This window comes from Tatumella terrea (genome assembly GCF_039523755.1).
GTDB classification, from domain to species: Bacteria; Pseudomonadota; Gammaproteobacteria; order Enterobacterales; family Enterobacteriaceae; genus Tatumella; species Tatumella terrea.
The window spans coordinates 1-115,343 of sequence record NZ_BAAAFX010000012.1; the positions used below are offsets into that span (position 1 = coordinate 1).

A 115,343-nucleotide genomic window follows, 5' to 3' on the forward strand; every position below is an offset into this window, starting at 1 on the left:
GATAAACCGGATGCGTTTTTTATTATCAGTATGGTGAGTATTCCGTTCGCTTTATATTAAGGCATGCTTCCTTTGCCCCGCCGTGGGCGACCGGGCAAAGGGCGCAGGGCCGCGCCCTCTGCACTCCGGGCCTGGCGACAATCCTGCCCACCGCTGCGCGGTACCTTCACTCACTCATGTGTCCTTGACGGACCGGTCATGATTCGCTCCTGCTCAGCATGACCTCTCGCCGCATCCCTGCGGCTCGTCCTGGACGCATTCATTCGCTCAGCGATGCGATGTCGCCCGACAAATGGTGCAAACATCCCTGGTAAAGCGGATTATGTTTTTTTTCAAAAGAGTAAACACAAATACAGGTGCCCGGATAGCAGGTTTCAAAGCGCTATCAACAGCGCAGGATGACTGGCAGTCAGCCCGGAGTAATAAATGAGGAAAGAACAAGGATCTGTGTCAGACGGAGGTATTAAGACCCGGGTCTTAAACTTTCTACAGACGTAAAAAAACCCGCCGGAGCGGGTTTCTTCGAATATGGTCGGCGAGAGAGGATGATTCCCCTTCGGGCCGTTGCTACGCAACGTTGTCTCGCTTCGCTCGGCTCAAACCTCCTTCGGAGGTTCTCATCCTGTTAACTACAGGCGTAAAAAAACCCGCCGGAGCGGGTTTCTTCGAAGATGGTCGGCGAGAGAGGATTCGAACCTCCGACCCACTGGTCCCAAACCAGTTGCGCTACCAAGCTGCGCTACTCGCCGATGGGGGCGAATATTACTGCTGGCCCCGGTCATCGTCAACCGCTTTTTCGTTACCGGCCATGCGTTTGACTAAAAAGCAACCGTCCGGCCGGTAAAATGACCGGTTCCCCTTTATCTGGCCTGCCCTGCACCGGCAGGCATCTGACACCAGTTATTCTTCGCGTTAATACCACCGTCGGGGGAGGTGTACCCCAGGCAACCTAGTATCGAATCATATAACTCCGTATGCCGGTGAATATACCCGTCTTTTGCCTGCTGTTGCAGTTGAGCAAAACGTTGCCGGTTAGCTTCATCGGCCAGATATTTATCGGATGCCCACACCAGCAGAGGGACGCGGAATTGTTCCGGAGGTGCCATTTCACGTGGCGTCCCATGGAAATGAGTATTACTGCTGATAGATTCCCCGTGATCGGCCGCGTAAAAGACTATCGCTTTTTTGTCCCGTAACTGGTCCAGTACATTATCCAGCATATAATCGACGTACAGCACAGAGTTATCATAAGCGTTAATCAGCTGATCTTTGGAACAGAAATCATCAACCCCGATACATTCCGGCGTAAACCGGGCAAAACTCCGTGGATACCGTTGAGAATAGAGGTAATGCGACCCTTTGGTATGAAGGATCACCAGATGCTTACCTCGCGGATGACGGTCCAGCGACTGCCGCAGTTTCGGGATCAGTAACATATCGTCGACCGGCTTCCCGTTATTCTGCGGTTCTGACCCTATCTGCTCACGAAATGCCATCGTGTCAACATTGGTCAGTCCGTAAAACCAGACCTCACTCTGCATGGCATATAAATCGGAACTGAAGCCCAACTCCTTCAGTACAGCAAACACATTCTGCTCTTTCAGCGTTCTGCCGGCATCATTTTCCGCGCCACCTTCACGAACAAACATACAACGTAAAGAGAGTTTGGTCGCGGTATCGCATGACTCCCCACGGAAAGCAACGAGGTTCTTCTCTTTCGACAATAAAGGCGTTGTGTCGCGCGAATACCCGAGGATCCCCATATGATCCCAGCGGGTCGTTTCACCAATCACAAACACGACATACGTATCGTCCAGACCCGCCGGCGGTACGTAAGTAAATTTACGGGCCGGGTCAAAGAGTTTTTTGCCGGTCATCTGCTCATCGAGTTTTGACCAGCCAAACAAACCGCTGGCAGTCAGCCAGTTCACAGGCAAATAAGAGTGAGCCACCATCCCGCCATAACTGGGTAAGTCGATGTTAGTGATGTGTTCACGGTTTTTATATTGTTTATCCAGATACCGGAGGGGTAGCCACACCAGGGCAATACAGACCAGTAAACACATCACCGGTTTCAGGCGTTGCCCGCGCTGCGCCAGTTGTGCGCTCAGGCACCCGGCCAGCCGGCTGTACCAAATCAGAAACAACGGGAGCAGACTGCCGGCAATCAGCCAGAAATAGAAATAGTAACCGACGACCTCTTTTGAGAGATCGGTGTCCGTAGTCAGGACGGAGGCGACGATGCCGTAGCCGATAACGACGTTAAAGACCATCATATAATAGGCTGAAGCCACCGAGACCAGGACGATCAGCGAGGCACTCACCCTGAAAAAAACTTTCCCGCCCAGCGATAACAGGCGAAAAATCACCACGCAAACCAGTACCGCAGCAACCACCTCTGTCACTGCGGAAATACCGGTCAGAAGTTTAAAATTTTCTGTTAATCCCTGAAATCTTCGGGCAAAAACTGACCAGTTCAGAAAAAGACCGATATAAACTGCCAGGATCAGAGATAACTGCCCCTGGCTCAATTCTTTGATTTTATTCATTTAAAAAAACCCGACCTCAATCACTATAAAATTGCTTACCTCCCTCAGAGTGCTGATCACGCCAGGAGTTCGACATATTTTATAATATATAGTCACAGGCAGAATTTTCCTGAAAATAATAGAAAATTTAATTAATTAGCTTATTTAACGTTTAAACCTGTCAGCTGCGCTTGCAGAGGCCTTCCCGGGCATTCTATAGTCAGTAAGAGTATGATGATTTACAGGTGAACTATGCCCTATTCATTGGAAGAAAAAGCAAAGAGATTTGCCTGTCATGCCCACGCTCAGGCAAAACAACGACGCAAATACACCAATGCCCCCTATATTGTTCATCCGGGCGCGGTGGCTGACCTGGTCCGTACTGTGCGGGCGGATGAAACCATGCTGGCCGCAGCATGGTTACATGACACACTGGAAGATACACCGACCACGCGTCACCAGTTACAACAGCTGTTCGGTCACGAAGTCGCGCTGCTGGTCGATATGCTGACGAATCCGCCTTGCCGATCACCGGACAGGGTGCAGCGTACCCAATCGTATCTGCAACATACCGCCAAAGCCTCTCCCCGGGCACAGACCATCAAAATTGCAGATATCATCGATAACACCCGGGATATCGTGGATAATGATCCTGAGTTTGCACCGGTCTATCTGGTTGAAAAACAGCTACAACTCAGGTTACTCCGTCACGGTGACCCCTTACTGTGGCAGCAGGCTGATCAACAGATACGGCAGGCGATCCTCCGGCTGAGTGCTCCCCCTTTCAATGTGCCCGCCCGCTGGTTTCGTCACCGTGCCAGTCAATACCTTTCCACCCGGGCACCGGGGACACTGTCTGAGCAGGAAGAGCGAAGATAAAGAAAAAGCAGATAGCATGCTTTTTCTGCGATCTTCTCCGTTGGCGGGAGTGCTGCTTTGCACTATCCTTGTGGATCTCTCTGCTTGTAAATATACAAGCTGTCGAATAACAGGAGTCTGTTCCTTATGACGTCAGGTATTTTCCGTGTTACTAAGCAGGCCGGATTACTGCTTACAACATTGCTTATGGTTTTTCAGCTCAGTGGTTGCGGTGATAAAGAAGCCGAATCCCGCCAGGCCTTTAGTAATTTTCTGCAAAATACGGTGATGCGTAGTGGCACTCAGCTACCTACCCTGAGTGAGAGCCAGAAGAAAAGTTTCGGGAATTTTGCCGGTGATTACGCCATTCTTTACGGTTTTTCACAGCAATTGAACAGGGCGATTAATGACGGTATCCGTCCGGTCACCGATGAGCTCTCGGCTATCCGTGTCCCGGCAGATTATCAGTCACACCGGGATACGTTACGTCAGGCGGCGGGGGCATTAAATGTCGTCACCCAGCAGGTGCAGAATGCCCGAAATCTGGCCGACAGTAGCCGGACATCGATGAAATTACCCGCCGATCTGCAGAAAGTTTACGATGCAGCCTATGCCAAAGTCGTTACTCAGCCGGCGGAAAACGTCCTGCCTCTGCTGCCACAATTACAGACGCTGGCTCAGACGGTGGTGAACACCGGAGACTTCCTGCAGGCACAGAACAACAACGTCAGTTTTGCCGGTAACAGTGTTCAGTTTTCGTCTCAGGATCAGGTGAAGCAGTATAATGCGCTGATGAGCCAAATCACCGGGGCGGCTCCGGTACTGAACCAACTGCAACCTCTTCTCAGCAATAATCAGTAATTCTGCCGGACGTCAGAAGTGGCGAAACTGACTTCTGGCGTCTGATATCCCGGACGTTCTGTCCTCCCGTTTCAACATCCTGCCCGCGATGCACTATCGGATTCGCCCGGAGGACCGACGGAGGCCGGCCAGGCATCCCCTTCCGTCCGCATATCGTGACCAGACCACCACTTTCAGTCCGGTTTGGCTGTGAGTCAGGACTCTCTCCGTTTATCACCGTTAGACTCTCAGTCAGACCGTCGTGGTCAGGTGCTCTGTTTGCTCTGGCGCAAGGCCGCACAGGTTTATCTGCGGCGGAAACGGCCGTATCAGGAGAGCCTTTCGCGGCCGGCAATATCGCCCCGAAAGCACCCGGCGGCCGGGGTCATCCTTATCGCCCACGGCGATATTTACCCGGATAAAGAATATTCGCGGAATCCTGCATATCATTACTGTCATCAGATATTTTCGTGTATCCTTGCCCGCTGTACAGAAGGAGTCAATGATGAAAGAACCTGAAAAAGCCGAGATTAAGCGTCTGAGCGATCAGCTGGATGCCGTGAATCACAAATCCCAGCCATTACTCGAAGCGGGTGATATGGAGAAACTGGGAGAACTCCAGAAAGAAAAACAAAAACTGGAAGAAGAAATCGCCCGTTTACGTAACGTTCGCGTGAAAAAGCTCAGTTCTGAAGCACAGAAGCTACAGAAACTCACCTTCAGCCGCGCCATTACTAAAAAAGAACAGGCCAACCTCGGGGCCCTGAAAAAATCAGTCCGTGGTATTGTCATTGTCCATCCGATGACGGCTCTGGGTCGTGAGATGGGTCTGACAGAAGTGACCGGCTTTGCCAAAAGCGCGTTCTGACCGGCCACTGCCACTCATCAAAGAGGGGCGGTAATTCCCAGCGCGTCCATAAATTGCTGTTCAAGTGCCTCCAGCAACTGATAGCGACGCCGGTATTCTGCCCTTTTCTTACTGGCAACCTCCTCCAGCGGCTTACGTATTACCTTCATGGGTAACGTGTAGAGACCCTCACTCTCCTGCACTCCCCCCAGACTTTCCCAGAAACTGCTGTAGCTGGCGAGAAATTTATCCTGCTTACTGCGGCGATAACGCAGGCTACGGAACACATGGCTGTGTTCGCTGACGGCCATTATCGCGGAAACCCCACAAGCAGCGGCCAGCAGAGAAACAACCTCCATCAGTAAACGTTTAGGGAAGATACCGCAAGCGTCACGGGTGGCCTGGCGAACCCGGTCTGCCGTCCCCTCTCCTGAAGGCCCCTGTAATCCGCCGATAAACAGCACAGGCTGTTCCCCACGGGATATCAGGGAAAAAGTGATCATCGCGACCATCTGCTGCTGATAGTGCAGACAGAGCATCACCTCACCTTCACGGTCAAACTGCGACGGTCCACAGTTCAGCTTAAAATGGTGACCGTTATCCGTCGTCCATTCAAGTAGCGGACGGGCAGTGCGTTGCACCAGGAAGCTTTGCAGGCAGGGGTTTGCCAGAGACCGCAATAACTCATAGTGACTCACGATCGCGGCAGCGCGTTGGCGGACATCCAGGCCCGCCTGCAGATAAGGACGGTGGATCTTTGCGGGCAGCAGTCCCTGACATTCCAGTAACTCGGGGAACATAGCCAGTCCGGTCAGGGCACTCAGGTAACGATAACTGACAACGGGGTAACAACCGCAGCGCAGCAAAAACTTCAGGCAGAAGGATTGGCTTCTCCATGCCCGGTCCGGCTGGTATTTGCCGTTAATTACCGACCAGAGTAATGAAACATTCGATTTTTTTAGTGATTCGGTAACGAGGATTGACATAGGGGTGCCTGAAGTTCAGAAATCTCCGGGAAAGAGTATCTGACAGAGGCTCAACGATGATTCAATTGGCCGGAAGACGATCGGGGAGGACGGCAAAAATAAAGAATGTGTTGAGAAGCGGTTTAACTTGCGGGCTGAAATAAGCAAAAACTACCGGCAGTGAAGACTGCCGGCAGATAGCGGGCCGCCGGGGCGGCTATTACGCATTAACGGAATTATTTTGCAGAAGCAAAACGGGCCGCAGCCTCGTCCCAGTTAACCACGTTCCAGAACGCTTTGATGTAGTCAGGGCGTTTATTCTGGAATTTCAGGTAATAAGCGTGCTCCCAGACATCCAGACCCAGGATTGGGAAACCGGAAGTGCCGGAGACCGCTTCACCCATCAGCGGGCTATCCTGGTTCGCAGTAGAGACGACCGCCAGTTTATCACCCTGTTTTACCAGCCATGCCCAGCCGGAACCAAAACGGGTCGCTGCGGCTTTCTCAAATTCAGCCTGGAAGTTTTCAACGCTACCGAAATCTTTCTCGATGGCCGCTTTCAGTTCGCCCTGCAGAGTCGTTCCGGTTTTCAGACCTTTCCAGAACAGGCTATGGTTAGCGTGGCCGCCGGCATTGTTACGCAGTGCGGTTTTCTTATCTGCCGGCACCTTGTCCAGTTGAGTGATCAGTTCTTCAACCGGCAGTGAGGCAAATTCGGTGCCTTCCAGCGCTGCATTGGCGTTGTTGACGTAAGCCTGGTGATGTTTAGTGTGATGGATTTCCATCGTTTCCTTATCGAAATGCGGCTCAAGCGCATCATAAGCGTAAGGCAGGGATGGCAGTGAATAACTCATGTTCAACCTCTCCATTCTAATGTAAGGACAGCACACCCGGGAGGATGCGCTGCATAAGCACTGGCTTCCATTATAGTTAAATAATTGATCGGGAAAAGGAGAATCACGCCTCACCCGCAAGTAACGGTTTGTTTTCAGTGCAAAAAAAACTGCCGAAACCTGACGATTTCAGCAGTTTTTGATAACAATCACGGGTTTCAGTGCCCCAGAGCGGTCAGTGATTTGTCCAGCGCACCGACCAGCCAGTCAATGTCAGCCACCTGGAAAGCCAACGGCGGACGCAGTTTCAGCACATTCCCGTACGGTCCGGCGACCGAGGTCAGCACACGGTGTTCACGTAACTGTTCGATCAGATTCAGTGCCAGTGCTTTATCCGGAGTTTTACTTTCGCGGTCTTTCACCAGTTCAAAACCGATAAATAACCCGGCACCACGAATATCGCCGATGCATTCGTGTCTGTCCATTAGCTTACGCAATTCAGCCAGCAACTGTGCCCCGACGACACGACTATGTTCCTGTAACTTTTCTTCCTCAATCACCTGCAACACAGCCTGTGCTGCGGCCATCGCCACCGGATTTCCTCCGAAGGTATTAAAGTAAGGAATATCATCACTGAACGTCGCCAGCACTTCACTCCTGGCCAGTAAACCGGAGACCGGAATACCGTTCCCCATCGGTTTACCGGTCGTGATGATATCCGGCACCACATCATGACGACCGAAGCCCCAGAAACTGTCACCGGTTCTGGCGAAGCCGGGCTGAACCTCATCCGCAATAAAGATACCGCCGTTACGATGTACGACATCCACCGCCTGTTGTAAAAATCCACGCGGGTTAGGTAATACGCCATCCGAGGAGAAGATAGAATCGGCCAGGAAACCGGCAAATTTGATACCGTGCGCCGCCATGTCATCGATCTGACGCTGAATTTCGGCGGCAAACCAGGCCCCTAAATCCGGCGCATCGACACGGTAATCATCCGGCGGCGAGACCAGCCGTGTGGTCGCGGCCAGTGGTTGTCCGCTCCCCAGCGCCGGTGAGGCACCTGACGTCAGGTCACTGGTACCGTGGTAGGCTTCTTTGGTCACGATAATACCGGTGCCGCCACTAAATGAACGCGCTACGCGGATGGCCAGATCATTGGCTTCAGAGCCGGTACACATGTACATGGCTTTGTTAATTTCTGCAGGCGCGGTCGCCAGTAAGGCTTCACTGTAATCCAGAATAGTTTCATGCAGATAGCGTGTATGGGTATTCAGCATTTTCATCTGCCGGGTCACGGCATCAATCACTGCCGGATGACAATGCCCGATACTGGCGACATTGTTATAAACATCCAGATATTTATCACCGTTCGCATCCCACAGATATTGACCCTCCCCGCGCACCAGATGTACCGGTTTACGGTAGAACAAGCGGTAAGAGTCACCGAGGACTTTACTCCGCTTCTCTGTCAGGCTGCGGGTATCGGCATCAAGCCCGGCAGCATGTTCTGCACGGAAGCTGTTGGTATCCATGATGGTGGAACGAGTGGCCATAAAAACTCCTGTCACAATAATCAGCGGGAATACGAATGAATGAAATCTCAATAACCCCATCATGGCTGATTTTCAGAAAAATGCAACAAAATACACAAACGCAATAAAATACACACCAAACGTGTGCAGACTGCGCTACACTGGAACAACTGGTATTATCCGCCCCCGGTTTTATTGAGGATGTTTTATGTTGCAGGAAACGCGATTACACCGAATTCGTTCATTAATCAGTACCCATCATCAGGTCAGTACTGAGCGCATCATAAAAGAACTGGGAGTTTCCCGTGAAACCGCCCGGCGGGATATTATCGCGCTGGAAGAACAAGGCATCGCCCGCAGAGTGCATGGCGGTATTGTCGCCATTGATGCGCCGGCCGAAGCGCCGCTGACGCTTCGCTACGCTGCCCGGGAAAAAGAAAAACGCAGTATTGCCCGCTGTGCGGTACAGCAGCTACATGCCGGGCAAACTCTGTTTCTGGACTCCGGCAGTACCACCACCATGCTGGCTCAGGAGCTCAGGACCATGTCAGGCCTGACCATTATTACCAACAGTCTGCAGGCGGCGCTGGCACTGACGGCCACAGAAAATGAAAATCAGCTGGATCATGAGGTGATCTTACTGGGCGGGACAATGTCTGCCGGAACGCAACAGACCCGGGGCGGGCACACGGTCAATGAGATCCACCGTTATCAGGCCGATGTGGCACTGCTGTCACCGGTCGGTGTGGATGCCGTGAACGGAGCCAGCAGCTTTTCCCCGGCGGAAGCGGCCATTGCCACCGCAATGACCCGACAGGCAAGACAACTGATCCTGCTGGCCGACCATAGTAAACTGGGCACCACCAGTCGCTATTGTTATGCCCGTCCGCAAGAGGTCCATCTGTTAATCTCTGACCCGGCAGCCGCCGTCAGCTCAGCATGGCCGGACCTCACCCGCACACTGCAACAGGTGATTTGCGCTTAGTACAACCGCTGCGGATGGGTGTACACGGTGGCCCGTCCCGGCTTACTGAATCCGGCCAGTGTCAGTCCGCAGCGTTCGGCCACCTCAACGGCCAGTGTTGTAGCCGCAGAGACAGCAAACAGCAGTTCTGCACCACACATCGCCGTTTTCTGTACCATCTCATAACTGGCCCGGCTGGAAACAATGACCGCACCGTGATGCCACGACTGCTGGCTGCGATAACCCAGCAGTTTATCCAGTGCCACATGTCGCCCGATATCTTCACAGCCCTGTTGCAGCGAGCCATCTTCTGTCATCCAGGCCGCCACATGAGTACACCCCGTCTGCTGACCGATCGGCTGAAATGCGGACAACTGCGCCAGTCCCCGGTCCAGGGCCTGTAAATCAAAGCGCTGCGTAAACGGTAAAGGCGGAACCGGTTTGCCGATATGCTGTAACTGTTCCACACCGCAGACCCCGCATCCTGTCCGCCCGGCCATCGCCCTGCGCTGTTCTTTCAGCGCCATAAAGCGGCGGGCAGACAATTCAATCTGTACTTCAATGCCACCGCACACCGGGACAACGTCCATACCGTAGATCTCGGCGGGGGCGGAGATAATGCCTTCCGACAGGGAAAAACCCAGCGCGAATGCCTGCAGATCGAGGGGGGTTGCCATCATCACCACATGAGAAATGCCGTTATACACCAGAGCCACCGGCACTTCTTCCGCCAGAAGATCCCCGTGAGCCGCCGGGTGGGCACTCTGCTGAATAGCGTCACGGGTCCAGACCGGATGGCGTTTTAGCCCCTGTGCAGGAGGGAGACCGGGGTCAGAGGGCTCGGGAAGAGTGTGCATAAGATCTGTTCCGCAGATGAGTACTTTTTTATAAGAAGAGTTACTGTATTTAGCACACAACTCCGGACGGGTGTTAGCCGTAAGAGCGGAAATCCGGCGTAAAAAAAAGCGAGCCAATGGCTCGCTTTTTCCTGTTTTCGCTGTAAAAACTTACTGTAACAGGGAGATGTCCGCTACCTGCAGGAACAGATCACGTAACTTCGCCAGTAACGTCAGACGGTTAATCCGTACGTCTTTCTCTTCAGCATTGACCATCACTTCACTGAAGAAGTTATCCACGGCTTCACGCAATTGGGCCAGCTCGATCAGGGCTTCCTGATAACGGCCTTCCGCAAAGTAAGGCTGCAGTTTGCTGGTCAGTGCGCTGACATAGGTCGCCAGGGTGATCTCGGCATTCTCTTTCAGCAGGGAGGCCTGCACGCTATCGTTCAGCGGCTCATCCGATTTTGCCAGGATATTAGAGACACGCTTATTCGCCGCGGCCAGAGCCGCAGACTGCTCCAGGGTACGGAAATGCGACACAGCACGCATACGGGCATCAAAGTCTGCCGGACGGGTTGGGCGACGCGCCAGTACCGCCTGCAGTGTATCAACACTGTGGCCTTCTTCCTGATACCAGGTGCGGAAACGACCCAGCATAAAGTCGATCACCTCATCCACCACATTGGCATTGGTCAGCTTATCGCCATACAAACGTACCGCTTCTTCTGTCAGTGTCTGCAGATCTAAGGGCAGGTTTTTCCCGACAATAATACGCAGTACACCCAGTGCCGCACGACGCAGAGCAAACGGATCTTTATCCCCTTTCGGATGCTGACCAATACCGAAAATACCAGCCAGCGTATCCATCTTGTCGGCAATCGCCAGCGCACAGGAAACCAGTCCCTGCGGCAACGCGTCGCCGGAGAAACGTGGCTGATATTGCTCATTCAGTGCCAGAGCGACATCTTCAGCTTCACCGTCATGGCGGGCATAGTGCATGCCCATCACACCCTGAGTATCGGTAAATTCAAAGACCATATTGGTCATCAGGTCACATTTCGACAGCAAACCTGCACGGGTCGCATGACTGACATCCGCCCCGATTTTTGCAGCAATCCAGCCAGCCAGTGCCTGAATGCGATCGGTCTTATCACGCAGCGTCCCCAGCTGTTTCTGGAACAATACCGTTTCCAGACGAGGTAACTGATCTTCCAGACGCAGTTTACGGTCGCTGTTAAAGAAGAACTCGGCATCGGCCAGACGCGGACGCACCACTTTTTCATTACCGGAGATAATCTGCTGAGGATCAGACGACTCAATATTGGTGACAAAGATAAAATTAGGCAGTAACTGGCCGTCAGTACCATAGACAGGGAAGTATTTCTGATCCCCTTTCATGGTGTACACCAGGGCTTCCGCCGGTACGGCCAGGAATTTTTCTTCAAAGGTCGCGGTCAGTACCACCGGCCATTCAACCAGAGAGGTCACTTCTTCAAGCAGGCTGTCATTCAGGTCTGCCGTGCCACCCAGTTTTTCCGCCGCGGCTTCTGCACCGGCCTTGATAGCCGCTTTACGGGCATCGTAGTCCGCCATCACCTTACCGCGTTCCAGCAGGATCTGCGGATACTGATCCGCACTTCCGATACTGAATTCAGCTTCACCCATAAAACGGTGACCACGGATGATCCGATCTGACGCAACCCCGAGGATCGTCGCCGGGATCAGTTCATCACCCAGCAACAGTGTCACGGTATGGACCGGACGTACAAACTGTACGTCACTGTCTGCCCAGCGCATCAGCTTCGGCACCGGTAATTTACTCAGCACACCGGCAACCATCGCTGGCAGCAGAGAAACCGCGCTCTCGCCTTTCACTGCCGCCCGGTAGAGTAGCCATTCACCTTTATCGGTTTTCAGTCGTTCGGCCTGATCGACCGTAATGCCATTACCACGCGCCCAGCCTTCGGCCGCTTTGGTCGGTTTACCGTCCGCATCAAAGGCGGCCTGGATAGCCGGGCCGCGTTTTTCAACTTCACGATCGGCCTGTGCCGCGCTCAGCGCCGCCACTTTGACGGCCAGACGGCGCGGAGCCGCAAACCATTCAACCGCACCGTGTGACAGCCCTGCGCTGTCGAGTTCAGTCGTCAGTTGTGCGGCAAAGGATTCCGCCAGCTGACGTAAGGCTTTTGGTGGCAGCTCTTCGGTGCCGATTTCCACCAGAAAGGTTTTTTCTGTCATCGCTGCCTCTTATTTATTGTTATTGCACATCGGGAAGCCCAGGGCTTCACGGGAAGCATAATAGGCCTCAGCTACGGCTTTGGTCAGGGTACGGATGCGCAGGATATAACGCTGACGCTCTGTGACAGAGATGGCTTTACGTGCATCCAGCAGATTAAAACTGTGCGCAGCTTTCAGAATACGTTCATAGGCCGGCAGAGGAAGCGGTTTTTCCAGTGCCAGTAAGGTCTGAGCTTCTTTCTCATACTGCTCAAAGCAACTGAACAGGAAAGGCACATCGGCGTACTCAAAGTTATAGGTCGACTGCTCCACTTCATTCTGGTGGAACACATCACCGTAGGTCGTTTTACCGAGCGCGCCATCACTCCATACCAGGTCGTAGACACTGTCGACACCCTGAATGTACATCGCCAGACGTTCCAGACCGTAGGTAATTTCTCCGGTGACCGGTTTACACTCAAGACCACCGACCTGCTGGAAATAGGTGAACTGCGTCACTTCCATACCGTTCAGCCACACTTCCCAGCCCAGTCCCCAGGCACCCAGAGTCGGGTTTTCCCAGTTATCTTCCACAAAGCGGATATCGTGCACGCCAGGGTCAATACCCAGGGCCTGTAACGAGCCGAGGTACAGTTCCTGCATATTTTCCGGAGATGGTTTAATCATCACCTGGAACTGATAGTAGTGTTGCAGACGGTTAGGGTTCTCGCCGTAACGTCCGTCCGTCGGACGACGTGAAGGCTGCACATATGCCGTCGCAATGGGTTCTGGCCCCAGAGCACGCAGACAGGTCATAGGATGCGAGGTACCCGCACCGACTTCCATATCCAGAGGCTGAACAATGGTGCAGCCTTGTTGCGCCCAGTAATCCTGCAAGGTCAGGATCAGGCCCTGAAAGGTCTTGGTATCAAACTTTTGCATGTTGAGTTCGCACACTATTTGGCCGGATGAAAAAAAGTGGGTCGTAGTATACCCTTTGACCGGCAGATGTGCAGCCGGAAATCAGCGCAAGGCAGGTCCCGCGCTGAATTGCCTCGTCACCGCTCTGCGCGCCAACGGCTCCCACGGCCCTCCGGGGACGACGCTATCCGGCGTTATCTGCGCTAAGGCGTAACGCCGTACGCCGGAAATGACGGGCCGATGAAAATCCCGCGGCCAGTGCGGCTTTCTCAATACCTTCCCCTTGCTGAATGCGCTGTTCTGCCACCGCGACCTGTAACTGTTGCTGATAGGTATGCACGGTGACCCCAAGATGCTGGCGAAACAAGCGTGTCAGGTGACGACCGCTGACATGGGCCCGTTGCGCCAGTTGCATCAGAGACCAGTGCTGCTCCGGGTGCTGGCTGATAAGATCCTGGGCCCGATGGATCGCCGAGTGCAGATGATTACGATAGCGTAACCAGGGGGACAACTGCGGATCATTACCGGAACGACGAAACCACACCACCATTTCACGGGCGATGTCCAGAGCCTTCTGCGGACCGAATAACCGGTTAACCAGATGCAGAGCGAGATCAATTCCTGTGGTGATCCCTGCACTGGTCCAGATGCCGCCATCTTCCACAAAAATACGGTTATCCAGCACACGTGCGGCAGGGGCGCTTTCTCTCAGCCGCGACTGTAGCTGATGATGAGTGGTACACAGAACCCCGTCCAGTAAACCGGCGCGGGCAGCCAGTAAGGCCCCGGCGCAAATACAGACCAGCATTATTTCCCTGCGCTGGATTGCGGCCCGCTGACGTCGCAACCAGAGACAGGCCTCCGTCGCCGCAGGCAACGTCAGCTGGTGCTGCGAATTTTCGAGCCCGGGAACGATCAGGATGCTGCCGGAGGGCAGACATTCCGGCAGGGGGAGAATATTGCCAAGAGTCATCCGGGTTGAGCTGAACACCGTCGCCTCAGGCCCCGTGTAATATAACCCGACATCCGGGCCCGCCAGCCGGAGTGTTTCAGCGGGTCCGGCCATATCGAGCGTCATCACTCCGGGCAACGTTAAAAACCAGACCGGGATTGTCACAGGCAATACCTTATCGTAATGGCGAATATTATTTCAGCACAGTCCCTGCCGTTGCAGGCATTCCTCTACCGTCAGGACATCGGCAAAGCGCCCGTTCAGTACCATACCGGTGTGCTGCCTGATTTCATCAGCAGTATACGCCTGGCCCTGCCATTGCATAGCAAAGGTTAGCGTAGCTTCACTGATAAACTGTACGTCAAATCCCGAATCGCGCGCGGCTCTGGCCGTGGTTTCGCAACATTGCTCTGTCCGCATTCCACAGATAATCAGCCGGTCGATGGCTTCCTCTGTGAGCCAGTCAGATAAAGAAGCGGCGGCTAAAGCACTATGAACGTGCTTTTGTACCGTTTTTGCAGCGGTATGAGTTAAAAAGGACATTCGTTTCACATAACCGGAGTCCGGGGCAAACACCCCTTCGCTGACATGAAAGATATCCACGACAGGGATCCCCAGTCTCTCACAGCCTGAAATCAGCCGGCAGAGGCTGGCAGAAAATGCCGGAAAATCGTCGTCTGACCACTCATCGCGGTGTAAAAAAGAGTCCTGAACATCAATCACCAGTAACGCACTTTTCATCACTATCTCCCGTCAGTCATCATCCGGTTAGCAGTATCGGCCTGTAGTATCACTCTGAATGGTGAGTCTGATAAGGTCGGATCAGGACAGGCTGATGCCAGCCAAAGACAAGACGATGCGACAGCGCGATTAGCCGCCTTCGGTAGCCAGTGGGTTCGCCACGGCCGGGGGTCAGTGTGGATAAAACTTGTTTTTGAGACAGACCCCGGGAGTGCTGCGACGATTTCTCTCTCCGGCGCGGCTGATCCCCCGGGGGGTCCATGATAATGACGGGTCCTTCATACCGGCCAGCATTCCCGCCAGGAATGCTGGCTCCGAAAAGTAACAGAGCCGCCGGCCATTCCTGCAGGCGCTCTGCATAACAAGAGTGATCCCCCGGAATACCGTGGCTCCCCTGTCGAAAACCCTTGACTCCGGTCAGTCCGGGGAATGGCTTTGCCGGGTAAAGTTGTTTCCGGATATATTATTTATCGTCCGGACGCTACCATCGGTGAAAGATCATTCCCGCCTCTGGCTTATCCGCGGATAAACCTGGCGGGCTACAGGGCACTCCCCCGGCTAAAATAACACCGCAAACACAATTTAAAACAATAAGATAACCAACCATTAACCCGGAGTTCCCGGATAAATATTCTGCCTTTCTGGCGACATCACAGTGGTTTCTGCTGGTTATTCGACAATCGGGTATCGCCTTCTATACTTAAATCGTTCTGAAGTTTAACGAGTACGGTTAACAAACTTCTGCGGCATCAGGCTTCGGAATGCCGTTTTGTTAACCGTTCGATTAACATAACCGGAGGGAAATATGGTTCAGAAGATAACTATCCATGCTCAGTCACAAACTCTGCCCGGCAGCGATGAAAAACTGGAGCCTGCAGCGGTCTTTATACGGGATGATTATAAAGGCAGCGGAAAGCTGGCGGGTAAAGTTGCCCTGGTCACCGGGGGTGACAGCGGTATAGGACGTTCGGTTGTGCAGCATTTTGCCCGCGAAGGCGCGGACATTGCCCTGACCTATTTACCGGATAGTGAAGAAGAAGCGCAGGATGCAAAAATTGCACAGCAACTGGCGGAAAAGGAAGGCCGTAAATGTGTGACTTATCCGGTCGATCTGCGTAAAGCGGAAAACTGCCGTCAGCTGGTCGACAGCGTGGTCAAAGAGTTCGGTAAACTGAACATTCTGGTGAACAACGCAGGGACTCAGTATCCGAACGAAGATATTACCACCCTGAGTGACGAAAAATGGCTGGATACGTTTGATGTGAATATTCACTCAGTCTTCTTCCTCACCAAAGCGGCTCTGCCACACCTGCAGGAAGATGACAGCATCATCAACACCACATCAGTCAATGCCTATGTTGGCCCGGAAATGCTGCTGGATTATACCGCCACTAAAGGGGCGATTGTCAGTTTCACCCGCGCGTTGTCAAACCAGATTGTCGCGAAGGGTATCCGTGTGAATGCTGTGGCCCCCGGCCCGGTCTGGACCCCGCTGCAACCCGCGACGCTCGGTGACTATAACAAGGATCTGCTGGAAGATTTTGGCCATGAAACCCCGATGGGCCGTGCCGGTCAGCCTTCTGAGCTTGGCCCGGTCTATGTATTCCTGGCAAGCCTTGATTCTTCCTTTATCAGTGGCCAGGTACTGCACCCTAACGGCGGTATCATGGTCGGCGGCTAAACCCTAAACCGTCCCCCCCCTGTCAGCGCAGCGCAGTCCCACGGCTGCCTGCGCATCGAATAACGTTGTTTTTATAAGGACTGCCGCAGCCTGCCGGCGGCGGTCTGACGCCCTGAATACAGAGGATACTATGTTATTTAAACAATTAACTGACAGCTGGCTGAGCATGCCTTATCACCATGACTGGCTGGAAAAAGAGAGCCGTCGCCTGATGGCGTTTTACCGCAATTCAAAACATCCTAAGGGCGGGTTCGGTGCGCTGGATATCCATGGCAATCTGCCTGCGGATGCGCAACCGGAGAGCATGCTCACCGCCAGGATGACTCACTGTTTTTCCATCGCCTCCCTGCAGGGCGAACCGGGGGCCGGAGATCTGGCCAAATGGGGCATCGATGCATTACGTGGTGTGCTGCGTGATAAAGAGTTCGGCGGCTGGCTGGACGGGATCCCGGAGCAAACCCCTGACGGGCGTAAACAAGCCTACCTGCATGTCTTCGTTACCCTTGCGGCATTAAGTGCCACATTAGCCAATATCGAAGGCGCGCAGGAGCTTCTGGATGAAGCTAAAGACATTATGGATAACCGTTTCTGGTCAGATAAAGAAGGCAGGTTGCAGGAAAGTTTTGCCCGCGACTGGAAGGACCCGGAGGCTTATCGCGGGGGCAACAGTAATATGCACGCCACCGAGATGTTTGTGCAGCTTTCCGATGTCACCGGTGAAAGTAAATGGCGCCAGCGGGCACTGTCTATTGTTACCCATATCATTCATAAACATGCCAAAGATAACCACTACCTGCTGGCCGAACATTTCGACGAAAACTGGCAGGAATGGCACGACTACAACAAAGATAAACCGACCGATGACTTCCGCCCATACGGTATCACCCCGGGGCATGCCTGTGAGTGGGCTCGTCTGTTGCTGCACCTGGAAGCGGCACTGTTGCGGAATAATGAACACACACCGGACTGGTTACTGACAGATTCAAAAGGCTTATTTGAAACCGGCCTCAGATACGGCTGGTATGTGGATGGTCAGCCAGGACTGGTGTATACCCATGACTGGGACAAGAAACCCGTGACCCACAACCGTCTTCACTGGACCGTGGCGGAAAGCTGTTCTACCGCCGCCAGTCTGCTGAAGCGTACCGGTGACCTGACCTATGAGCGCTGGTATCGCACATTGTGGGATTATATTGCCAATTATCTGATCGATCAGAAAAACGGTAGCTGGTGGCACGAACTGGATGCCGAAAACAAACCCTCTTCCGTGGTCTGGTCCGGGAAACCCGATATCTACCACGCATGGCAGCTGACACTGAACAGCCGCTTACCGCTCGCACCGACCCTGGGTACCGCGGTAAAACTGGGACTGGACAGGCTGTAGCCCCGGGAATATTCCCCCGCCTGACACCGACGGGGGAACCATTATTATTTTTTCGCTTTTCGAACCCGTTCGGCCAGGCCTTTCAGGATATAACGCAGTACCTGATCCCCGCACTCGCGATAATTTTTATGCCCTTCTTTACGGAAAAAGGCACTCAGCTCATTTTCTGACATCGCAAAATCCACAGATTTCAGAATGTCATGTAAATCTTCAGTTTTCAGCTCAAACGCCACGCGTAATTTTTTCAGCATGACATTATTGGTCACACGCTTCTCCACTTCAGGGGCAGGATAGCGCGGGTCACGACCACGGCGGTAGAAGATCAGGCCATTCAGAAAATGTGCCATGATCTTATCGTTACATGCCAGGTAGCCCGGCTCACCTTCTTTGGTCAGATAGCCACTCATTTCCTGCAGGCTGACTTCTGCCCCTCCGGAAATAAGAATTTCCAGCATTTTTTCATCACGAAGGTCGAGCATATAGCGAACACTACGCAAAACGTCATTGTGCATCATGGTATTAATTTCCTGAAATCATCGGACCGGTCTCCCGGTAACTGCCTGTTTAACTACTTCTGGCCAGGCATTATACAAGTCTCACCGTGCGGGTCGCCTGTTAGTTGATAAAAAAGCCGGATTAATACCCCGGAAGCATAAAAATCGCGGCGACGGGGATCGCTATCGGGGCGAGAACGGCGCGCCGGGAATGTCTCCGGACAGTCTCAGTCGGCCACCGGTACCCTCTGGTCATTACCTCCCTGGCACGGCTCTGACTGCGACGTCGCCCTCACTCCGCAAGAAAGCGAAGCATTCATTTTATCCGGCAAGATTCAGCCGCCGGTCAGCCATTATTCCCTCTCTTTTCCGGCCCGTATTCCCTGACAGCAGCGTCTGATTTTTTGCATTTCAGGGCAGATGCCGGTATAACTTCGCCCATCTCACTTTAGACATCTAACCATTCAGAAGGCTATATGCAGACACCCTCCACCCCCGCGCCTCTGAAGCGCACCATGAAAGCCCGCCACCTGGTGATGTTGTCACTGGGCGGAGTGATCGGGACCGGGTTATTTTTTAATACCGGCTACATTATCTCTACCACAGGCGCGGCAGGCACACTCCTCGCTTATCTTATCGGTGCGCTGGTGGTCTGGCTGGTCATGCAATGTTTAGGGGAACTGTCGGTCGCCATGCCGGAAACCGGCGCATTTCATGTCTATGCCAATCGCTATCTCGGCCCTGCCACCGGCTATACGGTGGCCTGGCTCTACTGGCTGACCTGGACGGTCGCCCTCGGCTCCAGCTTTACGGCGGCCGGTTTCTGTATGCAGTACTGGTTTCCGCAGATCCCGGTCTGGATTTGGTGCCTGGTCTTCTGTGTGCTGATTTTCGTCCTGAATGTGGTCTCTACCCGCTTTTTTGCCGAAAGTGAATTCTGGTTCTCTCTGCTCAAAGTCTTCACTATCGTACTGTTCCTGATCCTGGGCGTCGCCGCCATGACCGGACTGCTACCGATGCATGACGGAACGCCGGCCCCCGGCCTGCATAACATCACGTCTCAGGGCTGGTTCCCGCATGGCGGACTGCCGATCCTGATGACGATGGTCGCGGTTAACTTCGCCTTTTCCGGAACCGAACTGATTGGTATTGCGGCCGGGGAAACCGAATCCCCGCATAAAGTGATCCCGATAGCTATCCGCACGACCGTGGTACGACTGATTATTTTCTTTATCGGCACCGTGTTTGTGCTGGCGGCCCTGATCCCTATGCAGCAGGCCGGCGTCGAAAAGAGTCCCTTTGTCCTGGTGTTCGAAAAAGTCGGTATTCCCTATGCCGCAGGGTTCTTTAATCTGGTGATCCTGACCGCTATTCTTTCGGCCGCCAATTCCGGCCTGTATGCTTCCGGCAGGATGTTATGGTCACTGGCAAATCAGAATACACTGCCGCAGTGCTTTGCCCGGGTGACAAAACGGGGAGTTCCTTTAACGGCGCTGTCGGTCAGTATGCTCGGCGGGATCCTGGCGCTGGCTTCCAGTGTTATCGCGCCGGATACTGTTTTTGTGGCCTTGTCCGCAATCTCCGGTTTCGCCGTCGTCGCCGTCTGGCTGAGTATCTGTGCCTCGCACTATGTTTTCCGCCGCCGTCATCTGCAGCAGGGTAAATCGCTGAGCGATTTGCGCTATCGTGCCCCCTGGTATCCTGTCGTACCGGTGCTGGGTTTTATTTTATGCCTGGTCGCCTGTGCAGGTCTGGCCTTTGACCCTGACCAGCGTATAGCATTATGGTGCGGCATTCCTTTTGTCGCCCTTTGCTATCTGGCTTATTTTATTACCCGCAAGCTGAGTCGCGCTAACGTCACTCAGCCTCAGGAGCAGTAACATGCGACCCAATGATCCTTTATCCTCAGTGCTCCGTGAGCAGCCTTTTTTACTGCTCGACGGCGCGATGGCTACGGAACTGGAACACCGTGGCTGTCAGCTGGCAGACAGCCTGTGGTCGGCCAAAGTCCTGCAGGAAAACCCGCAACTGATAGAACAGGTGCATTACGATTATTTTCAGGCGGGCGCCCGCTGTGCGATTACGGCGAGCTATCAGGCCAGTCTTCCCGGATTTGCCGCCCGGAATATCTCCGCGATAGATGCGCAGGCACTGATGCGTCTGAGTGTGACCCTGGCGGCTAATGCCCGTCACCGCTATTTATCTGAGCACCCGCAGGCCGGGCCGTTGCTGGTCGCCGGGTCTGTCGGCCCTTACGGGGCCTATCTGGCTGACGGTTCGGAATACCGCGGAGATTACCAGTGCAGCCTCCGGCAATATCAGGACTTCCACCGGCCGCGTATTGCCGCATTGATCGAAGCCGGGGCGGATCTGCTGGCCTGTGAAACGCTGCCCTCTTTTGACGAAATCCGGGCACTGGCAGAGCTGCTGAACGAGTATCCGCGTACCACCGCCTGGTTCTCGTTTACCCTGAAAGATGCGCAGCATCTGAGTGACGGCACGCCCCTGAGTGAGGTGGTCGCCTTTATCGAAGCCTATCCCCGCATCGTCGCCATCGGTATCAACTGCATTGCACTGGAGAATACGACCGACGCCCTACGCCATCTGCATGCCCTGACGCCACTGCCGCTGGTGGTGTATCCGAATTCCGGTGAACACTATGACCCGGTCAGTAAGACCTGGCATCATCCGCCTCATGGCTGTGCGACGTTGAGTGATTATCTGCCGGCATGGCGGGAGGCCGGCGCCCGGGTGATCGGCGGTTGCTGTCGCACCACGCCAGCCGATATTGCTGCATTACATCGTTTACAGACCGCCTCTGTGTAACGTTGACCCTGCCGCCGGCCAGGCTACCCCTGATGCCGGCGGAGAAAACGCTGACGGACGGGCCGCAATACCAGCAACGCCAGGAATGCGGTGATGATATCCAGAGCTATCGCACTCCCGAAAACCGGCAACCAGCTATGGGTATGCTGATGAAGTAAGGCGGCCAGTGGCCCCCCTGCGACAGAACCAATCCCCTGAGACATATACAGGCAGCCATAATTCGTCGTGCTATGTCGGGTGCCGAAAGTATCCGTCAGCGTCGCCGGGAACAGGGAAAAGATTTCTCCCCAGCCCAGAAAAACCACGCCGGAGAGTAACACAAACAGCACAGCATCCTGCCGGCAGAGCAGCCAGAGCGTCATTGCCACCGCCTCAAGCGCAAAGGCGATAAACATCGTTTGTTCCCGGCCAAATTTATCAGAAATAAAGCCAAACAGCGGACGGGTCAGACCATTGGTAAACCTGTCGAGGGTCAGTGCGAGGGGCAGTGCTGCCATCCCGAAAACAACGACCTGACTGACACCGAAATCACGGGAGAAGATGGCCATCTGCGAGGTCACCATCAGGCCGGACGTCGCCATAAACGTCATCATGCAGAACATCAGCCAGAAAAGCGGCTGGCGCAGCATTTCCGGCGCCGTAAACTGTTTCTGCCCTTGCACGGCGGGGTGTGCGGCTTCGGTGCTACCGCTGGCCGGCGGATGTTTCAGGCCCTGACTGGCCAGAAAACCGACCACAGCAAACATCAGGCCAAACACGGTCAGGGTAAAATTAAGCCCCCGGGTATCCAGCAGATGCGAGACGGGAAACGTTGTGACAATCGCCCCCATCCCGTAGCCTGCCGCAACAATACCGGCCGCAAACCCCCGTTGCGACGGAAACCACTGCACCACCAGGCCAACGACACCCACATAGACAATGCCGGTCCCCAGGCCGCCCAGCCCTCCGTAGACCAGATAGAGCATAGCCAGTTGATGCACCTGCGCACTCAATACCCAGCTTAATCCGGATAACAGAGTACCGAGCGCAATCAGCCGTCTGGCACCAAAATAGTCGATCAGCTTGCCCTGAAAAGGGGAAAAGAAAGTCTGTAAGATGATCAGCAGCGAGAAAGTCACCTGCAACTCAGGCAGCCCGACCGAAAATTGCGCCATCATGGGTTTGGTCAGCAACGTCCAGACATACTGCGGGCTGGAAATCGCTGCCATACACAGCAGTCCGTAGCCCAGTTGCTTCCACTTTTCGTGGGTGGCCGCCCCCGCAACCCCGGCTAACTCAGAAGTATCAACGCTCATGGCACTCTCCGTCATTATTGTCATTATCCCCGTGAAATAAGCAATTTATGTGCCATCTGCTCTTGCTGAGGTGTCCGGCGGCAGAGAGATTCAGGCCCGCCAGAGAGACATCCGGGTGGCACGGACACAGGAAATGGCCCCCCCTCCTGCCCGGCAGCGACAAACAGGCCAGCCATCCGGTGTGCTTAAAGTGAAGGGAACAATTCAGGAGGAGATAACACAGAGTCAGACAGGAAAAGAATTGAGAGTGAGTCCTGAAGGCGGATAGCCGGCGGCTATCCGCAATAACGATTACAGGCCGCCGCTGACCAGGCCATCGATATGCACCTGGGGCACCCCCTGAGAACACAATTCGATGCGCCCGCGAACACCATAGACCTCGGCCAGGCTTTCCGGGGTAATCACCTCCGCCGGCGCACCGCTGGCCACAATCCGTCCGGACTTCATCATCACCACATGATCACTGTGACGCAGGGCAATATTAATATCATGCAGAACAACCACCGTAACCATATTACGCGCCCGGGTCTCTTTACTGACCAGACTCATCACATGGTACTGATAATTGAGATCCAGGGCGCTGAGCGGCTCATCGAGTAACAGCAGGGACGGATTACGCACCAGTGACTGGGCCAGCCCGACCATCTGTTTCTGGCCGCCGGATAACTCATCCATATATCTGAGTGCCAGCGACGCAATCCCGACCTGATCCAGTAACTGCAGGATACGTTCCGGCGAGACATCCGCCCCCTGCTGGCCCGTGGCTCTGGCCGATACCAGCACAGATTCCAGGACCTGCAAATGGACTCCGGAGGGCAGGCTCTGCGGCAGATAGACGACTTTTTCGCCGCGTTCTGCCAGGGATAACCGGTTGATATTTTGATTATCCAGCCAGATCTCACCCTGCGCCCGGTTTAAACCGGCCAGGGCGCGCAGCAAAGTAGACTTACCACAGCCATTCGGCCCCAGTAATACCGTCACCTTACCCCGGGGAATGGCGGCCAGTGACATCTCACTGATCACCGGATGCCGGCGATAACCGGTAGTTAACCCCTTGATACTGAGGGAATCACTCATAAGTTCCCCCGGTGACGCAGAATGATAACGATAAAGAAAGGCACGCCCACCAGCGAGGTGATAATACCGATCGGGATAATGACGCCGGGGACAATATTTTTCGATACCACGGAGGCCAGGGATAACACCAGGGCACCAATCAGACCACTGGCGGGCAGATAAAAACGGTGATCCTCGCCGACCAGTTGCCGGGCGATATGCGGTGCCACCAGGCCGATAAAGCCGATAGGTCCGACAAAGGCCACCGCCAGCGCAGACGCCAGGCTGATGCGGATCAATGACGACATCCGCAGACGGGCAACATCAATACCAAAACTGGCCGCCCTGTCTTCACCCAGACGTAGCGCGGTCAGTTGCCAGGCACTCTTCAGGGCCCAGGGAAGCAATATCACTATGGCTGCAGCCAGGATCCCCAGTTTCGGCCAGGAAGCGCGTCCCAGGCTACCCATGGTCCAGAAGACCAGCGATTGCAGGGTATCTTCACTGGCGATAAATTGCATCATGGCGACCAGCGCATTAAAGGTAAACACCAGGGCAATCCCGAACAGCACCACGGTAGTGCGTGTATTCACTGTGCGGCGGCTGACCAGATTCAGAATAAATGCTGTCAGAATGGCAAAAATAAACGCATTTCCGGTCACCAGCCAGGTGCCTGGGATCCCGGGAATACCCACCCCCAGCACCAGTGCCAGTGCAGCCCCGAACGAGGCGGCGGAGGAAACGCCCAGCGTAAAAGGACTGGCCAGCGGGTTATTGAGGATGGTCTGCATCTCACTTCCTGCCATTCCCAGGGCAAAACCAACCACCACGGCCATCAGGGTGAAAGGCAGACGGATATCCCAGACGATCACCCGGGTCGCCGCATCGACACCGGCAGGATGTACCAGTGCACGTAACAGCGTCATCAGGTCAAAGTGCGCCGGTCCGATAGTAAAGTCGAGGATGACACTGCAGCAGATTGCCATGACTAAAACCAACAATAACACGACACGTTTACGGATCAGTTTCCGATATTCGGCACCGATACCCCCACGTTCACGGGTAACAGATTCTGTCACTGTACTCATTAATCCTATTTCCACGTTCCGGAACTAACGACATTGTTTTGTGCGGCTTATTCATTCACCGTATCGGGATTACGGCGGTAAACCTGTAAAGCCTGGCAGTCAGCCTGCTCTGGACCACCCGCGACAAAATATAATAATAATCATTCCGAATGATACCGCGAAACCGAATGAATACAACGTCAAACAGTTTACACAACATGAATAGCCGCAATAAAAAACCTGTTTTTGCCGCCCTCCCGGGCCAGAAAAACCCGCACCGGAAACATCTCCCGGCAGATAGTTACTCCCGGTAACATACCGCAGATACCTGCCGCTAAAATTATAGTTAATAATTATTATGATATAGATTCTCATTCAATCACCTCCCCGGCCCTGTTATTTTCTGCGTACCCCATGGCAACGAGGGAGAAACAATTCAGGAAAGCTAATGAATAACGCGATCAAACGCCGTCATACTCTCATACGCTATGCCCGCCAGTGTGTCACCGCCGCGGTGTGTTTCTCCCCGCTGGCCGCGATGGCGACGGATTACCCGCTGACCGTACAGGATATGGATCACCAGACTGTGGTGATCAGTCATGAACCGAAACGCATTATTCTGCAGGATGGCCGCGATATTATGGCGCTGGCCCTGCTCGACCGGGCAGACCCGTTCGCGCGGGTCATTAGCTGGAATAATCTGATCAAAAAGCAGGATGGCCAGGAGTGGGCGGTTCTGAAAGGAAAGTGGCCTCAGGCGGCAGCTATCCCGGATATGGGGTTCTCAGACCAGGGGGAAGTGAATACTGAAACCGTGATCTCCAGCCACCCGGACCTGCTGATTGCCCAGTTGCGGGCCAAACCGGCACTGGAACAAACCGGGGTTCTGAAACGTTTCCGGGAATTGCATATCCCTGTGCTGTTCCTGGATTATGAACTCCACCCGATTCAGGATACGGTGCCCAGCATCACGTTACTGGGGAAAGTCCTCAACAAAGAGAGTAATGCCAAAGCCTTTACTGATTTTTATACCGAGCACCTGAACCGGATTGAGTCCGTGGTCAGCAAAGCACCGAAAAAGCCGCTGGTCTTCATCGAACCTATCGCCGGTAATTCAGATAACTGCTGCTTCACCCACGGCACCAATGGCTGGGGCGGATTAGTGGCTGCCGCAGGCGGGATTAATATCGGCTCAGAGTTGATGAAAGGGGCATCAGGCTTTATTAATCCTGAAAAAATCATCGCGATGCGTCCTGACTGGTACCTGATGACCGGTTCAAAACGCGGCGCGGCAGGGAACCCGGTATTGCCGTTCGGTTACAATACCCAAATCACACAGATCAAAGCCAGCTTTGACAATCTGTTAAAACGTACCGCTGTCGCGACGATCCCTGCGGTCTCTGAAGGGCATGTCGGCGGAGTGTATCATCATTTCTACAACCATCCGTGGAATATTATCGGGGTTGAGATCCTGGCACACTGGTTCTATCCGCAGCAGTTTGCTTCGCTGGATCCGACCGCCGATTACCACTATATCGTGACCCATTTCACGCAGTTACCGAATGATCCGGTCAATCTGAGTTATTCACCGGTCAGTCAGTAATCCCTGCCACGGGAAGCCCGTATCGGGCTTCCCTGCCCGGACATCCGCCCGATGTTCCGCCACCAGCAAGGCTTCGGTATCTTTTTCCAGCGCACGGAAAATATGCGGCAGATCCCCCGGGTAACACAGGTAGTCACCTTCATTCAGCTCCACCGGATTATCCGCCAGTCCGACTAATGCCCGCCCGCGTACCAGAATAATATGTTCAACCGACCCCGGCAGATGTGGCTCTGACAGCCTGTCCTTGCCCGGCTGAACCTGCAGGGTATAAATATCGCGTCTGGCCCCGGGCGGACAATTGGCCAGCAGGATCGCCTGGTAACTTGCCTGTCCGGAATCGACGGCCATCCCTTCTCCCTTTCGCAATAACCGGATAGCCGTACCGCCGTCTTCCAGTAACCGGGCAAACGGCATATCCAGTGCCATGCATAAGGCCCAGAGTGTTTCCAGGCTGGGATTACCGGTGCCGGATTCCAGCTGAGACAGTGTGGACTTGGCAATTCCGGCTCTGCGGGCCACTTCAGCCAGTGACAGACCGGATCTCTGCCGTTCCTGGCACAGATTCCGCGAAATAATCGTGATAGGGGGTGTCATATCGCCTCACCGTTCGTTATAACGAACGAAACGTTCTTGTTGAAAAACACTGACCGTGTGTTCATTATAGTGTACTAACGTTCATTTTAACGGTATCCCTATGCTGACTCCACTCTATTCCGCCTTACCCCGTGATGTTGTTAAAGCTATTTTCCTGGTCTGTCTGGCTGATGGTGTGGTGGCAGTCTCTTATGGTTCACTGGCAGGCAGCCTCGGGTTCCCGGTATGGGTACCTTTAGCGCTTTCCATGATCGTCATGGCGGGCGCGTCTGAATTTATCTTTATCGGTATCGTGGCCGCCGGAGGGAGTCCTCTGGCGGCAGCGGCGGCCGGCTTGCTGGTGAATGCCCGCCATATTCCGTTTGGTATTGCCGTCAGTGATTTGACCGGACGCGGATGGCGGGGTATTGCCGGCAGCCATATGATGAATGATGAAAGTGTCGTATTCGGGTTATCGCGTCCGGATAAACGTCAGCAACGAGCCGCCTACTGGCTGTGTGGTACAGGTATCGCCCTCTGCTGGCCCGCAGGTGTACTGGGAGGATCCCTGATGGGCAAACTTCTGCCGGACCCGTCAGTGATCGGTTTAGACAGCGTCTTTCCGGCCATTATGCTGGCGCTGGTGATCCCATCGCTGAAGAAAAAAGTGACCCGGAAGCGTGCCGGTTCCGGTGCCCTGCTGGCGCTGGCCACGGTTCCCTGGCTGCCTGCCGGCTTACCGGTACTGGTCTCGCTCGCCGGGCTGATGATGGGAGGCAGAAAAAATGAACAGTAGTCCGGCGCTTTTGGGGAGCATTCTCTTACTTGGGGTGGGCACCTTTCTGATGCGCTATATCAGTAGCCGTCTTGGACATCGGTGGGTACTCCCGGAACCGTGGCAACAGCGCTTATCCGACGCCGCCACCACCTTATTGTTCTCTGTGGCGGTGATTGCCACCTTTTATCATGATAACCATTTCGCAGGCTTTGCCCGTACAGGCGGCGTCGCGGTGGCGCTGCTCCTCACACTGCGCCGGACCCCGCTAATTGTGGTTATCCTGTCGGCAGCGGCAGTGACCGCCCTTCTGCGTCTGGCGGGGATCCCCTGAGCTGTGGTAACGGGGTCCTCTGTGGATTAAGTCTGCTGCAGGGAGAAAAAATCAACATTATCATCCAATACCAGCATATGACCCGGATAATGGCTGCACATCCATTCAAGCTTCAGGGGAGGTAACACTATCTGCGGTGTCACCCCGCATGCCCAGAATACCGGGACATATCCTGCTTCAAGGCCGGGATAAACGCCAAAGTCAGGCTGGCTGAGATCAGTAATACCAATATCTTCAGGCGATCCATAATGTACAGGCATACCATGGCCGGAAGCATAACGTGCTGTCACTGCCGTTGCAGTGGCTATCTTTGAATGATGGATAGGACGCATACTGACGGCCATCGGGCCACCGATACTTCCGGCTTGTATACAAGGAATGTTTGAAATATAGACTGCCGGCGCTTCATGACTCACCGGGATGCCGGCTCGCCGCAACGGACCATCGAAGGTATGGCTGCATCCCAGCAAAAAAGCCACCGCATTCTCATGCCAGTGCTGTTGCAAATCATAAGGTTCAGCCACTAAAGATCCCGCTTTCCAGATACGGTAACGGGGAAGCATCGTGCGCACATCCACCAGGGTATGACCAACCTGAAGCTGGTATTCTCCGGGTTCACCGACTGCCAGTAGCGGACACACTTTAGGATTACGAACGCAAAACAATAGAAAATCCCACGCCAGGTCGCGGGAAACGATCACCAGATTGGCCTGCTGAAGATCATCCAGTATGCCGGATGTTGGTTTACACCACTCTCCCCTCACGGCCATCTGTCGTAATTCTGATGCAGTAGATGGAATCATTGAGAAAGCTCCTGTTGGTGTGTATCACGCATCCGTAAGAGTACCCATAATCCCGGCACAGCCGCACATGCCATGAAAATTCCCGGCATAAAGAGCCAGCCTGTTTTTTCAATTAAGGCGGTGACCAGATAAGGGGTAATCCCGCCACCAACGATTGCGCCAAGATTAATACTTAACGCCATGGCGCTGTAGCGCACCCTGGTAGGGAACTGCTCTGCATAAGTGGGATAACCGACGGATTGCACAATAGGCATCGGTAAACTGGCGATAAACATCGCAACACATGCCAGCCAGTAATTATGGTGACCCATAAGTGACATCATCGGTAGTACCAGTACAACATAGCCAAGGAAGCCGATTTTAAGGACTTTGCTGCGCCCCAGCTTATCCGACAACGCTCCCCAAAAAGGCATCATCACCGCCATCGAAAGACTGATAAACGCCATCAGCCAGAAGACATGCTGTTTGTCATAACCCAGCCAGGTGGTCAGATAAATATTCATAAAAACAATACCAATCCAGTACCCTGCATTTTGTCCAAAAGTCAGCACAATCACGCGGAATAATGAATGACGATGTTCACGTATCATGGTAATAAACGGCGTATGCTGAGGTTTTTTCCCGCGGGTAAACGCTTTGAATTCAGGAGTTTCCTCTAACTGATGTCGTAAAAGTGCAGACAGGATCACCAGAGGGATCGTCAGAAGAAACGGGATCCGCCAGCCCCAGGCTTTTAACTGACTGCTGTCGACAAGATGTAGCATCCAGCCGCAAACAAATGCCGCTAATGCTCCTCCGAGCGCGACGCCAACCGGCGTAAAGGCACCATAAAACCCTCGTTTACCTGTCGGCGAAGATTCCGCGACAAATGCCGCGGCCCCGACAATTTCTGCACCGGCAAAAAAACCCTGGGCCAGCCGAAGCAGAACCAGCAATAGCGGGGCCGCCAGCCCTGCCGCTGCGGCATCAGGTAATAAACCGACGGCGGCCGTTGATCCCCCCATGCCCAGCACCGTTAATAACAAAATTTTTCTGCGTCCGACCCGATCGCCCAGACGCCCCAGTAGTATTCCGCCCAAAGGACGGATAAAAAAGGCACTGCCGAAAACCGCAAGAACCGACAGTAAAGCCGCGGCAGGCGTGGTTCCGGGAAAGAAGAGCGGCCCGATGACCGCAGCCATAAATCCATATATGCCAAATTCATAGTATTCAATCGCAGTACCGGTCATGGCGGCCAGAGCAGCACGACGCGCCAGTAAATGCCGGGGATCATTCCTGGTATGTAGAGAAGCCAGCGCGAATTCTGGTTCAGTTTCATATGACATGATGTTGCCTCACAGGTGAATGAATGACAGAACTGCCTAAAATCACGAGTTCTTTTTATAGTGAGTGTTTATGAAGCAACTTAAATACCAGTTTTCTGACTGATAGAAATTATTCGCCAGTCATTCAACTGCATTAAAATAAATACGCATTATCAGACGTTAATAAGATTAATTATCATTATAGTACTCATCCCCTCCCGAAGGAGGGTAAGAATGGGATACCAGGAGTTAAACAGAGAAATAAAGGGAGACAGCTATTTTCACCAAAATGATCCGCACTCCCTGTCAGAGGGCAAGGAGATTATTATGCCGTCGGGGAAATTTTTTTCAGCCACCACTGACGCTGTGCAGAATATAACTGCGCGTTATACAAGGAGATTTCATTAAACGTAAATTCGGCCCCGGGGAGTGCCTGAGCGAGATAAGGCATATCCACCGAGGCTATATGCGCAATTTTAGGATAACCGCCGGTCGTCTGACTATCAGCCATCAGAATAATCGGCTTTCCTCCGGCAGGTAATTGTACCGTTCCCCGGCTTACCGCTTCAGAATAGATCTCTGTCGTAGAAGATAAGGCTAAGGGTTCACCCTCCAGACGATACCCCATCCGGTCCGAGTGCTGACTTAAAACAAATATCTGATGGGTAAACTGATGCTTTTCTCTATCCGTTAATAAGTTCCAATGTTTTCCTGGAATAAATCTCAGCACCTGTCGATGCGCAGGGAAAATATCTGGCATACCAAAAGGTAAACGTAAATTGCTGGTATTATGTAGTGGCCAGTTAAAGGCTAACACATCTCCTTTTTTCAGCCTTCGTCCATAATGACCACCAAACCCTGCTCCCTGACTGGTACTCTGACTCCCCATGACTTCCGGTGCAGAAAATCCGCCTTTGATAGCCAGGTAACATCTGGCCCCATTGCGGTGGGAACCAAAACTCAGGATAGCCCCGGCAGGAACCGTCAGCGGACATAACATGGCGACAGGCTTATCATCAATACAGGGAGAAAAATCCGCACCACTAAGAACGATGACGGCACGGCGTAAAAAGCGGATCTTTGCCCCCTGTAAGGTCATCTCCAGCGTTGCCGGATCCCCCTGATTCCCTGCCAGTGCGTTCGCTAAACGATGTGAAAAAAGATCCATTGAACCACAGACCGGCACACCTAAGTGCTGCCAGTGATAACGACCACTGTCCTGTAAGGAACTCGCCAGCCCCGGATGCAAAATCTCAATCGCCATTACGGTTCTCCGAATACATTGTGTCGAACTGCTGACGGGTAATTTCTGAGAACCTTACGATGTCCCCGGCCTGTAACAGACAAGGTGATGCTGTTTGTGGGGTAAACATTTTTAAGGGTGTACAGCCAATCAGATTCCAGCCACCGGGACTTTGCTGGGGATAGATAACACTCTGACGGTTTGCGATGCCAATCGACCCCATCATCACGCTCAGTCGTGGAGTCTTTTTACGGGGCAGAGTGAAACAAGGGTCAAGTAAGCCCAGATACGGGTGACCGGGTAAAAAACCGAGCATCATAACATCCACGGGCCGGGCCTGATGACGATCGATCACCTCACGTTCAGTTAACTGACAGTATTCAGCAATCTCGGTCAGGTCCGGTGCAAATTCAGGGTGGTAGCACACGGGGATCACCACTTCACGTGGCTGATACTTCCCTGCCGATTGCCAGCTATTAAGCAGAGCCTCCAGCCGGTTAACCAGCTGACTATAAGGTGACAGCTGACTATCCAGACGCCACATGATTTCAGGCTGATAATAGATACCAAGCGTCACGACGCCAGGAACGATATCGACCACGCCCTGAATTGACTGAGATGCCAGCCAGCGCGCCAGCTGCCCCGTCAGTTTCCACGGAGACTCGGGGACATCCAGGGTGATTACCACACAATCTTCCCCGGAAGGATCACAGCGCCAGCGTAATCCGGAATACGACATAAGGACTCCACAATCATGCCGGCTCGGGGGAGCCGGCATTTTTTCTGCTATACGTTATTATTATTTTGCAAATAGCTGAGACATGTCTTTGAAGGCTTTAAATTCTAATGCATTGCCACAAGGGTCCAGCAAGAACATCGTTGCCTGCTCACCCACCTGCCCCTGAAAGCGAATATAAGGCTCGATAACAAAACGGGTATTAAAATCGCGTAACCGGGCAGCCAGCGCTTCCCATTCATCCCAGCTCAGGATAATGCCGAAATGCGGCACCGGAACATCATGGCCGTCTACCGGATTTGTGTGTGCCGATGTCTGCGAGGCTGTCTGCGGATGCTCATGGATCACCAACTGATGGCCATAAAAATCGAAATCGACCCACTGGTCGCTGGAGCGTCCTTCGGCAAGGCCGAACGTCTCGCCATAAAAACGGCGGGCTGCCGCTAAATCATACACAGGGATTGCCAGGTGAAAAGGACTGAGTGCCATAGTGAAATCTCCGACATTACTGTTTTATCTGAGTGTCTCTGCATTCTTATTGATATATTTTTTGTTGAAAAGCGAATATTCTGAGTTTCAATCAACAATAATTTTGATGATTTCTGACACTAATGCTACGTGAGCTAAAAACCTTTATCGCTGTGACACAATACGGAACGTTTGCCGCAGCCGGACAACGGATCGGGCTGACACAGTCTGCCGTCAGTGCCCAGATGCGAATTCTGGAAAACGCGCTGGGGGTTCAGCTGTTTGATCGCTCAGGACGCAGCGTGGTGCTCAGCCCGGCAGGTCAGCGTATTCTGCCCATGGCTGAAGAGATGCTGGCAATCTTTGGCCGGATGTCACAGCCCGATACCCTCAGCGGATACCGCGGTACGGTAAAAATAGGGGCGATCTCTACCGTTCAGTCAGGACTGTTACCGGAAGTTCTGGTCGATCTCCGCCAGGTCGCACCGTTTCTGGAAACACGGCTGGTGCCCGGCGTCTCTTTTAATTTATTGTCGATGGTGGAAACCGGTGATGTCGACCTGGCAATCACCATTAAACCCCCTTTCAGCCTGCCGAAAGAACTTTACTGCGAAACTCTGTTACGCGAGCCGTACGTCTTAATTGTGCCCGAAGAGATTAAGGGTGACGATGTCAGGGGGTTATTGCGCGCGCATCCGTTTGTCCGCTACGACAGGACTTCTTTCGGCGGACGCCAGGTCAGTCAGTACCTGAGAGAACAGCGAATTGAACCACAGCAAACTCTGGAACTGGATGAGATTGAAGCCATTGTCAGAATGGTCGGACAGGGGCTGGGAGTCGCTCTGGTACCGCTGTCCGGCCAATGGCAGCACCAGCATGCACGGGTGCGGGTTATACCGCTGCACAACGACACGTTCTTTCGCGAGTTGATCATTGTGATGCGCCATGTGAACCGACGATCATCACTGCACAGAATGCTGACACAGTGCCTGACCGAAGGCGCAAAAAAGCAGCAAATAGCCGCTGCACATCCGTCAGCGACCTGATATTGCTTGGTCGTCATCAGACATTTCACTGAAATAGTTGCGTAATAACTGCCACAGATGATGTGCCGCCGGGGTAAAACGGCGATCTGAATTGCGCAGTAAGTGGCATTGCGTTTCATGCGCGACCGGGTTGTCTATCGGTATTGCGACCAGTTGTCCGGAGGAAATCATCGGCTCAGCCGCCCTGGCGGACATGCAGGCGATCCCCAGCCCCGCCGCACTAAGCTCCAGGGCGGTGGAAAAGAGATTACACCGGTAGGAAGGTGTAAATATCAGGCCACTGTTGCGGAACATGGTGTTCATATAGCGCTGTAACCCGAACTGATCCGTCAGGGCAATCAGCCGTTGTCCGGCAAGGGTTTCGATGGTCACACCAGGCTCACCGCTTAACGGATGATCCGGCGACATAACGGCACAGACCGGCCCCCAGCGAAAACTGTAGCGTTTAACCTCCGGGCTGCCGACAGGCCCGAAGGCCAGTGCCATATCGGTGTCACCATGGACCACAGCATTCAGCATCTCATGCATACTGGCCACGGTAATATCCACAAAAACCTGCGGATACGCCCCGGAAAAGGTCGTCATAATCTCACGGATAAAGGTGCTGACCAGCCCGCCACCGATGCGTACCGAAACACTTCCCCCTTTCATATGACGTAAGTCTTTCAGGTGCGCTTCCAGCTTATATCGCCGCTGGCGGCTCTCAAAGTAATCTTCGGCCAGTAAACGCCCCGCTTCGGTCAGAACGACAATCCGGCCACGCCGTTCCAGCAAGGGTAATTGTAATTCACGCTCAAGTTGCGAAATCTGGCGGCTGATCACCGAAGGATTCACTCCCAGGATATCGGCTGCGCGGCGGATCCCGCCCTGGACACCGACTTCGTACAAATAACTCATCGGTTTTTCATGAAACTTCTGCACCTCAAGCCCTGCCAACTGTTGACCAGAAAGCAACAATAACACCGATTACAGGACATTTATATTTTTATAATCCTTTACGATAATCGGATAAACCTGAGGTATCAGATATAAAAAAATAATTTTCTGAATATCCATCAGCAAAGCACCAGAAGAGTGCAACTGCACCAACATAAACAGTGAAAGATATTAATAACAGTGAATGTGTTCTGCTTTTTTATGTTATTTATAAATTCCATAAAATTTAATAAACAGCAGGCCACCGGCGTTTTTATGTCGCAGGTTTCATTCCGGCATAAAAATTGTTAATTATCTATTTTGTGGACAGACAAAATATTCACTCAGGTTCTCCGGCACCAGGGAAACTCATCACTAAAATAACTACAGAGAATAATTATGAGCGATAACAACATCAGCAACCAAAGTCAGGATAAGGACGAACATGCCCTGAAAGTGACGCCAGGCGCATGGATAGCCCTGATCGCCGTATTACTGGTATTTTCAGGGCTGTTTTTTAAAGTCAAAGATATGGCCTGGCTGGGAGCCTTTGACTTTACGACGCTCGGCGGGGCCTTCGGGACCCTGAAAGACGGGGGCGGAGGAACCTTCGTCGGCAGCGGCGGGTTCGGGGCGAAAGCCGGCTTTCTGTTTGCCCTGTCCTTAGTACCGACCGTGATGCTGGCGCTGGGACTACTGGAGATTTTTACCCATTACGGTGCTATTCGTGCCGCCCACCGGCTGTTAACGCCGTTACTGAAACCGCTGCTGGGATTACCCGGTTATACCGGGCTTGCATTAATCACAGATTTACAGAGTACCGATGCCGGGGCTGCCCTGAGTAAAGAACTCTATGACAGTAAAAAAATCACCCGCAAACATGTCGTGATTATGGGTTCCTGGCAATATTCCGGCGCCGGACTGATTAATAACTATTTTGCTATCGGCTCGGCATTATTTGCCTCCCTGACCACTCCGTTAATTGTGCCGTTATTATTAATGTTTGTCCTGAAATTTGTCGGGGCAGGTCTGGTCAGAGTCGCATTAAATACGGTCTACAGGAAGGATTTCATCAATGAGTAATCAGCTTAAAACCAGCGCCAATCCGTTCGATATTTTTGTTATCGGTGCCCGTAAAGGGTTCAATATTGCCATTAATAATCTGATGCCCAATGTGGTGATGGCCTATGTGATTGCGGAAATCCTGAACCTGCTCGGTATTATGCAGATGATTGGCCACCTCTGTGCCCCGCTGATGGGGATATTCGGTCTGCCGGGCGAAGCGATCACCGTCTTACTCACCGCATGGCTCTCATCCTCTGCAGGAACCGGCGTTGCGGTCAGTCTGCTGACGAAAGGGACACTGGACCCCGCTCAGGTCACTATTCTTATCCCCGCGATCTTTCTGATGGGGGCTCAGTTGCAGTATATGGGACGTTTACTGGGGGTGGCCGATGTACCGAAGAAGTACTGGCCGCTACTGATGCTGACCAGCATCGTCAATGCCGTTATCTCTATGCTGGTGATGCGTTTTATCGCCTGACACGCCTCATTATCACCACCGGCAGTCCGGATACTGCCGGTCAGCGAATCTCCGGAGTAAAGTATGTCACGTACCTTAGACCATTTTAATGTATTACATGAGATCCCCGAACTGGGCTTTGAAGAATTTAAAACCTCGGCGTATATCGCGTCTGCACTGGAAGCCGCCGGCTTTACTGTCACCCGCCAGATTAACGGGACCACGGGGATCATTGCCGAGCTGGACAGTGGACAACCGGGGCCGGTATTAGCGTTGCGGGCAGATATGGATGCCCTGGGCCATATTATCGATGGCCAGCATGTGGCCCGCCATACCTGCGGCCATGACGGACATTCCTCTGTCGTGCTGACCGCCGCAGAAGAAACACGCCGTGAGGGCCTGGTGAAAAAAGGCAAACTCAGGATCCTGTTCCAGCCCGCAGAAGAATTAGGGACCGGCGCCATTGCCATGGTGGAGGGAGGGGCTCTGGATAATGTGGATATGCTGCTGGGCTTCCATCTGCGTCCGATAGAGGAATGCCCGATGGGCCAGGCGGTTGCCGCGATGAATTACTCCGCATCAGCCACCATTGAGGCCGTATTTACCGGAAAAGCGGCCCATGCCGCCCGCCCGCATTTAGGCGTCAATGCACTGGATGCTGCCGTTCAGGCGGTGCAGGCCGTGAATTCGATCCATCTTTCTCCGTCACTCACGTTCAGCGCTAAAGCCACCCGCTTTATTGCCGATGCCGGGGTCACTAATTCTATCCCTTCTGAAGCCCGTGTCTGCTGGGATCTCCGTTCGGCGGAAAATGCCCCGATGGAGGAACTGAAACAAAAAGTGACTGCGGCCCTGCAAGGGAGTGCCGCAGCGCTGGGTGCCTCCGTCGATATTAAAATCCTCAAAGAGATGCCGGCGGCGATCATTGATGAAGAAGCCACGGCGGTGATCAGCCACGCCATCTGTCAGCAACTGGGGGAAGATGCCTTGTTACCGTCGAAAACCACCCCTGGCAGCGAAGATTTTTTCCATTACTTACGCCTCTGTCCGCAGGTGAAAGGCGGATTCTGGGGCCTCGGCGCTAATCTGGTACCGGGCCTGCATCATCCGGAAATGCATTTCGACCGGGATGCGCTGGCCATCGGGGTACGCATCTTCAAATCCTGTGTCCAACAGGTGCTTGGCGAATAATCTTTGTGGCCCCCGCCCGGGGGCCACAGATGTGTCGGCCTGAAAAATCTTCGTACATTCAGATACGTTAATCCTTCCACGACAGGCATCTTCGCCGTTAAAGATTGTTATGGTTTCTTTTTTTCGATGAATTCAGGAATGCCGTATGACATGTACTAAACAGACCTCGCGTTTACGGGGCTTACTTTTTTCCGTTCCGGCGCTGCTTTGCTCAGCCAGTGTGCTGGCGGCTGGTCATCAATGTGACCTGCCGCTCAGCGCAGGACAGGCACCGGTCACCGGCGCGCTTCAGCAGGCCATCGATAGGTGCAGTACTCAGGGCGGCGGAACGGTGACCCTGCCGGCGGGGGTATGGGTAAGCGGACCACTGATGCTGAAGAGTCATGTCACACTGCATCTGGCCGCCGGCAGCCGGTTAACCTCGACCGGTAATCCGGCCGATTTTACCGCGGCTTTTATCAGCCAGCCTTTGCAGCCCCGTGAAGCGCTGATTATCGCCACACATGTCCGGGACGTGGCGATCACCGGGCCCGGTACGGTGGATGGTCAGGGACAGCATGGCTGGTGGCCGATGGCGACGGATGCCCGTAACCATCTGAAACGCGGCGACACCCAATGGTTTGCCCGCCACTGGAAAGACGTTCCCCCGGCCAACGGCATGCCCCGCCCCTGGCTGATTGAATTTGACCACGTTCGCGACGGGAAACTGCAGAATGTGAACGTCATCAACTCACCGATGTGGAATGTGGTTTTACGCGACAGCCGGAATATCGTCATGAGCCACAGCACGGTCACTAATCCCCCGGATGCACCGAATACTGACGGAGTCGACGTGGTCTCCTCACAGAACGTTCAGCTGCGTGACCTGACGCTTTCTACGGGAGACGATGATATCTCGATCAAATCCGGACTGGCGACCACCGGAAAGGCCCCGGCCAGCCGGGATATCACCATTGAAGACTGTAATATCGGTAACGGCCACGGCATCTCCGTCGGCAGTGAGACGGCTAACGGTATCGGCGCTGTTACGGTAAGGAATATCCGCTTCCGGGGAACGGCTAACGGGATCCGTGTCAAATCCGGCCGTGATCGGGGTAGCGAGATCGGGCCACTGAGTGCAGAGAATATTGTGATGACCGGCGTCAAAGTGCCGCTGGTGATCACCGACAGCTATGGGGGTAATGGTGGCTACAGCCGGCAGAGTCTCAGTGCTATTTCACCTGAGCCGGTCAGTCGTTACACCCCGTTTATCCACGATATTTCCATTAACCACCTGAAAGCCAGCGGGGCCGGAATGGCAGGGATGATCAGCGGACTGCCGGAGGCACCGTTACAGAATATTTCCCTGAGGAATATCACTATTTCTTCTGTGCTCGGGATGCAAAGCCGTTATGTGCAGGGCACGCTGCACAATGTGAAAATCACCACAGATCAGCATCCGCTTACGTTGCAGCAGGGACCGGGAAGCCACTGGAAAAAGAGTTAAGACCGTCCGGGGCACATGCACCCCGCCCCTGCCCCTGTGGCCCCGCAAGGGGCCGTTCACACAATACGCCGGGGCTGTCCGATGACCGCCGGAAAAGGCCCCGTACAGAAGCGCGACCGGTATCGCTGGCCGCGGCTGAAATAATACTATCGTGGCGGCGGCAACCTCTTTCCTGCAGGGCTCGCCACAGAATTATTGCTCCCCTGCCGGCACAGTGTTAACATCCAGCCAGACGTTTAGATGGCTAAAAATAACTTATCCGTAATAGAAAGGAACCTGTATGTGGCAACAACGACTGACACAATTAGTAACCGCCTGCCATTGGATTGGCAGTAAAGGCTGGGCACCGGCCACCGGCGGTAATATGTCAGTCCGCGAGGATGAACAATGGTGCTGGCTGAGTGAATCCGGGCGCGATAAAGGCACCCTGACCACCGACGATTTTCTGAAAGTGAATATCGCTACCTTACAGGCACCTTCCGGCCGCACACCTTCGGCAGAAACCGGACTCCATACGCTGATTTACCGCCTGTTTCCGGAGGCCAATGCGGTGCTGCATGTGCATACCGTGAATGCGACGGTACTCTCACGCATCGAAAAAAATGTACAGCTGGCCTTATCCGGCTATGAGATGCAGAAGTCGCTGACCGGCCAGCAGAGCCATCTGGACACCGTACCCATCGCTATTTTTGAGAATGACCAGGATATCGCTGCCTTATCTGCACGTATAGAAGCCTATGCGGAGCAGCATCCGCTTCACTATGGCTTCCTGCTGCGGGGTCATGGCCTGACCTGTTGGGGGAAGGATGTCAGTGAAGCCCGACGCCATTTAGAAGGCCTGGAATTCCTGTTCGAATGCGAACTGAAACGCCGGCTTTATACCACCGAATAAGTTCCCTGCCACGCTGACAACATCGCCAAGCCATTGGTTAAGAAGATAATAATGAAAACTGAGCAGTTACTCACCTCCACCCATTGGGGGACTTACGAAGTCGAAACCTCCGGAGATAAGGTCACGGCGATGAAGCCCGTGCCCTGGGATAAAAACCCGTCGCGGATTGGTCAGTCGATGCCGGATGCCATTACCGGCAACACACGGATCCGTCGCCCGGCGGTCCGCCTCGGCTACCTGAAAAATGGCCCGGACTCCCGGGAAGGCCGGGGAAAAGAACCGTTCGTTGAAGTCAGCTGGGAAGAAGCCTTATCTCTGGTCGCCCGTGACATGCAGTCCGTGAAAACCCGTCATGGCAACGAAGCCATCTTCGGCGGCTCCTATGGCTGGGGAAGCGCCGGTCGTTTCCATCACGTACAGAGTCAGTTGCACCGTTTTCTGAAAGGTTTTGGCGGATATACTGCCAGCACCAATACCTATAGCAGTGCTGCCGGTGAGCGTATTCTGCCTCATATCATCGGCCCGCTCAGCCCGCTGCATAAAAAACATACCCATTTCTCCGTGCTGGCAGAACATTGTGAAGTCTTTGTCGCCATCGGCGGACTGCCGGTCAGAAACTCTCAGGTGAATGTCGGCGGTGCCAGTGATCACATGCTGAAGCACTGGCTGGAAACGATGCAGAATAACGGGGTGAAATTTATTAATGTCAGCCCGGTAAAAAATGATCTGAGTGCCGTCAGTAACGCCGAATGGCTGCCGGTCAGACCGGGTACCGATACGGCCCTGCTGCTGGCACTGTGCCAGACCTTAGTCAGTGAAAACCTGCATGATCAGGCATTTATCGACAGCCACACCGTCGGTTTCGGTCCGCTGCGCCGCTACCTGAGCGGCGAAACAGACGGGGTGGTCAAAAATGCCGCCTGGGCAGCCCCCATTACCGGACTGAGCACAGAACAAATTACCGGGCTTGCACGGACGCTGGCCAGCCATCGTAGTATGGTAAATATCTCCTGGTCTCTGCAGCGTTCCCGCCAGGGTGAACAGGCCTACTGGGCGACGGTGGCATTGACGGCCCTGCTGGGACAAATAGGCACACCGGGAGGCGGCCTGGCGTTCGGTTATGCCTGTACCAACCTGGCCGGGGCGGATCGTGTTGGTTTTTCCGGCCCCCGTTTACCGGCCGGCGAAAATAAGGTCAAAACCGAAATCCCGGTGGCGCGTATTTCTGACCTGTTACTGAACCCGGGCGGGGAATATCAGTTCGATGGTCAGGACTGCCGCTACCCGGATATTCGTCTGGTTTACTGGGCGGGAGGTAACGCCTTCCATCACCATCAGGATCTGAACCGTCTGGTCGACGCCTGGCGACGTCCGGAAACCGTTGTCGTGCACGAGCAGTACTGGACGGCGCAGGCGAAGTTTTCCGATATCGTGTTACCGGCCACCACCGTGCTGGAGCGTAATGATATCGGCAGCGGCAGTCATGATGGCTTTATGGTGGCCATGCGCCAGCATATTCCGCCGGTCAGTGAGGCGCGTGATGATTATGAGATTTTCAGCGGGCTGGCAGAGCGACTCGGGTTTGCGGAACAGTTTACAGAAAACCGCAATCCTGATCAGTGGCTGCGCCACATCTATGAAGAGTCCAGGCCCCGGGCAGAAGAAGATGGCATCACCCTGCCTGCATTTGATGATTTCTGGGAACAGGGAAAGCTGGAGTTTGATCGCCCATCTGAGCCACAGATTTTCTTAGCCGATTTCCGTGCCGACCCTGAAAAACATCCGCTGTCGACGCCGTCAGGAAAGATCGAACTTTACTCCGACACTATCGCCGCGTTCGGTTATCGCGAATGCCCGGGACATCCTTTCTGGGACCCGCAGGAAGAGCAATACCAGCGGGAACAGGCACAATGCTGGCCACTACATATGCTGTCCAGCCAGCCACGTTCCCGTCTGCACAGCCAGTATGATCACGGCAGCTTCAGCCGCAGTACCAAAGTCCGGGGACGTGAACCTCTCTGGATGCATCCGCAGGATGCCGCCGAACGCGGCATCACCGAAGGCTCGGTGGTCCGGGTCTTTAACCAGCGCGGTGCCATACTGGCCGGTGTCCATATCAGTGATCAGATCCTGGCGGGCGTGGTACAGATTTCCACCGGGGCCTGGTACGATCCACAGGATCCGTCAACGCCTGGCTCACTCGATAAACACGGTAACCCGAATGTACTGACCGAAGACCGTGGCAGTTCACGCCTCGGTCAGGGCTGCAGCGCTCAGAGCTGTAAAGTCGAAATTGAACGCTGGGAACAACCGTTGCCGGAAATTACCGCGTTTTCACCTCCGCCCTTTTGTGATCGAAGTGAATAACGGCTGACGTCAGGGTTCCGCTGCCACAGGCGGCAGCGGGTTTCCCGCCTATCCGGCCGGTGAACTGAAGCGCAGATACATCAGGCTTTCCCGGGCCTCTTTCGCCCTGGATACCGTCAGTAGCCCTGTCCGGTGTACTGAGCGCGTGGCAGGTATCGAATCAGGCCCCGGGGGCATAAGCGGGTTATTTTTATTTTATCCGTGCACGCCGTGGCCCTGTACCGTCCGGAACCGCGCCGGGAGGCGATGAATAGCGTCTGCGGTATTTCCTGCCAGCCGGGGAAAGGGGCGTGAACGTCGTCCGGGCCCGGCCGTTCTGACCATTATCCTCGGGCTGAGCGTGCCCGGTATTCTTTAAAATCAGTGCCTTCAGCAGGAGTGACCAGGTGTCAGATAAATTATTGTCTCCGGATGAACCCGCCCCGTTTACGGTACGTAACCGTGAAGGAACCTCCCCTTTTCTGCTGATCTGTGATCATGCAGGAAAACGCATTCCGCGCCGGCTCGGTACACTGGGGTTATCCCCTGCAGAGATTGATCGCCATATCGGCTGGGATATCGGCGCTCTGCCGGTCGCAGAGCAGTTAAGTGAGTTACTGGACGCCACCTTAATTTCCCAGACCTGGTCGCGGCTGGTGATTGACTGTAACCGGCCCCCCTCCGTCGTGAGTTCCATCCCGCTGGTTTCTGAGGCCACCGACATCCCGGGTAACCAGGGATTATCCGCAGCACAGAAACTGGCACGTCAGCAGGAGATCTTTACCCCTTACCATGACGAGATACGTCGGCTCCTGACGCAGCGTCGTCAGTGCGGACAGGCAACCTGTATTATCTCTGTGCACAGTTTCACACCGGTGTATCTGGACATACCGCGTCCCTGGCATATTGGCCTGCTTTATCACCGCCTGAAGGCCTATCCTCAGGCGTTTCTGTCACAGCTGCAGGCTCAGCATCGCTGGGAAGTGGGCGATAATCAGCCCTATTCCGTCTCCGATGAAACGGACTATGCAATACCGCAACATGCAGATAAAAATGGCTATCCGTCGGTCGGCATTGAGATCCGCCAGGACCTGATCGCTGAGGCAGAGGGTCAGACGGCCTGGGCTAAGGCGCTTGCGCCATTGCTTCAGGCCGCCTGGCAGAACTACCGCACAGAACATGACGGACTGTCAGCCTGAAAGTCAGGCTGAGGTTTCCGTCGGGGGCGTATTCAGGGCAGCCACCCCGCCGGCGAGCGCTACCCAGCCGATCAGATAAAATGCCTGCGGCCAGGCCGCAGGCAGGTCTCCTCCCCCGGTGATGACGTTGAGCATCGCTAATACGATAGCCCCGCCCGTGAACCGGCAGATCAGCATCACCCTGGCGGCCTGTTCCTGTGCGTTATCCGGGATCCTGCGGCCGCCGGTGCTGAATAACGCCGGACAGAGCAGGCCCTGGCCCAGGCTGCTGAGACATACGCCCGCGATAAACGTGACAGAAAGCGGCTGGTCGCAGGTCTCTCCGGCAAGAAAAAGTCCCGCGGCGCAGCAAAGGAATCCACCGGTCAGTAATGCGGAATGACGCATTCTGCCGGATAACAGGGTGTACACCTGACGGCCGGTGATGATCAGTAAGACAGCAATGCAGAGCAGGCCCGCTGAAGCACCGGGACTGAGACTTTGTTGTTGCCCGTAAAACGCCAGCAAATACCACTGGCTTCCTGCACTTCCCACGTAGCACAGGCGACTCAGCCATCCAACGCAAAAGGTAGCGTTATCGCGTAACGGACGGGGAAATAACGGGCGCGGTGACCATTTTTCGCGAACAAGGAAAAGCAGACAGAGAAGGGCCGTCATGCGGTTAATAATAAAATCAGGCTGGCCGGTACGGGCAAACCCGGTTAACGCCAGAAAGAGGCTACCCGCTGCAACACTTGCGATTAACGCTCCGGCGGGGAAAGTTCGCCCCGGGACCTTTTGCCACGGGTAATCATGACCCGCAGACCGGCAGATCACCCACAGGGCCGGCAGATTGAGGAGAAAGATAAGACGCCAGTCGATTTCACTGAACACGGCACCCAGCACCAGGCCAGCCACCAGACCCGTCATTGCCCCGCTGTCCGCAGAGACAGGTGCCTTGCTCCCGCTTTCTCCCCCGGACTCTCCCCCCTTCAGCGCCTGATGGATCAGCGCCATTCCCGTCCCCTGTAAGGCCCGTGCCGCGAGCATCCACACGCCATTAGCGGCTAACGCCCCCATGACAGAAGCCAGCAGAAAGATCCCCCTGCCGACGATAAATACCCGCCGGCTGCCGGTTCGGGCGCAAAGCACACCACCGATCAGTGACAGAACAGCAAAACAGAACCCGTAAACGGCGAGTACTGCCGGGGTCTGCTGCGGGGTCAGTGACAGTTGCTGAGCGATATGCGGCAGGGCGATGCACATCGCCGCATAATCCAGCGATACCAGCCTACGACTCAGCGTAGCGGGACTTCGCATCATAAAATCATGTCTTTCAGGCTGACAGGTGAGCCTTTTACTTCTCATGGTCATCTCCGCACCACAACAGATGAATTTTGTTCATGTGATAAAATACTGGATGACACGTTATCTCTTTCCTATATTGGGTGACAAAATCATATAATTCACCGAATGATGAGTTTAATTCATCTATGAAAACATCCCGTCTTCCGCCATTAACGTCACTCCGTGCTTTTGATGCCGTTGCCAGACACGAGAGTTTCAAACGTGCCGCGGAGGAGATCAGCGTGACACCGACCGCGATCAGCCACCAGATCCGCAGTCTTGAACAGTCACTGGAGTGCCGGTTATTTGAACGTTCTGCCAGAGGCGTCTCACTGACCCCGCAGGGCGTAACATTGTTCCGGGCTTCCGCCACCATCTTCAGCACATTACGCCAGGCAGTGAGTGAACTTACCCCGGCCTCTTCACCGGGAGCGCTCACGCTGAGTACCACCTCCAATTTTCTGACGCACTGGCTCATTCCCCGCTTACCGGAATTTCACCGGCAGTGCCCCGGCCTGAACCTGCATCTGCATACTGCCATTGATCTGGTCGATCCGGCCGGGGGGATCGCAGATTGCGCCATCCGTTATAGTCAGCAGGTCAATCCGGCACTGGACAACACTCTGCTCTGCAGGGACCGGTTTATCCTGGTGGCCAGCCCGCAACTGGCCATCCGTCGCGTGCAGGACCTGTTAAAACACACATTGTTTCATGTGGATAACCGGCATATTCCCCGTCCGTCACCCGACTGGCAGCACTGGAAAAATCGGTTCGGCCCTGAATCGCTGGATGTCTCCTCCGGCATTCATTTCAATGATGAGACCCATGCGATACAGGCAGCGATAGCCGGTCAGGGGGTACTGATCGCCAGTGAATTACTGGTCAGGGATGCCTTACAGAAGAAAATTCTGGTGTCACCAGCAGAACAGAGTCTGGAGGGAGGCTGCTATTATTTTGTGACCAGCGACAACAAAGCCGTCTGGCCGGAAGTCAGGCAACTCCGGCAATGGCTGCTCAGCCGGTTTGCGATAACTGACTCCGGCAGCCGGGATAACATGACACCCTGTAATGACCTGCTATAGTTAATCAGGCGATCAGGATCACTCCGTTTTAGCAGGGATACGCCGCGTAAACGGATCGGGCTGGCTGCAGGCAGCACAGTTGTCCTGCGCCGCCAGTTATATGGCAGTGATATATCCTTAATATTATACATATGACGGTATATCACTCCATTAATGAAGAAATATTCAGCAATTCCGGTCAGAAACTTGATATATATAGCGTCATTATACTAAGGTAAATATATGTCAATAAGCATTGACCTGATTTAAGCCCGCATCACTGGCTTCTTATAGCTTTCATTCCCTTCACTTATTATCAGTTTTTTTAATGGCAACGAAAGCTATGCGACGCCCTCATTGATCACGTTTTGAGGACTCTATGACGAGCAATACAACAGAAAAACAGAAGAAGCCCTTCTGGAACAAAAAACAACCGAAAGAGCTGACGGTCGATGATATTACTATCGTCGATAACGATATGCTGAAGCGCGCCGTCGGCGCTGCTGCCCTGGGTAATGCCATGGAATGGTTCGACTTTGGTGTGTTCAGCTATCTGGCTGTCACCATCGGTAAAGTCTTTTTTGCAGATACCAGCGCAGCTGCCCAGCTTATCGCCACCTTCGGTACCTTTGCTGCCGCCTTCCTGGTGCGTCCTTTAGGCGGCATGGTCTTTGGCCCGCTGGGAGACCGCTATGGTCGCCAGAAAATTCTGGCGATCACCATGATTATGATGGCCATCGGGACCTTCTGTATCGGGCTGATCCCTTCTTATAACAGTATCGGCATCATGGCCCCTCTCCTGTTACTGGCCGCCCGTCTGCTGCAGGGCTTCTCTACCGGTGGGGAGTATGGGGGTGCTGCGACCTTTATTGCTGAATACTCCACCGATAATCGCCGTGGATTTATGGGAAGTTTCCTGGAATTCGGTACCCTGGGCGGCTATCTGCTGGGTGCCGGTCTGGTGACAGGGCTGACTTCCGTGATGCCTGCTCAGACCATGCTGGACTGGGGATGGAGAATTCCGTTCTTTATTGCCGCACCGCTCGGCCTGTTCGGTTTGTATGTGCGTTTAAAACTGGAAGAAACGCCGGCATTCCAGCAACACATGGAAAAACAGGAAGCCCTTGAGCACAGCAAGCCTCGTCTGGGTCTGTTCCAGATGATGCACAAATACCGCGCCCAGATGCTGAAATGTATCGGTCTGGTATTGCTGTTCAATGTGTCCAACTACATGCTGACATCCTATATGCCAAGCTACCTGACCGGTATTCTGGGTCTGAGTGAGCTGAGCAGCCTGATCCTGGTGATGGTGGTGATGTTTGTGATGATGCCTCTGACCCTGTTCTGGGGCCACTGGACAGATAAAGTCGGTCGTCGTCCGGTGATTGCCGGGGGGGCTCTGGGTCTGATTATTCTGTCCATTCCCTGCCTGATGCTGATCGGTTCCGGCAGCATGTGGGGCGTCTTTTTCGGTCTGATCATTCTTGGCTTCGTCCATACCTGTTTCAGCGGCACCATGCCTGCCACCTTGCCGGCATTATTTACCACCGATATTCGTTACAGTGCCCTGGCGATCGGTTTTAACCTGTCCGTTTCACTGTTCGGTGGTACGACACCGTTGCTGACCGCATGGCTGGTTGAGAAAACACATAACCTGATGATCCCGGCTTACTACCTGATGGCTGCCGGGGCAATTGGTCTGATCACCGTATTTACCCTGCGTGAAACAGCCCGTAAGCCTCTGCGTGGCTCAACCCCTGCGGTAGCCACTAAAGCAGAAGCGCTGAACCTGATCAAAAAGCTCCAGCGCCGCAATAAAAAAACTGACCCGAAAAACGCGACACCACAGTAATCTTCGCGGTCATTCCCGCCGGGCATCTTGCCCGGCGTTTTTTTATCTGCTCTCCGGCCAGTATTGCTTCCCTCTGTCCCCTTTGTCGTTCTGACACCCGTGAACCGATCGCCTTTTTCTTTCTGCATCCCGCTACCGGCCCCGGAACTCCCTGCGGCGATATTTCCATGCGGTAATCGGGTATCACTCCTGCTCTCCGCCCGGGTCAGCTCAGGACAGACAGCAGGCTCTCCGGTTCGTAACCGCCTTTGCCGCAAACAGGGTTTCGCGGCATAGCAGCCCTGCACAATAGGGTTAACCCTATGACGGGTGGTAAGGAACAGGCACTGACGTCAGAACACTATCGAGGGGTGGATGACAGGGGAAAAGAAAGTCGCAAGGGACGTATCGGCGGGAATAAGGCGTTAAACATGGTGTCGCTTTCCCCGGGATAAGCACGAACTTACCCCGGGGCGATGCCGGGCAATCAGACGCTATGGGACAGATGCCCGGCGTTCATCACCACGGAGCGATCACACATATGGTCAATCACATCCGGGTCATGACTGACCAGCACCATGGTCAGCTGACTGTTTTGTTTCAGGTCATTCAGCAGGTTCAGGATTTCCGCCTGCACTGACATATCCAGCGCCGAGGTTGGTTCATCCAGCAGCAGGATCTTTGGCTGCAGTAACAATGCGCGGACTATCGCCACACGCTGACGTTGTCCGCCGGATAACTGATGCGGGTAACGGTCGATTAACGCCGTATCCAGCCCTACCTCGCGGAACCCCTGGCGGATCCGGTCATCGATGTTATCGAAACCGAACCGTTTCAGCGGTTCTGCCAGTGTACGGCGTAACCGGTGACGCGGGTGCAGCGAAGCATACGGGTCCTGGAAGACCATTTGGACATCACGACGCAGCTGCCCGGTAAATGCTTTACCCGGAACAACGTCAGTCCCCGCCAGAGTCATTTCACCCTGCCAGTGAGGATTTAATCCCGCCATCACCCAGAGAAGAGAAGATTTTCCGCAACCGGAAGGTCCGACCAGGCCAAAACATTCGCCGGAAGCGACAGTAAGGCTGGCCCCTTCCACCACCTGGCGCAGGTGATAGCCCTCCGGGTGATAGACATTCACACCATTCAGCCGGATAACACTCATGGTAACGCCTCCAGTGCTGCACGATCTAAGGTAGGCAAGCGCTGACCTTTCGTCGCCAGGCCTGGCCGGCAGGCCCATAAGGTACGGGTATAAGGATGGGTGGCGTTAGCCAGCTCTGAGGCCGGCAGAGTATCCAGAATCCGCCCTTTATACATCACCATCACACGCTGACAATGGTCTGCGACCTGCTGTAAATCATGGCTGATCAGCAGCAGCCCCATATTCCGTTGTGATACCAGTTCGCGGATCAATGCCAGCACCTGGTCACGCATACGATGGTCTAACGCCGAAGTCGGTTCATCCGCAATCAGGAACTCAGGATCGGTGATCAGCGCTATCGCCAGCATAATACGCTGCCCCATGCCGCCGGACAGCTGATTAGGATAACGTTTAATCAGCTGTTGCGGATTCGGCAGCCCTACCGCATCCAGCATTTCGAGGACTTTTTCCCGGCGCTGGCGGCGGCTGAGTGACCGGTGCAGGATCAACGGCTCTTCCACCTGCCAGCCAATGGTGCGCGAGGGGTTCAGGGCATATTTCGGGTCCTGCATGACCATCGCGACCTTACCGCCACGTAAGCGGGTCCAGTCACGCGGGGTGAGAGTCAGGGCATTATTCCCGGCAATCGTCAGTTCCTGTGCATTCACTGTCAGCGTCGGGGCCAGCAGCCCCATCAGACTGCGTGCCGTCAGTGACTTCCCTGATCCCGATTCGCCCACCAGCGCGACACGTTCACGCCCCAGACGAAAAGAAATATCGTCAACCAGAGCACGGCCTTGCGGCAGGCCGATGGATAACTGATTCGCAATAATAAAAGGTGTCGATTCAACTGTCATGACGGCTATCCAGTCGGTCGCGCAGACCGTCACCAATGAAATTAAAGGTCAGGCTGGCCAGCAAAATGGCCCCGCCCGGCGCAGCAGCGACCCACCACTGGTCAAAAATCACTTTCCCACCTTCCGCGACCATGGATCCCCATTCCGCGGTCGGTGGACGAACCCCCATCCCCAGGAAGCCCAGGCCGGCGGCAGACAGAATAATCCCCCCGAGGCTCAGCGCAGCGCGCACGACGGCACTCGGTAAACAGAGCGGTAAAATGTGGCCCAGAATTAACGGCAAACCACGGATCCCTTGCATCCTGGCCGCCGCCAGATAATCACTGCGGCGCAACTGCTGGGTTTCTGCCCGGGCCTGACGGGCAAACGGCGGCCAGCTGGTCAGTGCCAGCGCTAAGGCGCCGTTCAGTAGCCCCGGGCCAAGTACCGCCACCATCGCCAGCGCAATCACCAGACTCGGCAGCGCCAGAAAAATATCGGTAATACGCATCAGGATGCGTTCTGTCCAGCCACCTAAATAGCCTGCCGCCATCCCGACCGCCATCCCGACCGGGACGGTTAATACCAGAATAAAGATGATCAGCACCAGGGTAGGACGGGTACCGTAAATCACGCGGGAAAGCAGATCCCGGCCAAAGCTATCGGTACCCAGCCAGTGGAGTTCTGACGGCGGCAGTAACCGGCCAGCCATATTCTGTGCATTCGGGTCAAACGGTGCCAGCCAGGGAGCAAAAATCGCCGCCAGCACCAGCAGGGCTAATAATCCGCAGCCAAGCGCCAGTAAAAACGGGATCCTGCGCCGGGATTGAGCCGCAGATGAACGGGAAGTTAATTCAGTCATCGTGTTCTCGGATCTGTGAGCCAGACCAGCGCATCAGTCAGCGCATTGATCAGGATAAAACAGGCACCCACTACTAAGGTTGTCCCCAGAATGGCAGGAAAATCAGCAGCAAACAGCGCATTCGTCAGATAACGTCCCATGCCGGGCCATGAAAAAACGCTTTCTGTTAAGACGGAGCCTTCCAGCAGAGAGACATAGGACAGCATCACCACCGTGATAAGAGTTCCGCGGGTGTTCGGCAGTAAGTGATGCCAGAGAATGCGCCAGCGGCTTGCCCCTTTCGCCAAGGCGAGGGTGACATATTCTTTACTGTTCTCTTCCAGTAAGGTCGCGCGTAACAGGCGGGTAATCGATGCGGTAGATAATAATCCCAGCGTCGCCACCGGTAGCCACAGATGGGCTAATGCATTGATAAACATGGCACGATCACCGGACAACCAGCTATCGATCAGCACAATCCCTGTTTTCGGTTCCAGTGTATAGGTATACAAATCATCCAGTTGGCCGGGACCGGCGGACCAGTGCAGCACCGCATAAAACAGCAACAAGCCCAGCAGGCCGAACCAGAACACCGGGACAGAATAGCCCAGCAAAGAGACAATCCGCGCCAGGTGGTCGATCCAGCTCTTCGGACGCCAGACCGAAATCAGCGCCAGGCTGATACCGCAGACGGCACCGACAATCAGCGAACAGGTGGCCAGCGTGAATGTTGCCGGGAAAGTCCGCAGTAAATCACTGAGTACCGGCTGTCCGGTGCTCTGTGAAATCCCCAGATTACCGTGGGCCAGTTGCTTCAGGTAATCCCAGAACTGCCGGGGCAGTGACTGGTCTAACCCCAGCTGATGACGGACCTGCGCATACGTAGACGCACTCGCATGATCCCCCACCAGCTGTAACACCGGATCGACAGGTGAAAGATGAGACAGCGTGAAGGTAAACGCCAGCAGACCTAAAAGTGTCACCACCAGTGATAACAGGTTACCGGCGAGGCGCTGTACAAGCCGCCCCAAACCCGCAGCGCGACTCGAAGGTTGCGCTGTGGTTGCCATTACTTCGTCACCTGGTTGTAGAACACCATATCCGGGTTCATACCCTGCTGATAGCCTTTCAGGTTATCGCGCAATGCGGTCAGCTGACGCGCCTGCAAACCAATCACATAAGGCGAACTTTTCATTACCTGACGCTGCAGTTTCTGATACATCGCAGCACGTTGCTGATTATCGCTTTCACCCACGGCCTGCTTCGTTTCTGCCGTCAATGCAGGGATATGCCAGCCGGCACGGGCTGCCAGCGTACTGCTGCCATCTTCAGGATTTGACGCAAAAGCGGCCGCATTGGAGTTCGGGTCAAAGTAGTCAGGCCCCCAGGACGTGACTGTCGCATCGAATTTATGGCTGGAAATCTTCGCCGTAATTTCACTGCTGATCCCCGGGATCAACGTAACCTTCACGCCTGCTTTCGCAAAGCTCGCCTGCAATGCCTGGGCAATATCCAGATAAGGCGGCTGGTTATTAACGATCAGACTAAAGCTGATATTCTTCAGTCCGGCTTTCGCCAGAATCGCTTTCGCTTTTTCCGGGTTGTAAGTGTATGGCGTTTCTTTTAATGCACCTAAGTAACCGTCCGGTAAGAAGGTCTGATGCACAGAGAACTGACCTCTGAGCAGATCGTTCGCAATACCATTATAATCAAACAGATAACGTGCAGCTTCCCAGAATGCCGGGTTAGCCATCACCGGAGAGGACTTCACGTTAAACAATAAATAGTAAAGCGATGCGATAGGGACGGCGACTGGTCTCACACCAGGTTTGTTTTTCAATGCACTGAACTGATCACTGCCCAGACTGCGGGCAATATCCGCATCGCCCTGCTCAACCAGTAAGAGACGGGTGGCGACTTCCGGGACATTTTTAATCAGGACATTTTTAAGCTTAGGTGCCCCTGCCGGAGAGTCCGGGTTGGCGGTCATCAGCAGAACTTCATGCGGGACATAGCGACGGATCTGATACGGGCCGCTGCCGGCGGAGTGGGTGTTCAGCCACTGGTGACCCAAATCACCCTGTACCTGGTGGCTATCGGCCTCTTTCTCATCGACAATCGAGGCCACCGGGGCAGAGAGCAGGCTCAGGACAAAGGACGGGCTGACATCGGCGGTCCAGTGGATAGCAACCTGATTATCACTCACTTTGGTCAGTTCGCTGTCAACGTTCTTCGCGTTCCAGCCTAACTGCGTCAGGATAAAGGAAGGCTCAAGATTCAGTTTCACCACACGTGACAGAGAGAAGATCACATCTTCCGGACGCACCGGGTTACCGCTGGCAAATTTAGCGCCGTCACGCAGCGTAAACACCAGGCTGCGATTATCCGCACCCGCCTTCCAGGAGGAAGCCAGCGTCGGACGCAGATCCACCGGATTGGACGGGTCAGACTGCAACAGGCGCTGATAAAGACTGTTAAAAGCTTGTACGGTCGACAGCTCAAAACCCTGTGCCGGATCGAAGCTGATAGCATCATCCAGAGACTGGGCGACAACGAGCGTGTCTGGAGGAGTTGCACTGAACGCGGCCATGGACGTCGTCATCATAGCCAGCGCGAGACCTATCAATGTTTTTTTCATCTGAGTTCCTTGCTGAGAACTAACAACGCACCTGAACCGGAAGCCGTCGTCCGGAACGGGAAGTTAGTTTGTTATTCTTTATTGTTATATATAAACAATTACTTATCACTTCTGTAATTTATCGGATTTTATGAAGTTCGGCTAGGGTTGTCAGCGATAAAATCTGTCCCTTTACGTTAACTAACATCGGATTAAAGCCAGGATCCGCAAACCTGAAAAAGTCCTGCGGGCGGTTCGGTGCCCTTACCACCCGCGCTTAATCATCAGAAACACTGTTATATATAAGGTAGTCTCCGGGACGGAAGGCGGTTCATTGATAACGATATGTCATTCTTATCTTTACCCGGTAAGGCGCCATCCCGGTCACGCGACCGTAGTCTGCGGGGAGCGGGCAGCAATATCCTCACCGCTCGTTTTTCCGGAAAAATCACCACATCATACCCTGCTGCCGCTGAACGCCAGAGACGGCCTGAAAGAGGCGTCTGCATTTCATGGATAGGGCGAAGCCCGGAAAGTCCGGGCCATTTCATACAGCGGTGAGTTATCGGAATACTAACAGAACAGCGATGACCTGCCGCCAGGATCATCGGACAGAAGGTTATCCGCAGCGGCGTACGGGAATATTCAGCGCGATACGCCGTGTGACTTTCTGCTTTCCGGGCATCCTGCGGACCCGAATATCATGAGGGGTTCTCGTTTCGCAGTAATCTGGCTCCCCGGCAGGCCCCGGTGACAAACGGAATAACCGGCAGATCCTCCGCAGAGCCTGTGAATTCAAATTAGATACAGGCTCCTCTTCTTTTTATCCACGCAGACCTTTTTTATTCGCTGATGTTATTCAGGTCCACAGGATATCTGTTATTTCATTCTCTGCCGGAAGATACCGGGGAGTTAATTAACGGAATAAAGGTTAAGGGTTGTTATTACTGTAATAATGCTCTGTCCCCCTTATTAACGGTCACGGTTTCCCGATAGCATTGGCAGTATTGGCAGTATTGGCAGTATTGGCAGTATTGGCAGTATTGGCAGTATTGGCAGTATTGGCAGTATTGGCAGTATTGGCAGTATTGGCAGTATTGGCAGTATTAATATACTGACCCGGCCACACGCAAGTCATCCGTAAGCTTATGCGCCCGGCTGTTGATTGGTTGGCTGGCTGGTTGGTTGGTTGGTTGGTTGGTTGGTTGGTTGGTTGGTTGGTTGGTTGGTTGGTTGGTTGGTTGGTTGGTTGGTTGGTTGGGCTATTGACCGGGGTCGCGGGAATACCTGCCCGCCAGGCCGGCCGCCGATCCTTACGCGATCCCCGGGCGAGGATCCCACCGATCCGCAGAAATCTTCCGGGGGCACGATCCCCGCAAATATAACGTCCGCACCGGGTCCCTGTCGTCCGTTTGTTATCCCGGGCAGGCGAAAGCACGCGCAGTGACCTGAACAACGGCAGCGGCTCTCTGATACTGGCGGAAAGCCGGATGAGGATGCCGCATCGCGCAGGCAGCCGGCAACAGGGATACCTGCCACGGCTATGTGAATATCTCTGCGCAAACTGCTGGCCGTGGCCGGAGTACCTCCCCAGGTATTCCGTTACCGGTAGTACATTGACAGGGATTTCACTCCCGCCGGGACACTCTGACCACCGGCAGCGATGGCGCAATTCAGTAAACAGTCCGGCCTGAGAACGGTAAGTCCGGGGGTTCGGGTAACGATGACCAGAGCGGCCGCAGACGCTGAAAAGCCTGTTGTAATGTGACCTCATCGGCACTGAAAGGCATGCGCAGATAGCGGTCAAATGCGCCGGAGATCCCGAAGCGTGTGCCGGTGCCCAGCAGAATACCCGCGTCACTGGCCCGGGACGCAAAACGGGTCGCCAGCATCCCCGGCAGTTCGACCCAGAAAGATAATCCCCCCGCCGGTACCTGATATTTCCATTCCGGAAACCAGGTCTTCATCAACTGATCACAGGTATCCCGGCGCTGTTGCAGCATCTGCCGGCGCTGCGGTAAAAACTGATCGCTGTTGTCCAGCAACCACTCACAGACGATTTGCTCCGTGATCGGGGAAGCCAGGTCCAGTGAATCACGGATCTGCACCAGAGAAGCAATCTGTGACGCGGAGGCACGGATCCAGCCAATCCTTAATCCTCCCCAGTAACTTTTCGACGCCGAGCCGAGGCAGATCACCTCCCCCGGCCGGGCAAATGCTGCCACCGGCGGCGGCGGCGGCTGCTGATACCATAACTCTGCCAGCGTCTCATCGATCACCAGCGGCGTCCGGTAACGGGCTGCCAGTGCGGTGATTTCCGCACGGCTCTCTTCCCCCATACAGTACCCGGTCGGATTATGGTAATCCGCAATCAGGTAAGCCAGCCGGGGCGAGGTCTGTGCCAGGGCAGCGGCCAGCCCGCCGTGATCCCAGCGGCCCTCCGGCAAAGAAACACCGATCGGCTGGCAGGAAGCCCCGCGGATAGCCGACAACGCAGAAGGGTAAGTGGGATGATCGACCAGCACCCGGTCACCGGGCCCGGTCAGCCACCGGAGAACCAGCGCCAGTCCGCTGACAGCCCCGTTCACGACCATCACTTCATCCGGCCGGGTAGGTAAACCCCGGGAACAATAACGGCGTGCAATCGCTTCTCTCAGCGAAAGTAATCCGCGGGGATCATACCCTGTCGCCAGCGAATACTCAGGGTAGCGCAATAGAGCCTGACGAAATGCCTGATGGATCTCCGGCCCGGCACTCAGGGAAGCCGTCGATAAATCCAGCGCACTCCCCGCCGACATCGCCCCCGGAATATGCACAGCGCTCTCCGGCAGTGTGATTCGGCTTCCGCTGCCCTGCTGGCTGTGCACGAAACCTTGTTCCCGCAGCAGGGATAAGGCACTGCTCACCGTCGTACGACTGATTTTCAGTCCCGTCGCCAGTTCACGTTCACCCGGCAGACGGGTCCCCTGTACCAGTCGCCCATCCAGGACCAGCAACCGCAGGGCAGAGGCCAGTTGCTGCCACAGCGGGATCCGGGAAGAGCTTTGCTGCCAGTTTCCCAGCATCTCAATCAGAGAGTGATGACCAAGGCGTCTCAGAGACATAGCGATCCACTTTATATAAACTGGCTATTAATTATCGATCCATTTCAGATAACAATCATTTTGCTGTCAACCTGCCACCGGAAAAAATGATGCTGAAACGACTGATACAACTCTATTGCGGATTAACGATATACGGTATTTCCTGTGCCATGTATATCCATTGCGGACTGGGGGCCGACCCCTGGGATGTTTTTCATCTGGGCGTTGCCCGCTGGCTTTCGGTGAATGTCGGCACTGTGATGATTGTGACCGGCGCGCTGGTATTGCTCTTCTGGATCCCTCTGCGGCAGCGTCCTGGCCTGGGGACGCTGAGTAATGTTGTCGTTCTCGGACTGGCTGCTGACGCCGCCCTGGCGGCCATGCCTCCGCTCACCTCGCTGACAGCACGTTGTCTGATGCTGGCAGCGGCCATTATTCTGAACGCGATTGCGACCGTCATGTATATCTGTGCCGGTTTTGGCCCCGGTCCCCGTGATGGCCTGATGACCGGTATACACCGTCGCACCGGTATTTCATTACGGCTGATCCGTACCGTTATCGAAGTCACGGTATTACTGACCGGCTGGCTGGCGGGCGGGACGGTGGGGCCCGGCACCCTGATTTATGCCCTGACCATTGGCCCGTTAATTCAGTTCTTTTTACCCTGGTTCCGCAACGGCAATACTGAACTGGCACCGCGGAAACCTGTGACAAAAGAGCCTGTCTGAGTCGCTACGGCCGTTACCGGCAATGCCGGTAAGTCATCGAAAATAAAAAGGCTGCAAAGTAATGAGCCGGTATAAACCATGGTTTTCTGCCGGCCTTTATTTATCAGCAAGGGATTATTCCCGTCGCGCCATGACCGGGATGCGTGTCACTCTCCGGAGAGATACTGCGCTAAGAACGCCAGTTCAGTCTCAGAATACTGAATAAAAAGCAGTGGTCCCTATCCCCGTCACAAACTGCCCTGTTTATACCCGCGCCGCGATAAAAAATGCGTGTATACAGAATAACGTTCTGAAATATCTGTCCGGCTAACCGGAGTATTACACGATTAATTATAAATTTAGCTGATTAATAATTACTGCTAAATATATCGTTATCTCTGATTATAGATATTCGTAAACTTTGCCGCTAATATAATAATAATATCAGGGAGGCTGCGTTTATGAATTCATTTACCCGTGATCTGCTGGACTGGATAGAGAACAATCTCACCGGAAAACTGACGATCGATGATGTTTCGGTGAAAGCCGGCTACAGCAAATGGCATTTACAACGCATTTTCAGGGAAGATACCGGCTTTCATCTGGCCTCTTATATTCGTTACCGTAAACTGAATAAAGCGGCGATGATCCTCAGAATGACCCATATGCCCGCGGTGGAAATCAGCGAGTTACTGGGGTTCAGTACCCAGCAGACATTTACGCGATCGTTTACCCGGCATTTCGGAGCCGCCCCTGGCAAATACCGGGATGCCAGTGAGTGGAATTTTCGTGGCATGGTCGCGAGAGCCAGCCCGAATCTGTCAGACCTCCCCGAAGCCGAAACTGTCACGCAGGGGCCGGGCATCATCCCCGGCCTGAGCCTGAGCTATCTTTGTGACTACAGAGAACTGGAAGATGTGAATTATCACTGCGAACAACGTAAGCACTTACTATCAAAAGCGGTCTCGGTGTTCAAGGGAACTTTACCCCAGGTTGTCGCTGAAAATTTCGAGCCCGACACGGATTGCGGACGCGTAAAGTTCACCCTGACATTCCAGCGCCATTTGCAGGAAGTTTGCTACCGGAACGCTTCCCCGGACAGATTTCTGCGCTTTAGCTTTTCCGGCACCCGCCAACAGTTAATCAATATGCAGGCGGATATCTATCAGTATGTGATGCCTTTCCGCCCGGAAGCCCGTCGTCAGGGGCACGATTTCTTTGTCTGTCATCCGCAATTGCCTGTTATTTCTCCTGAACTGAACGATACCTTCTCCGGGTCATACTATATTCCTGTCTCGGTTTCCCGTAGTGACCTACTGCCACCCTGTATGTAAAATATCCGGCACGAAGCCATTATCATGGGAAGGGATGAACCGCATTGGCGGCCCGGGGAATACCCGGCACTTTCCCATGATCAACACCAGGAGTTGCCGTGAAATTTCGTTCCACGTTATGTTTTGCTGTTCTTACTTCAGCCATCAGTTTTACCGCTACAGCCCAATGGCCACCGGAAACCGGTGCGAAGGTACCGGGCAATGCCCTGGAGTATCCCACCCGCCTCTCTGCCGTTAACAGTTCACTGGAACAGATGCTGGACCAGGGCGGAGTGATCATTTCCTCGACCCTCGGGACTGACGGGCCGATCGTGACCCTCAGAAAAGGCAAATATTACATTTTTTGTATGCTGAAAGGTGCCGGTAGCGGTTTAGATCAGAATGTGGCGACGTCGAAATGTTATGCCATGAACTGAGATTCAGATAACCGTCCCCCCTGTCATGCTGAGCAATGTCCTTTTCCGGACCGGAGAGCTGCCCGCAGTTTCCGGCTCAGGGACGATGGCCGGTGGCAGCGTCCGTTGAGCGTTCAGGAATAAGCATTCGGCAGTGCAAGTGCAGGACTGCCGGTTCAGGTGCAGTTTTCAGAAATACCGGGTCATCAACCGTCAGTGGCCCGCGACCAGGATAGAAAACGTTTTGCAGACGCCGGTCCGCCGGTTTCCGGGACTGACATCAGCACAGCGTTCCGGGCGACTCCCCGGCGAAGAGTCTCCGGCGATTCCGGACGGGTACCGGCCGGACCTCGAACGTCAGGGCCGTTATAACGCTTAACGGCCTTTCAGAGCCGCAGCCCGGCAGACGGTATCATGCACTGCTGTTCGCGACTTACAGCGCCGCAGCACAGGCGGCAGCGGAACTCCAGGCCCACTGGAAGTTATATCCCCCCAGCCAGCCGGTCACATCGACCACTTCGCCGATGAAAAAGAGCCCCGGCACATCGCGCGCTTCCATGGTCCGCGAGGAGAGCTGGTCGGTATCGACGCCCCCCAGGGTGACTTCGGCAGTACGGTAACCTTCTGTGCCGTTCGGCTGCACTGACCAGCAGTTCAGCTGCCCGATCAGCTGTTGTTGCTGTTTGCTGTTCAGTTGCCTGAGCGTCAGGTCCGGCACCACTTCCAGTTGCTGCAATATCTCGGTCAATCGTTTCGGCAGTAGTTTTGCCAGACAATTCTTCAGGCTCAGGTTCGGGTGCGTTTCACGCTGCCGGTTAAGGAAGTCTTCCAGCGGCGTTTCAGGCACCAGATTTATCTCCAGGGCTTCTCCCGCTTGCCAGTAACTGGAAATCTGCAGAATGGACGGGCCTGAAAGGCCACGATGGGTAAAGAGCATCGCTTCTTTAAACTGCTTTCCATCACTCGCTGTGACCGTCACCGGTACCGCCACGCCCGACAGAGGTTGCAGCTGTTCCAGTAACGGCTTATGTAAGGTAAAGGGTACCAGGGCTGCCCGTGTCGGCAGGACACGCAGTCCGAACTGTGCGGCAAGTTTATAGCCGAAAGGGGTGGCACCCAGGCCCGGCATGGATAAGCCTCCGGAAGCGACAACAAGTTTGCGGGTACTTACATTCGTTCCGTTAAGCTGTAACCGGTACTCACCGTCCGGGGTCCGTTCGGTCTGCAGGATCTCTGTGCGCAAACGCAGAGTCACCTTAGCCGCCTCACATTCCGCCAGCAACATATCGACGATCTGTTGTGCCGAGTCATCACAAAAGAGCTGGCCGAGTGTTTTTTCATGCCACGCGATCCCATAGCGATTGACCAGCTCAATAAAATCCCACTGTGTATAGCGAGCGAGTGCTGACTTACAAAAGTGTGGGTTTTGGGAAAGGTACGCGCCGGGTTCGGTATACAGGTTGGTAAAATTACAGCGACCGCCCCCGGACATAAGGATTTTTCGTCCCGCTTTTTTACCGTTATCCAGCACCAGCACATTCAGGCCACGCTGTCCGGCCTGAGCGGCACAAAACAGGCCGGCAGCCCCCGCTCCGACGATGATTACGTCAAACTTTTCCATGCTTCCCCCGGCTAAAAACGGCTGATTGTAATGAGATGGTGTTCCGGACTCCAGAATGAAAATTTCTTATGCAGAGGGCATTAGCATAACTGATTAATTTAAAAGATATTTTATAAATTAATTTTCCCTTAATCTGGCTGCAGGCACAAAAAAAGCGATATTTTCCTTTCCTGAACGCACCTCTCTCGCTGATAATGCGCCAGGTTCATGTCCTCAAAAAATGGCGTAACGTTATGCTACATCTTTTTGCTGGTATCGATATAAGTACTGGCCTGTTACTGGTAGTGGCTCTGTTGTTTGTTTTGTTCTACGAAGCAATCAACGGGTTTCATGATACCGCTAATGCAGTTGCAACGGTAATCTATACCCGCGCGATGCGTGCGCAGCTTGCTGTCGCAATGGCCGGTATCTTTAACTTCTTAGGGGTTCTGTTAGGCGGACTCAGCGTAGCTTATGCTATTGTCCATATGCTGCCGACCGACCTGTTGCTTAACGTGGGATCTGCTCACGGGCTGGCCATGGTCTTTTCCATGTTACTGGCAGCAATTATCTGGAACCTCGGTACCTGGTATTTCGGTTTACCCGCATCCAGTTCTCATACACTTATCGGGGCTATTATCGGTATAGCACTGACGAATGCGTTAACCACCGGCACGTCGCTGGTTGAAGCACTCAATATCCCGAAAGTGGTCAACATCTTTATGTCTCTGATCCTGTCACCGATTGTCGGTATGGTATTAGCGGGCTTATTGATCTTCCTGCTGCGTAAGTACTGGAGCGGTACGCGTAAGCGCTCACGCATTCATATGACGCCGGCAGAACGCGAGAAGATTGACGGTAAGAAAAAACCGCCGTTCTGGACCCGGATTGCACTTATCGTCTCGGCGATCGGTGTCAGTTACTCCCATGGTGCTAACGATGGCCAGAAAGGTATCGGCCTGATTATGCTGGTGCTTATCGGGGTTACCCCGGCCGGATTTGTGGTGAATATGGGAGCATCCGGATACGATATTACCCGTACGCGGGATGCCGTTGACCATCTGGAGCAGTACTATCAGCAGAACAGTCAGTCGTTGCAAACCATTATTGCCCCGGCACTGACGCCTGCCGCGATGAGTACACCGGTTGAAGAATTCCACTGCAGTAACGAACGTGCACTGGAAGCGGTGGCCCATGCCCGCAATATGCTTAATAATCTGACCAGTTATGATCAGTTAACCCCGGAAAATCGCGCCCAGCTACGTCGTTTACTGCTGTGTATCTCGGATACTGCAGATAAAGTGGCAAAACTGCCGCAGACCAGTGCGCAGAATCAACGTTATCTGGGTGACCTGCATCATGATCTGCTGGGCACTATCGAATATGCACCGATCTGGATTATCTTTGCCGTTGCTCTGGCGCTCTCCGCCGGCACGATGGTCGGCTGGCGTCGCGTCGCCACGACTATCGGTGAAAAAATCGGTAAGAAAGGCATGACCTATGCCCAGGGGATGTCTGCTCAGGTGACTGCCGCAGCGTCTATCGGGATTGCCAGTTATACCGGGATGCCGGTCTCTACCACGCATATTCTGTCATCTTCGGTGGCCGGAACGATGCTGGTTGATGGCGGTGGCCTGCAAGGTAAAACGATCAAGAATATTGCGATGGCCTGGATTTTAACCCTGCCGGTCTCGGTTCTGTTATCCGCATCGTTATACTGGATTGCATTGCAGATTATCTGATGCTCTTACCCTGAAAGAACAGGCTGCCCACGGGCAGCCTTTTTTTATGCGTTTTGCGTAGCCATCAGGGTGTAGTGGTCCCAGGCTGCCTGGGCCGCTGCACCTTGCGGGGTACGGAATCCATGACGATGCAGCACTGCCTCCAGAGCCGTCAGTGTTTGCATCACACAGGACGTACGGGCGTTATACCCCATTGTCCCTATCCGCCAGACTTTACCCACCAGCGGACCAAAGGATGTGCCGATTTCTATGCCGAAGTCATGCAGCATGCTGTGTCTGACGGCAAGATCATTCACGCCCTCCGGAATAAGCACCCCGAGAACATTATTCATTTTATGAGCCGTATCCCCGAACAGCTTCAGGCCCATCGCCTGCACGCCTTTCATCAGCGCGTCACCCTGTATCTTGTGTCGCTGAATACACGTCTCCAGGCCTTCCCCGAGGATAATACGGGCACATTCACGGGCGCCGTACAGCGCACTGGTGGCTTCAGTATGGTGATTCAGCCGCTCACTGCCCCAGTAATCCATGATCATGGCCAGGTCGAAATAATTGGAGTAAATCATTTCATCTTCGCCTTCCTGATGTGCATCCGTGCGGATCCCGGCTTCAACCCTGCGGCGACGGCGGATATGCTCTGCCATCTTATCACTCAGGGTAACCGGCGATGTCCCGGAGGCCCCGCCGAGGCATTTTTGCATGCCGGCAGAGACCGCATCCAACCCCCATGCATCCGTATCCAGTGGATTCCCGCCCAGAGTGGCGGTCGCATCGGTGTAAAACAGCACATCATAGCGCTGGCAGATACTGCCCAACTCCTGCAGAGGTTGCCGTAAAGTTGTCGAGGTATCGCCGTGCACCGTGAGCAACATCCGGGGGCGCAGGCGTTTAATGGCATCCTCAATCTGATCCGGAGTGAAGACCTCTCCCCAGGGCACATCCAGCCGGTGAACATCGGCACGGCAACGATGGGCGATTTCACACAACAGTTCGCCAAAACGACCAAATACCGGCACCAGCACCTTATCACCCGGGCGGATCGCCGAGACCAGCAGGGCTTCGATGCCTGCCCGCGATGTTCCGTTAATCAGCAGCGTCCACAGGTTTCGGGTGGCAAACACGCCGCGATACAGCGTCATGACTTCATTCATGTAACCGGTCATCGCCGGATCATACTGTCCCACCAATTGTGCCGACATTGCCCGTAATACCCGCGGGTCAGCATTAATCGGTCCCGGCCCCATTAAAAGTCGTGACGGGGGATTAATCTGGGAAAAAATTTCATTGTTCAACCGGAGTTTCCTCTGTTCAGTGACGTAATATTTTGCCGATAAATTGCTGTGTCCGGGCTTTTTCGGGGTGTTCGAAAATCTGACGGGGGGTACCGCTTTCAATCACTTCGCCGTCGGCCATAAACACGACTTTTGATGAAACTTCGCGAACAAAGCTCATTTCATGAGAAACAATAAACATCGTCATCCCTTCCGCCGCCAGTTCGCGGATGGTATCCAGAACTTCATTAACCATTTCCGGGTCCAGTGCGGCAGTGACTTCGTCCAGTAGCAGAATTTGAGGTTTCAGCGCCAGGGCTCTGGCAATGGCTACCCGCTGCTGTTGTCCGCCGGACAACTCATCCGGATAAGCATGCAGGCGGTGGGATAACCCGACGCGTTCCAGCAAGCGCCTGGCTTCCTGCTCAACCTCCGCTTTCGGGCGGCCTTTGATTTTGGTCGGAGTGATCATGACGTTTTCCAGCACCGTCATGTTCTGGAACAGATTGTATTGCTGAAACACAATGGCGACCGAAGAACGGAGCTGACGAAGCTGCTCTTTGTTGTCATAACTTAGCTTCCGGCCGTCAAGACAGACATACCCCTCTGAAGGCAATAACAGCCCCATCAGTACCCGTAATAACGTGCTCTTCCCGGACCCGGACGGGCCAATCAGACTGACAATGTCCCCTTTTTCCACCGGTAAGGTAATATTTTCGAGGACCGGTTGTTCGCCATAGGCGGCTTTAAGATTAACGATATCGAGCTGTGGCAATTTTAGTCTCCAGGCGCTTACCTAAGCGCGATAAGGGATAAGAGATGCAGAAGTAGAGGACAAGTACGGTGGCATAAACCAGACCTGCCGAAAAACCCTTATCCGTTAACACCTTACTGGCAGATGTCAGTTCCATCACACCAATCTGTGAGGCCAGCGTAGTATCTTTGATATACATAATGAAAAAGCTGAAGGTCGGCGGGATAACCACACGCATCGACTGAGGGATAATGATGTAACGCAGGCTTTGCAGATAACTGAAGTTCAGGGTCTCTGCCGCCTCCCATTGGTTAGGATGGACCGATTCCAGACCGCTACGGATCACTTCGCCCAGATAAGCGGCGGCGATCAGACAGACACTGACCAGTGCCACCACAAAGGTGGAAAAACGCAGCCCGGAATACTGACTGATAAAAAATACCAGCATCAGGGTCACCAGAAAGGGAATTCGCCGGAACATAAAGCAGTAAATACGGATAATACCGCGCAACGGTCTGAGTACCACGGTGCGGGTATTACCGATAATGGCTAATAAAAACCCCATAAAGAAGCCGACCAGACAACCGAACGCCGATAATGCCAGTGTACGCCCCAGCCCCTGCAACAGTAACAACACATTGTAATAAGAGAACATACCGCTCAGTTCATGCAAAACGTCGGTGATCATCAGAAGACCTCCGTTCTGGCACGGAACAGGTAACGCCCGATCACCGCCAGGGCGAATGTCGCGATCAGGGTCAGAATAATGTACAGCACCGCAGCCACCGAAAATGATTCCACGGATAAATAGGTTTCAGAGCTGAGGTTATAGGTCCGGCCGGTCAGTTCTTCGACGCCAAACATAGAGGCCATTGAGGTGCCCAACGTCATCACAATAAACTGGTTTGAAAGGGGGCGGAACATCACTTTCATCACATGGGGAAGAATGACATAACGGATAATCTGCAGGCGTGAAAATCCCAATACCTCGGCGGCCTCTACCTCCCGCTGCCGCACGGAATCAAACCCGGCTCGCTGAATATCGCACAGATACGCACCGGCATTAAAAGTGGCGCCAATCAGTACCGCATTAAACGGGGATAACAAAATGCCGGCTTCCGGCAGGGCAAAAAATAAAAAGTAAATCTGAATAAGCTGAGGCGTATTGGTGGCAAAGACCACATAGCCATTCACCAGCTTACCGGCCAGAGGCGGTCCGTAACGGAGTAAAGAAGTACAGAACATCGCTATCACCATACCCAGGGCAAATGCCAGAACCGCCAGTTGCAGGCTGATCCAGGCCCCACCCGCGAGGTAAGGTAGCTGATTCAGTATCGGGCCAAAATTCAACGTCATCGGGATACTCACAAAAAACAGCACCTTAGAATCAAGGTGCCTGAGGTGATGATAAATACTTAGTATTTTGTCGGAGATGCTGTCGGATCATGCAACATGGCATGACCGAACCACGTCTTCCAGCTTGCCGCGATAAAGCCATCTTTTTGCAGTGTACCGATAGCCTGGTTCAGTCGGAGGCGCAGGTCGGTGTTACCTTTACTCACCGCGATACAGTCGTAATCCACCTCGATAGGCTCATCCACCACCCGCCAGCGGACCGGATATTTTTTGGTGTAATCCAGCATAAAGTCGAGCACATCAATCAGCGCATCGGCACGCCCCTGAGCTATTGCCCGCACGGCATCCGGGTAGTTATCCAGAATCAGTAGCTGGGCTTTCGGCAAGTTATCCTGAATATATTTCACCGGCGTCGTCCCGCGGACCTGTACCAGACGGACCGCAGGATCATTCAGCTGCTGTACATTTTTATACGTCGTTTTATCGGTGGTGAGGATGCCCAGCACTTCGGTGTTAATCGGGTCGGTAAAATCGACGACCTGCATACGCTGCGCGTTACGGGTCATTCCGCCCATCACCGCATCAATCTTGTCTGACATGATGAACGGCACCCGGTCATTGGAGCCAACAGCGACTAGCTGCAGTTTTACCCCGAGCTGGTCGGCGATTTTCTGCGCTACGGTCGCATCGAACCCTGAGATCTGGTTTTTAGCATCGTATACCCCGAGCGGCGGAAGGTTCGGGTTGACGCCGACAATCAGTGTTTTGCTGTCCATGATCTGCTGAAGGGTACGGGCCTGTGCCCCCAATGAACTTAACATCATCAGTGAAATAACACCCGCGCCGGCGAGTTTTCCTAACAGACTCTTTTTAAACATATTTAATTCCCCGTGTGCTGGCCTTTTGGTTCAGATAATCGGTCAAAATGTGATCCCGATAAATTCGAATACTTTACATATACGATTCGTATACGATACTATCTGAATCGAATTGTCAAGTATCTCTGATTATTTGATGAACAACTCCGGGGGGCGCCATGCCGCAAATGAGTGGTGAAAAAATAAGCTTTACCTTTGAGAATCAACGCTGTTTTGCATTACGCGGACAGAGCATTGCCGCCGCTTTGTTTTCGAACGGCATTAAAACATTGCGTCTCAGTCCGGCACGGCAGCAGCCCCGGGGAATGTTCTGCCTGATGGGCTCCTGCCAGGAATGCCTGGTGATGGTGAACGGTAAACGGGCGTTAGCTTGCAAAACTGAGGCCAGTTCTGATCTTGAAGTGACCCGCGTTACGGGAGCAGTGCAACATGCAGCATTTTGATCTGATTATATTAGGGGCCGGGCCGGCAGGGATCACCGCGGCCCTTACTGCGGCGCGGCATCAGCTGAGTGTCGCGCTGTTTGATGAGAACCCCGCGGCGGGCGGACAGGTCTATCGTGCCCCGGCGTTCAGGGTGGCGGGAAAAAGCCGGAATGACCTGAAAGACGGTGATCATCTGCGCAAACAACTCGCCGATAGCCCGGTGAGCCTCTTTATGGGGCACCAGGTGTGGTCAGTCACCGGCGATTTTCGTGTCGATGCTCTTGGCCCGTCAGGCCCCGTTCACTGTACCAGCCGTTTATTACTGGTCGCGTCGGGCACTACAGAACGGGTCGTCCCGTTTGAAGGCTGGACTCTGCCCGGCGTCATCGGACTGGCCGCCGCAACCCTGCTGCTGAAATCCCAGCAAACCTTACCCGGAAAACGCACCCTCGTGGCGGGTTGTGGACCATTGCTGGTTGCCGTTGCCGGCGGCACTTTAAAAGCCGGCGGCAATGTCGCCGCCATCGCGGATATTGCCGGTAAAGGCTCATGGGCCCGGGTGTTACCGGCCATGGTACGTCGCCCGGATATTCTCAGGCAGAGTGCCGGCTACGGATTGCCCATCCTGCGTGCAGCGACCCCGTTGTATTCACGCCATACCCTGGTGCGTGCCACCGAACAGGACGGGCAGTTACTGGCTGAGCTGGCTCCATGTGATGCCGCCGGCCGGCCTGTCTCCGGCCCACGCAAAAAAATACTGGTGGACTGTATTACTGTGGGGCACGGGCTGACACCCGCCACAGAAATTACCCGGTTACTGGATGCCCGCCACCATTACTCCCGACACTCAGGAGGTTTTGTCGCCACTATCGATGAAAACGGAAAAACCTCCCGCCCGCGCTTATTTGCGGCCGGCGACTGTACAGGGATCTATGGTGCGGCGGCTGCCGTCCGCCAGGGGGTGGTGGTCGGGCTGGCGTGTGTCAGTGAACTGAAAGGCGTTGATGCGCCTCTGCAACAGGAGCGCCAGCAAGCCCTTAAAGAGTGGCAAAATGTGTGCCATTTTGGTCGGAAAATGGCCGGCATGATGGCATTACGCGAAGGCCATACCGACAGCATTACCGCCGAAACCGTAGTTTGCCGGTGCGAAGATGTGACACGGGCAGAGATTGAAGCCGCCAGCGATGCCGGGGCCGGAGACATGAATCAGATGAAGGCCTGGACCCGCTGTGGTATGGGACCTTGTCAGGGGCGGAGCTGCGGCGATGTCGCGGCAGAAATTCTAGCCCGCCACCGTAACATCAGCCGTGAAGAGGCCGGTATTTTTTCACCGCGAACGCCGTTACGCCCACTGACCATCGGTCAGCTGACCGGAGAATTCGACTATGCCGATATCCCGATCCCTAAGGCGGCCCCCCTATGAGTCTGACCCGTTACGATGTCTGCGTGGTTGGCGGTGGGGTGATGGGCTGCTCCACGGCTCTGTTTCTCGCCCGCGGCGGTATGAAAGTTGCCCTGCTTGAAAAACACGCGTTATGCCGTGGAGCCTCTGGTGTCAACGCCGGTACGCTGACGCTGCATATGACACGTGCAGCACTGGTGCCCTATGCCATCAAAGCATGGGATATGTGGATGCATCCGGAGACCTGGCTGGGGCACGGCGTCCTGGCCACCGCAGCCCCCGGATTATCCCTGGCGTTTACTCCCGCCGAACAGGAACTGCTGGAACAACGTGCCGCTGCCCGCCGGGAATACGGCGCCGATATCCGGCTGCTCAGCGGACATGAAGCAAAACGTATCGAGCCGGGCATTCCGGAAAGCTGCCTGTCGGCGGCTTACTGTGAGACTGACGGGTTTGCAAGTGCTTACCTCACCGGAAAAGCTTTTCATGAAGCACTTCTCCTGGCCGGCGTCACGATTATCGAAAATGCCGATGTCGATAGCATTACTCCGCCGGGAGAAAGTTACCGCATTTCTGCCAATCAGGGGAGCCTGCAGATTCAGGCAAACCGGCTGGTACTGGCAGGAGGCGTCTGGCTGGAGCCTTTACTGGCATTAATCGGCATCACCCTGCCGGTGAAGACCCTGATTAACCAGTTAATTGTGACTGAACGAATGCCACCGGTAATGCGCACGGTTCTGAGTATCGCCAACGGGCTGCTCTCCATGAAACAGTTTGCCAATGGCACCGTCGTGATCGGCGGCGGCTGGCAGGGGCGCGGCCACCGGGACTCAGGCAAGCCGGAAACTATTCCTGAGAATCTGATCGGTAATCTGCGCCTTGGGCAATATGTGTGCCCTGCACTGGCTGAAGCCCGGGTCGCTCGTATCTGGCTTGGTCTGGAATCAGAAACGGCCGATGCGATGCCAGTGATCGGGCCGCTGGCCGGGTTTCCTGAACTGTACGTGATTGGTTGCGTTCATTCCGGCTACACCAGTGGCCCCTATATGGGGAAATTACTGGCCGGGAGCCTGCTGGGCAATGAACCTGAAATGCCCCTTTTTAATCCCTCCCGGCTGATTATTCCTGCCGGATCAGAACCCGACACTATTGCGGAGAAAATCAATGAGCAGCACTGAATCGCCCTTTTACCACGGCGTATATGCCGCGACGGTTTGTCCGATGGACGAGCAGGGACGTTATCTGGATGAAGATGCACTGGCTGCGCACATGCACCATATTTCGCGGGTAGAGGGGATCCGCGGTTTACTGGTCAACGGCCATGCCGGTGAAAACTTTGCGCTGTCACTGGCAGAAAAAAAGCGGGTGGTCGAAATTGCCCGCCACGTCTGTCCACCGGAAACCCTGCTGCTGGCGGGGATCAATGCCGAAGACAGTTTTGAAGGGCAATTACAGGCAGACGAGGCAAAAGCCGCCGGGGCTGATGTACTGCTGATCTTCCCTCCCTATTCCTGGACGTTATCGACCGACAGTGAGACGGTGATTAATCACCACCGCATCATCAATGCCAATGCGCAGTTACCGGTCATGCTGTATCAGGCCGGCGTCAGTACCGGCGGGATGGCTTATCCCACCAGCCTGCTGACCCGACTGGTACAGTTACCCCATGTGGTCGCGGTCAAGGAAGGCAGTTGGGAAACCTCAAGATATGACTGTAACCTGCAGGCGGTTCGTGATGTCGCGCCGGACGTTGCGATGATGGCCTCAGGCGATGAGCATTTACTGACCTGTTTTGCCCTCGGTACCGATGGCAGCGTGGTCAGTCTGGCTGCGGTGATCCCGGAGCTGGTCGTCGCATTGTATCAGGCAGTGCAGAATCATCAGCTGGCCGAGGCCAGGCGATTACATCAGTACATTTATCCGCTGGCCAAAGAGATCTACGGAACCCATCCCGGTACCCATGCCAATGCCCGCCTGAAGGCTTGTTTACAGATCCTGGGGCAGATCCCATATGCCACGCCCCGTCCTCCGGTGCCGGTTGTCGGTGCAGCCCAGCGCGAAAAACTGGTCGCGTTATTACACCAGGCCCGGTCTTTTAATCAATCATTCAGGAAAACATTATGACAACTACCTTGATCCGTGGCGGGCGTATTGTCACCGCAGTCGATGATTATATTGCCGATGTCTTCATTGAGGATGAGCAGATAGTCAGTATCGGGCTTAATCTGCCCGCCGGCCCTGATACACAGGTGATTGATGCTGCAGGGATGATGTTATTCCCGGGGGGAGTCGATTGTCATACGCATATGGAAAATACGTTTGGCCCTTCTGTGACCGCCGACAATTTCCATACCGGAACCCGTTCTGCCGCCTTTGGCGGAACCACCACCATCATCGATTTTGCGCTGCAAAATCATAATACCAGCCCTTTACAGGCCATAGAACGCGCACAATCGAAAGCCGATTGTACTGCCAATATCGACTACGGTTTTCATGTGATAATTACCGAGGTGGATAAGCGGGTACTGGAGGATATGCGTTATGCCATTCGTCATGAAGGCGTCTCCAGTTTTAAAATGTTTATGGCCTATCCCGGCACCGTCATGTCTGATGATGCGGCAATTTTTCAGGCGATGCGTATGGTCGGACAGCATGGCGGTATGGTGGCATTGCATGCCGAGAACGGCACCATTGTCGAATTACTGATCCAGGAGGCATTGGCGCAGGGACACACTTCCCCCCGCTACCATGCATTAACCCGCCCGGCCATTCTGGAAGGTGAAGCCACTCACCGGGGGATCAAGCTGGCAGAACTGGCGGAAGCGCCGGTCTATTTTGTCCATCTGTCGGCTAAAGAAGCGCTAAAACATGTGGTGGAGGCCCGTGATCTCGGTATTCCGGTGTTTGCGGAAACCTGTCCCCACTATCTGTTCTTTGATGAATCGGCGTATGCTGCCACCGACGAAGAGGACAGTTTTGATGCGGCACGCTTAGTGATGAGTCCGCCATTACGCTCTAAAGAGGCACAAAACGCCCTCTGGACCGCGCTGAAAACCGATGATTTACAGTTGATTTCTACCGACCACTGCCCGTACTGCCTGAAAGAAGGCCATCAGGGGAAAATTAACCAGAAACCCTTCGGTAAAGATGATTTTTCGAAAATCCCGAACGGTGTGCCGGGCGTAGAGACACGCATGACCGTGGTTTACGACGGGGGTGTACGCAGCGGAAGAATTTCTTTAAACCGTTATGTTGAGCTGATGTCGACGGCCCCGGCCAAATTATTTGGCCTGTTTCCGAAAAAAGGCACGATCGCGGTGGGCAGTGATGCGGATATCGTTATTTTTGATCCGAATGAACAACACACCATCAGTGCCGCCACGCAACACAGTGATTGTGATTTCACCCTGTTTGAAGGCCACCGTGTGCAGGGGAAAGTCAAAAAAGTCCTGCTGCGCGGCCAGTTATTGGTCAGTGATGACCAATGGGTGGGTAAAACCGGTCAGGGCCGGTTCGTTGCCCGGGGCGAAGTCGGTAAATGCTGGTAGGAGAAGACAATGCCGTATTATGACTATCAATGTGAATGCGGTGAGGTGGTTGAAGTACGCCGCACGGTCGCAGAGCGGGATAACCCGGCCCGCTGTCAGCAATGCGGACAACCCGCCTACCGCAAGGAGGCGTTCAGTCCGATATTGTTACGCAGTAAACCTGCTCCCGCCATCCGTAATCCGTTGCACTCGGACGGGTGTCCCTGCTGTCCTGCCTCCATAAAATAAGGTTCAGGCTCATCACAGACCGTGGTGAGCCTTACAGATTAACCGCCTTCAGATAAACGTTTCAGTACAAACGCTGACAGATTTCTCAGATGCTGGCTGACCGCATGACGGGCCGTTTCGGCATCACCGGACTTCCACCCTTCCAGGATCGCCAGATGCTCCTGCCGATCTTCCTCGATCCGGTTAAACGGTGTCACCAGCTCAAACAGCCGGCTCTGGGTTCGCGCCTGATCGATCATGCCTGCCAGCACCGGATTACCGCAATGGCGGGCAAACAAGGTATGCACCTGATCATCGGCTTCCCAGTGTTCGTGTTCCTGCTGTCCGGCACTCAGCGCCTTGATCTTTTCGATCAACGCATCCACCTGCTGATGATCGATCTTATTGATCGATAATGCGATAGCTTCAGTTTCCAGCAACTCACGGACTTTCATGGTCTGGAAATATTCCCGTGCGCTGACAAAGCGTACCGAATAAGAGCGGGCCCCGGAACGGACCAGTAGACCTTCCCCTTCCAGCCGCAGTAAGGCTTCACGCAGCGGGGTGCGGGAAATCTGCAATTCCTCCACCAGCCGCCCCTCGACGACGGCCCCTCCGCTACGTAATGTCTTTTCCAGGATCATCCGATGGAGTGTCTGATAGGCCAGTTCCCCTAGCTTTTCTGTTGCCTGTATTTTTCCGGAAGTCACGTGATTCCATAGCCTGTAGTAAAGAATGTACTTAAAGTATATGGGATGTATACGGTGAAGGTAAATTCAAAAAAAATCCGCCGCCCTGCAAGGAATTATCTGACCTGACTGTCATCAATGCAGTATCAGCAGCCCCGTCAGGGCAATGACCACCGCGGCACAGAGGGCACTGGTCAGAATAAACTGGCGACGCACCTGCTCACACCGGAAGATAAATTCATATTCCTGATGGCCGCGGTAACGTCGTTCATAAAGGTATCGGGCCAGTTGCAGTTGCATGGCCGGACGCCCCCGCGGAGTAAAAAAACCTGCCCCGTCCACCTGTTGATACAGATGAGGGTCACAGGTCCGCATGACCGCCAGTAAGGTCCGTAACGCCGAAAAGTACCGCACTATATTTATCGCACAGACAATACAGGTCGCGGTAAAAAGTGCCATGATTGTGATCATCTTGCTTCTCTGCCCCTCCCCTGAGACTGATATTACGCGGCCTGTCAGAACCTCGCGCGCGCAGGCACGTCCTGCCGCCGCGATCGGTTGTCATAATTTTTAAGGTCGGATGAACGGGTTATATCACGTCCTTTTGAGCTGCTTCACACTTCCCGCTTACCGGCCGGCAGACAATACTTCTATACTCAGTTGAAGAGCCGTATGGTAGGATAAATCCACAGCACACAACAGAAAATCGTCATCGTGGTCGGCGGCTTACCCGCTCAGGTGTGTCACCTTACCTATGCTGCTGACCCTTACTTTTTCCGCTTTAAGGAGTCTGTCATGTCTTATAAACATATTCTGGTCGCAGTTGACCTTTCACCGGAAAGTCAGCTGCTGGTTGAGAAAGCGGTCTCTCTCGCCAGCCCCTATGAAGCTAAAGTCTCTTTAATTCATGTAGACGTGAACTATTCAGATCTCTACACCGGACTGATTGACGTAAACCTCGGTGACATGCAAAAACGCATCTCCCAGGAAACACAAACGGCCCTGACCGAATTATCGACCAATGCCGGCTATCAGATCAGCCAGACACTGAGCGGCAGTGGCGACCTGGCGCAGGTGTTGCTGGACGCGATTAACCGTTATCAGGTGGACCTGGTTATTTGCGGTCACCACCAGGATTTCTGGAGCAAACTGATGTCTTCCGCACGTCAGCTCATCAACACCGTGCATATCGATATGCTGATTGTTCCTATGAAGGATGACGAATAATCGTCGCTGAACCGGCCCTGTCCTGCGGGACAGGGCCGTTTTCTGTCAGCCCGCGTTCTCTGTCACCGGATCCAGTGACGGGTAGATATCGAACCGATGACTTTTGGTCACCACCGCGGAGCTGGTTGCCACACCATCCAGCGGTTCGGCGTAGTCCGGACGTTTAACCACTATCCGTTTTTTTGCCAGCCACCTGGCCGGTGTCAGCAGAGAATCGGCATCCTCATCCGCCCCCACCAGCGACTGAAAGACCCGCATCTCTTTTTTCACCATGGCGCTTTTCTGCCGATGGGGATACATCGGGTCCAGATAGACCACATCAGGGCGCGGGCTGATTTCTGTCAGTGCCTGCTGACTGGTCGCATGGATCAGTGTCAGACGCTGCTGTAACCAGTGACCGATTTCCGCATCACGATAACCACGCTGCAGACCGTCGTCGAGTAACGCGGCCACCACCGGATGACGTTCCAGCATTCTGACCCGGCAACCGGTCGCCGCCAGTACGAAAGCATCACGGCCTAATCCCGCCGTGGCATCCACCACATCAGGCAGGTAGTTGCCTTTAATGCCGACGGCTTTCGCCACCGCTTCTCCACGCCCGCCACCGAATTTACGGCGATGAGCCATCGCGCCGGACACAAAATCGACATAGATACCGCCGAGTTTGGGTTCATCACGCTTTCGTAATTCCAGCCGCTCCGGTGTCATCACCAGCGCCATCGGGGCGGTTTCGTCGTGGGTTAACTGCCAGCGCTGTGCCAGAACAGATAAGGCGCCGTCTCCGGCGCCTGTTTCGTCAATCAGACAAATGTTCACCCGGAGTTATCCCTGGATCCCGTAATGCTCAAGCATCGCATCCAGCTCCGGTTCACGTCCGCGGAAACGGGTGAAGAGCACCATCGGTTCTTCAGAGCCTCCGCGACTCAGGATGTTATCAAGGAATGACTGACCGGTTTCGCGGTTGAAAATCCCCTCTTCCTCAAAGCGTGAGTAAGCATCGGCGGCCAGCACATCCGCCCACAGATAGCTGTAATAGCCTGCGGCATATCCGCCGGCAAACACATGGCTGAAGGCATGCGGGAAACGTCCCCAGGACGGAGAAGGGACAACCGCAACCTCTTTCTTCACTTCCTGCAGGGTTTCCAGCAGTCGTGCGCCTTTCGCCGGGTCATAACCGGCGTGCAGACGGAAGTCAAACAGCCCGAATTCCAGCTGACGCAGAATAAACATGGCCGCATTGTAGTTTTTCGCTGCCAGCATTTTTTCCAGCAGATCCTCAGGTAATGGCTCACCGGTTTCATAATGGCCGGAGATAAAGGCCAGTGCATCCGGCTCCCAGCACCAGTTTTCCATAAACTGGCTTGGCAGTTCGACGGCATCCCACGGCACTCCGCTAATGCCGGAAACGCCTGCGGTATCCACTTCTGTCAGCATGTGGTGCAGGCCATGACCGAACTCATGGAACAGGGTAATGACTTCATCATGGGTGAACAGCGCCGGCTGGCCTTTCAGAGGACGGTTAAAGTTACAGGTCAGGTACGCGACCGGTTTTTGCACTGAACCATCGGCACGGCGACGGCGGCCTGCGCAATCGTCCATCCAGGCGCCGCCACGTTTATTCTCACGGGCATACAGGTCGAGGTAAAAACTGCCACGCAGCTCACCGCTTTCATCATACAGTTCAAAGAAACGGACATCCGGATGCCAGACATCCACATCCTTACGCTCTTTCGCCGTGATCCCGTAAATACGTTTGACGACTTCAAAAAGACCGCTGACGGCTTTGTCTTCAGGGAAGTAAGGACGTAACTGCTCATCACTGATGGTGTAGAGATGCTGTTTCTGTTTCTCTGCATACCAGGTGATATCCCACGGTTCCAGGGTATCGACACCGTAATGGGCTTTGGCAAACTCACGCAGCTGTGCCAGCTCTTTCTCACCCTGTGGCCGCGCGCGCTTCGCCAGATCACTCAGGAAATCCAATACCTGCTGCGGGGACTGCGCCATTTTGGTCGCCAGCGATTTTTCCGCAAATGACCCGAAACCTAATAACTGTGCAAATTCATGGCGTAATGCCAGCTCTTCTTCGATCAGCGGGCCATTATCCCATTTTCCGGCATTCGGCCCCTGGTCGGAGGCCCGGGTGCCGTAAGCGCGATACATCTCTTCACGCAGCGCCGCATTCTCGCAGTAGGTCATCACCGGCAGGTAGCTCGGGATGTCCAGCGTCAGTAACCAGCCCTGCTGCTCTTTCGCTTCCGCACGGGCTTTCGCTGCCGCCAGTGCGCTCTCCGGCATCCCGGCCAGCTCGGCTTCGTCGGTGATAAGCTTGCTCCAGCCCATGGTGGCATCCAGCACATTATTACTGTACGCCGCACCGATCTCCGATAAACGGGCCGCGATCTCACCGTAACGTTGCTGTTTGTCCTTTGGCAGACCGATGCCGGATAACTCAAAATCACGCAGGGCGTTATCGACGACTTTTTGCTGTTCCAGAGTCAGGGTGGCGTAGTTATCACTCTCTTTCAGGCTGACATAGGCCTTGTATAACCCTTCATGCTGTCCAAGCCAGGTACCGTATTCAGAGAGCAGAGGTAACACCTGCTCATAAGCTTCACGTAACTCAGGACTGTTCTGCACCGAATTCAGATGGCTGACCGGAGAAAACAGACGTCCCAGACGATCATCACTCTCTGCCAGCGGTTCACACAATGTCTCCCAGGTATAAGGGCCTTCCTGAGCAACGACTTTTTCAACCGCACTCCGGCAGTCTTTTAGCGCTTCGGTAACGGCAGGCACCACATGTTCCGGTTTAATCAACGAAAACGGCGGCAGTATGAACGGTGTCAGTAATGGGTTAGTCATAGCACAATCCTGTTGGTGTTAGAGGGCGCTTTGCTTGCGCGATAAAAGAAGCATGGGGGCTGACACACAGAAAATCAATGATCCGCCATCCGCAGACCCCGGAGAGGCGAAAGGTAACGCCGCTCTGCCCCGGGTAAACCGCTTCCGCCTTCCCTGCGGGTTCGCTGAACCGGGCGGATAAATCATGAGCGTTGCTACTGCCCTACCGGCAATACTGCTATACTCTGCGCCCGCGACAGAGGAGCACTGCCTGGCAGACCTGCTTTGTCTTTGCCGTGAGGGTGTGACGATAGCCGGGTTTACACCTCACAGAATACAGTTTTTATCAGAAGGTTAACGACATGCTGAGCTATCGTCATAGTTTCCACGCAGGTAATCATGCGGATGTGTTAAAACATACCGTTCAGAGCCTGATCATCCAGTCACTCGGTGAAAAAGAGAAACCGTTTCTCTATCTGGATACCCACGCCGGTGCCGGGCGCTACTTACTGAACAGTGCGCATGCGGAACGTACCGGGGAGTATATGGAAGGGATCGGTCGGATCTGGCAAAACCCGGAAGCTCCGGAGCCACTGAAACCGTATCTTTCTGCGGTCAGCGCACTGAACCCGTCCGGTCGTCTGAAGTATTACCCGGGCTCCCCGCTGATTGCCCGTCATCTGTTACGGGAGCAGGACACTATCGAACTGACCGAACTGCATCCGACAGATTATCCGTTATTACGGAATGAATTTCTGAAAGATGACCGCGCACGTGTTGCCCGGGGGGATGGTTATCAGCAGCTGAAAGCCAAACTACCGCCGGCGTCGCGCCGTGGCCTGATCCTGATCGACCCTCCCTACGAGATGAAGAGCGATTACCAGGCCGTGGTCGCCGGGATCCAGGAAGGGTACAAACGCTTTGCTACCGGAGTATTCGCCCTCTGGTATCCGGTTGTTCTGCGTCAGCAGATTAAACGTATGCTGAGCGAATTACAGGCGACCGGCATTAAACGTATTCTGCAGATTGAACTGGCGGTTCGTCCGGACAGTGACCAGCGCGGTATGACAGCCTCCGGCATGATTGTTATTAATCCCCCGTGGAAGCTGGCGGCAGAGATGGAAGCGGTGCTGCCATGGCTGCACAAACAACTGTCGCCTGCCGGCACCGGACACACGCTGGTGAACTGGGTGGTCCCGGAGTAACGCCTCAGATTTCGATCACCGCAAAATCCTGTGCCAGTCCGGTGGCTGTAAACACTGACTGACACTCTGCCAGTAACCGGGGCATATCCTGTGCCCCGTACCGTGAGCTGAAGTGTGTCGCAATCAGCCGGCCAGCCCCGGCATCGCGGGCTATCTGTGCGGCCTGTATCGTGGTCGAATGGCCACGACTATTCGCTTTTTCTGCCATGGCCGCCTCCAGCGTGGTTTCATGCACCATCACATCCACCCCTCGCGCCAGGCTCAGGCTGGCTTCTGCCGGGGCCGTATCCCCGAAAATAGCGACCGATTTGCCTTTCACGGCAGGGCCCAGATACGCGGTACCGTCAATCTGACGTCCGTCGTCCAGCGTCACGGTTTTTCCCTGTTTCAGTAACTGAAACCACGGACCGGAAGGGATCCCGTCGGCCTTCAGCCGGGCCGCATCCAGGGTGCCGGGTTTATCGTGTTGTTCTATACGGTAACCCAGACAGGGCACGACATGGTTCATCGGGTACGCCGTGACGCGATATTCGCCGTCATCCAGCACCACGCCGGCTTCAATCTCGATGATTTCCATCGGGAAACTCACCCAGGAACTGCTGAGTGACAGGGCATTGTCCACGAAGGCTTTGATCCCCGGTGGGCCGTAAATGGTCAGCGGCTGGCTGATACTGGCCATCGACCGGCTGGTCAGCAGTCCCGGTAAGCCGAAGATATGATCCCCATGCAGATGCGTGATAAAGATTTTTTCCAGCTTGCCGGGCTTTAACGCGCTACGCATATACTGGTGCTGGGTCGCTTCACCACAGTCAAACAGCCAGTCCCCGCCCGGCGGCAGCGACAGTGCGATGGCGGTGACATTACGTTGCAGGCTGGGAACCCCTGCGCAGGTGCCCAGAAAAGTCAGGTACATGCTATGCTTCCGGTAGTAGAGTCAGACCAGTGGGCATCCTATCACAACCATAGGTGCAAACTTTGCGGCATTTGCCGGAGTCGCGCTACACTGGTCGGCATGAAATACAGTACAGCAGACACTGCCAGCGGCTATCCGGTGATGGCCTGAGCCCGGCACAGCATTCTGCTCAACCCGAAACGGACGGACATTTTCAATGACTAAACATTATGACTATCTTGCTATTGGCGGCGGCAGTGGCGGTATCGCATCCATTAACCGTGCAGCGATGTATGGCAGGAAATGTGCCCTGATTGAAGCAAAAGAGCTGGGTGGCACCTGTGTGAACGTCGGCTGTGTACCGAAAAAGGTCATGTGGCACGCTGCACAGATCGCCGAAGCTATTAAGCTGTATGGTCCGGATTATGGTTTCGATACCACCGTAAACCAATTCGACTGGGCAACGCTGGTGAAAAGCCGTACGGCCTATATCGATCGTATCCACAATTCCTATGACAATGTCCTGGGTAAAAATAAAGTCGACGTTATCAAAGGGTTTGCCCGCTTTATCGATGCGCATACCGTGGAAGTCAACGGTGAGAAGATCACCGCGGACCATATTCTGATTGCGACCGGCGGACGTCCGAGCCACCCTGACATCCCGGGGGCTGAGTACGGTATTGATTCTGACGGGTTCTTTGACCTGCAGGAACTGCCAAAACGCGTCGCTGTGGTCGGTGCCGGATATATTGCGGTCGAGATTGCCGGTGTGGTCAACGGCCTCGGGGCAGAGACCCATCTGTTTGTCCGTAAGCAGTCACCGTTACGCCAGTTCGATCCGTTATTATCGGAAACCCTGGTGGAAGTGATGAATGCCGAAGGGCCACTCCTGCATACCCATGCGACGCCGCAGAAAGTCGATAAAAATGCAGATGGCAGCCTGACACTGACACTGGAAAACGGCGACAGCTACACCGTCGATTGCCTGGTCTGGGCCATCGGCCGTCAACCGGCGACGGACAACCTGAACCTGGCGGTCACCGGCGTCGAACTGAACGATAAAGGGCACATTGTGGTGGATAAATTCCAGAACACCTCTGTGCCCGGCCTCTATGCCGTCGGCGATAATACCGGCGCGGTTGAACTCACGCCGGTCGCGGTGGCTGCGGGTCGTCGTCTGTCCGAACGTCTGTTTAACAATAAACCGGACGAACATCTGGACTACAGCAATATTCCGACCGTGGTCTTTAGTCACCCGCCTATCGGCACCGTGGGTTTATCCGAACCTCAGGCCCGTGGACAGTACGGTGACGACGCCGTGAAGGTATATACCTCCTCCTTCACCGCCATGTATACCGCCGTGACACAGCATCGTCAGCCCTGCCGTATGAAGCTGGTGTGTGCCGGTCCGGAAGAAAAAATCGTCGGTATTCATGGCATCGGTTTTGGTATGGACGAAATGTTACAGGGCTTCGCGGTCGCACTGAAAATGGGCGCGACCAAGAAAGACTTTGATAACACCGTCGCCATCCACCCGACCGGTGCAGAAGAGTTTGTGACAATGCGCTGATCACAGTCCGCATCAGGGTCCCCCGGGTGCTAATGTCTGCATTAAGCCCGTCACCGACGGGCTTTTTTATTGATTGTCCCGCCCTGAATCACGTCGATACTTTCTGACCCTATTACGGAAAACGTGATAATGACGGAGTTCAAACGTACCCCACGAGATTATCCTTATCTCCTGTAAAATCGCCGCCTGACTGCCCCCGAATATCGCCTGAAGAGCGGCTTCAGCAGGAAAATCAGAAAGCCGGACTTTTAATCGGTTATCAATCTCCTGAAAATTAAGGCTTTGAATGATTGTCCGACTGCCCGGAGACAAGAAGCCTGAGTCATCTTTACACCAGGATGGATTATCAGGGTTTATCTGTCATATCAAGCAGCACCATCCGCCTGTTAATATATTGAGTGACCTTTTCTTTATGCTCATCTGACATATAACTGTTGTTGATGATTCCGAAGATTTTTTCTTGTGCCTGCAGAAGCTTATCGATCTCTTTCTTAGCAAGATTTTCATTCAGTTCTATGCCACGGGCAAACTCCAGGAAGTCATACCCGATATACTCACCAATACCCGGGTCAGGGCCGGCAGGATGATACCTCTGAACGCCCGTTCCTTCTTGCCCGGCCAGCGAGATCAAAAAAGCCGGGCACAGGCCCGGCCGAAAGACTTTTCTGTGTTCTGCGACAGTACTTAGTCAATCACGTGCAGGGATTCACCCACCGCATCAAACAGCCGATCCAGCTCTTCAGGCTGCGTGCTGAACATCGGTCCGAATTGCAGCGTATCTCCGCCAAAACGCACATAGAAACCGGCTTTCCAGAGTGCCATCCCGGCATCAAAAGGCCGGATCGCGGCATCGCCGTCGCGGGGAGCCAGCTGAATGGCACCCACCAGCCCGCAGTTACGGATATCCACGACATTCGGACAATCACGCAGGCTGTGCAGTGTTTTCTCAAATACCGGCGCCAGCTCCGCTGAGCGGCTGATCAGGTCGTCTTTTTCCAGCAGGTCCAGGGTGGCCAGCCCCGCAGCACAGGCGACAGGGTGCCCGGAATAGGTATAACCGTGACCGAATTCAACCGCATGTTCCGGCAACGGCTGTGACATATAAGTCTGATAGATTTCGCTACGGGCAACCACACCGCCCATCGGGATCGCACCGTTAGTGATCTGTTTCGCGAAGTTCAGAATATCCGGTGTCACACCAAAGTATTCGGCCCCTGTCCAGCGACCCATACGCCCGAAACCGGTGATCACCTCATCAAATATCAACAGAATATTATGCTGGTCACAAATTTCTCTCAGCCGCTGCAGATAGCCCTGTGGCGGGATGATCGCCCCCGCAGAACCGGAAAGCGGCTCAACAATCACCGCCGCAATGTTAGACGCATCGTGTAACTCAATCAGTTTCAGCATCTCATTGGCCAGTTCTGTCCCGCCGGTGGGGGCTTGTCCCGGGGTAAAGGCCAGATCTGTCTGCAATGTGTGGGGTAAATGATCCACATCCATAAACTGTCCGAACATTTTACGGTTACCGCCAATGCCTCCCAGGCTGGTGCCGGCAATATTTACCCCGTGATACCCCCGGGCACGACCGATAAATTTGGTTTTTGCCGGCAACCCCTTCGCACGCCAGTAGCCGCGGGCCATTTTGACCGCCGTATCGGCTGACTCTGACCCCGAGCCGGTAAAAAAGACATGGTTGAGATCGCCCGGCATACGTTGCGCTATCTTTTCTGCCAGCTGAAATGAGAACGGATGGGCATACTGGAAGGCCGGTGCATAATCCAGCGAGCCCAGTTGCTTAGCCACCGCGGTCTGGATTTCACTCCGGCAATGACCTGCGCCGCAGGTCCACAGCCCCGACAGACTATCGAATAACTGGCGTCCTTTATCATCCGTCAGCCAGCGGTCTTTTGCGGAAACGATAAAGCGGGGGTCGCGCCGGAAGTTACGGTTGGCACTGAATGGCATCCAGTGCGACTGCAAATTAAGGCCGGAAGTATCGATAGATTCAGACATAGTCATTCCCCATAAAAGTGATAAGGAACAGTGTGCAATCAGGTGTCAGGTAAGTTAAATCCCGATTACTGAACCTTTGGTTATCAAAAAACTAACCTATAGGAAAAACGGATGACCTGCCCGATCGTGATAACGCAACCCTCGCTCTCCATCCCCCACCCGCTCCCCGCACCTGCCCGGCCGGAGGGCCGCTTTTCCGGGGCCTGGTATCGGTAATGACAGGCATACCGGCCCGTTCCATGCTTACGCCCTGCCCGGCCGGGAGACGCAGCAGGCTGGCCCTTTGTGAAAGATGCCAGCCTGCACTGCCCGTGACGATAGGATCACGGTATGACGGCCTTCCGGGCAACGATCGTCCGCCTGGTTAGCGGTAGACAGGGATCGCCCCGAACAGGATCCCGCCGATCAATAACGCGAGGCTGATAAAGATCCCCCATTTGATCGAAAACCGTTGATGATCACCGATATCCACTTTCGCCAGTCCCACCAGCAGATAGAGTGAGGGAACCAGCGGGCTCAGCAGATGGAACGGCTGACCGACAATCGAAGCCCGGGCGATCTCTGCCGGAGAAATCCCATAGCCTGCGGCCGTCTGCGCGATGACCGGTAAGATCCCGAAATAGAACGCATCATTAGACATAAAAAAGGTAAACGGCAGGCTGACGATAGCCGTGAATATCGCCAGATACGGACCGAAACTGTGAGGAATGACGGCCAGCAGACTTTTCGCCATCGCATCCACCATTCCGGTACCGGACAGGATGCCGGTAAAAATGCCGGCAGCAAAGATTAATGAGGTAACCGCCAGCACGTTCCCGGCATGTGCACCGATCCGTTCTTTCTGCTGACTCAGGGACGGATAATTCAGCATCGCGGCAACGGCAAAGGCCAGCATAAACAGGATTTGAATCGGTAATGCTCCTACCACCAGCAGTACAAGTAAGACAGTCGTCAGAATAAAGTTTGGCCAGAACATTTTCGGGCGACGGTTTGCCTCGCACTCTTTCTCATCGCCTGCCCCCAGACTGATCGCCCCCGGGTCATGGTCATCGGCCGTGGCCCGGAGTACGCCCAGTCTGCGCCGTTCACGGAGGCCGAACCAGACGGCCACACCCACCAGGGTCACACAAGCCAGTAACATCGCCGGGATCATCGGAATAAAAATATCCAGTGCATCAATCCGTAACGCGGCAGCAGCACGGGCTGTCGGCCCGCCCCAGGGAGAGAGGTTCATAATACCGCTGGCCAGGTTGACCAGACAGGTCATCGCCAGAATATTCATACCCAGTTTACGGTACAGCGGAAGAAACGCGGCAATCGCTATCATATAGGTGGTAGAACTGTCACCGTCCAGCGACACCAGCAACGTCAGGATCGCGGTCCCCATCAGCACCCTGAGAGGATCCCCGCGAACGATTTTCAGGATAAAACGTACCAGCGGATCGAACAGGCCGGCATCGATCATCAGACCGAAGTAGAGGATAGAAAAGGTCAGCATCACCCCGGTCGGTGCCAGCGCCTTCACACCACTGAGCATCATCTCGCCCAGCCCGTGATAAAAGCCGCCCGCCAGGGCAAAGACTGTGGGTACAATGATCAGAGCAATCAGCGCCGACATCCGTTTGGTCATGATCAGATACATAAAGCAGACAACCATCGCAAAGCCCAGCATGGTTAACACAGTGCTACCCCCCGTCATTGCTCAATGACTTATCAGAACTTCCGCCTCTGGCTACCTGCCATCAGGTCCTGCGATTCATCAGGAACCCCGTGCCTGGCATTCAGAAATATTTTGTCTCACACAGAGACAATAGAAATAAAGTAGCAACATAATTTAACATTAATGTAACTTTAGTACTGAAAAGCGAGGTGAATCATGTTTTCGGGATCTGCAGGGAGGATTTTGTGAGCCACATCAGAACACCGCCCGGCCGGTCGCAGAGTGTCCGGGATGACCGGCCGGCAGCAGATAAGAGGCGGGCGAAGTAACTAAAGGCTGGTCAGTAAAGACGGGTAGCCGCAGGGGGCTTTCAGCACCCATTCACCGTGCCGGACGGTGAACCACAGAGATAAAAAAGGCCCCGTCAGGGCCCACAATAGCTATTGTCCGGGACACCGGACTGTCTGTCAGTGACGTTTTCTGAGTCTGATGCGACAGGCTTCAATCACCCAGGCGGAAAAGTTCTCACTGCTCTCTTGTTTCAGCGACTCCTGAATATCGCTGAGCATCTGATGCGGAAAACGAATATGTTTAGCCCGTGTCTTTGACGTGCTCATTTTCATTACTTCTGACTCCTTTAACGCTTTATTCACGGCAGAAAGAGGATAACCCGGTGAAATACCCCTCTGTATGATCCACAGGGCCGGTATAAAAAAGACCGGAAGCCGGCCCCCCCCATTCGCGGGCAGGTCCGTCACCGGAAAATGGTTTGCGCCCATTTTCATTCCCGGCATCCCCGGCAGGCACTCCACGGTATCTGTATTGATCCCCCCGGGAACCGGTATCGGGCTGCCCGGCATGCTTTCCACCCGGCAGCCGGTCACAGAAAGCCGCAGGGCTTAACAGGGAATGATTACAACAGAGATGAATATTACGGGTCATTAATTTTTGTGCCATTGCATGTTCCGCGCCCGGCGGGGCGCACCGGGGTGTTCGTCCGTTTTCCGCGCCTTCTTCTTCTCTATAAGTACAGTGTCTTCAGACGCCCGCAACCTTCCGGCTGACCGGAAATCCGCTGATACGACCGTTCCCCCGGACCGGCAACCGACGCGGGACGGAAAACCGGACAAAACCGGCGCAGACAGACGGCCGGAAGTACGGCGGTCACCGGCGGGTGTTCACAAAGCCGTCATTGCGCAACAAATTTTTATTCCGCAGCTTCGCCGCCGGAATCAATACGACCGTTCAGATGAAACTCAAAGTAACGCTATTTTTCCGTACAGGACGTAAACTTAAAAAAATGCTAAAAAACGCCACCTCTTATTTAACCTCTGCGGCCTTCCGGCTACATTCATTTAACCCTCAGGTCAGTACAAAAATTATTCCCGGTCGGGAATCCAGCCGGATTTACTTGCCTATATCCGGAATTCCGCACGCCCTTAAAAAGCCAGAAATAAAAAAACCTTTATTTTCATATGGATAATTTTAATTAAAAACTGGCACACCCATTGCAATAAGTATTAGCGAGAAAGTTACTTAATTGATTTATTCCTTATCTACAGGAGCTATATCATGACAATGGAAACCACTACCCTTTCAGGTCTCGAATTACTGCACAGTGCAGCCAACAATAAAGGGACTGCCTTTAGCGACCAGGAACGTAAAAACAACAAACTGGAAGGCCTGTTACCTCCTTCTGTCGAGTCTCTGGATCTGCAGGTACAGCGTGTACTTAATCACCTGGACAGCAAAAAGGATGATCTGGAACGCTACATCTATCTGATTGGCCTGGAAGAACGCAACGAAGTGGTTTTCTATAAAACCGTCATGTCAGATCCTATGCGCTTCATTCCTATCCTGTACGATCCAATCGTTGCAGATGCCTGCCTGGAGTTCGGTCACATTTACCGTCGTCCACGCGGTATGTATATCACCCGTCACATGAAAGGCCGTATGGCTGAAGTCCTGAAAAACTGGCCGGTCAAAGACGTCCGCTTTATCTGTGTCTCTACAGGCGGTCGTATTCTGGGTCTGGGTGATATCGGTGCGAACGGTATGGGTATCCCTATCGGTAAACTGCAGCTGTACACTGCCTGTGCGGCGGTACCACCAGACTGCCTGCTGCCGGTACTCTTCGATATCGGTACCACTAACGAAAAACTGCGTAACGATCCGCTGTATCTGGGTACCCGTGAAGCGCCGGTGAGCGAAGAAGAACTGAATGAACTGACCGAAGAATTTGTTCAGGCCGTACAGACTGTCTTCCCTGGCTGCTGTATCCATTTCGAAGACTGGAAAGGCACCGATGCTATCCGTTACCTGGATCGCTACAAAGATAAAGTCCTGTGCTACAACGATGATATTCAGGGAACTGCCAGCGTCGCATTAGCCGGTGTTTTCAGTGCCATGAATATCACAGGCGGTGACCTGAAAGAACAACGCATTCTGTTCTACGGAGCAGGATCTGCCGGTATCGGTATCGGTAAACTGATTTGTTCAGAACTGCGTGACCTTGGCTTATCTGAAGAAGAAGCCCGCTCCCGTGTGGCTTACATGGACATCAATGGTCTGATTGAAACTTCCCGTGACGATCTGAGCCCTGAACAACAGAAATTTGCACTGAATGCCGAGCCTACCCGGGATTTGGTTAAAGTTATCAATGACTTTAAACCGACTATTCTGTTTGGTGTCAGTACCAGTGCCGGTGCCTTTACTCAGGCGGTGGTTGAAAAAATGAGTGAAATTAATGAACGTCCGATTATTTTTGCCCTGTCCAACCCAACCAGTAAAGTCGAATGTACCGCAGAGCAAGCGTATACCTGGTCAAAAGGTAAAGCGCTGTTTGCTGCCGGTGTTCAGTTCCCTGAATTTGAAATGAACGGTAAAACCTTCCTGCCAGGTCAGGCCAATAACTTCTACATCTATCCTGCGATAGGCCTGGCGACTTATGCTGCCCGCCCACTGCTGTTAGACGACGAGTGCTTTATTGTTGCAGCCCACGCCACCGCAAATCAGGTCACTCCTGAAATGCAGAAAAAAGGCATGCTCTACCCAAGCCAGCACAACATTCTGGAAACAGAAATTACTACCGCTGTGAAAATTGCCGAATATATGTTCGACAATGGCCTGGCGCAGGCTGAACGTCCGGAAAATATCCGCAGCTGGATCGAAGAAAAACTCTATAAACCGCAATACTAATTACTCATTCAGATTGATTTCAGGGATAGTCTTTTCGGGGCGCGAGCCGCCCCGCTTTTTTCCTTCAGGAGAAAATCATGAACTTCTTTATTTCCACTCTGCGTGAGAATCCGGACATAGCGATATATCTGACTCTGGCATTAGGGGCATGGTTCGGCACATTTACAATTAAAAAATTTAGTCTCGGCGTGGTCACCAGTACATTAATTGCCGGCCTGCTGATTGGTCAGTTGGGTCTGCATATTTCTCCGGTCATGCAATCCACGTTCTTTGATATGTTTTTATTTGCCGTCGGTTATGCCGTTGGCCCTGAATTTATCCGTGCCTTAAAAAGCGACGGATTACCTCAGGTTATTTTCACCGTCATTATCTGCTTATCCGGCCTGGGAACCGCGTTAGTGCTGGGTAAAATCTTCCATTATGACACTGCACTGACCGCAGGGTTGTTATCCGGCGGGTATACCAACTCTACCGTACTGGGCGTCGCCTCCAGCGTGATGTCTCAGAATGCCGCCGCCGCTGCCGCATTACTGCCTGTTGCCTACGCGGTCACCTATCCGTTCGGTACCGCAGGTTCAGCCTGGTTCCTGGCGACGCTGGGTCCGAAACTGATGAAAATCGATCTGCCTCAGGCCTGCCGGGACTATGAAAAAACCCACGGTGGTCCGCAGGAAGTGAAAGATTCTGCCTACATCAGCCATGTCGCCCGCGCACTGAATGTCAGAAACCCGGATTTCGTGGGTAAAACTGTCGCAGAAGCCGAAGACATGCTGGGTCACAAAGTCTTTATCCGTCGTATCCGTACACAACCGGAAGGTGCGGTCACCCAGTGTGAAGCCGATACTCTGCTGACTGAAGGTGCAGAGATTATTGCCTCCGGCCGCCTGGAAGATATCGTTGCCAGCCAGTCATTAATCGGACCGGAAAGTGCCGACGTTAACTTACTGAATTTTGCTACCGAAAAAGTCGATATTGTCCTGAGTAAAGCCGCCACCCGTGGCAGAACGCTGGGCGACCTGGTGTACAGCGAGTTTAATCGCCCGGGCCACGGTATCTTCCTGTTATCCATGACCCGTGCGGACGAAACGCTGCCCCTGGATATGGACAGGCCGTTAAAAACCGGTGATGTGCTGACCGTCAAAGGTGAAGGTAAGGATGTGGCCGCTCTGGCGGCGAAAACCGGCTACGCTGACCGTAACGGTAACACTTCAGACTTAATGTTTATGTGTGCGGGGATTGCCATCGGTTGTCTGGTGGGTGCCATCACCATCCATGTGGGGGGTATCCCTCTGAGCCTGGGAACCAATGTCGGTGCCATCGTCGCCGGGGTGATCTGTGGTTATATCCGCTCCGTCAAACGCACCTTCGGTAAAATCGCGAACCCGGCTATCTGGTTGTTAAACAATCTCGGCCTGAACGGATTTATTGCCATCGTCGGTATTAATGCTGCATCCGGCTTTATCGGCGGACTGAAACATTACGGACTCCCCTTATTTATCTGTGGGATTATTGTTACAATGGTTCCACTGATTGTAGGGCTGTTATTAGGACGCTACGTGTTCCGTTTCCATCCGGGGATCCTGTTCGGTGTCTGTGCCGGTGCACGTTCAACCACTGCGGCATTAGGGGCGATTCAGGATGCAGCGAAAAGCTCCGTACCCGCTATCGGATATACCGTCGGATACGCCGTATCGCGTCTGGTTATGGCTGTGCTGACCATCGTATTACTCAATATTTACTGACAGTCATCCGGGATATCTGAAACACTCCTCAGTTCCCGACCGCCGGTCTCTGTCCGGCGGTCGGAGCCGGCAAAAAATAAAAGATGCAGGACAAGAGGTCATGGTTCAGGAAGAAAACACTACATCGCCAGGTAATAGTTTTTTTAATTTCTCCCGTAAAAGTCTGCTACTGGCAGTCTGTCTTATCTTCTTTGTTTTCATCATCAACCTGATCAGCTATCACTATTTCGTTCCCCGGTTACTGGGTCAGGCACAATCTGATATTCACCGCAGTCTTCAGCGTAAAATTAATACCTTCGAGCGTAACCTCGATAAATACCGTTACCTGCCCCTGACGCTGGCAATGGATAGTGATCTGCAAAACTATCTGCTGTCCCCGCAAAATTATCCCTATGCAGATATCAGCCAGAAACTGAAAAATATCAGTCATGCGATTGGCGCGGACCAGGTCTTTCTTGCCTCTCAGGCCGGGATCATCGTCGCCTCGGAACAGACTTCCGGCCCGAATGCCTTGCGCGGCCATGATATTACTTTCCGTCCCTATTTCAGTCAGGCAGTTACCGGACAGGTGATGGCCTTTTATGCCGTCGGGACCACAGAAAATATGCCAGGCTATTATCTTTCGACCCGCATGTCAGCTGCGGGGAAAAATATCGGGCTACTGGCATTAAAAATTAATATGGATCATCTGTTTGTTCCGGATGCTCCCCTCAGCGAGCCGCTGGCTCTCTCCGATGCTGCCGGGATTATTATCTCCTCCAATATTCCGGGCTGGAAGTATCATACCTTTACCGAAACCGGCGCCGATTCTCTGCGGGCGGTGGAAGATACCCGTCAGTTCGGGGGATATAAAATTACCCCGCTGCAGGATATCCGCGAGAGTACCCGCGGTGGCAATATCCGGTTACTGTCCGTCCGTGGCGAAACCTTTATTACCGCCCGTGCCGATATTCCCGGCACGTCCATGTACTTAACCGGCATGACGTCAACCGCCCCGGTCTTCCGCAATGTCTGGCTGCGTATGGCATTGCTGAACAGTATTCTGACGTCGATCATTTTCTTCGGGTATCTGGTCAGCCAGCGGATGAAGCTGGTGCGGAAAATCGCCGAGAATAATGACGCGATCCGTCATGCCTACAGCCAGTTAGAAGTGCTGGTCGCCGAAAGAAGCCGTGAATTACAGAACAAAAATATTGAACTGGAGAAAGAAATCAGTGAACGGCTCGGCTTTGAGGAAAGGGAGCGGAATCTGCAGAAAGAGCTGATCCGTACCGAGAAACTGGCGGTGATTGGCCAGTTATCCGCCGGCCTGGCGCATGAGATTAACCAGCCTCTGGCGGCTATCCGGGCCTATTCCGAGAATACGATCATTTTCCTGCAACGCGGTAATCTGCAAGCGACTCAGGATAACCTGCTGCGTATTACTGCACTGGTAGAACGCATTGGTTCGCTGACCGGCCAGTTACGCTCTTTCGCCCGGCCCTCAGATGAGAGTATCAGCCAGGTCCGGCTGAGCCGGTGTATCGACAATGTGCTGATGTTGCTGAAACACCGGCTGGAAAAGAAACATATCGCCATCCATAAGGATCTTCAGTCGACCGGGATTTATGCCGAATGTAACGGACTGCGGCTGGAACAGGTGTTGATTAACCTGCTGGCGAACGCCATTGATGTGCTGGATAACCGCGACTCCCCGGCCATCAGTGTCCGTTTATTCCGCTTCTTTTCCGAGGCCATTATTGAAGTGACCGATAATGGTCCCGGACTGTCTGAAGACATTCTTGAACATATCTTTGAGCCCTTTTTTACCACCAAAACAACTACCGGGCTCGGACTGGGGTTAGCCATTTCGGCAGATATTATTAAAAGCTTCCACGGCAGTCTGAGTGCGGACAACCTGAGTCAGGGCGGCGCACGTTTCACTATCAGATTGCAACTCAGTCCTGAACAACAGGAGGATCTCATTGGCTGACTATGACGTATTAATTATTGAGGATGATGAATCTGTCCGTACCAGTTGCATTCAGTCCCTTGAGATTGAAGGGATCACTGCCAGTGGTGCCGGGTCGGTAGAAGAAGCCAAAAAAAGGCTTCCGCCGGCGTTTACTGGCGTCATCATCACCGACCTGCGCCTGCCCGGGCTGAGCGGCATGGATTTTCTGCAACAGATGCAGGCCAGCGATCCAGCCATTCCGATTATCATGATCACCGGGCATGGCGATATTCTGACCGCGGTAGAAGCCATGCGCAGTGGCGCTTATGATTTCTTACCGAAACCCTTTTCTCCCCAGGTGCTGATCCAGCAGGTCAGACGGGCGCTGGAAAAACGTAAGCTGACCCTGGAAGTGGCTAAATTACGTCAGCAACTGGCGCATGTCAGTGATCTGGATAGCCGCTTTCTCGGCCATGCCCAGCCGATGTGTGAACTGCGGGAAATGGTCAGAAATATCGCCACCACCCCGGCCAATGTCATGATCCATGGTGAAACCGGCACAGGAAAAGAGTTACTCGCCCGCTGTATTCATGATCTGAGCGGCAGGCCGGGTAACTTCGTGGCCCTCAACTGTGGTGGCCTGCCGGAGACCCTGTTTGACAGCGAGATATTTGGTCACGAGCGCGGAGCGTTTTCCGGGGCCACCCAGAAGCGTATCGGTAAGATTGAGTATGCTCAGGGTGGCACGCTGTTTCTCGATGAAATCGAAAGTATGCCGATGGCGATGCAGATCAAGCTACTGCGTGTCCTGCAGGAGCGTCAGATCGAGCGGCTGGGTGCCAATCAGCCCATTCCCGTGGATATCCGGGTGATCAGCGCGACAAAAGCCGACCTCGGCGTACTGGCTGAGCAGGGGGAATTTCGTGCTGACCTGAATTTCCGACTGAATGTCATTGAGCTACCCATCCCGCCATTACGTGAGCGTCGGGAAGATATTCCGCTGTTATTCAAATATTTTGCCGGGGTCGCGGCTACCACCTTCGGGCGGGAGCTGCCGGAAATCGATACCGTCAAAATGCAGAATTATCTCACCTGGCCATGGCCCGGCAATGTGCGTGAACTGCGTAATGAAGCGGAGCGTTGCGTGCTGGGAATGACCGGAGAAGCCGGACGCCATGGTTCTGACCATGTGCTGAGCCTGCCACAGATGGTCGAACACTTTGAAAAAGACCTGATCATCTCCGAGCTCAGTAAGCATCACGGTAATATCTCCCAGGCCGCCGAAGCGCTGGGTATCGCCAAGAGTACACTGTTTGATAAAGTGAAAAAATACGCCCTGCAGTAAGCCGGGCGGGCCCCGCCCGCGTTCATCACGGGGCCCGCGACCATCACTTCGCCGGGGGTCTGCCGGGATCAGAAATGATAGTTAACACCGGCCTGCCAGGTACGATCACGACCTATCCAGCAATAGCTGCTGCTGTAGCAGGTATAGGTCATCTTATTGGTCAGATTTTGCGCGCCGGCTTTCACAGTCAGGCCTTTCAGGGATGAGCTCAGCACCCCCAGGTCATAACTGACGGCCACATCATACTGTGTATTTCCCCCCGTGGCTGGCAGGGAATTATCCGCCGTTATCTCGCTTTTACCGAAGTAGCGGACTCCAGCCCCCAGCATTAAGCCGTCCAGTGCCCCCCGGGTGAAGGTGTAATCTCCCCACAGGTTTACGCTGTTTTCCGGCACCTGAGTCACCCGTTTACCCTGATAAAGCGCATCTTTCGTATTCACGGCATGGGTATAGGCATAATTCGCAATGATATTGACATTGTCCAGCGGACGGCTGACCAGGCTCACCTCGGCCCCCTTCGACTGCACCTCACCGGTCTGGCGGTAGTTCAGTAATCCGGCGGCGGTGTAGGTATAGTCCGTGGTCAGAACATTCTTCTCTCTGATAGAGAAGACGGACGCCGTGACGGTGGTGGCATAGTCAGGTAATAAATATTTTACCCCGCCTTCCAGTTGTTTACTGGTCGTCGCCTTCGCCTGGCTGCCTGTCAGCGTTCCCTGCGGAGATACCGGCAGGAAGCCCTCTGAATAACTGAGGTAAGGCGCAATACCGTTGCGGAACTGATACAACGCGCCCAGCCGTTTGCTCACCTTATGCTGATCGATCGCCTGCTGACTGCCGGCATTCAGATAGTCCGTGGTGGCGGACTGGTAATCGTCATAGCGCAGACTCGCCATCAGATTCAGCGCGCCGTATTCCACCTGGTCCTGCAGATAATAGCCGCGCTGGTTGAAACTCAGCCGGTCATTAGTGGCAGTATACAGACCCGGATTATCGCTGGTCACCTGGCTGTAGTCGGGGCTCAGCATATCGATGCCCGGATAGGCAGTCCCATACCGGTAGGTCATATGCGAGCTAAGATGCTGGTAGTCAAACCCTGCCAGAAAATGGTGCTGCCACTCCCCCAGACGGACGGTCCGGGTCAGCTGGTTATCGATATTGATACTTTTCAGCCCTTCATCCGTCGTGTAACCAAAGCGGGAAAGCTGAGTATCACTGCTGCCGGTGCCGGTGGCATAAATACTTTGCTGATGGGTGTCCACGCTGAAATACCGGGCCTTCTGAACCACGCCCCAGCCACTGTCGAACTGATGTTCAAAACGGTAGCCCAGCATCCCTTCACGCTGCCTGAAACCATTCCATCGGTCACCGGCATAGGCCCGGCGCGAGGCATAGCCACTGCGTAAATAGGCCAGCGGCAGCGGGTTGGAAGGCGTCAGGCTCGGCTGATTCTGATATAAGGCATCCAGTGTCAGGCGGGTCTGATCATCGGGTCGCCAGCTGACCGACGGCGCTATCAGATAGCTTTCATGTTTCGTGGTCACGGCCTGGTCATTCCCTTCACTGCCTTTGGCGATCAGACGGTAGTCCCAGTCGCTGTCGGCAATCGGCCCGGTGGTATCGATATACCCTTCTTTCAGGCCGCGGTTACCGGTGGTAAAGCCAGCGTCAGTACTTTGTACTGGCTGAGGCTTTTTACCCTGAATATTCACCAGCCCGCCGGGTGAGGCATTGCCATACAGCACCGACGAAGGCCCTTTCAGGATATCGACCTTATCAATCAGGATCGGGTCAATGTTGGCTTTGGTATTGCCGGAAACGTTATAGGGCAGTTCCAGTCCGTCATAATATTCATGCTCAGCCTCAAAACCACGGATTTTATATTCGCTCATATACGTGGTCGACCCGCGTAATTCCGTCGACACGCCGGCATCGTAACGCAGGATTTCATTCAGCGAATTCGCATGACGCAGGGCAATTTCCTGCTGACTGATCGAATCAATGGTTTGCGGCGTACGGCTCTCCGGAACCGCCGATTTGGTTGCACTATTCACATAAGGTGCGACGGTATTGTGGGGATCCTGTCCCCCGCCAGCCGTCACCACCAGCGTGTCTGTCGCCGCTGCGCACCACGAGGAGGAGAGTGCTAATGCGGAGCTGACTGCCAGCCCGCACAGACGTAACCGGAAATGTGTTGCCGTAATCTGCCTTGCCATAAAGAGTTTCACCATTTTTTTTATTGACTGTTCGCGCGCTATTATTGCGGTATTCAGGAAGTCAGCCGCTATGCCTGGTGACGGTTTATGTATGGCAAACGACAAAACTGGCAGGTTTAAGGCATTTTTTTCAGGCCCGGAAAGAGAGATCGCTGCTCAGGCCGCTGGGGGCTATACCGTAACGGCGCCGGAACGCGGTCGCAAAGTTGGTGGCATGCTGATAACCGGACATCCACGCCGCCTGTTGCACGCTGTATCCCTGCAACAGATAACGCCGGGCCAGTGCCAGCCTGCAGTCACGCAGGTAATTAAATACGGATTCACCATAAGCCTGACGGAACTTCGTTCGCAGGCTGCTGCTGCTCATTGCCGCCGTTTTGGCCAGCGAATCCAGGGTATGATTTTGTTCCGGACTGGACTCCAGTAACTGACGCACAGCCTCCAGCCGGTAATGCCCGTCAGGTAATGCAGGCACCCGCGGTACGCCGTTTCTGATCTGCTGATTCAGCGTCAGCCCCAGTAGTTGCAGCATCAGTCCCTCCAGCATCAGCTCACGGGCAATGGCCGGTGTTTGCCGGCTGATAGCAAAACGCATGCTGATCATCATATGGTCCGGCATCGTCCAGACGGCACAGGGTGAGGTGTGTTTACGCCAGCTTTCCGGCAGAGTCACCCGCGACGGGTCCACAGAAAACTGAGAAGGATTAATGCCCAGCGAGACAGTGACCAGCCGCTGATCTTTCTGGTGACTGGCGTGAAGAATGCCCTGTTTCCCCAGCCGGGTACTTAAGACTGTCCCGGCCGTGATCTTAAAAGGCCGGCCGTTAAGGCGTAAATCCACACAGCCTTCTAACACCACCAGCAGAAACAGTGGCGAATGTCCGGCAGAGGTTGACTCATAAGGCCTGAGGATTTGTAAGTCAGAATGAGTGACATTCAGGCCGGACGCCAGTTGCCATTCCTCTACCTTTCCGCGCACCACCGCCGTATTTTCTTCCGTCACCGGAAAACGGTAATCAATCGCGTACCGGTGACCGAATTCAAGGAAATCTGCCACAGAGAATGACTGTTCACTGGTTTCAGAAAGTGTGCGGTTCATAGGCATTAAGGGGCCGGCTGGGGCAGGACGTTTCTGCCATTAGGGACAAGGGGACATAGTAGCACTGAGGCCGGCAAACAGTAAATCAAATGATAAGCATTTGCATTTATGAGTAATAAACGCGGGACCGGGCGGGATAAAAATGGCAGAGAACAGGCCGCGGCGGGATTACCCCGCCACGGCGACTGCGTTAATTATGCAAGTGGCGACTGCATAAACGGACGATTAATGCGGCTATCGCGGCCACAATGGACACCACCACCACGCCATTCCAGCCATCGTGGGTCAGCGCCAGGCTTCCCAGCGCGGAGCCCGCCGCCATACCGATAAATACCACGGTAAACAACAGGGCATTCAGGCGGCTCCGGGCTTCAGGCACCAGCCGGAAGACCAGCGTCTGGTGGGCCACCAGCGAGGCCTGGATCCCCAGGTCAAAGATCACCGCACTCAGGATAACCAGCCCCAGTTGTCCGTGAGCCGGCAGAAGCGGCATCAGTAGCATGATAGCAAAAGCCACAATCACCAGACCTGCCCCCAACTGAGTGACCCGGGCCGGACCAATTTTATCGGCCATCCCTCCGGCCAGCGGTGCGGCTAAAGCCCCTGCGGCACCGGCCAGTCCGAACGCCCCGGCAACCGCACTGTCCAGATGAAAATCCTGATACAGCATCAACGCCAGCGTTGACCAGAAAGCGCTGAAGGCCACCGATAACAGGCCCTGAGCGATGGCGGCCCGACGCAGAGTCGTATGCTCATGCCACAGATGCCACAGCGAACGCATCAGCGTTGTCCACGGCACCGGCGCTGCGGGCCGGAACGACGGCAGTCTCCGCCACAAGGCCAGCGTAATCAGTAAAACCGAAAACGCTGCCAGGAAATACAGACTGCGCCAGCCCAGATACTCACCTATCACTCCGCTGACCACCCGTGATAATAATATGCCGCTCAGTAGTCCGGTCATGACCGTTCCCACCGTTTTTCCGCGACTCTGTTCCGGTGCCAGCGCCGCCGAGGCCGGAACGATATCCTGGGCCACCGTGGCGGCAAGGCCGGTCAGCAGGCTGGCAACCAGCAATAAATTCAGCCCGGGGGCAATTCCGCACAGTACTAATGCCAGTACCAGCATCAGCCCTTTCAGGGCGATCAGTTTGCGGCGATCGAACCGATCGCCCAGCGGCGTCAGTAACAGAATACCCAGCGCATACCCTATCTGGGTCAGCATCGGGATCAGACCGGACTGCGCCGTGGTAGCGTTAAACTGCTTCCCCATGATCCCCAGCAGCGGCTGACTATAATAAATGGCAGCAACACTTAATCCGGCACCGGCGGCCAGGGTAAAGAGCAGCGGTGCTGATAATTCTTGTTCATTCATGGTCTGCCTGATTGCTGACATGATGGTTTCTCCCCCTTTGAATTGCGCTTAGTAGACCTGAAAGAGGTAATACATGGTAGACGTAAATAAAACAGAACTGTTATACCTGTAACGTATGAAAGTTATCGCCGCGGGAAGCATCGACCGCATTGAACTGATGCAAACCTTTATCAGGATCGTGGAAAGTGGCAGTCTGTCGGCCACCGCACGCCAGTTAGGCGTCAGCCAGCCCACTATCAGCCGGCGGCTTCAGGCGCTGGAACACATGCTCGGCCAGAAACTTATCCTGCGAACCACTCATGCCCTGAAATTGACGGATGACGGGGAGCGCTGCTATCGCCATGCCGGGCAGCTGGTCGCCAACTGGCATGCGCTGGAAGATAACCTGACCAATACCCGCGATGAACCGGTGGGGACCTTACGGGTGCGCGCTCCGCATGCGTTCGGTCAGGATCAACTGATTGGGCCACTGGTACACTGGCTGAAAAACTCCCCGGAGCTGACTATCGAGTGGATGCTGAATGACCGGACACCGGATTTCGTCGCCGAAAATATCGACTGTGCCATACAGGTGGGCGCGCTGAGTGACCCGGGACTGGTTGCGATACAGATAGCTGAAGTTCCGCGACGTATTGTCGCAACCCCTGACCTGTTAGCCCTGACTCCTCAGCTGAACAGCCTGCCGCAACTGGCCGCACTGCCCTGGCTTTCGCTCAGCACTTTCTATCGTACCGAAGTCACACTGAAAAATGTTCACACCGGTATCAGCCAGACCATCACTATTCATCCCCGCCTGAGCAGTGACAGTATCTATGCCATACATAAAGCCGCGCTTTCGGGATTGGGCGTCGGACTGATTTCTTCCTGGGTGACGGAAGATGACCTGGCCACGGGCCGCCTGCAGGAACCTCTGCCTGAATGGCAGGCCACACCGTTACCTGTCTGGCTGACCTATCCGTGGGCCAGCTATTATCCGGCGAGGATGCGCCATTTTCTTACCATGATAAAACAGGTGATGCCAACCCTCACCGGTACCCGTCCTGCAATTACGGATCCTCCCGCGCGGAGAAACTAACAACAGCCCCCGGCTATCCTGGTTCCGCCACCCCGTGAGCCCTGAACTGTCCGCACCGGGGTGTCACCTCAGGGGCTAAGTGCAGAAAGCGGGGCCTGATTATTCCCGGTCACTCGCCGGGGACAGGATTTCTCTTGGCCATCCGATCCCCTCCTGTGCCTGATCCCGCCCTGTCGCCTGCCCGATAACGGCGGATCGTCTCTCCCCGACAACAACCGCTGCCAGCCCGCCTGGTATAAAGCGGCATTTCGTGGCTTCTTTTCGAAAATAAGTTAACTGATGATTTACAACCTATATTTTTTAAACTAATAGTTAACATAACATTAACCATACAGACACTTCTTTACTTAAGGCAGAAAGTCTTCTGCGTTCAGGGGATGTATCGATGAAAAAAGTACCGCTCTTTGTAAGGATAATGGCAATTATCCTGCTCCTCTGTGGCTTGCCGCTGATTTTTGGCGGCGGCTATTTAATCTCTCTGTCCGGCTCCTGGTACTATCTGCTCGCCGGGATTGTCCTGCTGATCTCCTCGGTGCTGCTGTTTAAGGGCCGGCGGTCAGGGGTCGGGCTGTTTTTTGTGCTGTATGTGGCCTCGGTGTTATGGACCCTGTACGAAAGCGGCAGCGATTACTGGGGCTGGGTGCCACGGTTATCTGTACTGACCGTGCTCGGATTTTTATTATCGCTGGCCATTCCGTCTCTGAACGGTGGTCGTAAAAAAGGCCTGAGCCGTGGTCTGACCGGGTTGTTCGTGGTCATTTTCATCGCGGCCTTTGGCATGGCGTTTGTACCGTTTCACACCTATCGCTCTTCGGCCCCCCCGCCGGATTCCCCTCTGGCCAGCCAGGATAACCCTCCGGCCGTCAGTCAGCCTGACAGCGACTGGACCTATTACGGACGGGATACTCATGCCACGCGTTTTTCTCCGCTGAGTCAGATTAACCCCGGCAATGTCGGCCAGCTGAAACGGGTATGGACTTACCGCACCGGTGACCTGCCACAACCAGGCCAGGTCAACAAATGGGCCGCAGAAAATACACCGATCAAGGTCGGCGATGCCGTGTATGTCTGTTCAGCGCGCAACAATATTATCAAGCTGGATGCCGCCACCGGGAAACAAATCTGGAAGCATGACAGTGGCGTGAAATATGAAAGTATTCCGTATACCGCGGCCTGTAAAAGTCTTACCTGGTATACCTCGCATGTCGTCCCGGAAGGCCAGGCCTGCCATAACCGCCTGATTGTCGGCACCCTTGATGAACGCCTGATTGCGGTGGATGCACAGACCGGTGAGTCATGTCAGCAGTTTGGTGATCACGGCCAGACTAACCTGTTAACCGGCCTGGGACACACCGTCCCCGGGTTTGTTGCCGTTACGGCTCCGGTGCCCATCGTCGATGGTGTGATTATTGTGAATCACGAAGTGCTGGACGGGCAGCGTCGCTGGGCCCCTTCCGGAGTGATCCGTGGATATGATGCAGAAACCGGTAAGTTTAAATGGGCGTGGGATGTCAATAATCCGGGCGTCCATAGCGAACCGACAGGTGATCACTATTACAGCCGTGGCACCCCGAACTCCTGGGCCGCCATGACCGGTGACGATAAACTGGGTCTGGTCTATGTCCCGACCGGTAACTCCGCCGCCGATTACTACAGTGCACTGCGTTCACCGAACGAGAACCGTGTGTCTTCTGCTATCGTGGCGCTGGATGTCAAAACCGGTGATGAGAAATGGGTGTTCCAGACCGTGCACAAAGATGTCTGGGACTACGATATCGGTTCACAGCCCACACTGTTTGACTTCCCTGGCGCAAATGGCCAGAGCATTCCCGCGATGATCGTGCCGACCAAACGGGGCCAGACATTTATCCTCAACCGTGCCACCGGTCAGCCGTTAAGTAAAACAGAAGAAAAACCGGCACCTGCCGGAGTGATCCCGGGCGACCCGCGCAGTCCGACGCAACCCTGGTCTGTGGATATGCCTCGTCTGGGGATGAAACCACTGACCGAAGCCAAAATGTGGGGGATATCGCTGTTCGATCAGTTGGCCTGCCGGATTAAATTCAGACAAGCTAATTATGTCGGTGAATTTACCCCGCCGTCGGTGACCAAACCCTGGATTGAATACCCCGGCTATAACGGCGGCAGCGACTGGGGCAGTGTGGCTTATGATCCGCAGACCGGTTTACTCATCGCAAACTGGAATAATACCCCGATGTATGACCAGCTGGTCAGCAGGAAAGAAGCCGATAAACAGGGGCTGGTTTCTATCGATTCGCCGGCCTATAAGCCTGGCGGCGGCGGGGCTGAGGGGAATGGCGCGATGGCAGACACCCCTTACGGGATTAATGTCTCACCGTTCTTCGCTCCGCTGACCAAAATGCTGTGCAACGAACCGCCTTATGGCATGATCACCGCGATCAATATGCATACACAGAAGGTACTTTGGCAGCATCCGCTGGGCAGTGCCGAGAAGAACGGTCCGTTCGGTCTGCCTACCGAATTACCGATCAATATCGGTACACCGAATAATGGCGGCCCCATTATTACGGCAGGCGGACTGACCTTTGTTGCGGCGACCACCGATGACAAGATCCGGGCTTACGACAGTAATACCGGTAAAGAAGTCTGGAGTGATACGTTACCTGCGGGGGGCCAGGCAACACCGATGACCTACTCTGTGGGTGGCAGGCAATATCTGGTCATTATGGCAGGCGGGCATCACTTTATGGGAACCCGGGTGGGCGATTACGTGATTGCCTATGCGCTGAACTGATGATATCGGGCATCCGCCGTCTGTGAAACAAAACAGCCCCGCCATTGCTGACGGGGCTGTTTTTTTACCGGGGCATCAGGATCAGTGACCCCCTTTCGCCTGCCGTGACATCTTATCCAGATAGCCCATCACAAAGGCAGACAACACGAATGTCAGATGCAGCAGGATGTACCAGAGCACTTTACTGTTATCGATGGTTCTCATTTCCATAAAAACCCGTAACAGGTGTATCGAGGAGATCGCCACAATGGAGGCAGCCACTTTATTTTTCAGCGACCCGGAATCCATTTTCCCCAGCCAGTTCAGCTTTTCTTTATGCTCATCGATATCCAGTGCCGAAATAAAGTTTTCGTAGCCGGACAGCATGACCATGATCAGTAATCCGCCCACCAGAGACATATCCACCAGCGACAGCAGCAGCAGGATCAACTCATTTTCGCTGACAGACAGGATGTGGGGCAGCACATGAAAAATCTCCTGAAAGAACTTAATGGTCAGAGCCAGTAATCCCAGAGAGAGGCCAAAATACACCGGAGCCAGTAACCACCGGGTGGCATACATCAGATTTTCGGTAAAACGTTCCATAACAATCCGGAAATAATGAATAATAAAATCAGTATACCTGACAGGATCTCTGCTCCGAAGCCCCGCGACCACTTTATCTGCGGTCACGGGGTTGGAGTACAGCGGACCGGTCAGTCTGCGCCGACAAATCCCCCGGTCTGACGCTGCCAGAGCCGTGCATAGACCCCTTGTGCCGCCAGAAGTTGCTGATGGTTGCCTGTCTCCACAATCCTGCCATGCTCTAACACAATCAGCCGATCCATGCGTGCGATGGTCGACAGACGATGTGCAATCGCAATCACGGTTTTCCCGTCCATCAGAGATTCCAGGCTCTCCTGAATCGCGGCCTCCACCTCGGAATCAAGGGCGGAAGTGGCCTCATCCATCACCAGGATCGGCGCGTTTTTCAGCAATACCCTCGCGATAGCAATACGCTGACGTTGTCCGCCGGAGAGTTTGACGCCACGCTCACCGACATGTGCATCCAGGCCGTAGCGGCCCTGGGCATCCGAGAGTTGAGGAATAAATTCTTCTGCACGGGCCCCGTGCAGGGCTGCCTCAATTTCGGCATCGGTGGCCCCGGGGCGTCCGTAGAGTAAATTATCCCGGATCGAACGGTGCAGAAGCGAGGTGTCCTGGGTGATCATCCCTATCTGGCTGCGTAAACTTTCCTGGGTGACGTCGGCAATGTTCTGCCCGTCGATGGATATTGCTCCGTCATTCAGGTCATACATACGTAACAGTAAATTGACCAGCGTTGACTTGCCGGCACCCGACGCCCCTATCAGCCCGATTTTCTCCCCGGGCCGTAGTGTCAGATCGATATCCGAGAGGATCGGCCGGCCCTGACCATAGCGAAATGAGACATGGTCAAAACGGATTTCTCCCCGGGTGACGGTCAGCGCCGGCGCACCAGGTTTGTCCTGAACACTCAGCGGCTGAGAGATGGTCGCCATCCCATCCTGTACCATACCGATATTGGCAAAAATACCGTTCACCACCCACATGATCCAGCCGGACATATTGACCAGCCGGATCACCAGCCCCGTCGCCAGCGCAATGGCGCCGACGGAAATCAGCGACTGGCTCCATAACCAGAGAGCCAGCCCGGTGGTGCTGACGATTAAGGCACCGTTCAGGGTCGAGAGGGTCACATCCATCGCGGTGATCATCCGTCCCGCCAGCTGAGTGGTTTCCGTCTGTTCGAGGATAGCCTCACGGGCATTTTTCTGTTCCAGGTCACTGTGGGCAAACAGCTTCAGGGTTGAGATATTGGTATATCCGTCAACAATAAAGCCCATCAGTTTCGACCGGGCTTCCGAGGAGACCACAGAGCGTTGCTTGACCCGCGGGACAAAAAAGACCAGACAGGCCACATACACCACCAGCCAGATGATCAGGGGGATCATCAGCTTCCAGTCCGCCTCAGCAAACAGCACCAGCGCGGTAATTGCATAGATGGCCACATGCCAGATAGCATCCACCAGTTGAACGGCTGAGTCACATAAGGAACTGCCGGTCTGCATAATGCGCTGTGCAATGCGTCCGGCAAAGTCATTCTGGAAGAACGTCAGACTTTGCCGCAGCACATAATTATGGTGTTGCCAGCGCATCAGGCTGGTCAGACGGGGGTTAATCGTCTGATGGATCAACAGGTCATGCAGTGCAATAAACACCGGACGGATGATCAGCGCCACCGCCCCCATCCAGCTCAGCAGCAACCAGTGATCCCGAAAGACCGATGCCGGATGCGCACTGTCGACTAAATCGATGATCTTACTCAGATAGCTGAACAGCGCGACCTCGATCAACGCACCGATCAGACCGACAACCAGCAACCCGGCAAAGCAGGGCCAGACCTGACGAAGATAATAGGCATAAAACCGGCCAGGTGTTTTCGGCGGGGCATCCGAAGGTGGATCCCGGAAGATATCAATAAATCGTTCAAAACGTTCAGATAACATAACATCACAGCCCGACACTAAGAATTGAACCGATAGCTTAGTGCAAATCCTCTTATCCTTCAGCATCCGTAAGAAGATAACAGAGCAGTCAATCCCCCCGTCCGCTGCACCGGGCGCACAGTCGGACATCTGTAAGCGGGTTCACCGTGGCGGACACGTGATGTCAGGGCAGGATACCGCAGCCTGCCCTGTCATCTGCATGATCACCTGAGTCAAAGAAGGGTTATAAAATATTCTTTTAATGACCGGGAAGGATGACCTCCAATGACCTGCTGATGAATATCTGTTTCTTTCTTTTGAAATTCGCTGTTTTCTTCATTCAGTTCTGCCCAGACAGTGAATAATGCCTCACTGTATGCCTGACCATGAATATCGACCCCAGCCTCTCTGTCTACCGCGAGTTTATTCCTGATCCAATCCATTCTCTCCTGACGAATTTCAAATATTTCCCGGTCTGTCCAGCCTGCGGCCAGCTGGTATTGGTATTCGTAAAAAGCATAAAAAAAGCGTGAAAAATCATCAATCTGGCTTTTATTTTCCACACGTAATGGCGGCGAGTTTCTGGAGATGAAAAAAGCCAGTAAATACCCGACTTGCCCGTGAGGCTGAGAATTCTCCATACAGACAGTGGCTTCGGAGGCAATGTCTTGCCATAGCGACATGGCAGAGGGTTGGCCTTCAATCACCTGGCCGATCGCCTGACACCAGGCGGCAGTCAGTTGCTGTTGCTGATCGCTAAATTTAATTCCCGGACTTTTAAATAACGCCTCCTGTAACCAGTGACGGATACTTTGCAGGGGGATCAGACTATAATCTTTACCGGCTTTAATCTTCCCGGCCAACCGATGAATGTCGTCAGTCTCCTGAAATGAGAGGAAGGAGAAAAAATGCAGGAAAACATCCGGTAAGCCGAATACCCGTGACAGATAGCCCTTTTCATCATCGATAGCACTCAGAAGATTACCTTGTTTCGTGTCTCCGGCCGTTATTTCACCGGATGCCCGGTCACTGTCAGAGAGAGAAAGTAACTCTCTGGTGAAGAGGCCCAGCACGCGCTGATCATGATAAAAAGAAAGCCAGTCATAAGATTTATAGAGATAAACAGGCTCCCCGGCATTGCTCTGACAGCCATGACGGGTCAGCCATGTCACAAAGTCAGCTTTACCGGCCACGCCGTTTTTCCTGGCGACCTCGCTGCCATTACGAAACAAAATCAGCGTCGGAATACTTCGGACATTCAGTTCAACCGGAACTTTATTATAGTCATCAATATTAACTTTAATAATCTTAAGCTCATCAGAGTAATCAACAGACAACTGTTCAAGCACGGGTTCCAGGGATTGACAGGGAGCACACCAGGGTGCCCATAAATCCAGTAATACAAACCCCTGCTGCTGACTGAGAAAATAAACAGGATTTTCTGCGGTAAAATTCATCATCATAATCACTCCGGAGACTCAATATCACTGGATAAACACCGGCTAATACCTCAGCCCTATCCGGCTGGATCAGGTTTAAACACCTGCCCCGCTGTCAATTTGGTTGCAGATTATGCATGGCTAATGGGGTGATATTGCCAATGGCCGTCTGCTGACAATACGAGATTCATGCTGTGATAACGGGCCAGTTCTTCCCGATGTGCAACACTGATAACAAGAATCCGATGTTCTGCCAGTAAATGATAAACCCGCGCTTCTGTCTCAGAATCCAGTGCACTGGTGGCCTCATCCAGAAAGACATAGGCAGGTTTACGCAATAACACCCGGACAAAGGAAACGATTTGTTGCTCCCCCAGAGAAAGTTCTTTTTTCCAGTCAGACTGCGCGTCAAATCCGCCATGTTTATGGATAATATCTTCCTTTCCTAACTGGTGAAGGATATGGGTAATCTGTTCATCGAAATTATCGTTATCCTGCTGTGGATAGATAAACTGAGCGCGCAGACCGGCGGTGGTCATATAGGTTTTTTGAGGTAAAAACATGATATCGTGATCTGCCGGAAGATTGACCTCTCCCGTGGCATAGGGCCATATTCCGGCCAGCATCCGGAGTAACGTACTCTTCCCGACCCCGGTCGGGCCGGTGATCAAAGTATTTTCAGTGATGGTAATACTGATATTTCTGATCAGACGGGTTGTCGCATCAGGTAAATAAACGTTCACCTCGTTCAGCGTTACGTTATCAGAGAAATGACGATGGGCGCCCTGACTATTACTCTCTTTTCCGGCAATCATCCGGTCCGCATTTTTGATCTCGCAGACACGATTCACACTCGGTACCATATTAATAATATTAGGAATTAAAAATATCAGCTGATTAGTCATGATCCAGGCAAAAAAGGCACTACCGGAGACCTGGTCAATCGTTCCGTACTGTATTTTACCGGAGAAATAGAGAGGCACGATAAAAAAGAGCGGGAGCACCGTGTACAAAGCATTAAATATCACCCCCACCACCGTGATAAACATATTATAAAAAATCGATATTTTCGTCCATCTGACGACAACCTGCAGCAAACCGAATAATCTGTTCTTTTCAGTATTCTCTCCCTGGTAAAAAGAAATAACCTCGGCATCATCCCTGAGCTGAACCAGTCCGGTACGATAGTCTGCGCTGGATTTCAGGATATTCCAATTAATTTTTATTAATGGGTTATTGATCAGAATATTCACAATAAAAATGGAGACTAAAGAAATAATAATTGCGTGACTTAACTCCGGAGAAACCTGGTTGATGATCCCCAACTGAATGCTGAAAGTCATTATCACCCCAAACACCCGGGTCGGCAGGTCAACGATAGCCTTACAAAAGGTATTGATATCCTGCTGTATCCTCTGGTCCGGATTATCAATTTCCTGATACATTTCTATTTTATAAAATGACCGGTTCGTTAAATAATCACCCACAATCTCGTTGGTCAGATTTTTTCGCCAATCCTGCACCAGCCAGGATGAAAAAAAATCGGTGCTCCTGAACAATATGTTAATAAAAATCGTGATAAAACTTAGCCATATCAGCAGCCGCCAGTAGATCGAGTGTTTGCCCACCAGAGCATTGGTCTGGTCCGCCATCAGCCTGGATATATATCCTCCCATAGTGCTGGTGAATACGGTAATTAAAATGCACAGCAGCAACATCCCCCAGGGTTTGAACGCATTTTTTCCGAACCAGTATCCTTTGGTCAGTTCAACGATCCCTTTGAAAAAAAGACTGTTCATCCGATATTTCCGGTTATTTCCTGACGAAAAAACATTTATCATTTTGAACCCCCTGAGGGTAATATTTCTGCCCCGGAAGGAATAACGTTAATTCTCCAATCCCCCCGGGAGTGTAGCGTTAATAAATAATGATGATATTTCATCACCGTCTTATTATGAGCAATAGTGATAATATTGATATTCAGACTGACTAATTGTTGATAAATTAAGTCTTCGGTGACAGGGTCAAGCGCACTGGTCGCCTCATCGAGGAACAGATAACCGGGTTTTGCCAGCATAACTCTCGCCAATGCAATACGTTGTTGTTCACCCAGAGATAAACTGTTCCTCCAGTTTTCAACCGAATCGAGTGATCCGTACCGGCTTATCATCTCAGACAGGTTTACCTGCTGTATGACGGCCTGTAATTGCTGGTCGCTATAGGTGTTTTTCGGGTAAGGATAACAAAACTGATCACGTAACGAACCATTGATCAGGTAAGGCTTTTGCGGTAGAAAAAAGACATGATCCTGCGGAGGCATTTCAACCTGACCCTCGCCTTCATTCCACAAACCGGATAACACACGGAACAGTGAACTTTTTCCGCTGCCGGTCTTACCCATAATGACTATATTGTTTCTGCCAGCCGCCTCCGGGGGCAATCCGAAATTAAGCTTATCAAACAGAATATTTTTAGTACCGGGGACATAAATACTCAGGTCGGTGACTTTTAAATGGTTTCCGGTGGTCATTTTCACGCAAGGTATCGGGCGGTTCATTCCTGAATTGTTCTGCTCATTACTTTCCTGAACTTCTGCCAGACGATCGATAGAAGGGGTAATTTGAATCACTTGCGGAATCAGCCTTGTCAGTATGCTGAAGCTCATCAGCATCATGCTGGCTGAAGCCACCCCCTGCATCACCTGCCCATAGCTCATTTGCCCTTTAAAATACACCGGCACCAGGATAACCATCGGCAGAATGCTCCACAGTAACTCGATAAAATCAGAACTCAACCCGACGAACCACTGGTAACGAACGTTAATCATGGTTTTATTAATTGTGCGATCGAGGAACCTGTAAATGACTGAAGTTTCTGCCTTCTCCCCTCTGAGTAAGGCGATCTGTTCTGCGTTGCTCTTCGTTTGCATTAATGAATAACGCAGATCACCCTCAGCGACTTTTATTTTAAAAATCTGACGAATGGTCGGACGATAAATAAAATAAGTGACAAAAAATTTGAATAATGTGTACCCCACCACCAGAATAATGATCTGCGGGGATAAAGTATAAAGAATGGATGCCTGAACAATAACATCCCCGACAGAGGCCAGGAATGCCCGCGGGATTTCAATCAGGGTACTGCAAACGGGTGAGATTTCTTCCTCAATACGCTGGTCAACATTATCTATTTTTTTTTGTTGTTGAATATTATAGTAATTTTTCTTATAAAGAAGTTTAGCGAGAGTATCTTTTGACAACCACGGCCACCATACGATGTTAATCAACCCTTCCAGTAAGGGCATAACCCCCGTCATTAAAGAACGAATGACGCCGTACAGGGTCAGCATAATAATATATTTTATATATTCATCCTGATGTTTAGCAACTAAGGCATCGGTAGTCTCTTTGGTCATGACCGAAAATGAAGCGCCGGAATAGGTGTATCCCACCACTGCGGCAGCCAATACTGCCAGAACCAGCCAGGCTTTCCGGGACGCCTTATTCAGCCAGAACATCCGATACAGTCTCCAGACTCTTCGGAAAAACAATGCATTGAGTCTATATCTGCTATTGTCTTTATCTATTTCCTGCATCGACATATTCTTATTCCCGTTGTTCAAGCGTGACGTTTTACCGTGAAAAGTTCAGATGGGTTAAATGCTAATATGCAAGCGATAAAACACAGAAAAACTCTCCTTAATTTCGCAGACTAAGGAGTATATCTCAGGGAATCATTAAAAAACTAATAACATATAAAAGCGGTGATACTCGTGAATTCCTCAAAGAAATAAAAAATCATTCATCCCCCTCCGGGTCGGGGTTATAATACAGCATCAGATCTATTAATTACGCTTCACACTTCGAATCATCCCACCGGGAAATTATTTCTCAGGTTATTGAAATGTGCCGGTCAACGACAGAACATAATTCCTTGGGGCACCGTAAAAATATCCAAAGGTCCCGTAGTTAGTTCCTGCCGTTGAATAGTAATTTTTATCAAAGATATTATTAACCAGTAAATCTATATTCCAGGCAGGGGTCAACTGATAACCCGCATGGGCTGAATAGACCGCGAAAAAGGGCTGTTTCACTGTAAAATCAGGTCCGTCATAACGGGCTATGATGCTTCTGGTCTGACTCTGAGCCGTCACTCCCCCGCCGAGGGTGATTTTCTTCATCACATCGCCGCCGTTGACAAAATTATAATCCGTCCAGACTCTTAGCATATGTTTAGGTGTATAGCTATTTACTGCCTGATTCAGGTCGTTGTCAGATAACGGGGGTTTATAGCTGGTTAAATAGTTATAGGAGGCCATCACTTGCCAGCTGTCGGTCAGATTCCCACTGATTTCACTGTCAATCCCCTTAACGATGGTTTGTTTGGGATTTATCTCCCAGTAATAACCTTCCATTCCATTCTGGTTATACTCAGGATCAATAACAATTGTTGATGTATTTGTCAGCCGGGTTTTATAGAAAGAGATTGAAGCATTAAGGGTGCCATCTTTCCTGCCATATTTGAGTCCCGCCTCCATATTATTACCCTGCTCAGGCGGCAGAACAGCTCCCTGCCGATCTCTTACAGAAAGTTGTGGGGTGAAAACATAAGCATAATCACCATAAACCGACCAGTTATCACTCAGGTCATAGCTGACTGAATAATTGGGTTTCTCCCACTTCCGGGTATTTTGGTTGTTTTCGTCGCTGCCACTGAATGGACTATTCGTTCTTGAATAGGATTTATAACCATCAAGCCGGAGACTCATCCCGAGATGCAGGCTGTTCAGCGGAGTAATTAAAACGCTGCCAAAGACATCCCAGGTTGAGGTATCCACCTCTGACAGTGTTCCATACGTTTGTGGGTTAACGGGAGCCAGCGGAACCTCATGCCAGTGAAACGGGCGAAGATCCGGACGGTGATTACCAAAGATTCCGTAGTCAGGGAAATATCCCTTTGCGGCTGAAGTATAGCTATTGTAATTTTTGTCATATTTCGCGCCAAAGATTAATTTTTGTGTGAGTCCGCCAATATCAAAATCCCCTGATAATTTAGTGTCCCAGCTATACGTCCTGGCTTTTCCCTGTACTCCACTGCCGGAAATACTATCAAACTCCCCGGTACCCTCGTTTATCGGGCCGGCAGTACTGGGCATCAGACTACCAAACTGAGTATATTGACCATCATAGTTAGTTTTCAGCCCCCACTGATCACCCAGTTGCTGCTCCCAGCCGGCAAAGAATTCTTTAGTCTCTGTGTGACTGAATGCCCAGGGCTGTGTAAAGGATGTCTTACGGGAAAATTTTGGATCGCTTCCGTCTTCATACATCGAAAGCCCGCTAATCCAGGGCGTCGCATTCAGACGATGATAATTCACGCCTGCAGTCAGAAGTGTTGAGGGGGTGAGATTAAATTCTAAAATATTATAAACCGTGCGATCGTCACGGTTGGCATAATGATAGAAATAATCCTGTTTTTGCCAGGAAAGTACCGTTCTGCCCCGCAACGAACCAGAATCGTTAAGCGGCCCGCTTACGTCCAGCATATTTTGATAGTTATTCCATGACCCTGCGGCGGTGGAATAGATTAACTGAAAATGATCGACCGGGCGTTTACGTACCAGATTGACCGAACCTGAAATGCCGCTGGAGGATGAAAATCCTCCCAGCATATTCGCTCCGCGCAATACTTCAACATGATCATAGATGGCACTGCTAAGGTTGTTGTTGTAACCCACAGTATTACCACCATTGGAAATATCAACACTGGTGCCGCCGTCCACCGTTGCCTGATTGATGGCAAACCCGCGGGAAAAAAAAGTACTGCCCAGATTGCCACTGGTCTGCGCGACAGTCACACCGGGCGCTTTACTCATTATTTCGCTCAGTGTCTTAGTGTTTTGCTCCGTAATCTGTTTATGGCTGATCACAGAAACTGATTTAGTCATATCTTTCACATTGGTGGCCTTACCGTCCACCGTACTGGCCATACTGCCGTTGAGGCTTCCGGAACCTTCGGTAGCCGTAATATCACTGCTGCCGTTAACACCCGTGCTCATCGCTGTCGCGGGTGGGAGACTTTGCCCTTCAACATTAACCACGCCGATAGACTCGCCCTGACTGCCGGTATCAACCGGGATGATTTTCAGTGTGTTCGCCGAGACAGTCTGCCAGGCCAGCGTGGTGCCCGCCAATAACCGGGTCAGCACGCTATTGATACTTCCTTTCCCTGTGAATCCCCCGCTGACTAACCCATGAACGTTACTCTCATCAACCTGTATTGATAAATTCGCCTGGCTGGCGAATCTCTGCAATGCCTCCTGCAACGAAATACCCGCCGGAATAGTAAAGGTGATATCTGCTGCCCTCTGTTCAGTTCCGGCGGCCAGTACCGAAGCAGAGGCATGAAAAAAGACGATGGTTAGCAGGGAATGGATAACGAGTATTTTTCTTTTTTTAGGCATGATAGCGATCTTCTCCGGGTATTTACCTGCCCTGACGTATTAAGCAGATTAATAAATCAGGGCGGCAAACCTCTCTAAATTAAAAACCTGGTGTTGTTTTTATCGAAAACTACCTATCTTAAAATTTATAATATTTTTATTAATGAAGGACAAAGTTAACAGGAACGGTCAGCCGGATACTGGTTTTTCCTGCTAATATGGACTCCGGTGGTGGTGGTACTTTTCCAATACGTTCTAATAGTTTCAGTGACTCTCTGTCGAGGCTGGCATAACCATGGCTCCGGACCCGTTCAATATCACTGATATTACCTGCAGAATTAACAGTAAAGCTGACAATAACGATATCCTGTTGATTCATTCTTAATGCAAAGGGCGGATATTGCATATTTTTCTGTAACAGCATCAACAGCTGAGATTGCCACTGTATTTTTTCATTACTCTGAATATTACTTATGGCTCCGGCCACTTTTTCATGGCGAACAGCAGTTTGCTGTTCCGCAACTTGTAATGTTTCCGGCGTTTTTGTCAGTGTAGATTGTTTTTCACTGACTGCTCTGCTGTGCGAGGGAGCAGGAGGTGATTTTCTTTCCGGTTTCGGTACAGGCTTATGTTTTGGCGGTACCTTTTTTTCAGGAGGAGCAACCCTGACCGTAGCCTGTTTTATATTTACTTTTTCCGCCGTCATCTGTGGGGCAGGTACCGGGGATTGTACTTCCGGAGGAAGTATTTTTGCAGGTGTATTAGTCACCTGACTGACATTATTGACCTGCGCCAGTGTGACTTCAAAAGGCATCGCCTGAGGGCTGGCAACAGGGAGAGTTTCCTGATCAGTATGTCTTCCGGACAACAGTAAAAAAAGTATCAGTCCATATCCGGCAGCTGTCGCCAATCCCACACTTAACCAGTAGCGAATCTCCTTGTAAGAGACAGCGGATGGATTCATATAAAATATATAGCCGTAATTATTCATAGATGCTGTCCCGGGAGTCATTTTTTAGTTTCCTGTCAAATCTACCAGTGCAATCTTTGTATAACCTTCATGACGTAACGTATCCATAATGGTAATCAACTGTTGGTACTGAAGACCTTTATCTGCCTGCAGAAATATCCGGTCATCATCGCCGGGATTTATCGCACGTTTAATTGCAGTACTTAACCCAGCCTGGTTAACCGGCTTGTTGTTCACATACAGTGTTCCGTCTTTTTTTATCGTCACCACCAGCGGTGTTGCCAGGAGTTTCTGCGTCTTATCTGTCCCGGTGGGTAAATCAATTTTTATATTGCTGGTTGATAGCGGTGCGGCAACCATAAAAATAATCAGTAATACCAGCATAACATCGATAAACGGTGTCACATTAATATCTGATATCTCATAGGGTTCATCAGACACTTGCTTCAGGATGGAGAAGCCCATTGTTATTCCCTCCGGATGCGTGAGGCTCATATGCCATGACATCAAGCTGCTGACTCAGCAGGCACATCACTGTGGCAGCCACATTATTTAATATTATTCTGTAGCCATTAATCATCCGACCCAGAATGTTATAGAGAATGACGGCAGGTACTGCCACCAGCAGCCCTAATGCTGTGGCAAATAAAGCTTCTGCAATACCCGGAGCCACCACACTCAGATTTGTCGTTTGCGTCTGGGCAATAGAGACAAAACTGTGCATTATTCCCCACACCGTGCCAAACAGTCCGATAAAGGGAGCCACCGCACTTGTCGTCGCGAGTATAGACGTCATACCGGATATTTTTCTTATCTGTAAAAGTTCCATCTGCATTAACTTCGACATTGCACGTTCTTTAATTGACTCGTGATTACGTGCGCCGGGAGTGATGGTTTCAGCTATCCCCAGTTCATGTTTTGCGACGGATATCGCCTTAAAACAGTATCCAGCTCCCGTTATCCTGACGTCTTTTAACAGGATAGCCTCGCGAATGTATTCATTAAATTTCTTAAGGCTTTTTTTCTCAAGGTAAACCTCAATCATTTTCCCGACCCAGATAAACCAGGTCATAAAAGAAGAAAAAACCATGATAATAATTACTGACTTAACAATTACATCTGCATGCCGGTAGAGTTCAAAAGGCGATAAACTGATATCAGTCATTACAATAGTATCTCCTGATCAAACCGATAAAAATATCCACCAGGTTAATATGATTCTGGTCAGTCATTATTGATAACCGTTCGTTTTTTATGAATCTGTCTTCTGATACCTCTGCTCTGCGATGAAAGAAGAACGCCAGTTCAGAAAAACATAATAATATCTGAAAGTTACCACTATTATGAGTAATTATTTACAGAAGTATATATATATACATATTAAAAAAGAAACATCATAATCCGAATTACTTATACCTATTTTGTATATATTCTTTCTTTCCACTTACCGACCCAATGAAAATAAAAATAAAATTAATTTATTAAAATAATTAATATTGAGGTAGCATACTCAGGCTCCTGAAAATTACCGTAAATTTTATCGTTTTATTCACCTTTACATCTAAACTTCCCGTTTCAATCATTCATAAAAAATGACTATTCCGTGTGTTGCTAATACCCGGACCTGGTATGAAAAACATGAATTATTGTTTAAACATCACCGTGTTTACCCCGATGCAGCCAGGAGAAAAAACAGGAGCGGTATACCGTCATTATCCGGCTGGGAAAATAGTACATGTTTATCAATAACTCACGGGAAATAAGACGCATGAGAATGCAAGGCGAAAAACCGGGATGTCTGTCTCGTATAATAAAAACAGATGAAACTGAAATGACTGCGGGTGCAGTAAGCAGAGACTCTGGAGGGAAATTCAGATACTGAACCGGCGACAGTGCTGAGAAACAACGCTGATATCAGGGGAGTCCATGCCACCGCCGGAACGTCCTGTGCTTTATTAACGGCAATACCGGGGTTATTCATCATCCGGTAATCCGTTGAAAACCAGTGCAGACAGGACTTCCGCAAACTTTTCTCAGTCGGTCTGTCTGGCGGTCCTCTTGCACTGTCCGGCGCTATCAGGCCTCTGGCGTTCTTCTGTCAGGCAAAAGGAGGGTGCATAGCAAGGAACGCTACAGACTGATCCCTTTGATCATTGACGGAGAATTCTGCCGGGTTGAGCATGATTCCGGCGGAATTCCGGTTGCCACGGCTCTTTGATTTGTCTGCAAAACGGCACTGTGGGGATCGATGCTGATCATAGTTCCACCGTCCGTGTTGCCGGGAACAGTGAATCACAGATCCTCAGGATCCTGAATTCCACCGATCCATTCCGCAGAGTTTCATCCGGCAAAGAGGCCTCTCTTCCCCGGAAACACTGCCACCCGCACGATATTGGGCGGATGTGACTGTCTGGCAATAACCCATACTTCCGGGAGTCCGCAATCTACACTTCCCGACACCTGCGGGCGGGTAAATCATAGGTATGCTAAAGCGTGCGTCTTTACAAACCCTCCGTGACAGATCATCACCCCGGGGGCAAAATCAGGATTAGCCCCCGGAGTTACCTGTTACGCGTTCCCCTCCATCTGCTGTAAGAATGGAACCCACGGCTACAGTCCCTTACATTTTTTCCGCCGGGAGGGGGGCGGATATTCCGGGGCGTTTTACAGTGTCAGGAAGTGACTTATCTGTAACATAATGATGAGAGCTCCGGAGCTGTGATCTCCAGCGGAAAGGCCTGTATCTGTTGAATAACCGGTAACAACATCGACCTGCTGAAACCAGGTCCGTGGCATCAGCTACCGTATTAAATGGCTTAATCTGGAAAACCGGGCAAAAACGGTAATCGCACAGATGACCAAATACCGGATACGCTTTGCTGCCCCGGTTGATAATCTTTCTCAGATAGCCGGACCGCGCGAGCATGATCGATGTACCAATCAGACCGACAACCCGTCATCCGAAAAACAGGTATAGACCTGACAAAGATAACAGACATAACACCGGACCCCGGCAGACACCGGCATCGCAGATTACAACCAGTGCTGGGCCTGAATTTCTTCTCCGTCGGTAAAACGACTCAAGCGGAACGGGTGAGGATCGACAGAAGGTGTGCTACCGATGACCAAATCCGCCATCAGCTGACCGGCTCCCGGACCAATACCAAAACCATGACCGGAGAATCCAGTCGCAATGAACAATCCGGGGAGAGTATCCACACCTGAAATCACCGGAATCGCGTCCGGCATAGTATCAATATAGCCAGCCCAGCTTTGTTCTGCTGATAATGAACGCAGCTGAGGTAATACCTGATGCAGATTATTAAGAATTCCCGCCACGGCCGCAGCATCTGGCTGCGGATCCAGAACCCGTATCTTTTCATAGAGAGAAAGATGTTCTACATCCCCCGGTCGCCAGTGCATCAGCTCATGCAGAAAACGGCTCCCCAGACGTAAATTAATATTTTTCCTCTCACGACGATACGC

At 53.2% G+C, this 115,343-nt stretch carries 97 protein-coding genes, 1 tRNA gene, 1 other RNA gene and 1 pseudogene (1 of these 100 running past the window's edge); 41 read left to right on the forward strand and 59 right to left on the reverse strand.

The genetic code is table 11. The annotated features are described in order from the left end of the window. Positions 1–529: 529 nt before the first annotated feature. From ABD035_RS07560 to eptB, 3 genes are all read right to left on the reverse strand, one after another. A non-coding RNA gene (locus tag ABD035_RS07560) (RtT sRNA) lies at positions 530–642 on the reverse strand. 30 nt (positions 643–672) lie between these two features. Beyond that, positions 673–749, reverse strand: a tRNA-Pro gene (locus ABD035_RS07565). Between the two features lie 111 nt (positions 750–860). Next, a complete protein-coding gene (gene eptB / locus ABD035_RS07570) occupies positions 861–2,549 on the reverse strand; it encodes a kdo(2)-lipid A phosphoethanolamine 7''-transferase (RefSeq protein WP_343869026.1) in 1,689 nt (562 codons plus the stop codon). Between the two features lie 231 nt (positions 2,550–2,780). Here eptB and ABD035_RS07575 point away from each other — a divergent pair, with 231 nt between their 5' ends. The 3 genes from ABD035_RS07575 (at position 2,781) to ABD035_RS07585 (ending at position 5,094) form a co-directional block, all read left to right on the forward strand. Further along, positions 2,781–3,407, forward strand: a complete 627-nt coding sequence (locus ABD035_RS07575) for an HD domain-containing protein (protein WP_343869028.1) — start codon at positions 2,781–2,783, stop codon at positions 3,405–3,407. Between the two features lie 126 nt (positions 3,408–3,533). After that, positions 3,534–4,247 carry a DUF3053 domain-containing protein gene (locus ABD035_RS07580; protein ID WP_212714916.1) on the forward strand — a complete coding sequence of 238 codons (714 nt, stop codon included), beginning with the start codon at positions 3,534–3,536 and terminating at the stop codon, positions 4,245–4,247. 484 nt (positions 4,248–4,731) lie between these two features. Beyond that, the gene (locus ABD035_RS07585; protein WP_025904135.1) at positions 4,732–5,094 is read left to right on the forward strand and encodes a YibL family ribosome-associated protein; all 363 of its coding nucleotides are present in this window, start codon (positions 4,732–4,734) and stop codon (positions 5,092–5,094) included. A gap of 17 nt (positions 5,095–5,111) precedes the next feature. Here ABD035_RS07585 and ABD035_RS07590 read toward each other — a convergent pair whose 3' ends face one another. The 3 genes from ABD035_RS07590 to ABD035_RS07600 all read right to left on the reverse strand — a co-directional run bounded on the left by ABD035_RS07590 (position 5,112) and on the right by ABD035_RS07600 (position 8,430). Then, a complete protein-coding gene (locus ABD035_RS07590; protein WP_343869030.1) occupies positions 5,112–6,059 on the reverse strand; it encodes a VirK/YbjX family protein in 948 nt (315 codons plus the stop codon). A gap of 215 nt (positions 6,060–6,274) precedes the next feature. Then, positions 6,275–6,892: a superoxide dismutase [Mn] gene (sodA, locus tag ABD035_RS07595; RefSeq protein WP_212714914.1), complete on the reverse strand. Its 618-nt coding sequence runs from the start codon at positions 6,890–6,892 to the stop codon at positions 6,275–6,277. A 197-nt stretch (positions 6,893–7,089) separates the two neighbouring features. After that, positions 7,090–8,430, reverse strand: coding sequence for an aspartate aminotransferase family protein (locus ABD035_RS07600; RefSeq protein WP_212714913.1), 1,341 nt, complete (start codon positions 8,428–8,430; stop codon positions 7,090–7,092). A 187-nt stretch (positions 8,431–8,617) separates the two neighbouring features. Between ABD035_RS07600 and ABD035_RS07605 the strand changes: the two genes are divergently transcribed. After that, positions 8,618–9,394 carry a DeoR/GlpR family DNA-binding transcription regulator gene (locus ABD035_RS07605; RefSeq protein ID WP_212714912.1) on the forward strand — a complete coding sequence of 259 codons (777 nt, stop codon included), beginning with the start codon at positions 8,618–8,620 and terminating at the stop codon, positions 9,392–9,394. On the opposite strand, the gene fdhD is transcribed toward ABD035_RS07605, so the two are convergent. The 5 genes from fdhD to ABD035_RS07630 all read right to left on the reverse strand — a co-directional run bounded on the left by fdhD (position 9,391) and on the right by ABD035_RS07630 (position 15,046). Beyond that, the gene (gene fdhD, locus ABD035_RS07610) at positions 9,391–10,230 is read right to left on the reverse strand and encodes a formate dehydrogenase accessory sulfurtransferase FdhD (protein WP_343869035.1); all 840 of its coding nucleotides are present in this window, start codon (positions 10,228–10,230) and stop codon (positions 9,391–9,393) included. The two genes, ABD035_RS07605 and fdhD, sit on opposite strands and share 4 nt — an antisense overlap. Positions 10,231–10,380: 150 nt before the next feature. Beyond that, positions 10,381–12,450, reverse strand: coding sequence for a glycine--tRNA ligase subunit beta (gene glyS / locus ABD035_RS07615; protein ID WP_212714910.1), 2,070 nt, complete (start codon positions 12,448–12,450; stop codon positions 10,381–10,383). A gap of 9 nt (positions 12,451–12,459) precedes the next feature. Then, on the reverse strand, positions 12,460–13,371 hold the full coding sequence (gene glyQ / locus ABD035_RS07620) for a glycine--tRNA ligase subunit alpha (protein WP_025904129.1): 912 nt from the start codon (positions 13,369–13,371) through the stop codon (positions 12,460–12,462). Between the two features lie 163 nt (positions 13,372–13,534). Continuing rightward, on the reverse strand, positions 13,535–14,467 hold the full coding sequence (locus ABD035_RS07625; RefSeq protein ID WP_343869038.1) for a GlxA family transcriptional regulator: 933 nt from the start codon (positions 14,465–14,467) through the stop codon (positions 13,535–13,537). A gap of 33 nt (positions 14,468–14,500) precedes the next feature. Next, positions 14,501–15,046: an isochorismatase family protein gene (locus ABD035_RS07630; RefSeq protein WP_212714908.1), complete on the reverse strand. Its 546-nt coding sequence runs from the start codon at positions 15,044–15,046 to the stop codon at positions 14,501–14,503. A gap of 802 nt (positions 15,047–15,848) precedes the next feature. Between ABD035_RS07630 and ABD035_RS07635 the strand changes: the two genes are divergently transcribed. Both ABD035_RS07635 and ABD035_RS07640 read left to right on the forward strand, forming a co-directional pair. Further along, the gene (locus ABD035_RS07635; RefSeq protein WP_212714907.1) at positions 15,849–16,724 is read left to right on the forward strand and encodes an SDR family oxidoreductase; all 876 of its coding nucleotides are present in this window, start codon (positions 15,849–15,851) and stop codon (positions 16,722–16,724) included. A 130-nt stretch (positions 16,725–16,854) separates the two neighbouring features. Beyond that, positions 16,855–18,108 (forward strand): D-mannose isomerase, encoded by a 1,254-nt coding sequence (locus tag ABD035_RS07640; RefSeq protein WP_343869042.1) that lies wholly within the window; start codon positions 16,855–16,857, stop codon positions 18,106–18,108. A 44-nt stretch (positions 18,109–18,152) separates the two neighbouring features. Here the strand turns inward: ABD035_RS07640 and ABD035_RS07645 are convergent, their stop codons facing one another. Continuing rightward, entirely contained in the window at positions 18,153–18,623 is a 471-nt protein-coding gene (locus ABD035_RS07645) for a YehS family protein (protein WP_212714905.1), read from the reverse strand. Between the two features lie 455 nt (positions 18,624–19,078). Here ABD035_RS07645 and mmuP point away from each other — a divergent pair, with 455 nt between their 5' ends. Together mmuP and mmuM are read left to right on the forward strand one after the other, a co-directional pair. After that, on the forward strand, positions 19,079–20,482 hold the full coding sequence (gene mmuP / locus ABD035_RS07650) for an S-methylmethionine permease (protein ID WP_343869045.1): 1,404 nt from the start codon (positions 19,079–19,081) through the stop codon (positions 20,480–20,482). A gap of 1 nt (position 20,483) precedes the next feature. Beyond that, a complete protein-coding gene (mmuM, locus tag ABD035_RS07655) occupies positions 20,484–21,428 on the forward strand; it encodes a homocysteine S-methyltransferase (RefSeq protein ID WP_343869047.1) in 945 nt (314 codons plus the stop codon). Positions 21,429–21,451: 23 nt separating this feature from the next. Here the strand turns inward: mmuM and oxlT are convergent, their stop codons facing one another. The 3 genes from oxlT to ABD035_RS07670 all read right to left on the reverse strand — a co-directional run bounded on the left by oxlT (position 21,452) and on the right by ABD035_RS07670 (position 24,867). Then, positions 21,452–22,723 carry an oxalate/formate MFS antiporter gene (oxlT, locus tag ABD035_RS07660; RefSeq protein ID WP_343869049.1) on the reverse strand — a complete coding sequence of 424 codons (1,272 nt, stop codon included), beginning with the start codon at positions 22,721–22,723 and terminating at the stop codon, positions 21,452–21,454. Between the two features lie 291 nt (positions 22,724–23,014). Continuing rightward, complete coding sequence (locus ABD035_RS07665; RefSeq protein ID WP_212714901.1) at positions 23,015–23,800, reverse strand: ABC transporter ATP-binding protein; 786 nt, start codon at positions 23,798–23,800, stop codon at positions 23,015–23,017. After that, the gene (locus ABD035_RS07670) at positions 23,797–24,867 is read right to left on the reverse strand and encodes a FecCD family ABC transporter permease (RefSeq protein ID WP_212714900.1); all 1,071 of its coding nucleotides are present in this window, start codon (positions 24,865–24,867) and stop codon (positions 23,797–23,799) included. The genes ABD035_RS07665 and ABD035_RS07670 overlap by 4 nt, the downstream gene beginning before the upstream one ends. Before the next feature lie 517 nt (positions 24,868–25,384). Between ABD035_RS07670 and ABD035_RS07675 the strand changes: the two genes are divergently transcribed. After that, the gene (locus tag ABD035_RS07675; protein ID WP_343869232.1) at positions 25,385–26,449 is read left to right on the forward strand and encodes an ABC transporter substrate-binding protein; all 1,065 of its coding nucleotides are present in this window, start codon (positions 25,385–25,387) and stop codon (positions 26,447–26,449) included. A 54-nt stretch (positions 26,450–26,503) separates the two neighbouring features. Here ABD035_RS07675 and ABD035_RS07680 read toward each other — a convergent pair. Further along, a pseudogene (locus tag ABD035_RS07680) lies at positions 26,504–27,043 on the reverse strand (helix-turn-helix domain-containing protein); the annotation flags it as partial. Between the two features lie 100 nt (positions 27,044–27,143). On the opposite strand from ABD035_RS07680, the gene ABD035_RS07685 reads away from it, so the two are divergent. Both ABD035_RS07685 and ABD035_RS07690 read left to right on the forward strand, forming a co-directional pair. Further along, positions 27,144–27,818, forward strand: a complete 675-nt coding sequence (locus tag ABD035_RS07685) for an AzlC family ABC transporter permease (protein WP_212714897.1) — start codon at positions 27,144–27,146, stop codon at positions 27,816–27,818. Next, positions 27,808–28,131 (forward strand): AzlD domain-containing protein, encoded by a 324-nt coding sequence (locus ABD035_RS07690; protein ID WP_343869052.1) that lies wholly within the window; start codon positions 27,808–27,810, stop codon positions 28,129–28,131. Before ABD035_RS07685 ends, ABD035_RS07690 begins: the two co-directional genes overlap by 11 nt. 26 nt (positions 28,132–28,157) lie before the next feature. Here the strand turns inward: ABD035_RS07690 and ABD035_RS07695 are convergent, their stop codons facing one another. From ABD035_RS07695 to ABD035_RS07715, 5 genes are all read right to left on the reverse strand, one after another. Continuing rightward, positions 28,158–28,934: a D-glutamate cyclase family protein gene (locus ABD035_RS07695; protein ID WP_343869054.1), complete on the reverse strand. Its 777-nt coding sequence runs from the start codon at positions 28,932–28,934 to the stop codon at positions 28,158–28,160. Beyond that, positions 28,931–30,259 (reverse strand): MFS transporter, encoded by a 1,329-nt coding sequence (locus ABD035_RS07700; protein ID WP_343869056.1) that lies wholly within the window; start codon positions 30,257–30,259, stop codon positions 28,931–28,933. Before ABD035_RS07700 ends, ABD035_RS07695 begins: the two co-directional genes overlap by 4 nt. Before the next feature lie 304 nt (positions 30,260–30,563). Next, the gene (locus ABD035_RS07705) at positions 30,564–31,502 is read right to left on the reverse strand and encodes a 5-oxoprolinase subunit C family protein (RefSeq protein WP_343869057.1); all 939 of its coding nucleotides are present in this window, start codon (positions 31,500–31,502) and stop codon (positions 30,564–30,566) included. Beyond that, positions 31,492–32,220, reverse strand: coding sequence for a 5-oxoprolinase subunit PxpB (gene pxpB, locus ABD035_RS07710; protein ID WP_343869058.1), 729 nt, complete (start codon positions 32,218–32,220; stop codon positions 31,492–31,494). Before pxpB ends, ABD035_RS07705 begins: the two co-directional genes overlap by 11 nt. A 60-nt stretch (positions 32,221–32,280) precedes the next feature. Continuing rightward, complete coding sequence (locus ABD035_RS07715) at positions 32,281–32,706, reverse strand: VOC family protein (protein ID WP_343869059.1); 426 nt, start codon at positions 32,704–32,706, stop codon at positions 32,281–32,283. 122 nt (positions 32,707–32,828) lie between these two features. Here ABD035_RS07715 and ABD035_RS07720 point away from each other — a divergent pair, with 122 nt between their 5' ends. Beyond that, positions 32,829–33,731, forward strand: coding sequence for a LysR family transcriptional regulator (locus tag ABD035_RS07720; RefSeq protein WP_343869061.1), 903 nt, complete (start codon positions 32,829–32,831; stop codon positions 33,729–33,731). Here ABD035_RS07720 and ABD035_RS07725 read toward each other — a convergent pair. Beyond that, a complete protein-coding gene (locus ABD035_RS07725; protein ID WP_343869063.1) occupies positions 33,720–34,628 on the reverse strand; it encodes a LysR family transcriptional regulator in 909 nt (302 codons plus the stop codon). The genes ABD035_RS07720 and ABD035_RS07725 overlap by 12 nt on opposite strands. Positions 34,629–35,045: 417 nt before the next feature. Here ABD035_RS07725 and ABD035_RS07730 point away from each other — a divergent pair, with 417 nt between their 5' ends. From ABD035_RS07730 to ABD035_RS07760, 7 genes are all read left to right on the forward strand, one after another. Further along, positions 35,046–35,729 (forward strand): nucleoside recognition domain-containing protein, encoded by a 684-nt coding sequence (locus ABD035_RS07730; protein ID WP_212714894.1) that lies wholly within the window; start codon positions 35,046–35,048, stop codon positions 35,727–35,729. After that, positions 35,722–36,189 (forward strand): YjiG family protein, encoded by a 468-nt coding sequence (locus ABD035_RS07735; RefSeq protein WP_025904112.1) that lies wholly within the window; start codon positions 35,722–35,724, stop codon positions 36,187–36,189. Before ABD035_RS07730 ends, ABD035_RS07735 begins: the two co-directional genes overlap by 8 nt. 63 nt (positions 36,190–36,252) lie before the next feature. Beyond that, on the forward strand, positions 36,253–37,359 hold the full coding sequence (locus ABD035_RS07740; RefSeq protein WP_212714893.1) for an amidohydrolase: 1,107 nt from the start codon (positions 36,253–36,255) through the stop codon (positions 37,357–37,359). 145 nt (positions 37,360–37,504) lie between these two features. Further along, entirely contained in the window at positions 37,505–38,845 is a 1,341-nt protein-coding gene (locus tag ABD035_RS07745; protein WP_343869068.1) for a glycoside hydrolase family 28 protein, read from the forward strand. Positions 38,846–39,125: 280 nt separating this feature from the next. Beyond that, on the forward strand, positions 39,126–39,737 hold the full coding sequence (locus tag ABD035_RS07750; RefSeq protein ID WP_212714891.1) for a methylthioribulose 1-phosphate dehydratase: 612 nt from the start codon (positions 39,126–39,128) through the stop codon (positions 39,735–39,737). Positions 39,738–39,788: 51 nt separating this feature from the next. Further along, entirely contained in the window at positions 39,789–42,104 is a 2,316-nt protein-coding gene (locus tag ABD035_RS07755) for a molybdopterin-dependent oxidoreductase (RefSeq protein ID WP_343869071.1), read from the forward strand. Positions 42,105–42,490: 386 nt separating this feature from the next. Beyond that, complete coding sequence (locus ABD035_RS07760; protein ID WP_343869073.1) at positions 42,491–43,282, forward strand: N-formylglutamate amidohydrolase; 792 nt, start codon at positions 42,491–42,493, stop codon at positions 43,280–43,282. A gap of 3 nt (positions 43,283–43,285) precedes the next feature. Here ABD035_RS07760 and ABD035_RS07765 read toward each other — a convergent pair whose 3' ends face one another. Next, the gene (locus ABD035_RS07765) at positions 43,286–44,584 is read right to left on the reverse strand and encodes an MFS transporter (RefSeq protein WP_343869075.1); all 1,299 of its coding nucleotides are present in this window, start codon (positions 44,582–44,584) and stop codon (positions 43,286–43,288) included. A gap of 170 nt (positions 44,585–44,754) precedes the next feature. On the opposite strand from ABD035_RS07765, the gene ABD035_RS07770 reads away from it, so the two are divergent. The 3 genes from ABD035_RS07770 (at position 44,755) to ABD035_RS07780 (ending at position 47,955) form a co-directional block, all read left to right on the forward strand. Then, positions 44,755–45,690: a LysR substrate-binding domain-containing protein gene (locus tag ABD035_RS07770; RefSeq protein WP_343869077.1), complete on the forward strand. Its 936-nt coding sequence runs from the start codon at positions 44,755–44,757 to the stop codon at positions 45,688–45,690. Positions 45,691–46,048: 358 nt separating this feature from the next. Beyond that, entirely contained in the window at positions 46,049–47,521 is a 1,473-nt protein-coding gene (gene proP / locus ABD035_RS07775; RefSeq protein WP_343869079.1) for a glycine betaine/L-proline transporter ProP, read from the forward strand. 302 nt (positions 47,522–47,823) lie between these two features. Then, positions 47,824–47,955, forward strand: coding sequence for a hypothetical protein (locus tag ABD035_RS07780; protein ID WP_343869081.1), 132 nt, complete (start codon positions 47,824–47,826; stop codon positions 47,953–47,955). Positions 47,956–47,987: 32 nt separating this feature from the next. Here the strand turns inward: ABD035_RS07780 and ABD035_RS07785 are convergent, their stop codons facing one another. The 7 genes from ABD035_RS07785 to yczR all read right to left on the reverse strand — a co-directional run bounded on the left by ABD035_RS07785 (position 47,988) and on the right by yczR (position 56,042). Beyond that, a complete protein-coding gene (locus ABD035_RS07785) occupies positions 47,988–48,665 on the reverse strand; it encodes an ABC transporter ATP-binding protein (protein WP_343869083.1) in 678 nt (225 codons plus the stop codon). Continuing rightward, complete coding sequence (locus ABD035_RS07790) at positions 48,662–49,501, reverse strand: ABC transporter ATP-binding protein (RefSeq protein ID WP_343869085.1); 840 nt, start codon at positions 49,499–49,501, stop codon at positions 48,662–48,664. Before ABD035_RS07790 ends, ABD035_RS07785 begins: the two co-directional genes overlap by 4 nt. Then, the gene (locus ABD035_RS07795; RefSeq protein WP_343869087.1) at positions 49,491–50,342 is read right to left on the reverse strand and encodes an ABC transporter permease; all 852 of its coding nucleotides are present in this window, start codon (positions 50,340–50,342) and stop codon (positions 49,491–49,493) included. Before ABD035_RS07795 ends, ABD035_RS07790 begins: the two co-directional genes overlap by 11 nt. Beyond that, entirely contained in the window at positions 50,339–51,391 is a 1,053-nt protein-coding gene (locus ABD035_RS07800; protein ID WP_343869089.1) for an ABC transporter permease, read from the reverse strand. The genes ABD035_RS07795 and ABD035_RS07800 overlap by 4 nt, the downstream gene beginning before the upstream one ends. Further along, entirely contained in the window at positions 51,391–52,959 is a 1,569-nt protein-coding gene (locus tag ABD035_RS07805; RefSeq protein WP_343869091.1) for an ABC transporter substrate-binding protein, read from the reverse strand. The genes ABD035_RS07800 and ABD035_RS07805 overlap by 1 nt, the downstream gene beginning before the upstream one ends. Before the next feature lie 958 nt (positions 52,960–53,917). Further along, positions 53,918–54,076 (reverse strand): hypothetical protein, encoded by a 159-nt coding sequence (locus tag ABD035_RS07810; protein WP_343869093.1) that lies wholly within the window; start codon positions 54,074–54,076, stop codon positions 53,918–53,920. Between the two features lie 535 nt (positions 54,077–54,611). Beyond that, positions 54,612–56,042 carry a MocR-like transcription factor YczR gene (gene yczR / locus ABD035_RS07815; protein WP_343869096.1) on the reverse strand — a complete coding sequence of 477 codons (1,431 nt, stop codon included), beginning with the start codon at positions 56,040–56,042 and terminating at the stop codon, positions 54,612–54,614. Positions 56,043–56,131: 89 nt separating this feature from the next. On the opposite strand from yczR, the gene yczE reads away from it, so the two are divergent. The 3 genes from yczE (at position 56,132) to ABD035_RS07830 (ending at position 58,478) form a co-directional block, all read left to right on the forward strand. Continuing rightward, positions 56,132–56,749, forward strand: coding sequence for a membrane protein YczE (gene yczE / locus ABD035_RS07820; protein WP_343869234.1), 618 nt, complete (start codon positions 56,132–56,134; stop codon positions 56,747–56,749). Between the two features lie 440 nt (positions 56,750–57,189). Then, the gene (locus ABD035_RS07825; RefSeq protein ID WP_343869098.1) at positions 57,190–58,062 is read left to right on the forward strand and encodes a helix-turn-helix domain-containing protein; all 873 of its coding nucleotides are present in this window, start codon (positions 57,190–57,192) and stop codon (positions 58,060–58,062) included. A gap of 98 nt (positions 58,063–58,160) precedes the next feature. Next, positions 58,161–58,478, forward strand: a complete 318-nt coding sequence (locus ABD035_RS07830; protein WP_343869100.1) for a hypothetical protein — start codon at positions 58,161–58,163, stop codon at positions 58,476–58,478. 412 nt (positions 58,479–58,890) lie between these two features. On the opposite strand, the gene ABD035_RS07835 is transcribed toward ABD035_RS07830, so the two are convergent. Further along, complete coding sequence (locus ABD035_RS07835) at positions 58,891–60,078, reverse strand: BaiN/RdsA family NAD(P)/FAD-dependent oxidoreductase (RefSeq protein ID WP_343869102.1); 1,188 nt, start codon at positions 60,076–60,078, stop codon at positions 58,891–58,893. 233 nt (positions 60,079–60,311) lie between these two features. On the opposite strand from ABD035_RS07835, the gene pitA reads away from it, so the two are divergent. Then, positions 60,312–61,799, forward strand: coding sequence for an inorganic phosphate transporter PitA (pitA, locus tag ABD035_RS07840; RefSeq protein ID WP_343869104.1), 1,488 nt, complete (start codon positions 60,312–60,314; stop codon positions 61,797–61,799). Between the two features lie 44 nt (positions 61,800–61,843). Here pitA and ABD035_RS07845 read toward each other — a convergent pair whose 3' ends face one another. From ABD035_RS07845 to ABD035_RS07865, 5 genes are all read right to left on the reverse strand, one after another. Continuing rightward, entirely contained in the window at positions 61,844–63,043 is a 1,200-nt protein-coding gene (locus tag ABD035_RS07845) for a pyridoxal-phosphate-dependent aminotransferase family protein (RefSeq protein ID WP_425579715.1), read from the reverse strand. Positions 63,044–63,107: 64 nt separating this feature from the next. Continuing rightward, positions 63,108–63,845 carry an amino acid ABC transporter ATP-binding protein gene (locus tag ABD035_RS07850; RefSeq protein ID WP_343869108.1) on the reverse strand — a complete coding sequence of 246 codons (738 nt, stop codon included), beginning with the start codon at positions 63,843–63,845 and terminating at the stop codon, positions 63,108–63,110. Next, the gene (locus tag ABD035_RS07855; protein WP_343869110.1) at positions 63,823–64,512 is read right to left on the reverse strand and encodes an amino acid ABC transporter permease; all 690 of its coding nucleotides are present in this window, start codon (positions 64,510–64,512) and stop codon (positions 63,823–63,825) included. Before ABD035_RS07855 ends, ABD035_RS07850 begins: the two co-directional genes overlap by 23 nt. Continuing rightward, positions 64,512–65,192 carry an amino acid ABC transporter permease gene (locus ABD035_RS07860; RefSeq protein ID WP_343869112.1) on the reverse strand — a complete coding sequence of 227 codons (681 nt, stop codon included), beginning with the start codon at positions 65,190–65,192 and terminating at the stop codon, positions 64,512–64,514. The genes ABD035_RS07855 and ABD035_RS07860 overlap by 1 nt, the downstream gene beginning before the upstream one ends. Positions 65,193–65,239: 47 nt before the next feature. Further along, positions 65,240–66,058: a transporter substrate-binding domain-containing protein gene (locus ABD035_RS07865; RefSeq protein WP_343869114.1), complete on the reverse strand. Its 819-nt coding sequence runs from the start codon at positions 66,056–66,058 to the stop codon at positions 65,240–65,242. A gap of 158 nt (positions 66,059–66,216) precedes the next feature. On the opposite strand from ABD035_RS07865, the gene ABD035_RS07870 reads away from it, so the two are divergent. From ABD035_RS07870 to ABD035_RS07895, 6 genes are read left to right on the forward strand one after another with little or no spacing between them, the layout of a single operon-like run. Beyond that, the gene (locus ABD035_RS07870) at positions 66,217–66,501 is read left to right on the forward strand and encodes a (2Fe-2S)-binding protein (RefSeq protein ID WP_343869116.1); all 285 of its coding nucleotides are present in this window, start codon (positions 66,217–66,219) and stop codon (positions 66,499–66,501) included. Beyond that, positions 66,488–67,906 (forward strand): FAD-dependent oxidoreductase, encoded by a 1,419-nt coding sequence (locus tag ABD035_RS07875; protein ID WP_343869118.1) that lies wholly within the window; start codon positions 66,488–66,490, stop codon positions 67,904–67,906. Before ABD035_RS07870 ends, ABD035_RS07875 begins: the two co-directional genes overlap by 14 nt. Next, positions 67,903–69,063 (forward strand): NAD(P)/FAD-dependent oxidoreductase, encoded by a 1,161-nt coding sequence (locus tag ABD035_RS07880; protein WP_343869120.1) that lies wholly within the window; start codon positions 67,903–67,905, stop codon positions 69,061–69,063. Before ABD035_RS07875 ends, ABD035_RS07880 begins: the two co-directional genes overlap by 4 nt. Beyond that, a complete protein-coding gene (locus ABD035_RS07885) occupies positions 69,050–70,009 on the forward strand; it encodes a dihydrodipicolinate synthase family protein (protein ID WP_343869122.1) in 960 nt (319 codons plus the stop codon). The genes ABD035_RS07880 and ABD035_RS07885 overlap by 14 nt, the downstream gene beginning before the upstream one ends. Beyond that, a complete protein-coding gene (gene hydA / locus ABD035_RS07890; RefSeq protein WP_343869125.1) occupies positions 70,006–71,433 on the forward strand; it encodes a dihydropyrimidinase in 1,428 nt (475 codons plus the stop codon). The genes ABD035_RS07885 and hydA overlap by 4 nt, the downstream gene beginning before the upstream one ends. 9 nt (positions 71,434–71,442) lie before the next feature. Further along, on the forward strand, positions 71,443–71,661 hold the full coding sequence (locus ABD035_RS07895) for an FmdB family zinc ribbon protein (RefSeq protein ID WP_343869127.1): 219 nt from the start codon (positions 71,443–71,445) through the stop codon (positions 71,659–71,661). Between the two features lie 38 nt (positions 71,662–71,699). Here the strand turns inward: ABD035_RS07895 and ABD035_RS07900 are convergent, their stop codons facing one another. After that, the gene (locus tag ABD035_RS07900; RefSeq protein ID WP_343869128.1) at positions 71,700–72,350 is read right to left on the reverse strand and encodes a GntR family transcriptional regulator; all 651 of its coding nucleotides are present in this window, start codon (positions 72,348–72,350) and stop codon (positions 71,700–71,702) included. A 114-nt stretch (positions 72,351–72,464) separates the two neighbouring features. Then, positions 72,465–72,800, reverse strand: a complete 336-nt coding sequence (gene uspB, locus ABD035_RS07905) for a universal stress protein UspB (RefSeq protein WP_343869131.1) — start codon at positions 72,798–72,800, stop codon at positions 72,465–72,467. Between the two features lie 324 nt (positions 72,801–73,124). On the opposite strand from uspB, the gene uspA reads away from it, so the two are divergent. Then, the gene (gene uspA / locus ABD035_RS07910; protein ID WP_025904093.1) at positions 73,125–73,556 is read left to right on the forward strand and encodes a universal stress protein UspA; all 432 of its coding nucleotides are present in this window, start codon (positions 73,125–73,127) and stop codon (positions 73,554–73,556) included. A 45-nt stretch (positions 73,557–73,601) separates the two neighbouring features. On the opposite strand, the gene rsmJ is transcribed toward uspA, so the two are convergent. Beyond that, positions 73,602–74,372, reverse strand: a complete 771-nt coding sequence (gene rsmJ / locus ABD035_RS07915) for a 16S rRNA (guanine(1516)-N(2))-methyltransferase RsmJ (RefSeq protein ID WP_343869134.1) — start codon at positions 74,370–74,372, stop codon at positions 73,602–73,604. Positions 74,373–74,378: 6 nt separating this feature from the next. After that, the gene (gene prlC, locus ABD035_RS07920; protein WP_343869135.1) at positions 74,379–76,421 is read right to left on the reverse strand and encodes an oligopeptidase A; all 2,043 of its coding nucleotides are present in this window, start codon (positions 76,419–76,421) and stop codon (positions 74,379–74,381) included. 341 nt (positions 76,422–76,762) lie between these two features. On the opposite strand from prlC, the gene ABD035_RS07925 reads away from it, so the two are divergent. Further along, positions 76,763–77,605, forward strand: coding sequence for a 23S rRNA (adenine(2030)-N(6))-methyltransferase RlmJ (locus ABD035_RS07925; protein ID WP_343869137.1), 843 nt, complete (start codon positions 76,763–76,765; stop codon positions 77,603–77,605). A 4-nt stretch (positions 77,606–77,609) separates the two neighbouring features. Here the strand turns inward: ABD035_RS07925 and rnz are convergent, their stop codons facing one another. Further along, positions 77,610–78,518: a ribonuclease Z gene (gene rnz, locus ABD035_RS07930; RefSeq protein WP_343869140.1), complete on the reverse strand. Its 909-nt coding sequence runs from the start codon at positions 78,516–78,518 to the stop codon at positions 77,610–77,612. Positions 78,519–78,714: 196 nt separating this feature from the next. On the opposite strand from rnz, the gene gorA reads away from it, so the two are divergent. Further along, entirely contained in the window at positions 78,715–80,067 is a 1,353-nt protein-coding gene (gorA, locus tag ABD035_RS07935) for a glutathione-disulfide reductase (RefSeq protein WP_343869143.1), read from the forward strand. Between the two features lie 346 nt (positions 80,068–80,413). Here gorA and ABD035_RS07940 read toward each other — a convergent pair whose 3' ends face one another. The 5 genes from ABD035_RS07940 to ABD035_RS07960 form a co-directional block, all read right to left on the reverse strand. Continuing rightward, positions 80,414–80,698 (reverse strand): hypothetical protein, encoded by a 285-nt coding sequence (locus tag ABD035_RS07940; RefSeq protein ID WP_343869145.1) that lies wholly within the window; start codon positions 80,696–80,698, stop codon positions 80,414–80,416. A 53-nt stretch (positions 80,699–80,751) separates the two neighbouring features. Then, entirely contained in the window at positions 80,752–82,083 is a 1,332-nt protein-coding gene (aptA, locus tag ABD035_RS07945; protein ID WP_343869147.1) for an omega-aminotransferase AptA, read from the reverse strand. A gap of 364 nt (positions 82,084–82,447) precedes the next feature. Then, entirely contained in the window at positions 82,448–83,764 is a 1,317-nt protein-coding gene (locus ABD035_RS07950; RefSeq protein ID WP_343869149.1) for a CitMHS family transporter, read from the reverse strand. 446 nt (positions 83,765–84,210) lie between these two features. Next, positions 84,211–84,366: a YlcI/YnfO family protein gene (locus ABD035_RS07955; protein WP_212714753.1), complete on the reverse strand. Its 156-nt coding sequence runs from the start codon at positions 84,364–84,366 to the stop codon at positions 84,211–84,213. A gap of 22 nt (positions 84,367–84,388) precedes the next feature. Next, complete coding sequence (locus ABD035_RS07960; protein ID WP_343869153.1) at positions 84,389–84,700, reverse strand: hypothetical protein; 312 nt, start codon at positions 84,698–84,700, stop codon at positions 84,389–84,391. 615 nt (positions 84,701–85,315) lie between these two features. Between ABD035_RS07960 and ABD035_RS07965 the strand changes: the two genes are divergently transcribed. The 4 genes from ABD035_RS07965 to ABD035_RS07980 all read left to right on the forward strand — a co-directional run bounded on the left by ABD035_RS07965 (position 85,316) and on the right by ABD035_RS07980 (position 91,961). Further along, positions 85,316–86,941, forward strand: coding sequence for an NAD-dependent malic enzyme (locus tag ABD035_RS07965; protein ID WP_343869155.1), 1,626 nt, complete (start codon positions 85,316–85,318; stop codon positions 86,939–86,941). 77 nt (positions 86,942–87,018) lie between these two features. Then, positions 87,019–88,683, forward strand: coding sequence for an aspartate:alanine exchanger family transporter (locus ABD035_RS07970; RefSeq protein ID WP_212714755.1), 1,665 nt, complete (start codon positions 87,019–87,021; stop codon positions 88,681–88,683). Positions 88,684–88,783: 100 nt separating this feature from the next. Further along, positions 88,784–90,655 (forward strand): sensor histidine kinase, encoded by a 1,872-nt coding sequence (locus ABD035_RS07975; RefSeq protein WP_212714756.1) that lies wholly within the window; start codon positions 88,784–88,786, stop codon positions 90,653–90,655. Then, entirely contained in the window at positions 90,648–91,961 is a 1,314-nt protein-coding gene (locus ABD035_RS07980) for a sigma-54-dependent transcriptional regulator (protein WP_249213626.1), read from the forward strand. Before ABD035_RS07975 ends, ABD035_RS07980 begins: the two co-directional genes overlap by 8 nt. Before the next feature lie 68 nt (positions 91,962–92,029). Here ABD035_RS07980 and ABD035_RS07985 read toward each other — a convergent pair whose 3' ends face one another. From ABD035_RS07985 to ABD035_RS07995, 3 genes are all read right to left on the reverse strand, one after another. Next, the gene (locus ABD035_RS07985) at positions 92,030–94,177 is read right to left on the reverse strand and encodes a TonB-dependent siderophore receptor (RefSeq protein ID WP_343869160.1); all 2,148 of its coding nucleotides are present in this window, start codon (positions 94,175–94,177) and stop codon (positions 92,030–92,032) included. A gap of 130 nt (positions 94,178–94,307) precedes the next feature. Further along, positions 94,308–95,282 carry a helix-turn-helix transcriptional regulator gene (locus ABD035_RS07990; RefSeq protein WP_343869163.1) on the reverse strand — a complete coding sequence of 325 codons (975 nt, stop codon included), beginning with the start codon at positions 95,280–95,282 and terminating at the stop codon, positions 94,308–94,310. A 184-nt stretch (positions 95,283–95,466) separates the two neighbouring features. Continuing rightward, on the reverse strand, positions 95,467–96,669 hold the full coding sequence (locus tag ABD035_RS07995) for an MFS transporter (RefSeq protein ID WP_212714758.1): 1,203 nt from the start codon (positions 96,667–96,669) through the stop codon (positions 95,467–95,469). 94 nt (positions 96,670–96,763) lie between these two features. Between ABD035_RS07995 and ABD035_RS08000 the strand changes: the two genes are divergently transcribed. Together ABD035_RS08000 and ABD035_RS08005 are read left to right on the forward strand one after the other, a co-directional pair. Next, positions 96,764–97,723 (forward strand): LysR family transcriptional regulator, encoded by a 960-nt coding sequence (locus ABD035_RS08000; protein ID WP_343869166.1) that lies wholly within the window; start codon positions 96,764–96,766, stop codon positions 97,721–97,723. A 385-nt stretch (positions 97,724–98,108) separates the two neighbouring features. Further along, the gene (locus ABD035_RS08005; RefSeq protein WP_343869168.1) at positions 98,109–100,499 is read left to right on the forward strand and encodes a membrane-bound PQQ-dependent dehydrogenase, glucose/quinate/shikimate family; all 2,391 of its coding nucleotides are present in this window, start codon (positions 98,109–98,111) and stop codon (positions 100,497–100,499) included. Between the two features lie 81 nt (positions 100,500–100,580). On the opposite strand, the gene ABD035_RS08010 is transcribed toward ABD035_RS08005, so the two are convergent. The 10 genes from ABD035_RS08010 to ABD035_RS08055 form a co-directional block, all read right to left on the reverse strand. Further along, positions 100,581–101,084, reverse strand: coding sequence for a TIGR00645 family protein (locus ABD035_RS08010; RefSeq protein ID WP_025904070.1), 504 nt, complete (start codon positions 101,082–101,084; stop codon positions 100,581–100,583). 110 nt (positions 101,085–101,194) lie between these two features. Next, complete coding sequence (locus tag ABD035_RS08015) at positions 101,195–103,027, reverse strand: ABC transporter ATP-binding protein (RefSeq protein ID WP_212714762.1); 1,833 nt, start codon at positions 103,025–103,027, stop codon at positions 101,195–101,197. A gap of 212 nt (positions 103,028–103,239) precedes the next feature. Continuing rightward, positions 103,240–104,469 carry a thioredoxin family protein gene (locus tag ABD035_RS08020; protein WP_343869173.1) on the reverse strand — a complete coding sequence of 410 codons (1,230 nt, stop codon included), beginning with the start codon at positions 104,467–104,469 and terminating at the stop codon, positions 103,240–103,242. 107 nt (positions 104,470–104,576) lie between these two features. Next, a complete protein-coding gene (locus ABD035_RS08025) occupies positions 104,577–106,244 on the reverse strand; it encodes an ABC transporter ATP-binding protein/permease (protein ID WP_343869175.1) in 1,668 nt (555 codons plus the stop codon). 38 nt (positions 106,245–106,282) lie between these two features. Further along, positions 106,283–107,962, reverse strand: coding sequence for an ABC transporter ATP-binding protein/permease (locus tag ABD035_RS08030; RefSeq protein WP_343869177.1), 1,680 nt, complete (start codon positions 107,960–107,962; stop codon positions 106,283–106,285). 378 nt (positions 107,963–108,340) lie between these two features. Continuing rightward, complete coding sequence (locus tag ABD035_RS08035; RefSeq protein WP_343869179.1) at positions 108,341–110,908, reverse strand: TonB-dependent siderophore receptor; 2,568 nt, start codon at positions 110,906–110,908, stop codon at positions 108,341–108,343. 139 nt (positions 110,909–111,047) lie between these two features. Beyond that, positions 111,048–111,878, reverse strand: coding sequence for an energy transducer TonB (locus tag ABD035_RS08040; protein WP_343869181.1), 831 nt, complete (start codon positions 111,876–111,878; stop codon positions 111,048–111,050). 24 nt (positions 111,879–111,902) lie between these two features. Then, positions 111,903–112,322, reverse strand: a complete 420-nt coding sequence (locus ABD035_RS08045; protein ID WP_343869183.1) for a biopolymer transporter ExbD — start codon at positions 112,320–112,322, stop codon at positions 111,903–111,905. Beyond that, entirely contained in the window at positions 112,291–113,022 is a 732-nt protein-coding gene (exbB, locus tag ABD035_RS08050) for a tonB-system energizer ExbB (protein WP_343869185.1), read from the reverse strand. The genes ABD035_RS08045 and exbB overlap by 32 nt, the downstream gene beginning before the upstream one ends. 1,868 nt (positions 113,023–114,890) lie before the next feature. Continuing rightward, positions 114,891–115,343, reverse strand: partial view of an NAD(P)/FAD-dependent oxidoreductase gene (locus ABD035_RS08055; protein ID WP_343869188.1) — the 3' portion only. 876 nt of this gene lie beyond the right edge of the window; only the last 453 of its 1,329 coding nucleotides appear in the window; its start codon lies beyond the right edge, outside the window; its stop codon occupies positions 114,891–114,893.

Coding starts and splice junctions, on each gene's coding strand:
- ABD035_RS07590 (WP_343869030.1), bottom strand. CDS start 6,059: ATGTCAATCCTCGTTACCGAATCACTAAAAAAATCGAATGTTTCATTA.
- ABD035_RS07870 (WP_343869116.1), top strand. CDS start 66,217: ATGCCGCAAATGAGTGGTGAAAAAATAAGCTTTACCTTTGAGAATCAA.
- pxpB (WP_343869058.1), bottom strand. CDS start 32,220: ATGTCGTATTCCGGATTACGCTGGCGCTGTGATCCTTCCGGGGAAGAT.
- ABD035_RS07695 (WP_343869054.1), bottom strand. CDS start 28,934: ATGATTCCATCTACTGCATCAGAATTACGACAGATGGCCGTGAGGGGA.
- hydA (WP_343869125.1), top strand. CDS start 70,006: ATGACAACTACCTTGATCCGTGGCGGGCGTATTGTCACCGCAGTCGAT.
- yczE (WP_343869234.1), top strand. CDS start 56,132: ATGCTGAAACGACTGATACAACTCTATTGCGGATTAACGATATACGGT.
- ABD035_RS07855 (WP_343869110.1), bottom strand. CDS start 64,512: ATGATCACCGACGTTTTGCATGAACTGAGCGGTATGTTCTCTTATTAC.
- sodA (WP_212714914.1), bottom strand. CDS start 6,892: ATGAGTTATTCACTGCCATCCCTGCCTTACGCTTATGATGCGCTTGAG.
- ABD035_RS07880 (WP_343869120.1), top strand. CDS start 67,903: ATGAGTCTGACCCGTTACGATGTCTGCGTGGTTGGCGGTGGGGTGATG.
- proP (WP_343869079.1), top strand. CDS start 46,049: ATGACGAGCAATACAACAGAAAAACAGAAGAAGCCCTTCTGGAACAAA.
- ABD035_RS08035 (WP_343869179.1), bottom strand. CDS start 110,908: ATGCCTAAAAAAAGAAAAATACTCGTTATCCATTCCCTGCTAACCATC.
- ABD035_RS07690 (WP_343869052.1), top strand. CDS start 27,808: ATGAACAGTAGTCCGGCGCTTTTGGGGAGCATTCTCTTACTTGGGGTG.
- ABD035_RS07735 (WP_025904112.1), top strand. CDS start 35,722: ATGAGTAATCAGCTTAAAACCAGCGCCAATCCGTTCGATATTTTTGTT.
- ABD035_RS07665 (WP_212714901.1), bottom strand. CDS start 23,800: ATGAGTGATTCCCTCAGTATCAAGGGGTTAACTACCGGTTATCGCCGG.
- ABD035_RS08005 (WP_343869168.1), top strand. CDS start 98,109: ATGAAAAAAGTACCGCTCTTTGTAAGGATAATGGCAATTATCCTGCTC.
- ABD035_RS07580 (WP_212714916.1), top strand. CDS start 3,534: ATGACGTCAGGTATTTTCCGTGTTACTAAGCAGGCCGGATTACTGCTT.
- ABD035_RS08040 (WP_343869181.1), bottom strand. CDS start 111,878: ATGAATAATTACGGCTATATATTTTATATGAATCCATCCGCTGTCTCT.
- ABD035_RS07645 (WP_212714905.1), bottom strand. CDS start 18,623: ATGATGCACAATGACGTTTTGCGTAGTGTTCGCTATATGCTCGACCTT.
- aptA (WP_343869147.1), bottom strand. CDS start 82,083: ATGTCTGAATCTATCGATACTTCCGGCCTTAATTTGCAGTCGCACTGG.
- ABD035_RS07765 (WP_343869075.1), bottom strand. CDS start 44,584: ATGATGCGAAGTCCCGCTACGCTGAGTCGTAGGCTGGTATCGCTGGAT.
- ABD035_RS07810 (WP_343869093.1), bottom strand. CDS start 54,076: ATGACTTGCGTGTGGCCGGGTCAGTATATTAATACTGCCAATACTGCC.
- ABD035_RS07845 (WP_425579715.1), bottom strand. CDS start 63,043: ATGGGGCCGGGACCGATTAATGCTGACCCGCGGGTATTACGGGCAATG.
- ABD035_RS07875 (WP_343869118.1), top strand. CDS start 66,488: ATGCAGCATTTTGATCTGATTATATTAGGGGCCGGGCCGGCAGGGATC.
- ABD035_RS07670 (WP_212714900.1), bottom strand. CDS start 24,867: ATGAGTACAGTGACAGAATCTGTTACCCGTGAACGTGGGGGTATCGGT.
- ABD035_RS07585 (WP_025904135.1), top strand. CDS start 4,732: ATGAAAGAACCTGAAAAAGCCGAGATTAAGCGTCTGAGCGATCAGCTG.
- ABD035_RS07975 (WP_212714756.1), top strand. CDS start 88,784: ATGGTTCAGGAAGAAAACACTACATCGCCAGGTAATAGTTTTTTTAAT.
- ABD035_RS07700 (WP_343869056.1), bottom strand. CDS start 30,259: ATGTCATATGAAACTGAACCAGAATTCGCGCTGGCTTCTCTACATACC.
- ABD035_RS07750 (WP_212714891.1), top strand. CDS start 39,126: ATGTGGCAACAACGACTGACACAATTAGTAACCGCCTGCCATTGGATT.
- ABD035_RS08010 (WP_025904070.1), bottom strand. CDS start 101,084: ATGGAACGTTTTACCGAAAATCTGATGTATGCCACCCGGTGGTTACTG.
- ABD035_RS08030 (WP_343869177.1), bottom strand. CDS start 107,962: ATGTTCTGGCTGAATAAGGCGTCCCGGAAAGCCTGGCTGGTTCTGGCA.
- ABD035_RS07675 (WP_343869232.1), top strand. CDS start 25,385: ATGGCGACGGATTACCCGCTGACCGTACAGGATATGGATCACCAGACT.
- ABD035_RS08025 (WP_343869175.1), bottom strand. CDS start 106,244: ATGAACAGTCTTTTTTTCAAAGGGATCGTTGAACTGACCAAAGGATAC.
- ABD035_RS07600 (WP_212714913.1), bottom strand. CDS start 8,430: ATGGCCACTCGTTCCACCATCATGGATACCAACAGCTTCCGTGCAGAA.
- pitA (WP_343869104.1), top strand. CDS start 60,312: ATGCTACATCTTTTTGCTGGTATCGATATAAGTACTGGCCTGTTACTG.
- mmuM (WP_343869047.1), top strand. CDS start 20,484: ATGCGACCCAATGATCCTTTATCCTCAGTGCTCCGTGAGCAGCCTTTT.
- yczR (WP_343869096.1), bottom strand. CDS start 56,042: ATGTCTCTGAGACGCCTTGGTCATCACTCTCTGATTGAGATGCTGGGA.
- ABD035_RS07865 (WP_343869114.1), bottom strand. CDS start 66,058: ATGTTTAAAAAGAGTCTGTTAGGAAAACTCGCCGGCGCGGGTGTTATT.
- ABD035_RS07805 (WP_343869091.1), bottom strand. CDS start 52,959: ATGAAAAAAACATTGATAGGTCTCGCGCTGGCTATGATGACGACGTCC.
- ABD035_RS07955 (WP_212714753.1), bottom strand. CDS start 84,366: ATGAAAATGAGCACGTCAAAGACACGGGCTAAACATATTCGTTTTCCG.
- ABD035_RS07635 (WP_212714907.1), top strand. CDS start 15,849: ATGGTTCAGAAGATAACTATCCATGCTCAGTCACAAACTCTGCCCGGC.
- ABD035_RS07985 (WP_343869160.1), bottom strand. CDS start 94,177: ATGGCAAGGCAGATTACGGCAACACATTTCCGGTTACGTCTGTGCGGG.
- ABD035_RS07605 (WP_212714912.1), top strand. CDS start 8,618: ATGTTGCAGGAAACGCGATTACACCGAATTCGTTCATTAATCAGTACC.
- ABD035_RS08045 (WP_343869183.1), bottom strand. CDS start 112,322: ATGGGCTTCTCCATCCTGAAGCAAGTGTCTGATGAACCCTATGAGATA.
- ABD035_RS07895 (WP_343869127.1), top strand. CDS start 71,443: ATGCCGTATTATGACTATCAATGTGAATGCGGTGAGGTGGTTGAAGTA.
- exbB (WP_343869185.1), bottom strand. CDS start 113,022: ATGACTGATATCAGTTTATCGCCTTTTGAACTCTACCGGCATGCAGAT.
- glyS (WP_212714910.1), bottom strand. CDS start 12,450: ATGACAGAAAAAACCTTTCTGGTGGAAATCGGCACCGAAGAGCTGCCA.
- ABD035_RS07705 (WP_343869057.1), bottom strand. CDS start 31,502: ATGGCGATTGAGATTTTGCATCCGGGGCTGGCGAGTTCCTTACAGGAC.
- eptB (WP_343869026.1), bottom strand. CDS start 2,549: ATGAATAAAATCAAAGAATTGAGCCAGGGGCAGTTATCTCTGATCCTG.
- ABD035_RS07800 (WP_343869089.1), bottom strand. CDS start 51,391: ATGGCAACCACAGCGCAACCTTCGAGTCGCGCTGCGGGTTTGGGGCGG.
- ABD035_RS07755 (WP_343869071.1), top strand. CDS start 39,789: ATGAAAACTGAGCAGTTACTCACCTCCACCCATTGGGGGACTTACGAA.
- prlC (WP_343869135.1), bottom strand. CDS start 76,421: ATGACTAACCCATTACTGACACCGTTCATACTGCCGCCGTTTTCGTTG.
- uspB (WP_343869131.1), bottom strand. CDS start 72,800: ATGATCACAATCATGGCACTTTTTACCGCGACCTGTATTGTCTGTGCG.
- ABD035_RS07795 (WP_343869087.1), bottom strand. CDS start 50,342: ATGACTGAATTAACTTCCCGTTCATCTGCGGCTCAATCCCGGCGCAGG.
- ABD035_RS07715 (WP_343869059.1), bottom strand. CDS start 32,706: ATGGCACTCAGTCCTTTTCACCTGGCAATCCCTGTGTATGATTTAGCG.
- ABD035_RS07780 (WP_343869081.1), top strand. CDS start 47,824: ATGACGGGTGGTAAGGAACAGGCACTGACGTCAGAACACTATCGAGGG.
- ABD035_RS07685 (WP_212714897.1), top strand. CDS start 27,144: ATGCTGACTCCACTCTATTCCGCCTTACCCCGTGATGTTGTTAAAGCT.
- mmuP (WP_343869045.1), top strand. CDS start 19,079: ATGCAGACACCCTCCACCCCCGCGCCTCTGAAGCGCACCATGAAAGCC.
- ABD035_RS07720 (WP_343869061.1), top strand. CDS start 32,829: ATGCTACGTGAGCTAAAAACCTTTATCGCTGTGACACAATACGGAACG.
- rnz (WP_343869140.1), bottom strand. CDS start 78,518: ATGTACCTGACTTTTCTGGGCACCTGCGCAGGGGTTCCCAGCCTGCAA.
- ABD035_RS07640 (WP_343869042.1), top strand. CDS start 16,855: ATGTTATTTAAACAATTAACTGACAGCTGGCTGAGCATGCCTTATCAC.
- ABD035_RS07745 (WP_343869068.1), top strand. CDS start 37,505: ATGACATGTACTAAACAGACCTCGCGTTTACGGGGCTTACTTTTTTCC.
- ABD035_RS07785 (WP_343869083.1), bottom strand. CDS start 48,665: ATGAGTGTTATCCGGCTGAATGGTGTGAATGTCTATCACCCGGAGGGC.
- uspA (WP_025904093.1), top strand. CDS start 73,125: ATGTCTTATAAACATATTCTGGTCGCAGTTGACCTTTCACCGGAAAGT.
- ABD035_RS07995 (WP_212714758.1), bottom strand. CDS start 96,669: ATGTCAGCAATCAGGCAGACCATGAATGAACAAGAATTATCAGCACCG.
- ABD035_RS08000 (WP_343869166.1), top strand. CDS start 96,764: ATGAAAGTTATCGCCGCGGGAAGCATCGACCGCATTGAACTGATGCAA.
- ABD035_RS07575 (WP_343869028.1), top strand. CDS start 2,781: ATGCCCTATTCATTGGAAGAAAAAGCAAAGAGATTTGCCTGTCATGCC.
- glyQ (WP_025904129.1), bottom strand. CDS start 13,371: ATGCAAAAGTTTGATACCAAGACCTTTCAGGGCCTGATCCTGACCTTG.
- ABD035_RS07970 (WP_212714755.1), top strand. CDS start 87,019: ATGAACTTCTTTATTTCCACTCTGCGTGAGAATCCGGACATAGCGATA.
- ABD035_RS07965 (WP_343869155.1), top strand. CDS start 85,316: ATGACAATGGAAACCACTACCCTTTCAGGTCTCGAATTACTGCACAGT.
- ABD035_RS07770 (WP_343869077.1), top strand. CDS start 44,755: ATGAAAACATCCCGTCTTCCGCCATTAACGTCACTCCGTGCTTTTGAT.
- oxlT (WP_343869049.1), bottom strand. CDS start 22,723: ATGAGCGTTGATACTTCTGAGTTAGCCGGGGTTGCGGGGGCGGCCACC.
- ABD035_RS07825 (WP_343869098.1), top strand. CDS start 57,190: ATGAATTCATTTACCCGTGATCTGCTGGACTGGATAGAGAACAATCTC.
- ABD035_RS07725 (WP_343869063.1), bottom strand. CDS start 34,628: ATGAGTTATTTGTACGAAGTCGGTGTCCAGGGCGGGATCCGCCGCGCA.
- ABD035_RS07885 (WP_343869122.1), top strand. CDS start 69,050: ATGAGCAGCACTGAATCGCCCTTTTACCACGGCGTATATGCCGCGACG.
- ABD035_RS08020 (WP_343869173.1), bottom strand. CDS start 104,469: ATGATGATGAATTTTACCGCAGAAAATCCTGTTTATTTTCTCAGTCAG.
- ABD035_RS07990 (WP_343869163.1), bottom strand. CDS start 95,282: ATGCCTATGAACCGCACACTTTCTGAAACCAGTGAACAGTCATTCTCT.
- ABD035_RS07835 (WP_343869102.1), bottom strand. CDS start 60,078: ATGGAAAAGTTTGACGTAATCATCGTCGGAGCGGGGGCTGCCGGCCTG.
- ABD035_RS07790 (WP_343869085.1), bottom strand. CDS start 49,501: ATGACAGTTGAATCGACACCTTTTATTATTGCGAATCAGTTATCCATC.
- ABD035_RS07730 (WP_212714894.1), top strand. CDS start 35,046: ATGAGCGATAACAACATCAGCAACCAAAGTCAGGATAAGGACGAACAT.
- gorA (WP_343869143.1), top strand. CDS start 78,715: ATGACTAAACATTATGACTATCTTGCTATTGGCGGCGGCAGTGGCGGT.
- ABD035_RS07740 (WP_212714893.1), top strand. CDS start 36,253: ATGTCACGTACCTTAGACCATTTTAATGTATTACATGAGATCCCCGAA.
- ABD035_RS08015 (WP_212714762.1), bottom strand. CDS start 103,027: ATGTTATCTGAACGTTTTGAACGATTTATTGATATCTTCCGGGATCCA.
- ABD035_RS07960 (WP_343869153.1), bottom strand. CDS start 84,700: ATGGCACAAAAATTAATGACCCGTAATATTCATCTCTGTTGTAATCAT.
- ABD035_RS07925 (WP_343869137.1), top strand. CDS start 76,763: ATGCTGAGCTATCGTCATAGTTTCCACGCAGGTAATCATGCGGATGTG.
- fdhD (WP_343869035.1), bottom strand. CDS start 10,230: ATGCACACTCTTCCCGAGCCCTCTGACCCCGGTCTCCCTCCTGCACAG.